At 73.6% G+C, this 86519-nt stretch carries 86 protein-coding genes and 1 pseudogene (1 of these 87 running past the window's edge); 36 read left to right on the forward strand and 51 right to left on the reverse strand.

Annotation, left to right across the window (positions count from 1 at the left end; genetic code table 11):
• Positions 1-451, forward strand: the 3' portion of a protein-coding gene (locus ABTY40_RS11095; protein ID WP_352059325.1) for a CocE/NonD family hydrolase. Its footprint begins 1061 nt before the window's first position; the window shows 451 of its 1512 coding nt (coding positions 1062-1512); its start codon lies beyond the left edge, outside the window; the stop codon is at positions 449-451.
• A gap of 38 nt (positions 452-489) precedes the next feature.
• On the opposite strand, the gene ABTY40_RS11100 is transcribed toward ABTY40_RS11095, so the two are convergent.
• The 9 genes from ABTY40_RS11100 to ABTY40_RS11140 all read right to left on the reverse strand — a co-directional run bounded on the left by ABTY40_RS11100 (position 490) and on the right by ABTY40_RS11140 (position 7954).
• Positions 490-1347 (reverse strand): amino acid ABC transporter permease, encoded by an 858-nt coding sequence (locus ABTY40_RS11100; protein ID WP_352059244.1) that lies wholly within the window; start codon positions 1345-1347, stop codon positions 490-492.
• A complete protein-coding gene (locus ABTY40_RS11105) occupies positions 1344-1988 on the reverse strand; it encodes an amino acid ABC transporter permease (protein WP_352059245.1) in 645 nt (214 codons plus the stop codon). The genes ABTY40_RS11100 and ABTY40_RS11105 overlap by 4 nt, the downstream gene beginning before the upstream one ends.
• A 31-nt stretch (positions 1989-2019) precedes the next feature.
• Entirely contained in the window at positions 2020-2937 is a 918-nt protein-coding gene (locus tag ABTY40_RS11110) for a glutamate ABC transporter substrate-binding protein (RefSeq protein WP_352059246.1), read from the reverse strand.
• A 14-nt stretch (positions 2938-2951) separates the two neighbouring features.
• Positions 2952-3698 (reverse strand): amino acid ABC transporter ATP-binding protein, encoded by a 747-nt coding sequence (locus ABTY40_RS11115; RefSeq protein ID WP_352059247.1) that lies wholly within the window; start codon positions 3696-3698, stop codon positions 2952-2954.
• 227 nt (positions 3699-3925) lie between these two features.
• Positions 3926-4366, reverse strand: a complete 441-nt coding sequence (locus ABTY40_RS11120; RefSeq protein ID WP_352059248.1) for a DUF6278 family protein — start codon at positions 4364-4366, stop codon at positions 3926-3928.
• 82 nt (positions 4367-4448) lie between these two features.
• Positions 4449-5228: an exodeoxyribonuclease III gene (locus ABTY40_RS11125; RefSeq protein ID WP_352059249.1), complete on the reverse strand. Its 780-nt coding sequence runs from the start codon at positions 5226-5228 to the stop codon at positions 4449-4451.
• A gap of 50 nt (positions 5229-5278) precedes the next feature.
• Positions 5279-5911 (reverse strand): MBL fold metallo-hydrolase, encoded by a 633-nt coding sequence (locus tag ABTY40_RS11130; RefSeq protein WP_309050837.1) that lies wholly within the window; start codon positions 5909-5911, stop codon positions 5279-5281.
• A gap of 9 nt (positions 5912-5920) precedes the next feature.
• A complete protein-coding gene (gene pcaDC, locus ABTY40_RS11135) occupies positions 5921-7183 on the reverse strand; it encodes a bifunctional 3-oxoadipate enol-lactonase/4-carboxymuconolactone decarboxylase PcaDC (protein WP_352059250.1) in 1263 nt (420 codons plus the stop codon).
• 129 nt (positions 7184-7312) lie between these two features.
• Positions 7313-7954 carry a TetR/AcrR family transcriptional regulator gene (locus ABTY40_RS11140; protein ID WP_352059251.1) on the reverse strand — a complete coding sequence of 214 codons (642 nt, stop codon included), beginning with the start codon at positions 7952-7954 and terminating at the stop codon, positions 7313-7315.
• Between the two features lie 819 nt (positions 7955-8773).
• Here ABTY40_RS11140 and ABTY40_RS11145 point away from each other — a divergent pair.
• Positions 8774-9973 (forward strand): hypothetical protein, encoded by a 1200-nt coding sequence (locus tag ABTY40_RS11145; RefSeq protein ID WP_352059252.1) that lies wholly within the window; start codon positions 8774-8776, stop codon positions 9971-9973.
• Positions 9974-10072: 99 nt separating this feature from the next.
• Positions 10073-10570, forward strand: a complete 498-nt coding sequence (locus ABTY40_RS11150; RefSeq protein WP_352059253.1) for a flavin reductase family protein — start codon at positions 10073-10075, stop codon at positions 10568-10570.
• A 49-nt stretch (positions 10571-10619) separates the two neighbouring features.
• Here ABTY40_RS11150 and arsB read toward each other — a convergent pair whose 3' ends face one another.
• On the reverse strand, positions 10620-11702 hold the full coding sequence (arsB, locus tag ABTY40_RS11155; RefSeq protein ID WP_352059254.1) for an ACR3 family arsenite efflux transporter: 1083 nt from the start codon (positions 11700-11702) through the stop codon (positions 10620-10622).
• The gene (locus ABTY40_RS11160; RefSeq protein ID WP_352059255.1) at positions 11699-12007 is read right to left on the reverse strand and encodes an ArsR/SmtB family transcription factor; all 309 of its coding nucleotides are present in this window, start codon (positions 12005-12007) and stop codon (positions 11699-11701) included. The genes arsB and ABTY40_RS11160 overlap by 4 nt, the downstream gene beginning before the upstream one ends.
• A gap of 74 nt (positions 12008-12081) precedes the next feature.
• Here ABTY40_RS11160 and ABTY40_RS11165 point away from each other — a divergent pair, with 74 nt between their 5' ends.
• Positions 12082-12498, forward strand: a complete 417-nt coding sequence (locus ABTY40_RS11165; RefSeq protein ID WP_352059256.1) for an arsenate reductase ArsC — start codon at positions 12082-12084, stop codon at positions 12496-12498.
• Between the two features lie 56 nt (positions 12499-12554).
• On the opposite strand, the gene ABTY40_RS11170 is transcribed toward ABTY40_RS11165, so the two are convergent.
• From ABTY40_RS11170 to ABTY40_RS11195, 6 genes are all read right to left on the reverse strand, one after another.
• On the reverse strand, positions 12555-13160 hold the full coding sequence (locus ABTY40_RS11170) for a hypothetical protein (RefSeq protein WP_502990548.1): 606 nt from the start codon (positions 13158-13160) through the stop codon (positions 12555-12557).
• On the reverse strand, positions 13157-14332 hold the full coding sequence (locus ABTY40_RS11175; RefSeq protein WP_352059257.1) for an ROK family glucokinase: 1176 nt from the start codon (positions 14330-14332) through the stop codon (positions 13157-13159). Before ABTY40_RS11175 ends, ABTY40_RS11170 begins: the two co-directional genes overlap by 4 nt.
• 37 nt (positions 14333-14369) lie before the next feature.
• Positions 14370-15158, reverse strand: coding sequence for an ATP-binding cassette domain-containing protein (locus tag ABTY40_RS11180; RefSeq protein ID WP_352059258.1), 789 nt, complete (start codon positions 15156-15158; stop codon positions 14370-14372).
• Positions 15155-16210 (reverse strand): ABC transporter permease, encoded by a 1056-nt coding sequence (locus tag ABTY40_RS11185; protein WP_352059259.1) that lies wholly within the window; start codon positions 16208-16210, stop codon positions 15155-15157. Before ABTY40_RS11185 ends, ABTY40_RS11180 begins: the two co-directional genes overlap by 4 nt.
• Complete coding sequence (locus ABTY40_RS11190; RefSeq protein WP_345286359.1) at positions 16207-17226, reverse strand: sugar ABC transporter substrate-binding protein; 1020 nt, start codon at positions 17224-17226, stop codon at positions 16207-16209. Before ABTY40_RS11190 ends, ABTY40_RS11185 begins: the two co-directional genes overlap by 4 nt.
• Before the next feature lie 98 nt (positions 17227-17324).
• Positions 17325-18044: a GntR family transcriptional regulator gene (locus ABTY40_RS11195; protein WP_352059327.1), complete on the reverse strand. Its 720-nt coding sequence runs from the start codon at positions 18042-18044 to the stop codon at positions 17325-17327.
• 139 nt (positions 18045-18183) lie between these two features.
• Between ABTY40_RS11195 and ABTY40_RS11200 the strand changes: the two genes are divergently transcribed.
• Complete coding sequence (locus ABTY40_RS11200) at positions 18184-19191, forward strand: Gfo/Idh/MocA family protein (protein ID WP_352059260.1); 1008 nt, start codon at positions 18184-18186, stop codon at positions 19189-19191.
• Between the two features lie 43 nt (positions 19192-19234).
• On the opposite strand, the gene ABTY40_RS11205 is transcribed toward ABTY40_RS11200, so the two are convergent.
• Entirely contained in the window at positions 19235-19924 is a 690-nt protein-coding gene (locus ABTY40_RS11205; protein WP_352059261.1) for a response regulator, read from the reverse strand.
• Entirely contained in the window at positions 19921-21153 is a 1233-nt protein-coding gene (locus tag ABTY40_RS11210) for a sensor histidine kinase (RefSeq protein WP_352059262.1), read from the reverse strand. Before ABTY40_RS11210 ends, ABTY40_RS11205 begins: the two co-directional genes overlap by 4 nt.
• A 145-nt stretch (positions 21154-21298) precedes the next feature.
• On the opposite strand from ABTY40_RS11210, the gene ABTY40_RS11215 reads away from it, so the two are divergent.
• Entirely contained in the window at positions 21299-21520 is a 222-nt protein-coding gene (locus ABTY40_RS11215) for a hypothetical protein (protein ID WP_352059263.1), read from the forward strand.
• A gap of 34 nt (positions 21521-21554) precedes the next feature.
• Here the strand turns inward: ABTY40_RS11215 and ABTY40_RS11220 are convergent, their stop codons facing one another.
• The 3 genes from ABTY40_RS11220 to ABTY40_RS11230 form a co-directional block, all read right to left on the reverse strand.
• Positions 21555-21890, reverse strand: coding sequence for a hypothetical protein (locus ABTY40_RS11220; RefSeq protein ID WP_352059264.1), 336 nt, complete (start codon positions 21888-21890; stop codon positions 21555-21557).
• Between the two features lie 11 nt (positions 21891-21901).
• Positions 21902-22828, reverse strand: a complete 927-nt coding sequence (locus tag ABTY40_RS11225; RefSeq protein WP_352059265.1) for a DMT family transporter — start codon at positions 22826-22828, stop codon at positions 21902-21904.
• A 123-nt stretch (positions 22829-22951) separates the two neighbouring features.
• Positions 22952-23560: a dihydrofolate reductase family protein gene (locus ABTY40_RS11230; protein ID WP_352059266.1), complete on the reverse strand. Its 609-nt coding sequence runs from the start codon at positions 23558-23560 to the stop codon at positions 22952-22954.
• A gap of 167 nt (positions 23561-23727) precedes the next feature.
• Here ABTY40_RS11230 and ABTY40_RS11235 point away from each other — a divergent pair, with 167 nt between their 5' ends.
• Positions 23728-24468: an SDR family NAD(P)-dependent oxidoreductase gene (locus ABTY40_RS11235; RefSeq protein ID WP_352059267.1), complete on the forward strand. Its 741-nt coding sequence runs from the start codon at positions 23728-23730 to the stop codon at positions 24466-24468.
• A 364-nt stretch (positions 24469-24832) separates the two neighbouring features.
• Here ABTY40_RS11235 and alc read toward each other — a convergent pair whose 3' ends face one another.
• Together alc and allB are read right to left on the reverse strand one after the other, a co-directional pair.
• Positions 24833-25948: an allantoicase gene (gene alc, locus ABTY40_RS11240; protein WP_352059268.1), complete on the reverse strand. Its 1116-nt coding sequence runs from the start codon at positions 25946-25948 to the stop codon at positions 24833-24835.
• A gap of 1 nt (position 25949) precedes the next feature.
• Entirely contained in the window at positions 25950-27284 is a 1335-nt protein-coding gene (gene allB / locus ABTY40_RS11245; RefSeq protein WP_352059269.1) for an allantoinase AllB, read from the reverse strand.
• 326 nt (positions 27285-27610) lie between these two features.
• On the opposite strand from allB, the gene ABTY40_RS11250 reads away from it, so the two are divergent.
• Positions 27611-28420, forward strand: coding sequence for an IclR family transcriptional regulator (locus tag ABTY40_RS11250; protein WP_352059270.1), 810 nt, complete (start codon positions 27611-27613; stop codon positions 28418-28420).
• A gap of 61 nt (positions 28421-28481) precedes the next feature.
• Here ABTY40_RS11250 and ABTY40_RS11255 read toward each other — a convergent pair whose 3' ends face one another.
• Together ABTY40_RS11255 and ABTY40_RS11260 are read right to left on the reverse strand one after the other, a co-directional pair.
• Positions 28482-29162 (reverse strand): ABC transporter ATP-binding protein, encoded by a 681-nt coding sequence (locus tag ABTY40_RS11255; RefSeq protein WP_352059271.1) that lies wholly within the window; start codon positions 29160-29162, stop codon positions 28482-28484.
• Positions 29159-30280: an FtsX-like permease family protein gene (locus ABTY40_RS11260; RefSeq protein WP_352059272.1), complete on the reverse strand. Its 1122-nt coding sequence runs from the start codon at positions 30278-30280 to the stop codon at positions 29159-29161. Before ABTY40_RS11260 ends, ABTY40_RS11255 begins: the two co-directional genes overlap by 4 nt.
• A 111-nt stretch (positions 30281-30391) precedes the next feature.
• Here ABTY40_RS11260 and ABTY40_RS11265 point away from each other — a divergent pair, with 111 nt between their 5' ends.
• Together ABTY40_RS11265 and ABTY40_RS11270 are read left to right on the forward strand one after the other, a co-directional pair.
• Entirely contained in the window at positions 30392-31552 is a 1161-nt protein-coding gene (locus tag ABTY40_RS11265) for a sensor histidine kinase (protein ID WP_352059273.1), read from the forward strand.
• On the forward strand, positions 31549-32175 hold the full coding sequence (locus ABTY40_RS11270; protein WP_352059274.1) for a response regulator: 627 nt from the start codon (positions 31549-31551) through the stop codon (positions 32173-32175). The genes ABTY40_RS11265 and ABTY40_RS11270 overlap by 4 nt, the downstream gene beginning before the upstream one ends.
• Before the next feature lie 574 nt (positions 32176-32749).
• Here ABTY40_RS11270 and ABTY40_RS11275 read toward each other — a convergent pair.
• Positions 32750-33082, reverse strand: a complete 333-nt coding sequence (locus tag ABTY40_RS11275; protein WP_352059275.1) for a DUF5955 family protein — start codon at positions 33080-33082, stop codon at positions 32750-32752.
• 176 nt (positions 33083-33258) lie between these two features.
• Between ABTY40_RS11275 and ABTY40_RS11280 the strand changes: the two genes are divergently transcribed.
• The 3 genes from ABTY40_RS11280 to ABTY40_RS11290 all read left to right on the forward strand — a co-directional run bounded on the left by ABTY40_RS11280 (position 33259) and on the right by ABTY40_RS11290 (position 37136).
• On the forward strand, positions 33259-33900 hold the full coding sequence (locus ABTY40_RS11280) for a nucleotidyltransferase family protein (protein WP_352059276.1): 642 nt from the start codon (positions 33259-33261) through the stop codon (positions 33898-33900).
• 246 nt (positions 33901-34146) lie between these two features.
• The gene (gene aceB, locus ABTY40_RS11285; protein WP_352059277.1) at positions 34147-35769 is read left to right on the forward strand and encodes a malate synthase A; all 1623 of its coding nucleotides are present in this window, start codon (positions 34147-34149) and stop codon (positions 35767-35769) included.
• A gap of 209 nt (positions 35770-35978) precedes the next feature.
• Positions 35979-37136, forward strand: a complete 1158-nt coding sequence (locus ABTY40_RS11290; RefSeq protein WP_352059278.1) for a GDSL-type esterase/lipase family protein — start codon at positions 35979-35981, stop codon at positions 37134-37136.
• On the opposite strand, the gene ABTY40_RS11295 is transcribed toward ABTY40_RS11290, so the two are convergent.
• Both ABTY40_RS11295 and ABTY40_RS11300 read right to left on the reverse strand, forming a co-directional pair.
• A complete protein-coding gene (locus tag ABTY40_RS11295) occupies positions 37123-38919 on the reverse strand; it encodes a hypothetical protein (protein ID WP_352059279.1) in 1797 nt (598 codons plus the stop codon). The two genes, ABTY40_RS11290 and ABTY40_RS11295, sit on opposite strands and share 14 nt — an antisense overlap.
• Positions 38920-38963: 44 nt before the next feature.
• Positions 38964-39929, reverse strand: a complete 966-nt coding sequence (locus ABTY40_RS11300; RefSeq protein ID WP_352059280.1) for a fibronectin type III domain-containing protein — start codon at positions 39927-39929, stop codon at positions 38964-38966.
• Positions 39930-40080: 151 nt separating this feature from the next.
• On the opposite strand from ABTY40_RS11300, the gene ABTY40_RS11305 reads away from it, so the two are divergent.
• Complete coding sequence (locus ABTY40_RS11305; protein ID WP_352059281.1) at positions 40081-40665, forward strand: hypothetical protein; 585 nt, start codon at positions 40081-40083, stop codon at positions 40663-40665.
• 27 nt (positions 40666-40692) lie between these two features.
• Here the strand turns inward: ABTY40_RS11305 and ABTY40_RS11310 are convergent, their stop codons facing one another.
• The 9 genes from ABTY40_RS11310 to ABTY40_RS11350 all read right to left on the reverse strand — a co-directional run bounded on the left by ABTY40_RS11310 (position 40693) and on the right by ABTY40_RS11350 (position 48702).
• On the reverse strand, positions 40693-41343 hold the full coding sequence (locus ABTY40_RS11310) for an aspartate/glutamate racemase family protein (RefSeq protein ID WP_352059282.1): 651 nt from the start codon (positions 41341-41343) through the stop codon (positions 40693-40695).
• Positions 41344-41402: 59 nt separating this feature from the next.
• A complete protein-coding gene (locus ABTY40_RS11315) occupies positions 41403-42851 on the reverse strand; it encodes a nucleobase:cation symporter-2 family protein (protein ID WP_386332999.1) in 1449 nt (482 codons plus the stop codon).
• 295 nt (positions 42852-43146) lie between these two features.
• Entirely contained in the window at positions 43147-44538 is a 1392-nt protein-coding gene (locus tag ABTY40_RS11320; protein WP_352059283.1) for an 8-oxoguanine deaminase, read from the reverse strand.
• A gap of 48 nt (positions 44539-44586) precedes the next feature.
• On the reverse strand, positions 44587-45993 hold the full coding sequence (locus ABTY40_RS11325; protein WP_352059284.1) for a nucleobase:cation symporter-2 family protein: 1407 nt from the start codon (positions 45991-45993) through the stop codon (positions 44587-44589).
• A gap of 73 nt (positions 45994-46066) precedes the next feature.
• Complete coding sequence (gene pucL, locus ABTY40_RS11330; RefSeq protein WP_352059285.1) at positions 46067-46990, reverse strand: factor-independent urate hydroxylase; 924 nt, start codon at positions 46988-46990, stop codon at positions 46067-46069.
• A gap of 5 nt (positions 46991-46995) precedes the next feature.
• On the reverse strand, positions 46996-47403 hold the full coding sequence (uraH, locus tag ABTY40_RS11335; protein ID WP_352059286.1) for a hydroxyisourate hydrolase: 408 nt from the start codon (positions 47401-47403) through the stop codon (positions 46996-46998).
• Entirely contained in the window at positions 47400-47912 is a 513-nt protein-coding gene (uraD, locus tag ABTY40_RS11340) for a 2-oxo-4-hydroxy-4-carboxy-5-ureidoimidazoline decarboxylase (protein WP_309049920.1), read from the reverse strand. The genes uraH and uraD overlap by 4 nt, the downstream gene beginning before the upstream one ends.
• Positions 47913-48067: 155 nt before the next feature.
• Entirely contained in the window at positions 48068-48406 is a 339-nt protein-coding gene (locus ABTY40_RS11345) for a helix-turn-helix domain-containing protein (RefSeq protein ID WP_345286407.1), read from the reverse strand.
• 44 nt (positions 48407-48450) lie between these two features.
• Positions 48451-48702, reverse strand: a complete 252-nt coding sequence (locus tag ABTY40_RS11350; RefSeq protein WP_345286405.1) for a YkoF family thiamine-binding protein — start codon at positions 48700-48702, stop codon at positions 48451-48453.
• A gap of 139 nt (positions 48703-48841) precedes the next feature.
• Between ABTY40_RS11350 and ABTY40_RS11355 the strand changes: the two genes are divergently transcribed.
• From ABTY40_RS11355 to ABTY40_RS11370, 4 genes are all read left to right on the forward strand, one after another.
• A complete protein-coding gene (locus ABTY40_RS11355; protein WP_352059287.1) occupies positions 48842-49675 on the forward strand; it encodes a TIM barrel protein in 834 nt (277 codons plus the stop codon).
• Between the two features lie 47 nt (positions 49676-49722).
• Positions 49723-50616 (forward strand): 2-hydroxy-3-oxopropionate reductase, encoded by an 894-nt coding sequence (locus ABTY40_RS11360; RefSeq protein ID WP_345286303.1) that lies wholly within the window; start codon positions 49723-49725, stop codon positions 50614-50616.
• 193 nt (positions 50617-50809) lie between these two features.
• Positions 50810-52267 carry a catalase gene (locus ABTY40_RS11365; RefSeq protein ID WP_352059288.1) on the forward strand — a complete coding sequence of 486 codons (1458 nt, stop codon included), beginning with the start codon at positions 50810-50812 and terminating at the stop codon, positions 52265-52267.
• 467 nt (positions 52268-52734) lie between these two features.
• Positions 52735-53418, forward strand: coding sequence for an HNH endonuclease (locus tag ABTY40_RS11370; RefSeq protein WP_352059289.1), 684 nt, complete (start codon positions 52735-52737; stop codon positions 53416-53418).
• Here the strand turns inward: ABTY40_RS11370 and ABTY40_RS11375 are convergent.
• Positions 53354-54556 (reverse strand): MFS transporter, encoded by a 1203-nt coding sequence (locus ABTY40_RS11375; RefSeq protein ID WP_352059290.1) that lies wholly within the window; start codon positions 54554-54556, stop codon positions 53354-53356. The genes ABTY40_RS11370 and ABTY40_RS11375 overlap by 65 nt on opposite strands.
• A gap of 59 nt (positions 54557-54615) precedes the next feature.
• On the opposite strand from ABTY40_RS11375, the gene ABTY40_RS11380 reads away from it, so the two are divergent.
• A complete protein-coding gene (locus ABTY40_RS11380; RefSeq protein WP_352059291.1) occupies positions 54616-55599 on the forward strand; it encodes an ArsR/SmtB family transcription factor in 984 nt (327 codons plus the stop codon).
• A gap of 102 nt (positions 55600-55701) precedes the next feature.
• On the opposite strand, the gene gcl is transcribed toward ABTY40_RS11380, so the two are convergent.
• Positions 55702-57489: a glyoxylate carboligase gene (gcl, locus tag ABTY40_RS11385; protein ID WP_352059292.1), complete on the reverse strand. Its 1788-nt coding sequence runs from the start codon at positions 57487-57489 to the stop codon at positions 55702-55704.
• 321 nt (positions 57490-57810) lie between these two features.
• Here gcl and ABTY40_RS30875 point away from each other — a divergent pair, with 321 nt between their 5' ends.
• The 3 genes from ABTY40_RS30875 (at position 57811) to ABTY40_RS11405 (ending at position 60520) form a co-directional block, all read left to right on the forward strand.
• Entirely contained in the window at positions 57811-59082 is a 1272-nt protein-coding gene (locus ABTY40_RS30875; RefSeq protein WP_502990549.1) for a hypothetical protein, read from the forward strand.
• Positions 59083-59178: 96 nt separating this feature from the next.
• Entirely contained in the window at positions 59179-59976 is a 798-nt protein-coding gene (locus ABTY40_RS11400; RefSeq protein ID WP_352059293.1) for a TIGR04222 domain-containing membrane protein, read from the forward strand.
• 19 nt (positions 59977-59995) lie between these two features.
• Positions 59996-60520 (forward strand): GNAT family N-acetyltransferase, encoded by a 525-nt coding sequence (locus ABTY40_RS11405; RefSeq protein ID WP_352059294.1) that lies wholly within the window; start codon positions 59996-59998, stop codon positions 60518-60520.
• A gap of 55 nt (positions 60521-60575) precedes the next feature.
• Here ABTY40_RS11405 and ABTY40_RS11410 read toward each other — a convergent pair whose 3' ends face one another.
• Together ABTY40_RS11410 and ABTY40_RS11415 are read right to left on the reverse strand one after the other, a co-directional pair.
• The gene (locus tag ABTY40_RS11410; RefSeq protein ID WP_352059295.1) at positions 60576-62177 is read right to left on the reverse strand and encodes an AMP-binding protein; all 1602 of its coding nucleotides are present in this window, start codon (positions 62175-62177) and stop codon (positions 60576-60578) included.
• Positions 62174-63865 (reverse strand): AMP-binding protein, encoded by a 1692-nt coding sequence (locus ABTY40_RS11415; RefSeq protein ID WP_352059296.1) that lies wholly within the window; start codon positions 63863-63865, stop codon positions 62174-62176. The genes ABTY40_RS11410 and ABTY40_RS11415 overlap by 4 nt, the downstream gene beginning before the upstream one ends.
• 91 nt (positions 63866-63956) lie before the next feature.
• On the opposite strand from ABTY40_RS11415, the gene ABTY40_RS11420 reads away from it, so the two are divergent.
• A complete protein-coding gene (locus ABTY40_RS11420; RefSeq protein WP_352059297.1) occupies positions 63957-64772 on the forward strand; it encodes a helix-turn-helix transcriptional regulator in 816 nt (271 codons plus the stop codon).
• Between the two features lie 24 nt (positions 64773-64796).
• Here the strand turns inward: ABTY40_RS11420 and ABTY40_RS11425 are convergent.
• Both ABTY40_RS11425 and ABTY40_RS11430 read right to left on the reverse strand, forming a co-directional pair.
• A pseudogene (locus ABTY40_RS11425) lies at positions 64797-65081 on the reverse strand (SUKH-3 domain-containing protein); the annotation flags it as partial.
• A gap of 71 nt (positions 65082-65152) precedes the next feature.
• Complete coding sequence (locus ABTY40_RS11430) at positions 65153-66268, reverse strand: winged helix DNA-binding domain-containing protein (RefSeq protein WP_352059298.1); 1116 nt, start codon at positions 66266-66268, stop codon at positions 65153-65155.
• Positions 66269-66483: 215 nt separating this feature from the next.
• Here ABTY40_RS11430 and ABTY40_RS11435 point away from each other — a divergent pair, with 215 nt between their 5' ends.
• A complete protein-coding gene (locus ABTY40_RS11435) occupies positions 66484-67608 on the forward strand; it encodes a magnesium and cobalt transport protein CorA (RefSeq protein WP_352059299.1) in 1125 nt (374 codons plus the stop codon).
• Positions 67609-68209: 601 nt separating this feature from the next.
• Positions 68210-68410, forward strand: a complete 201-nt coding sequence (locus ABTY40_RS11440) for a DUF5988 family protein (protein ID WP_345286403.1) — start codon at positions 68210-68212, stop codon at positions 68408-68410.
• A gap of 33 nt (positions 68411-68443) precedes the next feature.
• On the opposite strand, the gene ABTY40_RS11445 is transcribed toward ABTY40_RS11440, so the two are convergent.
• Both ABTY40_RS11445 and ABTY40_RS11450 read right to left on the reverse strand, forming a co-directional pair.
• A complete protein-coding gene (locus tag ABTY40_RS11445) occupies positions 68444-69511 on the reverse strand; it encodes a lactonase family protein (RefSeq protein ID WP_352059300.1) in 1068 nt (355 codons plus the stop codon).
• Between the two features lie 134 nt (positions 69512-69645).
• The gene (locus ABTY40_RS11450) at positions 69646-70671 is read right to left on the reverse strand and encodes a hypothetical protein (RefSeq protein WP_352059301.1); all 1026 of its coding nucleotides are present in this window, start codon (positions 70669-70671) and stop codon (positions 69646-69648) included.
• Positions 70672-71185: 514 nt separating this feature from the next.
• On the opposite strand from ABTY40_RS11450, the gene ABTY40_RS11455 reads away from it, so the two are divergent.
• The 5 genes from ABTY40_RS11455 (at position 71186) to ABTY40_RS11475 (ending at position 75914) form a co-directional block, all read left to right on the forward strand.
• Positions 71186-71296: a keywimysin-related RiPP gene (locus ABTY40_RS11455; protein ID WP_345286276.1), complete on the forward strand. Its 111-nt coding sequence runs from the start codon at positions 71186-71188 to the stop codon at positions 71294-71296.
• Positions 71297-71321: 25 nt separating this feature from the next.
• Positions 71322-73196 carry a lasso peptide isopeptide bond-forming cyclase gene (locus ABTY40_RS11460; RefSeq protein ID WP_352059302.1) on the forward strand — a complete coding sequence of 625 codons (1875 nt, stop codon included), beginning with the start codon at positions 71322-71324 and terminating at the stop codon, positions 73194-73196.
• A gap of 26 nt (positions 73197-73222) precedes the next feature.
• Complete coding sequence (locus ABTY40_RS11465) at positions 73223-73477, forward strand: lasso peptide biosynthesis PqqD family chaperone (RefSeq protein ID WP_345286272.1); 255 nt, start codon at positions 73223-73225, stop codon at positions 73475-73477.
• Complete coding sequence (locus ABTY40_RS11470) at positions 73474-73908, forward strand: lasso peptide biosynthesis B2 protein (RefSeq protein WP_345286270.1); 435 nt, start codon at positions 73474-73476, stop codon at positions 73906-73908. The genes ABTY40_RS11465 and ABTY40_RS11470 overlap by 4 nt, the downstream gene beginning before the upstream one ends.
• Positions 73909-74048: 140 nt before the next feature.
• On the forward strand, positions 74049-75914 hold the full coding sequence (locus ABTY40_RS11475; protein ID WP_352059328.1) for an ABC transporter ATP-binding protein: 1866 nt from the start codon (positions 74049-74051) through the stop codon (positions 75912-75914).
• Between the two features lie 46 nt (positions 75915-75960).
• Here the strand turns inward: ABTY40_RS11475 and ABTY40_RS11480 are convergent, their stop codons facing one another.
• Both ABTY40_RS11480 and ABTY40_RS11485 read right to left on the reverse strand, forming a co-directional pair.
• Positions 75961-76911 (reverse strand): NAD(P)/FAD-dependent oxidoreductase, encoded by a 951-nt coding sequence (locus tag ABTY40_RS11480; protein ID WP_352059303.1) that lies wholly within the window; start codon positions 76909-76911, stop codon positions 75961-75963.
• A 180-nt stretch (positions 76912-77091) separates the two neighbouring features.
• The gene (locus ABTY40_RS11485) at positions 77092-77706 is read right to left on the reverse strand and encodes a TOPRIM nucleotidyl transferase/hydrolase domain-containing protein (RefSeq protein ID WP_352059304.1); all 615 of its coding nucleotides are present in this window, start codon (positions 77704-77706) and stop codon (positions 77092-77094) included.
• Positions 77707-78017: 311 nt separating this feature from the next.
• Here ABTY40_RS11485 and ABTY40_RS11490 point away from each other — a divergent pair, with 311 nt between their 5' ends.
• Together ABTY40_RS11490 and ABTY40_RS11495 are read left to right on the forward strand one after the other, a co-directional pair.
• The gene (locus tag ABTY40_RS11490; protein ID WP_309054386.1) at positions 78018-78251 is read left to right on the forward strand and encodes a hypothetical protein; all 234 of its coding nucleotides are present in this window, start codon (positions 78018-78020) and stop codon (positions 78249-78251) included.
• Between the two features lie 148 nt (positions 78252-78399).
• Positions 78400-78801, forward strand: a complete 402-nt coding sequence (locus ABTY40_RS11495; RefSeq protein ID WP_352059305.1) for a ChaB family protein — start codon at positions 78400-78402, stop codon at positions 78799-78801.
• 227 nt (positions 78802-79028) lie between these two features.
• Here ABTY40_RS11495 and ABTY40_RS11500 read toward each other — a convergent pair whose 3' ends face one another.
• On the reverse strand, positions 79029-79991 hold the full coding sequence (locus ABTY40_RS11500) for a glycosyltransferase family 2 protein (RefSeq protein ID WP_352059329.1): 963 nt from the start codon (positions 79989-79991) through the stop codon (positions 79029-79031).
• Between the two features lie 372 nt (positions 79992-80363).
• Between ABTY40_RS11500 and ABTY40_RS11505 the strand changes: the two genes are divergently transcribed.
• Both ABTY40_RS11505 and corA read left to right on the forward strand, forming a co-directional pair.
• Entirely contained in the window at positions 80364-81941 is a 1578-nt protein-coding gene (locus tag ABTY40_RS11505; RefSeq protein ID WP_352059306.1) for a right-handed parallel beta-helix repeat-containing protein, read from the forward strand.
• Between the two features lie 128 nt (positions 81942-82069).
• Positions 82070-83152 carry a magnesium/cobalt transporter CorA gene (gene corA, locus ABTY40_RS11510; protein WP_352059330.1) on the forward strand — a complete coding sequence of 361 codons (1083 nt, stop codon included), beginning with the start codon at positions 82070-82072 and terminating at the stop codon, positions 83150-83152.
• Between the two features lie 11 nt (positions 83153-83163).
• Here the strand turns inward: corA and ABTY40_RS11515 are convergent, their stop codons facing one another.
• Both ABTY40_RS11515 and ABTY40_RS11520 read right to left on the reverse strand, forming a co-directional pair.
• Positions 83164-84129, reverse strand: a complete 966-nt coding sequence (locus ABTY40_RS11515) for an NAD-dependent epimerase/dehydratase family protein (RefSeq protein WP_352059307.1) — start codon at positions 84127-84129, stop codon at positions 83164-83166.
• Positions 84130-84146: 17 nt separating this feature from the next.
• A complete protein-coding gene (locus tag ABTY40_RS11520; RefSeq protein ID WP_352059308.1) occupies positions 84147-85100 on the reverse strand; it encodes a ScbA/BarX family gamma-butyrolactone biosynthesis protein in 954 nt (317 codons plus the stop codon).
• 128 nt (positions 85101-85228) lie between these two features.
• On the opposite strand from ABTY40_RS11520, the gene ABTY40_RS11525 reads away from it, so the two are divergent.
• Positions 85229-85909: a ScbR family autoregulator-binding transcription factor gene (locus ABTY40_RS11525; RefSeq protein ID WP_352059309.1), complete on the forward strand. Its 681-nt coding sequence runs from the start codon at positions 85229-85231 to the stop codon at positions 85907-85909.
• Positions 85910-86089: 180 nt separating this feature from the next.
• On the forward strand, positions 86090-86519 hold a 430-nt coding region (locus tag ABTY40_RS11530), incomplete at its 3' end, for an acyl-CoA dehydrogenase family protein (protein WP_352059310.1).

Below are 86519 nucleotides of genomic sequence, written 5' to 3' on the forward strand. Positions count from 1 at the left end.
GCTCTCCAACCTGCTGGACCAGTTCCTGCGGACCCCGCCCGCCGTCTCCGTCCCGCTCCTGCCCCGCTCGTTCGCGGCCGTCTGGCAGTCCGAGCGGTACGACACGGTCCGCAAGGTGCGCGGGACGCCGCTGCTGCACACCACCGTCACCCCGACGAAGGAGAGCGGCACCCTCGTCGCGTACCTGTACGACGTCGGCCCGCTGGGCGTCGGCAAGCTCGTGAGCAACGCCCCGTACACCTTCCACGGCAGGACGCCGGGCCGGCCGTTCACCGTCGACCTGGAGCTGTTCTCCACGGCGTACGACGTCCCGGCGGGGCACCGGCTCGCCCTCGTCGTGGACACGGTCGACCCGCTCTACATCGAGCACAACCCGACCGGCGCGCAGCTGACCTTCTCCTCGCCCGCCGCCGACCCGTCGTACGTGTCGGTACCGCTGCGGGAGGAGTGATCACCGGCTGCTGCCGGGCGGGCGTGACCCGCGCGGGCCTACTCCCGGCCCGGCAGCACCGTTCCCTGCTCCGCCGGGGCGACGTCCACCGCCCTGATCCTGGGGTCGCGGCGCTCCCGCCGCGCCACCCAGGTGGCGAACCAGGAGAGCAGCATGCACATGCCGATGTAGATCGGTGACACGACCAGGACGACGGGGATGAACGGCAGGTCGTAGTCGAGGTTCGAGGCGATCAGCTTGCCGGCGTGGAGGAACTCCTCGTAGGTGATCAGGAAGCCGAGCGAGGTGTCCTTGAGGGCCACGACGAGCTGGCTGATGATCGCCGGCAGCATCGCGCGGACCGCCTGCGGCACCAGGACGTACGTCATGACCTGGGTCTTGCGCATGCCGAGCGCGTAGGCGGCCTCGCCCTGCCCCCGGGCCACCGCGTGCACGCCGGTGCGGAAGACCTCGGCCAGCACCGAGCCGTTGTAGAGGGTGAGCCCGGCGACGAGGGCGGGCAGCGGCTGCACCTTCAGCGCCACGAAGATGAAGAAGATCATCACCAGGACGGGCATCGCGCGGAAGAACTCGACGACCAGGGTCGCGAGCCACCGCAGGACGCGGTGGTCGGAGAGGCGGCCGGTGGCGAGGACCGCGCCGAGCGCCAGCGAGAGAACCGAGGCGTACGCGAAGGCCTTCAGGGTGTTGCCGAGGCCCTTGAGCAGCAGCTCCTGGATGCCCTCGTAGGCGAACGGCGACCATTTGGTGGAGGTGAACTGGCGGGTGTCGAAGAGGAGGTACAGGATCCATCCGGCCAGGGCGAGGATCACCAGCGTCGACAGGAGGCCGTAGAGGCGGTGGCGGCGGCGGGCGCGCGGCCCGGGGACGTCGTAGAGGGCGGTGGCGCTTGTCATCGGGCGACTCCCCAGCGCTTCTCCAGGACGTTGAAGAGGACGCTGATGGTGAGGGTGATGAGCAGGTATCCGACGGCGATCCAGAAGAAGGTCCAGATGATGTTGTAGCCGAGCTCGCTCAGCGTCTTGTAGGTGCCGAGGAGTTCGGTGACGCTGAAGGCGCCGGCGATGGCCGAGTTCTTGGCCAGGGCGATCAGCGTCGAACCGATGGGCGGGATGACGGAGCGGAAGGCCTGCGGGAGGACGACGGTGCCGAGGGTCTGCGCGAAGGTCATGCCGAGGCTGCGGGCCGCCTCTCCCTGCCCGCGCGGGACGGTGTTGATGCCGGAGCGCAGCGCCTCGCAGATGAAGGCCGAGGTGTAGCAGCCGAGGGCGAGGACCGCGAACAGCTCGAAGGGCAGGACCAGGCCGAAGCGGGGCAGGCCCAGCATCACCGCGAAGAACAGCAGGGTGAGCGGGGTGTTGCGCAGGACGGTCACCCAGGCGGTGCCGAAAACCCGGAAGGATCCGACGGGCGCCACCCGGAAGGCGGCCATGACGAAGCCCAGGACGAGGGCGAGCGCCGAGGCGTAGACGGTGAGTTCGACGGTGCCGAGGAAACCCTTGCCGTAGAGCGAGAAGTTGTCGGTCAGGACGTCCATGCCGGTGACTCCATGTCGGGGGCTCCTGCGGTCAGCTCGCCGGGTAGCGGTCGATGGCGGGCGGGGCGGGGGCGGGCACCCCGGAGAGGCCGAGGGTGGCGTCGTACGCCTTCTTCCAGTCGCCGTTCTTCTGGTGGGCGGCGATGGCGTCGTCGAGGGCGAAGCGCAGCGCGTCGTCCTCCCGGGGGACGCCGATGCCGTACGGCTCCTTGGAGAACGGCTCGCCCACGACCTTGAGCTCGTCGGGCACCTTGGCCGCGTATCCCATGAGGATGGTGTCGTCGGTGGTGACCGCGTCGACCTGGAAGGTCAGCAGGTTGTCGACGCAGACGGAGTAGGTGTCGTACGCGACGAGTTCCGCCTCGGGGTGGTCACGTTCGATCCGCTGGTACGGGGTGGAGCCGGCGGCCGAGCAGACCCGCTTGCCTGCCAGGTCCCCAGGGCCGCGGATGCCGTGCTCGTCGGTGCGGACGAGGAGGGACTGGCCGGCCTCGTAGTAGGGGCCGGCGAAGCCGACGAGCTTCTTGCGCTTGTCGTTGATGGTGTAGGTGCCCACGTAGTAGTCGATCTGGCCGTTCTGCAGGGCCGTCTCGCGGTTGGCGGAGGCGATCGTGCGGAACTCGACCGTCGCCGGGTCGAAGCCGAGGGAGGCCGCCATCATCTTGGCGATCTCGATGTCGAATCCGGAGTAGCGGCCGCTGGCGGGGTCCTTCTCCCCCATGTACGGCTGGTCCTCCTTGGCGCCGACGACGAGCCGGCCGCGCTTCTTGGCCCGGTTCCAGGTCGGCGAGCCGGGCAGGGTGAAGGCCGAGGCGACCCGGTAGACGGGGAGTTGGTCGGGCTGCGGGCCCTTGACGGGCGGGCTGCCCTCCTTGCCGCAGCCGCCGAGCAGGCCCGCCGCGGCGAGCAGCACGGTGAGGGCGGCCAGGATCCGGTGCGTACGCTGCATGGTTCCCACCCCGGTCAGTGCTTGAGGATCTTGGAGAGGAAGTCCCTGGCCCGGTCGCTGCGCGGGGCGGTGAAGAAGTCCTCCGGGGCGCGGTCCTCGACGATCCGCCCGTCGGCCATGAACACGACCCGGTTGGCCGCGGAGCGGGCGAAGCCCATCTCGTGCGTGACCACCACCATCGTCATGCCCTCCCGGGCCAGCTGCTGCATGACCTCCAGGACCTCGTTGATCATCTCCGGGTCGAGCGCGGAGGTCGGCTCGTCGAAGAGGAGCGCCTTGGGGTCCATGGCGAGGGCGCGGGCGATGGCCACGCGCTGCTGCTGGCCGCCGGAGAGCTGCGCGGGGTACTTGTCGGCGTGGGCGGCGAGGCCGACCCGGTCGAGGAGTTCGCGCGAGCGCCGGTCCGCGTCCTCCTTCTTCCGCTTGCGGACCTTGATCTGCGCGAGGGAGACGTTGGCGAGGACGGTCTTGTGGGCGAAGAGGTTGAAGGACTGGAAGACCATGCCGACCTCGGCGCGCAGCCGGGCGAGCGCCTTGCCCTCCTCGGGAAGGGGCTGCCCGTCGATGAGGATCTCGCCCGACTCGACGCGCTCCAGGCGGTTCATCGCCCGGCAGAGCGTGGACTTGCCGGACCCGGAGGGACCGATGACGACGACGACCTCGCCGCGGCCGACGGTGAGGTTGATGCCCTGGAGGACGTGCAGCGTGCCGAAGTGCTTGTTCACGTCACGCAGTTCGATCAGCGGATCGACGACGGCCATACGCTGCCCTGCCCCATTTCTCAGCGGTGTCGCGGTCAGCGCAAACTATCCACCAGAAAAAGGGACTTCACGCCCGACACGCACGAAAACGGCGATTACCCGTATTTACTGCGGATGAGTGAGGAGGGTGGAGCGGACGGCGGTACGGGGTCGGGCGCGGGCGGCCGCCGGGGCCGCCGTGGCCGCACCGGAGGGACGGCGGCGGGGGCCTCGGGAGCGGCGCCGGTTCAGGCCTCGGCGGCCTCGGCGTACACCTGGGAGAGCTCCGGCGAGCCGGTCATGGCCCAGTCGAGTCCGGCCTCGACCACCTGGATCTCCCGGCCGGAGGCCAGCCGGACCACGGGGCCGCCGCCCGGCAGGACCTGCCAGTGGGCGCCCGGCACGTTCCGCACGATGACCGTGCCGAGGTAGAGACCCGCGTCGTTGCCCACCCAGGGCAGCTCCTCGGGGTCCTCGCGCCAGCGCGGCGGCAGCTGGTCGAGCTCCTGGAGCGAGCGCGGGCTGTCGTCGAGGACCACCCCGGCGTCCTCGACACGGGCGCGGAGCAGCTCGCACTCGGCGAGCACCTCCGCCACGCCACCGGGGTCGCGGTCGAAGGCGGCGGCCAGGGGCGCCGCCGTGTCACCGGCGGGCCGTTTACGCCACTTGTCCAGAAACGGGATGTTCATCCGAACAGCGTCGCACCGCCACCGGCGGGTCCACCACCCGGCGCGCGGAGATCGTTCCGGCGGAAGGCCCGCGCGCCCGGGGTCACACGTCGAGGTCGACCACCACGGGGGCGTGGTCGGAGGCGCCCTTGCCCTTGCGCTCCTCGCGGTCCACGTAGCTGTCGGTCACGGCCCCGGCGAAGGCCTTGTTGCCGTACACCAGGTCGATGCGCATGCCGCGGTTCTTCGGGAAGCAGAGCTGGCGGTAGTCCCAGTACGTGAAGGGGTGGTCGTACTTGAGGGGGCGCGGGACCACGTCGGTGAGGCCGGTCTCGCGCAGGCCGGCCAGGGCGGCCCGCTCGGGCTCGGTGACGTGGGTGGCGCCCTCGAAGAGGGCGATGTCCCAGACGTCGTCGTCGGTCGGGGCGATGTTGTAGTCGCCGAGGACGGCGAAGGGCCGGTCCCCGGCCGCGTCCCCGGCGACGGCCGCCTTCAGCGCCTCCAGCCAGCGCAGCTTGTAGGCGTAGTGCTCGTGGGCGACCTCCCGGCCGTTCGGCACGTAGACCGACCAGACGCGGACCGGGCCGCAGGTCGCGGAGATCGCCCGCGGCTCCTGCAGGCCCTCGTAGTCCGGGCCGCCGGGCAGGCCGGTGACCACGTCCTCGAGGCCGACCCGGGAGACCAGGGCCACGCCGTTCCACCGGCCGGTGGCGTTGACCACCGACTCGTAGCCCAGCGCGCGCAGCTCCTCGGCGGGGAACTGCTCGGCGGTGCACTTGGTCTCCTGGATGCACAGCACGTCGGTGCCGCTGCTCTCCAGCCAGGCCAGGAGACGGGGCAGCCGGGCGGTGATCGAGTTGACGTTCCAGGTGGCGATGCGCATGGCTGCCAGCCTACTGGGGGGCGGCCGTGACCCGGTTCACCTCCGGGGGCTCAGACCTCGGCGGAGGCCCCGGAGGCCAGGCGGCCGTGGTCGGTGCCGCCGAGCGCGCCGATCTGGCGGTCGTAGATCGGGCGGGCCAGGTCGGTGAGCAGGGCGTCGTGGATGTCGTACGCCCGGCGCGGCCGGACCTCGCGGACGTAGTCGATGACCTCGGAGATCTTGTTCCACGGCGCCATCACGGGCAGCAGCAGGGTGTCCACCGGCCGGCCGGGGACGGTGAGCGCGTCGCCGGGGTGGAAGACGGTGCCGTCGACCAGGTAGCCCACGTTGGTGACGCGCGGGATGTCCGGGTGGATCACCGCGTGCAGCTCGCCGTGGACCTCCACGTCGAATCCGGCCGCCGTGAAGGTGTCGCCGTTCCCGACGGTGTGCACCCGTCCGGGGAAGGCCGCCGAGAGCTGGTCGGCGACGCTGCGCAGCGTCCAGATCTCGGCGGCCGGGTTGGCTTCCAGGGCGGCGCGGAGCCGGCCCTCGTCGAAGTGGTCCGGGTGCTCGTGGGTGACGAGCAGGGCGTCGGCGCCGGTGACGGCGTCCTCCTCGGTGAACCCGCCGGGGTCGAGCACGAGGGTCCGGCCGTCCTTCTCCAGGCGGACGCAGGCGTGGGACTTCTTCGTCAGCTTCACGGCGCCAGCCTACGCGGGCGGTGTGGTCTCCTCCTCGACGACGCGGGTGACGACCCGCAGGGCGGCGTCGGCGGCGGGGAGGCCGCAGTAGACCGCCGCGTGCAGCACGATCTCCCGCAGTTCCAGGGGCGAGAGTCCGTTGCGCAGCGCGGCCCGGGTGTGGTCGGCCAGGGCCTCGCGGTGACCGCCGGCGATGAGCGCCGTGAGGGTCACGACGCTGCGGGTGCGCCGGTCGAGACCGTCCCGGCTCCAGACCTCGCCCCAGGCGTACCGGGTGACGAGCGCCTGGAAGTCCTCGCCGGCCTCGTCGGCGAGGGCCTGGTCGACATGGGCGTCACCGAGGATCTCCCGGCGCAGGCTCAGGCCGCGGTCGTACGGATCGGGGCGGCCGGACTCGGCGGGCACGGCGGCCGGGGCGGGGGCCGCGGGCTCGGCCGGCGGCACCGGCGCGGCGGCCGGGTAGGGCGGCACGATCAGGGTGCCGCTGGTGTCCTGGACGGTGCTCGCGAAGTGGTCCATGAGCAGCTCGGTCACGGCGGCGGGCTGCTCCACGGGCGCCAGGTGCGAGGCGCCGGGGACGACCGCGAGCCGGGCGTCGGAGATGCCGGCGACCAGGGTGCGGGCCTCGGCGGGGCCGGTGACCTGGTCCTCGGAGCCGACCAGGACGAGCGCGGGGACGCCGATGCCGCCGAGTGCCTCCCGGACGTCGAAGACGGCGAGGGCCTCGCAGGCGGAGACGTAACAGGCCGGGTCGGTCGTGCGGACCATCTGCACGGCCCAGTCGACGATGGCGGGCTGCGCCCCGGCGAAGACCGGGGTGAACCACCGCTCGGGAGCGGTGCGGGCCATCGGCTCCAGGCCGTTCGTCCGGACGATCACGCCGCGCTGGCGGAACTCGTCGGCGGTGCCGAACCGGGGCGAGGTGGCGACCAGCGCGAGGGAGGCGACCCGGTGCGGCGCCCGCAGCGCCAGGTCGAGCCCGACGGCCCCGCCGAGGGAGCAGCCGGCGTAGCCGAAGCGCGGGACGCCGAGCGAGTCGAGGGTGGCCAGCAGCCGGTCCCCGAGCTCGGCGACGGAGGTGAAGGGCTCGGCGGGCGCGCCCCCGTGCCCCGGCAGGTCGAAGCGGACGACGCGCCAGTCACGGGTGAGCTCCGGTATCTGCCGGTCCCACATGTGGAAGGTGGTACCGAGGGAGGGCCCCAGGACGAGGACCGGAGCGTCGTCGCGCCCGTCGACGCGGTATTGCAGAGTGTTCGTCGGTGTATCGCTCACCCGCCAGACCCTCTCATCTCTCGCGCAGGCCCCTCCAGCGGGGGTCGGGACAGCTTAGGGGACGTCTCGCCGGTCTTGCCGGGTTCACGACGCCGGGGCCGGGCCTGACCGGGCGGCGTGCCCGCCGCGTCAGCCGCCGCGCCGGGTGCCGTCCGGGGCGTACGTCTCCAGGTAGGCCGTGACCAGGCGGCGGGCCTCGTCGATCGTGGCGTCGTCGCCCCCGGGCGCGCGCCGGAAGGCGATGTCGAACAGCCGGGTGCCCACCTCGAAGGCGAGGGACAGCGCGAGCCGGGGGGTGTCGACGCGCAGGAACTCCCGGTCGACGAGCCGGCGCCAGAACCGCTCCGCCTGCGCCTCGTCGAAGGCCCGCACCAGTTCGTCGAGCCGGGGATGGCGCCCGGCGAACCACAGTTCCGCGCAGCTCGGGTGCCGGCGGATGTAGCCGAGGATCACGTCGATCACGGCGTCGACGGCCTCCCGCAGCGTCCCGGCGCGGGGGGCGGCCACCTCGGCCGCCGTGAGGGCGTCGATCGCGCCCAGGTGCCGCTGGAGCAGCTCGGCGTCGACCTCGTACCGGTCGGGGAAGTAGTGGTAGATCGAGGCGATGGGGATGCCCGCGCGCTCGCCGATCGCCTTCAGCGTGGCGGCCTCGTAGCCCTGTTCGGCGAGCAGGGCCTCGGCGGCGTCGAGGATGGCCTTCCTGCGCTCCAGCCCGCGGCGCTGCACCACCGGCCGGGTCGGTGCCGGGGTTGTGGCCTTTTGTTCGAACATGATTCGAGATCGTATCAGTCGGTGACGCGCCGTCAGCGTGTCCCGGGGGAACGTGGGGCGTGGTGGGCGGGTTCCAGGGCGTCCGGGGAGCCGCGGGCGTGGTCGGCGGCGTCCCGCGGGGCGACCGGCCGAGGTCCGTGTCATCCGCCGGCTCGGGGAGTCGGCCGCGCACGCGCTGCCTCAGAAGGCCGGCCGGGTGCGCGCGGTGCCGGTTGGTGCGCCGGGCGGGCGAGGAAGGCGGAGACGTCCCGCTCCTGCCCCACGAGGAAAACGTATCCGAGGACGGGGTGACCCGCCCCTTCGGGGCTTCGCGGGGCGGGGCGTCACCGGGTACGGGCGCCGGGCCCCCGGTCACCGGGTCCGTACGGTCGCGGCGGCGAGGGGCACGAGCGGCTTTCGGTGATACCACGGGCGGCGTCGGCGGACGGGCGCCGCCGCGCGGCGGCGGGCGGGTTCCGGGAGGGTTTTCGCTCCGTCGGAGCAGTTCCGCACGTCCCGGATGGCGCAGCGTGATGATCTGCGTACTAGTGGTCTTCAGGTACGCGTTCATCGGCGCGTCGCGAGCCAGCCACAGTGGACGCCCCGCGGGATGGCCACGAATGGAGCCCCACCATGACCCCCGACCCCTTGGACAGCACCACCACTCCAGGGCCCGAGCCCTGGTCCCCTTCGACCCGCACACCGGCTCGGAGTACGCCGTCCTCCCCCGCCCCGGAGACCGGGGCGTCGGTGGGCGGCACCGGTCACGGCGGACCGCCGGAGCCGGCCGTACCCCCCGCGCCCCCTCCGCCGCCTCCGCCCCCGCCGTTCCCCCCGGCGATGGCGGCCCCCACGGAACCCGCGGCCGCCCCGCCCCTGCCCGGGACGGGCGCGCCCGGGCCGGCCGAGGCCACGCCCGCGGAGTCCGCGCCCGCGCCCGCCGGGGCCAAGGCCCCGGAGACCGGGCCCGCCGTGGCCGAGGTCCCCGGGACCGGGTCCGCCGCGCCCCAACCGGCCGCACCGCATCCGGCGCCGGCCGTGGCCGAGCCCCGGGCCGTGGCGGACGGGCCGGCCGGACCGGAAACCGGCGCCGGTGCCGAGAAGGCCGCCGGCGGGAGTACCGCCGAGGACGACGAGAACGGCGAGAACGCGATCCACACCCTGCTGTGGACCGCGGCCACCGAACGGCCCGTGCCCGAAGTCGCCGCGCTGGTCGCGCGGCTCACCGCGTCGGGTGAGGTGTCGAGCCCCGCCGACGTGGCGCTCCGGGCCGCCGCCGTCTCCCGGCCCCTCGACGAGGTGCGGCAGCTGATCGCGCTGCTCAACGAGTCGGGGTACGACCTCCACCAGGCCGAGACCACGCTGCGCGCCGCGGCCGTGGGGCGTCCGATCGAGGACATCGTCGAGCTCGTCAACATCATCGGCGCCGACAGCAGCGGCTGGCGGACGACGGGCGGCCCCGAGGGCGAGGCGGCGCGCGGGACCGATTCCGGCCAGGGCGCCGCCCCCGAACGGACCCCCGCGCCCACGCTCACGCCGCCCGGCGCGGACAAGGCCGGGGCGAAACGGCTGCGCGGGGCCCTGAAGGCGAGGTCTCCGCTGGACCAGGCGCTCGCGGACGGGCCGGGCAGCCACGCCCCCACGGCCGCGCTGCGGTCGGGACTGCGCTGGCCGGCGGCGGCCGCCCTGTTCGCCTGCGGACTGCTGCACCTGCCGACGGACGTGGCGGGGCTGCGCTCCGGCGGCACCGCCGCGATGGTGTCCGTCGTGATCACCCTGTTCTGTCTGCTGGTCGGCGTCCTGCTGGCGGTACGGGACAGCCTGAGCGCCTGGGCCGCCGCGGCGGCGGTCGCCGTCGGCCTCATCGGGCTGCACCTCCTCGCCGGAATGCGCACGGTGGACCTGCTGACCAGCAGCCTGGGCTCCCGGTTCGCCTGGGCACAGGCTCTGGCGGTGCTCAGCGCCGCCGCGGTGATCGCCCTGGCGGCGACGGCGCTGCTCCGGCACACGAAGGCGACCGGAGCGGCGGACAGCACCTGACATCCGGCCGGAATGACCGGAGCGGTGGTGGGCACCGGGTCCCTCAGGGGCCCGGTGCCCCGCGTTCGGTCCCGTTCGCGCGAAGGAGAGGAGCGGCCAGTGGCGCATCTGGACGCCGTGACGGATCTGCTCGACCCCCCGGTGTTCGTGGTGACGGCGAGGGCCGGGGACGGCACGCGGGCCGGCTGTCTCGTGGGGTTCGCCTCCCAGTGCTCGATCGACCCGGAGGGGTTCATGGTGTGGCTGTCCCGGCGCAACCACACCTGCGAGGTCGCCTGCCGGTCCGCCCACCTGGCCGTGCACGTGCTGAGCCGGGCGCGCCTGGAGACCGCCCGGCTGTTCGGCGAGGAGACCGGGCACCGCGTCGACAAGTTCGCCCGGACGCGGTGGACGGACGGGCCCCACGGCACTCCCCTGCTCGCGGACGCCGACGCGTGGTTCGTGGGCCGGGTGGAGGAGCGCACGGACGGCGGGGACCATGTCGGCTTCCGCCTGACCCCGGTCGCCGGCGGACCGGAGGGGCCGGCGGCACAGGACCGCCCGCGCGCGCTGCGGCTCGGTGACGTCCTCCACTTCTCGCCCGGTCACCCCGCCTGAGCGCCGCCCGCGGGGGACGGAGCCGGCGAGGGGCGGGCCGGTCGCGCGGTCACCTCCGGGCCGGGGCGAACTTCTCGCGCCAGGCCAGCGACACGTACACCAGGGCGATGAGGACGGGGACCTCGATGAGGGGGCCGACCACGCCGGAGAGGGCCTGGCCGCTGGTGACGCCGAAGGTGGCGACGGCGACCGCGATGGCCAGCTCGAAGTTGTTGCCGGCGGCGGTGAACGCGAGCGTGGCGGTGCGGGCGTAGGACAGGCCGACTGCCTTGCCGAGGGCGAAGGAGCCGAACCACATCACCGCGAAGTAGACCAGCAGCGGGAGCGCGATCCGGACCACGTCCAGCGGCTGCGAGGTGATGGTCCTCCCCTGCAGGGCGAAGAGGACGACGATCGTGAACAGCAGGCCGTACAGCGCCCACGGGCCGATCTTCGGCAGGAACGCCGTCTCGTACGTCTCCCGGCCCAGCCTCCTCTCACCGATCCTGCGGGTGAGGAAGCCGGCCAGCAGCGGCACGCCGAGGAAGACGACGACGTTGAGCGCGATCTCCACCGGGGAGATGTCGAGCGCCTCGCCCTGTCCCAGGCCGAGCCAGGCGGGCAGCAGGTCGAGGTAGAGCCAGCCGAGCAGGCCGAAGGCGATCACCTGGAAGACCGAGTTCAGCGCCACCAGGACGGCCGCCGCCTCACGGTCGCCGCAGGCCAGGTCGTTCCAGATGACGACCATGGCGATGCAGCGGGCCAGGCCGACGACGACCAGGCCGGTGCGGTACTCCGGCTGGTCCGGCAGGAAGATCCACGCCAGGGCGAACATCACCGCCGGGCCGAGGACCCAGTTGATCACCAGCGAGGAGACCATCAGGCGGCGGTCACCGGTGACGGCGTCGAGCCGGTCGTAGCGCACCTTTGCCAGGACCGGGTACATCATGATCAGCAGGCCGGCGGCGATCGGCAGCGAGATCCCGCCGATCTCGACCGCCGCGAGCAGGTCGTTCAGGCCCGGGACGAGCCGTCCGAGCCCGAGGCCCAGGCCCATGGCCAGGAGGATCCAGACGGCGAGGAAGCGGTCGGGCGTCGACAGCTTCGCGACGACCGGGGTCTGCCGGGCCGTCGCGGGAGCGGTGGGGGTCACGGGCAGGCCCTCTTGGTGTCGGCGGCGGTACGGGCGGTGGCGGCGAGCGCGGCGAACCGGCCGGCCAGCCCTTCGATGACCTCCGGCTTGAGCCGGTAGTAGGTGAACCGGCCGCAGGGCTCCGTCTCCACGACCCCGGCCTCCCGCAGGACCCTCAGGTGGTTGGAGAGGTTGGTCTGCCGGGCGCCGGTCTCCTCCACCAGGTGGGTGGTGCAGAGCGTCTCGCGGGCGAGCAGGGTCACGATCCGGAGCCTGAGCGGGTCGGCCAGCACCCGGATCAGGTCAGTGTCGACTGACGTCATCATGGACTGATACTTTCACGGCGTCCCGCGCCGGTGTCCGGCCGGCCCGTGCCGTCCCCCACCCCGAGGAAGAACCGATGACCGCCCCGCTCGCCTCCGTCCTCTTCGTCTGCGTCCACAACGCGGGCCGCTCCCAGATGGCCGCGGGCTTCCTGCGGCACCTCGCGGGCGACCGCGTGGAGGTCCGTTCCGCCGGCTCGGCCCCCGGCGAACGGGTCAATCCCTCCGCCGTCGCCGCCATGGCCGAGCTGGGCATCGACATCGCGGACCAACGGCCGAAGGTGCTGACCGCCGAGACCGTCCGGGCGTCGGACTACGTGATCACCATGGGCTGCGGCGACGCCTGCCCGGTCATCCCCGGCAAGCGGTACCTCGACTGGGCGCTGGAGGACCCGGCGGGCAAGGGCGTCGAGGCCGTGCGGCCCATCCGTGACGCGATCCGGGCCCGCGTCGAAGCCCTCGTGGCCGAGATCGACGCAGGGCGCACCGCCTGACCGCGCGGACGTACGGCCGGACCTCCCGTCCCCTGCCCGGTCGGGGGCGTGCCGCCTCAGGGGCTGGTCGTGGAGACCACGTACACCTGTGGGAAGGCCGGGTCGGTCAGGTCCACGGTGACGTCGGTGGCGGGCCGGGGCCGCTCGCGGGTGACGGTCGTGCCCGACCAGGTCGCGTCGGGGCCGAAGGTCCAGCCGACGATGTCCGCGTCCCGCTCCCCCACCGTGACCCGTCCGGGCGTGAGCTCCGCGCGGCTCGCGCCCGACTCGGCGAGGAAGGTGTCCAGACCGGTGGCGGTGGTGGTGAAGCGGACGTAGAGGCGGCTGGTCTTCCAGTTGCTGGTCTCGTAGTACGCGACGTCCCAGGCGCCGCGCGGGATCGGGACCTCGAAGACACGGCGCTTCATCTGCGACGGCCAGTTGTCCTGGAGGCCGACGACCGAGGACTCGCGTTCCTTGTCGCGACCGCTGTCCCGGCTCTGACCGGCGGAGATCACCAGATACCCGGCGGGGATGCCGACGAGCAGCACGATGATGACCGCCGTGAGCCAGCGGCGGCGGATCATGTGGCCGTGCCCCTCGGGGAGCTTTCCCTCCCCGGGGCGGTAGGGCTCCGGGTCCGGGGACCGGGGCGGCTGGGGGGTCTGCTGCGGGACGGTCATGGCCGCGGGTCCTCGGGGGTGCGGTCGCCCAGGGCCTGGGTGCCGTTCCGGAAGGCCTGGGCGTAGCGTTCGTACCGCTCGTGCCGCTCCACCCGGCGCCGGTTGGCGCGGCGGAAGCGGCGGGCGACGAGCCGGGCGAGGTCGGCGGCGCCCACCATGCCCGCCTCCGGGCCGAGCTGGGCGCGGGTGATGCGGGCCTCGGGGCGGTAGCCGCGGCCGGTGAGGTGGCGGCGGAAGGCGTCCCGGGCGGGGCCGATGAGCAGGTCGTCGGCGGCGGACACGCCCCCGCCGATGACGAAGCAGGAGGGGTCGAGGGCGGCGGCGAGGTTGGCGATGCCGACGCCGAGCCACTGGCCGATGTCCTGGAGGAGCTCGACGCACATGGCGTCGCCGTCGCGGGCCAGCTCGGTGATGAGGGGGCCGGTGATGTCCGGGATGTGGCCCTTGACCCGCTCGATGATGTTGTACGCGACCGGGGAGTCGGCGGCGGCCAGCTCGCGGGCCTCGCGGACCAGGGCGTTGCCGGAGCTGTACTGCTCCCAGCAGCCGCGGTTGCCGCAGGGGCAGCGGTGACCGCCGGGGACCACCTGCATGTGGCCGAACTCGCCGGCGACGCCGAACTTGCCGCGCTTGACCTGGCCGTCCTCCAGGATGGCCCCGCCGATGCCGGTGCCGAGCGTGATCATGACGAGGTGGTCCTCGCCGCGGCCGGCACCGAAGCGCCACTCGGCCCAGGCGGCCGTGTTGGCGTCGTTGTCGACCATGACGGGGACCGCGAGGCGGGCCTGGAGGGCGTCCCTGAGGGGTTCGTTGCGCCAGGCGAGGTGCGGGGCGAAGAGGACGCGGGCCCGGTGGGCGTCGACCCAGCCGGCGGCGCCGATGCCGACCGCGTGCACGTCGTGCCGGTCGGAGAGGTCCAGGACCAGTTCGACGATGGTGTCCTCGACGACCTTGGGGCTCTTGGACTTGTCCGGGGTCTCGGTGCGGAGCTTCTCCAGGATGTTGCCGTCCGCGTCGACGACCCCGGCCATCACCTTCGTACCGCCGATGTCGATGCCGACGGTCGGCACCCGCGGCGCCGTCAGGTGGGAGCGGCGCTCCCGGCTCCCGACGGTCCGCAGCACGGTGCCGCGGGCGGAGCCGCGGTGCGCGAGGTCACGGTAGGTACTCATCGGCTCCGATTCTGCCAGGAGGGGGGTCGGGGGCCCGTTACGCGCCGGTGGGGCGTTCCAGGGCGTGGCGCAGGTCCTCCAGCTCGCTGCCGCCGGCCATCTGCCGGGTCAACTCGTCGAGCGTGACGGAGTCCTTGGTGTGGCTCGCCGCCATGACGCCCCGCTTGAGCAGGACGAACCGGTCGCCGACGAGGTGGGCGTGGTGCGGGTTGTGTGTGATGAGGATGACGCCGAGGCCCTGGTCACGGGCGGCGGCGACGTACTTCAGGACGACCCCGGACTGCTTGACGCCGAGGGCTGCGGTCGGCTCGTCGAGGACGAGGACCTTGGCGCCGAAGTGGACGGCGCGGGCGATGGCGACGCACTGGCGCTCGCCGCCGGAGAGGGTGCCGATGGGCTGGTCGACGTCGCGCAGGTCGATGCCCATGCGGAGCAGGGCCTCGCGGGTGGTGGTCCGCATCAGCTCGACGTCGAGCCGGCGGAAGGGGCCCTTGCCGCGGGTGGGCTCGGAGCCGAGGAAGAAGTTGCGCCACACCGGCATGAGGGGGACGACGGCGAGGTCCTGGTAGACGGTGGCGATGCCCCGGTCGAGGGCGTCGCGCGGGTTGGCGAGGGTGACCTCCTCGCCCTCGATGCGGAAGGTTCCGGCGTCGTGCCGGTGCAGACCGGCGACGATCTTGATGAGGGTGGACTTGCCGGCGCCGTTGTCGCCGAGGACGCAGGTGATCTCCCCGGCGCGGACCTCCAGAGAGACGCCTTCGAGGGCGCGGATGTTGCCGTAGTACTTGCTGACGCCGGCCAGCTCGACAAGAGGAGCGGTCGTCACTTGGTGGCCTCCACGCGCTTGCGGATCCAGGCGTTCAGGAGGGTCGCGAGGAGCAGCATCGCGCCCAGGAAGAACTTGAACCAGTCGGGGTTCCACTCGGCGTAGACGATGCCCTTGCTGGTCATGCCGAAGATGAGGGCGCCGACGGCGGAGCCGACGGCCGACCCGTATCCGCCGGTGATCAGACAGCCGCCGATGACGGCCGCGATGATGTAGATCAGCTCGTTGCCGACGCCTTCGCCGGACTGGACGACGTCGAAGGAGAACAGCAGGTGCTGGCCGGAGACCCAGGCGCAGAAGGCGACCGCGGCGTAGAGGCCGATCTTCGTGCGGTGGACGGGGACGCCGATCGCGCGGGCGGCGTCGGCGCCGCCCCCGACGGCGAAGATCCAGTTGCCGAAGCGGGTGCGCAGCAGGATCCAGGTGGCGAGGGCGACGAGGCCGAGCCACCACAGGATGGTGACCTTGAGTTCGACGCCGCCGACGGTCAGCTGGGAGGCGAAGAGGGCGCGGGCGGAGGGGAAGCCCTCCATGTCGGCGATGGTCTTGGTGGAGACGGTGCCGGCGATGAGCTTGGTGAGGCCGAGGTTGAGGCCGGTGAGCATGAGGAAGGTGCCGAGCGTGATGATGAAGCTGGGCAGTCCGGTACGGGTCAGCATGAAGCCGTTGAAGACGCCGACGGCCAGGGTGACGAGCAGCGAGACGCCGACGCCGACCCAGACGTTGGCGGTCATCTGGTAGCTGAACATCGAGGAGACGAGCGCGGAGCTGGTCACCAGCACACCGGCGGAGAGGTCGAACTCGCCGCCGATCATCAGCAGGGCGACGGGCACGGCCATGATGCCGAGGGTGGAGGCGGCGTAGAGGACCGTGCCGAGGCTGGACAGGCGCAGGAAACTGTCGGCGGTCACCGCGAAGAAGACGAAGACGGCGAGGGCGCCGACGACCGAGCCGAGCTCGGGCCGGGCCAGCAGTTTCTTCAGCGGGGTGGTGCGGAGCAGGCGCTCGTCGACGTGGTCGATGCCGTCCGGGGCCGGGGCGGTGGTGCTCATCGGGTACCCCGCTCCGTGTACCGGGCGAGCGTGCCGGCCTGCTCCTTGGTGATGATCTGGGGGCCGGTGAGGACGGGGCGGCCGCCGCCGAGGACGTCGGCGTTGTAGCGGTGGAGCCAGAGCAGGTCGACGGCCTCGTAACCCTGGAGGTAGGGCTGCTGGTCGACGGCGAAGCCGAGGGTGCCGGCCTGGAGGGCGGCGGCCACCTTGGCGTTGAGGTCGAAGGTGTCGACCTCGGCCTTGCTGCCGGCGCTGCGGGCCGCCTGGACGGCGGTGTCGGCGAAGGGTGCGCCGAGGGTGACGACGGCGTCGAGGTCCTTGTCGGACTGGAGCTTGGCCTCGATGGACGCCTTGACGTCGGGCATGTTGGTGCCGTCGACGTAGAGGTTGACGAGCTCGCCGCCGAAGGTCTTCCGCGCGCCGGCGCAGCGCTGCTCGTGGCCGACGTTGCCCTGCTCGTGCAGGACGCAGAGGGCCTTCTTCCGGCCGCGCTTGTCGAGCTCCTCGCCGACGGCCTCGCCGGCGACGGTCTCGTCCTGGCCGATGTGCGTGAGGGCGCCGAAGGCCTTGGACTGCTCGGCGCCCGAGTTGACGGTGATCACCGGGATGCCGGCCTTGACGGCCTTCTCCACGGCGGCCTTCATCGCGTCGGGCTTGGCGAGGGTGACGATCAGTCCGTCGACGCCCTTGGAGATGTACGAGTCGACCAGCTGGGCCTGCTCCTTGCCCTCGTCGCTGTGGGCGTAGAGGAAGGTGATGTTGTCCTTGACGGCGGCCTGCTTGGCGCCCTTCTGGACGATGTCCCAGAAGGTGTCGCCGTCGCCGGAGTGGGTCACCATCGCGAAGGTCCAGCGGGGGGTGTCCACGGCCGACCGGCCCTGGGCCTCGGCCGCCCTGCGGGCGTCCTCCGCCCGCTTGCCGCCCGTGCTGCTGCACCCCGCCAGCGCTGCCGTCAGTGTGAGCGCGAGCACGGCGCCGACGGCGGCGCGTACCCCTCCTGTCCGAAGCCTGGTCACGAGGCCGTGCCCTCCTTTGTGTCCTTCTGCGTGCATTGCAGTATCGGTCATGCGGGTCGCGGCGCTCGTCAGTGGGGCCCGTTCCCGGCCGCGGCGGGCTACGGACGGACCATCAGGCGGAACTCGAAGGAGTAGCGGCCGGCGCGGTAGAGGTGGGAGCCGTGCTCGACCGCGCGGCCGGTGTCGTCGAAGGTGGTGCGTTCCATGGTGAGGAGCGGCGCGCCCGGCGGTTCGTCGAGCAGGGCGGCCTCGGACGCGGTGGCGGAGCGGGCGCCGACGGTCTGGCGGGCGCTGTGGAGGGTGAGGGCGGCGGCGCGGAGCGTCCGGTAGAGGCCGGTGGTCTCCAGGGGCGCGGTGCCGGGGTCGATGAGCCCGGCGGGCAGGTGGTTGCGCAGGTACGCCAGGGGCTCGCCGTGGGCGGTGCGCAGCCGCTCCAGGTAGTGGACGGTGGTGCCTTCCGGTATGCCGAGGGCGGCGGCGACCGGGGCGGGGGCGGGTTCGAGGCGGTTGACGAGGACACGGGTGGCGGGCCGGTGGCCGGTGCTCTCCAGGTCGTCGTAGAGGCTGCTGAGCTCCAGGGGGCGGCGGACCCCGCTCCGTACGACCTGGGTGCCGACACCCCGGCGGCGGACCAGGAGCCCCTTGTCGACGAGGGTCTGGATGGCCTGCCGGACGGTGGGCCGGGAGAGGCCGAGGCGGGTGGCGAGGTCGATCTCGTTGCCGAGGAGCGTGCCCGGGGCGAGGGTCCCGTCCTCCACGGCGCTCTCCAGCTGGCGGGCGAGCTGGAAGTAGAGCGGGACCGGGCTGGTGCGGTCCACGGAGAGCGGGGGCAGCGGGGAGCCGGGCGGCGGGGGCACGCAGGGGAGCGTAACGGCGGGCGCGGATGACGGGAAGTCGTGACGTCCGGTTGTCCTGACAAAGCTTGACAGGGGGTACGGGCGCCTCCACGGTGGGGCCATGCGCATCGGACTGATCGGTACGGGACGGATCGGCGGCTTCCACGCGGGCGTCCTCGCCCGGCATCCGGAGGTCGGGGCGCTCGTCCTCGCGGACGCCGACCGGGGGCGCGCGGAGGCGGTGGCGGGGGCGCTCGGGGCGCGGGTCGCGCCGGACGTGGACGCGCTGCTCGCGGAGGAGCTGGACGCGGTGGTGATCGCCTCGGCGACGGCGGCGCACGCGGAGCTGATCGCCCGGGCGGCGGGCGCGGGCCTGCCCGCCTTCTGCGAGAAGCCGATCGCCCTGGACGTGCCGGGGACCTCGGCCGCGCTCGGCGCGGTGGCGCGGGCGGGCACAGCGCTGCAGATCGGTTTCATGCGCCGCTTCGACGCGGGGTACCGGGCGGCGCGGGACGCGGTCCGCTCGGGGCGGCTGGGCCGGCTGCACACGGTACGGGCGGCCACCTCCGACCCGGAGCCGCCGCCCGCCGCGTATCTGCCGCTGTCCGGGGGGCTGTTCCGGGACTGCATGGTCCACGACTTCGACATCGTGCGCTGGGTGACGGGCCGGGAGGTGGTGGAGGTGTACGCGACGGGCGCGGACGCGGGCCCGGAGATGTTCCGCGCCGCGGGCGACGTGGACACGGCCGCCGCGCTGCTCACCCTGGACGACGGGACGCTGGTCACGGCGACGGCGACCCGGTGCAACGGGGCCGGGTACGACGTGCGGATGGAACTGGCGGGCGACCGGGACCAGATCGCGGTGGGCCTCGACGACCGGACGCCGCTGCGCTCGGTGGAGCTCCCGGGCCCGCCGGCGCCCGCGAGGCCGTGGCCCGGGTTCCTGGAACGGTTCGCCCCGGCGTACGAGGCCGAACTGGACGCGTTCGTACGGCTGGTGCGGGGCGACGCCGGCAACCCGTGCGACGGCCGGGAGGCGCTGACGGCCCTGCGGATCGCGGAGGCGTGCGAGCGCTCCCGGCGCGAACGCCGTCCGGTCCGCGTGGACGGGGCGGCGGGCGAGGGGTAGGCGCCGGTCTCCCGGCGGGCCCGCCGGTGGCGTGTCCGGGCGCTCAGGTCTCCTCGTCCGCGAGGCCCGCGTCGTTGACGAACAGGGCGATCTGCACGCGGTTGTTGAGCCCGAGGCCGGCCAGGAGGCGGGAGACGTACGTCTTGACGGTGGGCACGCTCATGTACAGCTCGGCGGCGATCTCCGCGTTCGACAGGCCCCGGCCGACGGCCAGGGCGACCTCCCGCTCACGGTCGGGGAGCGCGTCGAGGGCGGCGCGGCGGCCGGGGTCGGCGGCGCGGCGTGACGGGGCAGCGCCGGGGGCCGCGGGGGCGTCGGCGACGTGGCGCATCAGCTGACGGGTGACGGCCGGGGAGAGCACGGGCTCCCCGGCGGCGACCCGGCGGACGGCGGCGACGATCTCGGCGGGCGGGGTGTCCTTGAGGAGGAACCCGGCGGCGCCGGCGCGCAGGGCGCTCAGCACCTGTTCGCCGGCGTGGAAGGTGGTGAGGACGAGGACTTCGGGTGCGCCGGGGCGGCCGCGCAGGTCCGCGGTGGCGGTGAGGCCGTCGACACCGGGCATGCGGATGTCCATGAGGACGACGTCCGGGGCGAGCCGCTCGACGAGGGCGGGGACCTCGCCTCCGTCGGCGGCCTCGCCGACGATCGCGATGTCCTCGGCACCGCCGAGCATGAGGGAGAGGCCCGCGCGGACGAGGGGGTCGTCGTCGACGACGATCAGCCGGATGGTCATGCGGGCCACGGTAGCCAGGCGTGCAGGGCGAAGCCGCCGTCGGGGGCGGGGCCGTGTTCGAGCCGGCCACCGGTGAGGGCGGCGCGTTCGGTGAGCCCGATGAGGCCCTGGCCGGAACCGGGGACGTGCGGGACGGGCCCGGCGCGAGCGGGGTTGTGGACGTCGACGGTGAGGCCGTCGCCGGGTCGGCCCCGGACGGTGACGGTGACCTCCGTGCCGGGGGCGTGTTTCCGGGCGTTGGTGAGGCCCTCCTGGGCGATGCGGTAGACGGTGCGGCCGGTGGCGGCGGGCACGGCGGCCGGGTCGTCCACGGTGGAGTCGAGCACGATCTTCATGCCCGCCTCCCGGGACTCGGCGACGAGCGTGTCGAGGGTGGCGAGGGTGGGCTGCGGACGGTTGCCGCCGGCCGGGTCGCCGGAGTCGCCGGGCGCCCTGAGCACTCCGATGATCTCGCGGAGGTCCTGGAGGGCCTCGTGGGCGCTGTCGCGGATGACGCCGGCGGCGCGGGCGATCTGCTCGGGAGGCGCGTCGGGCCGGAATTCGAGGGCGCCGGCGTGGACGCTGAGCAGGGTCAGGCGGTGGGCGAGGACATCGTGCATCTCGCGGGCGATCGCCTCGCGGGCGAGACGCTGCGCCTGGGCGACCCGCAGTTCGGCTTCGGCCTCGGCCCGCCGGGCCCGTTCGCGCAGGGCTTCGACGAGCTGGCGGCGGGAGCGGACGAGCATGCCCCAGGCGGTGACGAGGAGGATGAGGACGAAGCCGAGGAGGATCGCGATCCCGGCGTTGATCGTGGGGTCGGGCCGGACGAACACCTGGAGGGTGGAGGCGGCGACGGCGAGCGCGCCGATGGCGGCGACCTCGCGGAAGGGGCGGCGGACGGCGACGCCGAAGAGGGCGGCGAGGAGGGCTCCGCCCGCGACCGGGGCGACGGCACTCAGCAGGGAGAGGCCGGTCGCGAGTCCGGCGGGCCACCGGCGGCGCAGCCAGAGCGCGCAGCAGGCGGCGGCGCCGGTGAGCTGGTCGAGAAGGATGACCGTGGGGCCGCTGTACTCGGCGCTGCTGTCGGCGGCGACGAGCCCGACGAGGGCGGCGAGCAGGAAGAGAGCGGTGTCGACGGCCCAGTCGCGGACGGTCCGCCGGGGCCTGGTCGTCCCGTCCGGTGCGACCAGGTGGGAGGGGAGCAGCCAGTGCCACCGGTCCTGCCGGTCCTGCCGGTCCTTACCTGTCATATCCGCAATGTACGCAGACGGGGGCCGCGTGCCGCTCGTGGCGGCCCGGGCGGGTACCGAGGTCGCCGGGGTCGAGACTTTCGTCGCGGGCGGCGTGGACGAACGGCGGACGCGGCGGGCGGGCCGTTCCGGTCATGATCGCTCCATGAAGAGGTTTCTGGAGGTCACCGGTTTTCTGCTCACCGTCTTCGGCGTCTGCGGGGTGATCCGCGAGCTGACGGACGGTTGGTTCAGCTTCATGGGCCTGACCCGTTTCCTGACGGAGAACATAGCCGTCCTGGAGGGCAGGGAGCTGTACGCGAACCTGGTCGTCGCCGTCCTGGGGCTGGTCGTGATGATCGCTTCGGACCGGGTGGCGAAGGACTGAGCGTTCCGGCCCGGGGGCCGGTATCGGGACGGGGTCAGTCGTCCTTCCCGCCGAGGTGTTCGGCGACCCGCTGGGTGACGGCACCGGCGGCGTAGAGGGCGGCGCCGGCGGCGGCGAAGGGGACGGACCCGCCGAGCAGGGCGAGGAGGCCGGGCCAGTCCCGGGCCTCGACGCAGTCGTCGTGGTGGACGTACTCGCTCGTCAGGAGGGGCGGGCAGGCGCTGCCGCCGTCCTGCTGCTCGTACGGGGTGAGGAGCAGCACGACGAACCAGACCCAGAGCAGCGCGGCAACGGTCAGCAGGCCGAGGCCCCAGCCCTGCGTGCGCCGGGCGCGGGTCAGGAGGGGGGATTCGGGGGCAGCGGATGTCATGGACACAGAACCTATCGGGCGTCCTGGTCGGCGGCGCGGCGGCCCCAGGCGGTGCCGGCGAGGACGAGGGCGGCGCCCGCGAGGCCGGGGAGGCCGAGCCGGTCTCCGGCGAGGGCGAGGCCCGCGGCGGCGGCCCAGAGCGGTTCGGTCCCGAGGAGGAGGCTGACCCGGGACGGGGAGCTGCGGCGGACGGCCCACATCTGCACGAAGAAGGCGAAGAGGGTGCAGAGGACGGAGAGGAAGAGGAGTCCGGCCCATTCGCGGGGGCCGAAGCCGAGGGCCACGGTCCAGGGTGAGGCGCCGGTGCCGGGGAGGGTGGCGATGACGGCGAAGACGGCGACGGAGGCGCCGAGCTGGACGGTGGTGAGGGAGAGCGAGTCGGCGGACTGTACGGCCTTGATGCGGGACATGGCGAGGACGTGGACGGTGCGGGCGACGGCGGCGAGCAGCATCAGCAGGTCGCCGAGGGAGGGGGTGGTGAAGCCTCCGCCCTGGGTGAGCAGGACGACGCCGGTGACGGAGAGGGCGGCGGCGCCGAGGAAGGCCCGGGGCGGGCGGGTGCGGGTGACGACGGCCTCGGCGAGCGGGGTCAGGATCATGGTGAGGCTGATGATCAGACCCGCGTTGGTGGCGGAGGTGTGGACGACGCCGTAGGTCTCCAGGAGGAAGATCCCGCCGAGGATCAGCCCGAGGAGAGCGGCGCCGCGCCACTGGGCGGCGCCGAGCGCACGCAGCTTGTGCCGTCCGGCGACCACGAGGACGGGGAGGACGAGCGCGAAGCGCAGGACGAGGACGGCGACGACGGTGTGGGTGGTGGTGATGCCCTTGGCGGCGAGGTAGCTGCCGCCCCAGACGACGGCCACGAGGAGGAGGGGGAGGTCGGTGAGCCAGGCTCGGCGGGGGGTGCCGAGGGGGACGGGGGCGGCGATCGACGACATGGCGGCCGGGGCTCCAACGGTGGTGACGAGGTGGAGACTTCGGCGGCTCGCACGTGGAGCGCTCACCGTACCGGGCACGGCCCGTGGTGGCTACATCTTTCCCCGGCTCCCCTCCCCCGAGGTTCAGTAGCTGCCGTAGGTGGGGCGGCCGGCCCGCTCGTAGGTGTGGATGGTGACGCCCGTGCTCGTGGTGCGGCCCCCGGTGTGCCGGAAGGCGGTGGGCCGGGTGCCTTCGGAGAAGAGGCGGCGGCCGGTGCCGAGGACGACGGGGAAGACGAGGAGGTGGAGGGTGTCGATCAGGTCGTGGTCCAGGAGGGTGCGGGCGAGGCCGCCGCTGCCGTGCGTCTGGATCTCTCCCTCGGTGCGCTCCTTGAGGGCGGCCACCTCCTGGGGGACGTCGCCGCGCAGGAGGGTGGTGCCGGCCCAGTCGGCGGTGGTGAGGGTGGTGGTGGCGACGTACTTGGGGAGGGCGTTGAGCTTGGTGGCCACCGGGTCGGCCGGGTCGGTCCGGTGGGGCCAGTAGCTCGCGAAGATCTCGTAGGTGCGGCGGCCGAGAAGGAAGGCGGTGGGGCGGGCGAAGACCTCGTCGATGAACTGCCCGAAGTCGTCGTCGGCGTACGGGACGGTCCAGCCGCCGTGCTCGAAGCCGCCGGTGCGGTCCTCTTCGGGGCCGCCGGGGGCCTGGTGGACGCCGTCGAGGCTGAGGAACTGGGTGAGGGTGAGGGTGGCCATGGCGCGTGCCTTTCTCTTCCGGACCGTCGTGTCCCGGAAGTTCCGACCGCGCCGCCCGGTGGAACTCATCGGCGGCGGTCGTGGTGTCCGTTTCCCGCCAGCGCCCGTGCCTGCCGCCGACTTTCCTTGAACTCGCAACCACTTGGTTCGAAAGAGAGGGTTCCGGAATGTCCATGCGGAGCGGTACGGCGGTTCTGGTGACGGGCGGCAGCCGGGGGATCGGCGCGGCCACGGCGGTGCGTCTGGCGCGGGAGGGGGCGGATGTGGCGTTCACCTATGTGCGGGACGAGCGGCGGGCGAAGGAGGTGGCGGCCCGGATCGAGGAGGCGGGGCGCAGGGCACTGCCGCTGCGGGCGGACGCGGCCGACGCCGGGGACGCGGCGGGCGCGGTGGAGTGGGCGGCGGACGCGCTGGGCCGGCTGGATGTGCTGGTGAACAACGCGGGTGCGGGGGTGCTCGGCCCGCTGGGGTCGTTGTCCCTGGCGGAGGTGGACCGGGTCCTCGCGGTGAATGTGCGGGCGGTGTTCCTGGCGTCGCAGGCGGCGGCCGGCCGCTTGGGCCGGGGCGGGCGGATCGTCACGATCGGTTCGTGCATGGTCGGCCGTGTGCCGGGGCCGGGTGGCACGCTGTACGCGACGAGCAAGGCGGCGCTGGTCGGTTTGACGAAGGCGCTCGCCCGTGAGCTGGGCGAGCGCGGGATCACGGCGAACCTGGTCCACCCGGGCCCGATCGACACGGACATGAATCCGGCGGACGGCCCGTACGCCGGACCGCAGGCCTCGATGACTGCCCTCGGCCGCTTCGGCACCCCGGAGGAGGTCGCCGCGATGGTCTCGTTCCTCACGGGCCCGGAGGCGTCGTACGTGACGGGGGCGGAGTTCACGGTGGACGGCGGCCACACGGCATAGCCGGGGGTGAGTGAGCCGAAGGGCGCGCCGGGGGAACGGTCGCGAGCGCGCGCAGGCCCGCGAGGCACGAGCGGGCCGAGCACGGTCGGGGCCGTGAGTCCGGCTTGAGCGCCCGGAGGCGAACCGAACCTGAAAAAAGGGGGGTGAGTGAGCCGAAGGGCGCGCCGGGGGAACGGTCGTGAGCGCGCGCGGGCCCGCGAGGGACGAGCGGGTCGAGCACGGTCGGGGCCGTGAGTCCGGCTCGGGCGCCCGGAGGCGACCGAGCCCGGGAGAGATGCAGAGGACGCACCGGTGCTGTCGGGTCGGTGCGTCCTCTGGCCGGGCGGGGTGTCGTGCCCGCCCGGGGTCGGTGGCTGGGGTGGGTTCAGCCGCCGAGTTCCTGGTGGCGGGCGGTGAGCCGGGCCGCGCCCGCTTCGGTGAGGGAGCCGTACAGGCGGAGGCGGGAGATGCCGCCGTCGGGGTAGATGTCGATGCGGACGCGGCTGCCGACGGCGGGGGTGTCGAGGACGAAGCGGTGGTTGGTGTCGGGCTGGAGGCGGGTCCTGGGGAGGATCTCGGTCCAGTCGTCGGTGCCTTCGGCGGCGACGGAGAGGGCGGCCCAGCCGGCGCTGTTGCCCTTGAGGTAGGCGGTGTCGATCTCGACGGCGCGGATCTCGGCTTCGGCGGCGAGGCTGTAGCGGATCCAGTCGTTGCCCTTGTCGCGGCGGCGGCGGGTTTCCCAGCCGTCGTCCATCTTGCGGGAGCGGCCGGGCTGGATGGTGTTGGTGGCCGGGGAGTAGAAGCGGTCGGAGGCGTCTTCGACCTGGCCGCCGTTCTCGAGGGCGGCGAGGTCGAAGGTGCCGAGGGCGGCGAGCCAGCGCGGGTCGGGGGCGACTTCGCCGTACACGCGGAGGCGGGCGATGCCGCCGTCGGGGTGCTGGTTGACGCGGAGGTGGGTGAAGCGCTGTTCGACGTCGACGGCGAAGCCGTTGGCGGCGTGGCCGCCGATGGCGGTGCGCGGGACGAGGGTGGTCCACTTGACGTCGTCGGCGAGGAGGTCCTCGGGCGAGGGGGAGCCGGCGACGGAGGTGGCCTCGACGGAGACGGCCTGGGGGTAGTTGCCGCGGAAGTGGGCGGTGTCGACGACGATGCCGCGGATGACGCCGGGGGCGCCGAGGCGTACGAGGGCCCAGTCGTGGTCGTCCTCGGTGGGGTGGGGCTGGTCGGCGGAGACGCCGCGGCGGCGGCGGGTCTCCCAGCCGTCCATGATCTTGCCCTTGTGGCCGAAGTGTTCGGGGTCGAACTCGGCGGCCTCGGGCTTCAGCAGGTTCTCGCGCTCGGCGAAGAACTCGTCGTTGGCGGCGATGACGCCGGCGCCGAGGCGGCGGTCGGCGAGGTCGGCGTACTGCGTGAAGGGGAAGTCGGCGGTGCGGTAGTCGGCGTAGGGGTCGCCGCCTCCGTAGGGGCTGGCGTCACCGGTGTAGCGGGGTATGGCGGGCACGTCAGTTGTTCCTTTCGAGGAGGCGGCCGGCGGGTTCGGCGAGGGTCCCGTGGTCGTTGATGCGCCGGCCGCGGAGCCAGGTGGAGGTGACGACGCCGTGGAGGGTCTTGCCGGCGTAGGCGGTGATGCGGTTGCGGTGCTGGAGTTCGGCGGGGTCGACGGTGAAGGTGGCGTCGGGGTCGAGCACGGCGAAGTCGGCGTCGCGGCCCGCTTCGATGGCGCCCTTCGTGTCGAGTCCGGCGAGGCGGGCGGGGCTTTCGGACATCCAGCGCGCGACGTCTTCGAGGGTGTGGCCGCGGCGGCGGGCCTCGGTCCAGATGGCGGGCAGTCCGAGCTGGAGGGAGGAGATGCCGCCCCAGGCGGAGGAGAAGTCGGGGGTCTTGAGGTCGGCCGTGGAGGGCGAGTGGTCGGAGACGATGCAGTCGATCACTCCGTCGGCGAGACCTTGCCAGAGGGCGTCCTGGTTGGAGGCTTCGCGGATGGGCGGGCAGCACTTGAACTCGGTGGCGCCGTCGGGGATCTCTTCGGCGGTGAGGGTGAGGAAGTGCGGGCAGGATTCGACGGTGACCTTGAGTCCTTCGGCCTTGGCGGCGGCGATGAGCGGCAGGGCGTCGGAGGAGGAGAGGTGGAGGACGTGGACGCGGGCGTCGAGCCGCCGGGCCTGGTTGATCAGGTTCTCGATGGCGGTGTTCTCGGCGTCGCGGGGGCGTGAGGCGAGGAAGTCGGCGTAGGCCGGGGAGGACTTCTGGGGTGCGGCGGCGAGGTGGTGGGGGTCTTCGGCGTGGACGATCATCAGTCCGCCGAAGCCGGCGATCTCGGCGAGGGAGGTGGCCAGCTGTTCCTGGTCGAGTTCGGGGAACTCCTCGACGCCGGAGGGCGAGAGGAAGCACTTGAAGCCGTAGACGCCGGCGTCGTGGAGGGGGCGCAGGTCCTTGACGTTGTCGGGGAGGGCGCCGCCCCAGAAGCCGACGTCGATGTGGGCCTTGCTGCGGGCGACGTCCTGCTTGACGCGGAGGTTGTCGACGGTGGTGGTGGGGGGCAGCGAGTTGAGCGGCATGTCGAGGAGGGTGGTGATGCCGCCGGCGGCCGCGGCGCGGGTGGCGGTCCAGAAGCCTTCCCACTCGGTGCGGCCGGGGTCGTTCACGTGGACGTGGGTGTCGACCAGGCCGGGCAGGATCACGTCGTCCCCGACGTCTTCCAGCCGGGCGCCGGCCGGTACCTCGGCGTCGTACGGCAGGACGGCGGTGATCGTCCCGCCGGAGACGGCGATCGACGCCGCGCGGGCGCCTTCGGGGGTGATGACACGCGTCGAGCGCAGGACCAGGTTGACGTCCACCCGTACCCCTTTTCCTCTTCCATGAAGCAGAAATTCAACGAACTGTTGAAGGAGTCTTCACCCGCGACGACATGCCGTCAAGGGCCCGTCCGCTCCCGGCCACCTCCGAGGGGCCCACTTGGACGTTTCCATGAAGTGGAATCGATATTTCGTACAGTAGAACGTAGCTCCGTACATGCGGGGTGGATCAGGACCCCTCGACGCGGCCGCCGACATCGGACAAACACCCCGCTGACCGGCCCGGACGCCCCGACCTGGGCCGTGTGCCAGGGCCGGTGGCCCGGTAGGCTGCTGCCTTGCCCGCCTGCCCCGAAAGGACCGTTGACGTGCCGACGTCCAGCGCCAGCACCACCGACGCCGCCAAGCCCGCCGCCGCGAGCGGAGGCGTCCAGTCCCTTGAGCGTGCCTTCGACCTCCTGGAGCGGATGGCCGATGCCGGGGGCGAGGTCGGGCTCAGCGAGCTCTCCGCGAGCAGCGGGCTCCCCCTGCCGACCATCCACCGGCTGATGCGGACGCTGGTGGCGTGCGGTTACGTCCGCCAGCAGCCCAACCGCCGGTACGCGCTCGGGCCCCGCCTCATCCGGCTCGGCGAGTCCGCCGCCCGCCTGCTCGGCACCTGGGCCCGCCCGTACCTGGCGCGGCTCGTGGAGGAGACCGGCGAGACGGCCAACATGGCGCTGCTCGACGGCGACGAGATCGTCTACGTGGCGCAGGTACCGTCCAAGCACTCCATGCGCATGTTCACCGAGGTCGGCCGGCGGGTCCTGCCGCACTCCACGGGCGTCGGCAAGGCCCTCCTCGCGCACACGCCGGCCGAGGAGGTGCGCGCGCTGCTCGCGCGTACGGGCATGCCGGCCGCGACGGAGAAGACGATCACCACGCCCGAGGGCTTCCTGGCGGCTCTGGAGACGGTCCGGGCGACCGGCTACGCGGTCGACGACAACGAGCAGGAGATAGGGGTCCGCTGCCTCGCGGTGCCGGTGCCCGACTCCCCCACGGCCGCGGCGATCTCCATCTCGGGACCCGCGGGCCGGGTGACGGAGGCGGCGACGGACAAGATCGTCCCGATCCTCCAGCAGGTGGCGCGCGAGCTGTCCACGGCCCTCGCCAACACCGCCGCCAACGGCGCCTCGTAACCCACCGGCGTACGGGCGCGGGCCCGCCGTCCCGGTCCGGAGGGCGGGCCCGCGCCCGTGCTCAGACGGGCACGGGCGCCGTGAGGCGGCCGTCGTGGACCGTGACCGTGCGCGCGGCGCGGGCCAGGTGGGTCCGGTCGTGCGTGACCAGGACCGTCGCGGTGCCCCGCTCGGTCGTCAGGCCGGCGATCAGGTCCATCACCGCCGCTCCCCGCTCGTGGTCGAGCGCACTGGTCGGCTCGTCCACCAGCAGCACCGAGGGCTCGTTCATCAGGGCCCGCGCGATGTTGACGCGCTGCCGCTGGCCCCCGGAGAGCTGGTGCGGGCGGGCCGCGGCCCGGTCCGCCAGGCCGACCGCGCCGAGCAGGTCCCGCGCCCGCTCCCGTACCTCCTTCGGCCTGCGCCCCGCCAGGTGGGCCATCACCTGGAGCTGTTCGAGAGCCGTCAGGGCGGGCAGCAGATGGGGCTGCTGGAAGACGATGCCGATGTGTTCCGCGCGCAGCTGCGCCCGGGCGGCCGGGGAGAGGGTGCCGGTGTCGGTGCCGGCCACGAGGACCCGGCCCCGGTCGGGGGTGACCAGGGTGGCCGCCACCGCGAGCAGGCTCGACTTGCCGGAGCCGGAGGGGCCGACGACGGCGGTGAGGCAGCCGGCCGGAACCTCCAGGGACACGGAGTCGAGGGCGGTCAGGCGGCCGTCGCCGTCGGGGTAGGTGAGGGTGATGTCGTCGAGGACGAGGGTCATCGGGCGCTCCCGAGGGCGGCGAGGGGGTCGACGGCGGTGATCCGCCGGACGGAAAGGGCGGCGCCGAGGATTCCGAGGACGGTGATCACGGCGGCCGGACCGAGGACGGTGAGCGGTTCCAGCACGAAGGGCACGTCCCCGCCGGCGATCAGCGCGCCCGCGCCGGCGGCGAGGGCCGTGCCCGTGAGGGTTCCGGCGGTGAGCATCAGGACGGCCTGTCCGAGGGCGTCCTTGAGGAGGTACGGGGTGGAGGCGCCGAGGGCCTTGAGGACGGCCACGTCTCCGCCGCGCTGGATCGTCCAGACGGTGAAGAAGGCCCCGATGACGAGCGCGGAGATGGCGAAGAGGAACCCGCGCATCATCTGGAGCGATCCGTTCTCCGCCTGGTAGGAGCCGATGGCGGTCAGCGCCTCGTCCACCGTCCTCGCCCGCGTCCCGAGAGCGGCGTCACCGGCCGCCCAGTCGGCGCCGGCACCGGCGAGGACGACGACGGTGGCCCGCTCCGCGGAACCCCTGCCGGCCGGTCCGGTCCCGCCCGCACCGGTTCCGCCCGGACCCGTGCCGTCCGCGCCGAGGCGCTGCCAGTCGGCGAGGGAGGTCCACACGACGGGGGTGTGGCTGTACGAGGCGTCGCCCGCGACCGCGGCGACGGTGAGCTCCAGGGGGCCGACGCGGACCGCGTCCCCGGCGGTGACGTCCAGTTCCACGGCGGCGGAGGTGGAGAGGACGGCCCGCCCGGCGGCGACGGGACCGGGGGCGAGGCCCGCGCCCGGCTCCGTACCGAAGGCGCTGACGGCGGCGGCGCGGTCACCCGCACGGGCGTCGGCGGTGCGGATGCCGAGCGGGGCGGCCCGGGTGACGCCGGGCCGTTCGGCCCACCGCCGCCACTGCTCCCCCGTCACCGCCGACCGGGCGAAGGAGACCTCCTGGCCGGGCGCGGGCGCCGTGAAGGCGAGCCGGTCGGCGGGCAGCCCGGTGATCGCGGAGACGTTCTCCCGCGCGAGTCCGGCGGTCAGCCCGGACAGCAGCCCGACGAGCAGGGTGATCAGGACGATGACGGCCCCCATGAGGGCGAACCGTCCCCGGGCGAATCTCAGGTCTCTCCATGCCACGAACATGCCGACCAGCCTGGTCCGCCGGCGCCCGGCGGGCATCGCGCCCCGGATGGCTCCACGATCAAACTTTCGGTTGAGCCCGGGCGGCCGTGCGCCGCCTACGCTGGGTGAATCATGGATCCCCGTGCCCTCACCCCCGCGCTGCGCGTGCTGCGCCTCTGCCTGCATCTGCTGATGGCGGGGCTGCTGGTGCTGGCGGGGGTGCGGTCGGGCACGCCGGCCGGGGCGGTGCTCGCGGCGGTCACCGGGGCGGTGTACGCGGCCGGTTCGTTCCTGCCGTCCGTGCGTGCGTCGCGGCGGGCGGCCGGGGTGTGGCTGGGGGTGCTCGGGGCGTCCTGGCTGGCGCTGCTCTGGGTCACGCCGGAGGCGCTGTGGGTGGCGTTCCCGCTGTACTTCCTCCAGCTGCATCTGCTGCCGGCCCGCTGGTCGCTGCCGTCGGTCGCGCTGACGGCGGTCGCCGCCATCGTCTCGTACGCGGGGCACGGCGCCGCGCTCAACCCGGGGGTGTTCATCGGGCCGCTGCTCGGGGCGGCGGTGGCGGTGGCGACGGTGCTCGGGTACCAGGCGCTGTACCGGGAGAGCGAGCGGCGGCGGCGGCTGATCGAGGAGCTGATCGAGACCCGGGAGGAGCTGGCGGCGGCCGAGCGGCACGCGGGGACGCTCGCCGAGCGGGAGCGGCTGGCGCGGGAGATCCACGACACCCTGGCGCAGGGACTGTCCTCGATCCAGCTGCTGCTGCGGGCCGCCGAGCGGGCGCTGCCGCCGGACGCGCCGGCCGCCGGGCACATCGAGCGGGCGCGGCGGGCGGCGCAGGACAACCTGGCGGAGGCGCGGCGATTCGTGCGGGCGCTGACGCCGCCGGACCTGGAGGCCGGTTCGCTGGCCGCGGCCCTGGAGCGGCTGTGCGCGCCGGGGGCCGGCCCGCGGGTGCGGTTCACGGTGAGCGGGACGCCGGTCGGGCTGCCGACCCCGTACGAGGTGGCGCTGCTGCGGATCGCGCAGTCGGCGCTGGCGAACACGGTGCGGCACGCCGACGCCTCGCGGGCCGAGATCACCCTGTCGTTCATGGACGGTTCGGTGACGCTGGACGTGGTGGACGACGGGCGGGGCTTCGATCCGGCCGCGGTGCGGCCCTCCTCCGAGGGCGGTTTCGGCCTGCCGGCGATGCGGTCGCGGGCGCAGTCGCTGGGCGGCACGTTCACCGTCGAGTCGGCGCCCGGGCAGGGGACGGCGGTGGCCGTCTCGCTGCCCCTTCCCGAGGAGGTGGGCACATGACCGTACGGCTCCTGCTGGCCGACGACCATCCGGTGGTACGGGCCGGGCTGCGCGCCGTCCTCGCCACCGAACCCGGCTTCGCCGTGGTCGCGGAGGCGGCGACGGCCGAGCGGGCGGTGGAGCGGGCGGCGGCGGGCGGCGTCGACGTGGTCCTGATGGACCTCCAGTTCGGGACGGGGATGCACGGCGTGGAGGCGACGGCGGCGATCACGGCGCTGCCCGGGGGCCCGAAGGTGCTGGTCCTGACGACGTACGACACGGACGCGGACATCCTGGCGGCGGTGGAGGCGGGCGCGTCGGGCTATCTGCTGAAGGACGCGCCGCCCGAGGAGCTGGCGGCGGCCGTACGCACGGCTGCGGCCGGACAGTCCGCCCTCGCCCCGGCGGTGGCGCACCGGCTCATGGACCGCATGCGGACGCCCGCGCAGGCCCTCACCAAGCGCGAACTGGAGGTGCTCCAGCTGGTGGGCGAGGGCCTGTCGAACCAGCAGATCAGCAAGGCCCTGTTCCTGAGCCAGGCGACGGTCAAGTCCCACCTGGTGCACGTCTTCGCGAAGCTCGGCGTGGATTCCCGTACGGCGGCGGTGGCGGCGGCGCGGGCCCGGCGCCTGATCCGGCGCTGACGGCACGCCCTCGGGGCCGGGGGCGGGGTGTGGCCGGCGCCCGTCGCGGTGACCGCGCCGCCGGGGGGGTACGGGCCCGCAGCCGCCCGGCCCGGGGCCCGGCAGCCGTCGCGGGCGTGCGGGAGCGCCCGTGGCCCCGGCCTCCGCACCGGCCGGCGGCCGCTCCGGTGGCCCCGGCCCTCGCCCGCTGCACCGTCGGCTGTGGCACGGCCGGCCGAGCCTGGAGCGGATGGCGGGCTCCACCCCATGTCGGAACCGGCCGGAACCTGGTGCGGCGCCCGGCTCACCCACGACTGGCCCCGGACCCGCGGAAGCTGCTGCCCGTCCCGCTCCTCGCGCGTGATGCGCGTCCGCGGTGATGGTGAGGGCGCCGGTCGCGACGCCGAGGACGGGGGCCACCCCCTGCCCGGCCTGCCCGAGGGCCCCTCCGCCCGCGCATCCGGCGGTGGGCGCCGCGCCCTCTCTACCGCACAGGGCCCGGGCCCGGTTCCGGCCGTCCCGCCACGGCCGGCGGCGCCGGCCCGGGCGGCTCGGCGAGGCCCGGAGCCGACCGGCCACGCGCCCGCGTCCCCGGTCAGCGCGGCCGGTCGCCCTCCGGGGGCGGGGGGCCGAAGAGTTCGACGGCGTGGCGGACCGCGGCGAGGCCGCCGGCGAGGGCGCTGACCGAGCCCAGCGAGCCGGCGACGATCAGCAGGGAGCGGCGGAGCCGGCGCACCTCGGGCGTGCCGCTGATCGCCATGGCGTCCAGGGCGGCGAGCTCGTCCTCGGCTATGCCCCGGTCGGCGAAGTCGGCCCGGTGGACGGCCAGTTCGCGCCGGAGCCGGGAGACGGCGGACCGCAGCTCGGCCACTCTGGGGTCCACGCCCTCGCCGGTCACTCGCCTCTGCCCCACGCCACTTCGCAACATGGTTCTCCCCCCTCGCACGACGGTGTGCGCAGTACCCCACGCGCCGGGCCGGCCCGTCGAACGGCGGCCGGACGCCGGGAGTCGGGCCAGTAAACTCCTTCGCCACCCCGCGCGCCACCCTTCCGGACGGGAATTCAGGCGACCGTGTCATTCCGCCGATGGGGTATGCAGGTCCCATGACAACCGCGCACGGCCGACAGCCCGCACGTCCCGCCGAAGGCACCCCGCTCGTCGCGGGTCTGCTGCTCGCCGCCGGGGGCGGCCGGCGGCTCGGCGGACGCCCCAAGGCACTCCTCCCCCATCGCGGCCGGCCGTTGGTCGAGCACGCGCTGTCCGTGCTGCGCGCGGGCGGCTGCACGGTGGTGCACGTCGTCCTGGGCGCGGCGGCCGGGGCCGTACGGGAGCGGGCGGAGCTGCCCGGGTGCGTGCTGGTGGAGAACCCGGACTGGGAGGAGGGGATGGGGTCCTCGCTGCGGGTGGGGCTCGCCTCGCTGGCGGCCGATCCGCGCGGGGTGGACGCGGCGCTCGTGTCGCTGGTGGACCAGCCGGGGATCGGGGCGGCCGCGGTGGCCCGGGTCCGGGCCGCGTACGGCGGGCGGGACGCGCTGGTGGCGGCTTCGTACGAGGGAAGGCGGGGGCATCCGGTGTTGTTCGGGGCGGACCGTTGGGCGGGGATCGCCGGCACGGCGAGGGGCGACCGGGGGGCGCGGGACTACCTGGCGGCGCACCGGGCGGCGGTCACGCTGGTGGAGTGCGCGGACGTGGCGGAGCCGTACGACATCGACACGGAGGCGGATCTGGCGCGGCTTGAGAGCTGACCTTCGGCACCGGGGCCGCCACGGTGTGGCACGGAGCGCCACGTTCTGTCGATCCGGAGAATCTCGACATCAACAAACCATTGAACTTCCACTATGAGGAAACTAGTATCCACTGTTCAGAAGCGCCTGATACCTCTGACGGCGCTTGCGGCCGTATCTCGGCGCCCGCGGCACTCCGTGCCTTCGCGTGACGCCCGGCGGCCGCCTGGCACCGCCCGCGAAGTCCGCTGAAGGAAGTGACAGTTCATGTCCGCACCAGCGCCGTCCCCCCTGGCCGTCGTCAACGCCGAGCCCCTGCCCCGTCAGGAGGAGGTGCTCACCGAGGCGGCGCTGGCCTTCGTCGCCGAGCTGCACCGGCGGTTCACGCCGCGCCGGGACGAGCTGCTCGCCCGCCGGGCGGAGCGCCGCGCCGAGATCGCCCGTACGTCCACCCTGGACTTCCTGCCCGAGACCGCGGCGATCCGCGCCGACGACTCCTGGAAGGTCGCGCCGGCCCCGGCGGCCCTGAACGACCGCCGCGTCGAGATCACCGGCCCCACCGACCGCAAGATGACGATCAACGCGCTGAACTCCGGCGCGAAGGTGTGGCTGGCCGACTTCGAGGACGCCTCGGCGCCCACCTGGGAGAACGTGGTCCTTGGGCAGCTCAACCTCATCGACGCGTACACCCGGAAGATCGACTTCACGGACCCGCGCTCGGGCAAGTCGTACGCCCTCAAGCCCGCCGAGGAGCTCGCCACGGTCGTCATGCGGCCGCGCGGCTGGCACCTGGAGGAGCGCCACCTGACCTTCGACGGACGCCCGGTGCCCGGCGCGCTCGTCGACTTCGGGCTCTACTTCTTCCACAACGCCCAGCGGCTGATCGACCTCGGCAAGGGCCCGTACTTCTACCTCCCGAAGACGGAGTCGCACCTGGAGGCCCGCCTCTGGAACGAGATCTTCGTCTTCGCCCAGGACTACGTCGGCATCCCGCAGGGCACCGTCCGCGCCACGGTCCTCATCGAGACCATCACGGCCGCGTACGAGATGGAGGAGATCCTCTACGAGCTCCGCGACCACGCCGCCGGTCTCAACGCGGGCCGCTGGGACTACCTCTTCTCCATCGTCAAGAACTTCCGTGACGGCGGCGCCAAGTTCGTCCTGCCGGACCGCAACGCCGTGACGATGACGGCCCCGTTCATGCGCGCGTACACCGAACTCCTCGTGCGCACCTGCCACAAGCGCGGCGCGCACGCGATCGGCGGCATGGCGGCCTTCATCCCGTCCCGCAAGGACGCCGAGGTGAACAAGGTCGCCTTCGAGAAGGTCAAGGCCGACAAGGACCGCGAGGCGAACGACGGTTTCGACGGCTCCTGGGTCGCCCACCCGGACCTGGTCCCGATCGCCATGGCCTCCTTCGACGCGGTCCTCGGCGACCGGCCGAACCAGAAGGACCGGCTCCGCGAGGACGTCTCGGTGGCCCCCGGGGACCTCATCGCCATCGACTCGCTCGACGCGAGGCCGACCTACGAGGGCCTGCGCAACGCGGTGCAGGTCGGCATCCGCTACATCGAGGCCTGGCTGCGCGGCCTCGGTGCCGTCGCGATCTTCAACCTGATGGAGGACGCGGCCACCGCCGAGATCTCGCGCTCGCAGATCTGGCAGTGGATCAACGCCGGCGTGGTCTTCGAGAACGGCGAGGCGGCCACCCCCGAGCTCGCCCGGAAGGTCGCCGCCGAGGAGCTCGCCGCGATCCGCGAGGAGATCGGCGAGGAGGCCTTCGCGGCCGGAAAGTGGCAGCAGGCGCACGACCTGCTCCTGCACGTCTCCCTCGACGCGGACTACGCGGACTTCCTGACGCTGCCCGCCTACGAGCAGCTGGTCGGCTGACCCGCACAGCGGCCGAACAGCATCCGACCAGGGCCCCGTCGCCCGGTGGCGCACACCACCGGACGGCGGGGCCCTGGCGCGTCACAGGTGCCGTGACGCAACCGAGATATGCAGCTACCTAGCGGTAACAAGCCACGCCGTGCGAGATTCCGCCATGCCACCGGCCGGCGGTCGTCCCCCACGTCACTGCGCACCGCAGGAGCACCGTCATGCCTTCGTCCCCCCGCCGCGCCCTGCGCGGACTCCTGGCCCTGTGCACCACCCTCTGCACCGCCGCCGGGCTCGCCGCCACCGCGGCCCCGGCCGCCCACGCCTCCCCCGGCAGCGGCCCGACCGCCGTCGTCGCGATGGGCGACAGCTACATCTCCGGCGAGGCCGGCCGCTGGCAGGGCAACAGCCTGAACAACGCCGGCAGCCGCGACGGGACCGACCGGGCCTGGACGGGCAGCGGCTACGACCCGTCGCGGGTGTACGGCGCGACCGCGGGCGGCTGCCACCGCTCGGACTCCTCCGAGGTGAACAGCGCGGGGCCGATCGCCTCCGCCCTCGTCAACCTGGCCTGTTCCGGCGCCACCACGGCCAACGTCTTCCGCGCCTCGCGGGGCGGACAGCCGTACAAGGGCGAGGCGCCGCAGGCCGACCAGCTCGCCGCCGTCGCCGCCTCCCACGACGTGAAGCTGATCGCGCTCTCCATCGGCGGCAACGATCTGGGCTTCGCCGACATCATCAGCACCTGCGCGACGGACTACATCGTCTGGTACTCCTACTGCCACGACGACCAGCAGGCCGAGGTCGACGCGAAGATCGACGGAGTGATGGCGGACGTCGGACGGTCCGTCGACGAGATCCGGGCGGTCATGACCGGTGCCGGCTACGCCCCCTCCGACTACCGGATCGTGCTCCAGTCGTACCCCTCCCCGATCCCCCGCGCCGCCGAGAACCGGTACGCCGAGAGCGGCTGGGCGCGCACCAACACCGGCGGGTGCCCCTTCTGGAACGCCGACTCGGACTGGGCCCGCGACTCCCTCGTGCCGCAGATCGCCGGCCGCCTGAAGCAGGTCGCGGTCGCCAAGGGCGTGCAGTTCATGGACCTGCGGGACGCCCTGCAGGGCCGGGAGGTGTGCGCGAAGGCGAGCCGTCAGGTCACCTCCACGGTGCCGCCCTCGGCCGCCACGAGCGAGTGGGCGCGGTGGATCGACAGCCGGAGCACCCAGGGCCTCGTGCAGGAGTCGATGCACCCCAGCTTCTACGGCCAGCAGGCCCTCGGCCGCTGTCTGGCGCTGATCCACGCCACGCCCACCGGGAACCGCAGCTGCCGCAACACGGCGGGCGCCGGCACCTCGGGCATGTACCTCACGGCAGGCTGATCCCGAGGGGGCCGAGGACCCGTTCGGCGGTGGGACGGTCCGCCTCGGCCATCGCCCGGACCAGGGCGGCCGAGCCGCCCGGCCAGGCGGCCGCCGCCTCGTCGAAGGCGGCGCGCCGCGACTCCAGGGGGCCCTTCTTGCCGGGCAGGTGGTCGAGGACGCGCAGCGCCCGGGCCGAGGTGGGCACCCGCAGGTGGTCGGCCGGTTCGCCGCGGCCGCGCAGCGCCTCGTACGCGCGGGCGCCGACGACCGGGTCGCCGAGGGCTCCGCGCAGGGCGTCGGCCGGGGCGGAGCCCGTGTCGAGGAGCCCGAACAGCGCGCGTACGGCGGCGGCGTCCGGGGTGCCGGCGTGGACGGTGCCGAGCGCGGAGAGCAGCTCGGACCAGGCGTGCGCGGTGTCCACGCGCGTGTGGAGCCAGTCGGCGAGTACCCGCGCGGCGGCCGGTGCGGGCCAGCCGGCGGCCGCGGCGACCAGGGCCGGCGCGCTCCAGGCGGCGGTCTCGGCGGCGTCGGGCGCGGCGACCCCGCGGACCGCCAGGAGGTAGCGGACGGCTCCCGCGCCGCGCGGGGTGAGCCCGAAGGCGTCACCGGTGCGGAAGACCAGTCCGGTGGCGGCGAGCCGGTCGGTGACGGCGGCCAGGTCACAGGCCGGGCCGTCGAGCCGGGCCCGGTCGGCCTCGCTCAGCGCGGGGAGCCCGAGGAGCCGTACGAGTTCGGGCAGGGGCGGGGTGCGGTACGCGGCGGGGGCCTCGTCCGGCACGGTGACGGGCAGGTCCTCCAGCGCCGGGTCGACGGACCAGTCCTCGTACTCGGCGGCCCTGCGGGCGACGGACTCCGGGGTGCCGCCGCGCTGGTAGCTCACGTACAGAAGGTGCGGGGCCTCGCTCCCGAGGACTCCGGGGCCGCTGCGGGCGAGGTCCTCCACGGCGGCGGTGAGGGCGTCGGCGTCCTCCTCGACGGGGCCGGGTTCGATCGCGGGCGGCGGGGGGACGGGGACCGAGGGATCGCCGTAGTAGTCGAGGTGCTCGCCGAGGAGGGCGTCGGCCAGGGCCAGATGGGGGAAGGCCTCGGGGCCGGGCGCGAACCGGGCGTAGGGTCCGGCGAGCTGTTCGGCGAGCCCGGCCGCCGTCCACCGGTCGAGGAGAGCTGCGGCCACGGTGCCGATTCCGGCCGCGACGGTGTGGTCGTCGAGGAGCGGGCCGGCGGGCGGGGGCGCCTCGGCGTCCCGGACGTACGCCCGGGTGAGGGCTTCCGGGAGGAGGACGTCGGCGAGGGCGGTGCGGGCCATGAGGTCGGCGCGGCGCACCCCGTCGGGCAGGGGCGCGCCGTCGAGCGATCCGAGCCGGCCCCGCACGTCCTCCGGGTCGGTGAGGTCGGCGCCGCAGGACCGCAGGAGGGAGGCGTACCAGCGGTGCCAGGTGAGGTTGCCGGGGTCGCGCATGGCGCGTTCAAAGTCGGGGGCGCACTCGTCGACGGCGGCGGCGATCCGTTCGCGCAGCTCCTCGTCGAACCGTCCGGCCAGTTCGCCGAGGACGGCCCGGTAGGCGGCGAGCTCGCCGGGGGCCGCGTACACGAAGGTGGGCAGGTCCTCCACAAGCAGCTGCCGCACGAGGGCGGGTGTCGGTTCGGGCAGTCCGCTCGTGCGGTCGGCGCCGCGCAGGGCCAGCAGGCCCAGGACCGCCTCGGCGGCACGGGCGAAGGCGGGCTCGCGGTGCTCGGGCTTCCCGTCGAGGAGGGCGAGGAACCTGTCGAGTCCGGTGTTGGTGAGAACGGTCTCGGCCACGCTCCCAGGGTAGATCCGGGGTGCGCCCGCGCGCCTGCGCAGGGTCATCGCACCACCACGGTCCGGGGTGCGGAGAAGTCGCCCCAGGTGCCGTCGGGGAGCCGGGCGCGCAAGGTCAGGGTGTGGCGGGTGCCCGGGGGGCCGGGGACGGTGAAGGTGTAGGTGGCGCGGCCGGCGGGTGGGTCGGTGCCCCAGACGATGGTGGTGGCGAAGCGGCCGTCGAGGTGGAGCTCGTGGTGGGTGACGGGGCGGCCGGTGCGGGGCGGGGTCCAGGTGAGGGTGATCGCGCCGCGGGCGGAGGTGGCGGTGAGGCCGGTGGGGGCGGTGTTCGGGGGTGCGCCGGGGGCGGGGGCGGTGGTGAGGTCGGCGTGCGGGCTGTCGGGGGAGGTGTTCTCGGCGGCGTCGCGGGCGCGGACGGTGAAGGAGTAGGCGGTGCCGGGGCGCAGACCGGTGACCCGTGCGGTGGTGGCGGTGCCGGGGGCGGTGTGGATCCGGACGTCGGCCTGGTGGACGTCGTAGGCGGTGACGCGGGTGTCGTCGCGGGCCGGTGACCAGGTGAGGACGGCGGCGCCGGAGCCGTCGGCGGTGGCGCGCAGGGAGGCGGGGGCGGTGGGGGGTGTGCGGTCCTCGGCGGCGGCGCGGAGGGTGGTGACGGAGACGGTGGCGCTGGGCGGGGAGACGTTTCCGGCGGCGTCGCGGGCGTGGACGGTGAAGGTGTGGCGGGTGGCGGGGGTGAGGCCGACGACGTCGGTCATGAGGGCGGTGCCCGGGAGTTCCCTGACCGGGCGTCCGTCGCGGTGGACCACGTACCCGGTGACGGCGCGGTCGTCGGTGGCGGCGCTCCACATGACGTGGACGGTGGTGGCGCTGCCCGAGGTCGCGGTGAGGCCGGTGGGGGCGGTGGGGGCGCGGGTGTCCGGCGGCGGGGCGGGGCCGGAGCAGGCGGCGAGCACGAGGGCGAGGGGCGGTACGAGAGCCGTCAGCAGGGTGGGGGCGAGCGGGCGTCGCACGGGCCGGCCTCCGTCCGTCGAAAAGGTCTGGACCCCGAGGAAAGGTCTGGACCTATATCCCACGCGGGGGCGTCGCGGGGCAAGAGGGCCGTTGTCAGTGGCGTGCGCTTCACTGAAATCGTCACTCTGAGTAATCAATCGAGGGGGAGCGGTGACGGATCGTACGACCTACCTCAGCCATGCCGGAGTACGGCGGCGGGGCTGGACCGACGCGATGGTGCGGGAGCTGCTGGGCGCGCCCGATGTGCAGGGGCGCGATCCGCGCCGTTTCTCGCTCACCCCGGTGCGGCTGTACCTGCTGGCCCGGGTGGAGGCGGTGGAGCGGACACCGGAGTTCGCGGGCGCGGCGGCCGTCGCCGGGGCGGGGTCGGCGGCCTCGGTGGCGCTCGCCGACCGGCGCCGGGCCGCCGTGCTCGCCGCCATCGGCGCGGCACCGATCGAGGTTCCCCGGCTGCCGGGCCCGGAGCTGGAGCGGCGGGCGGTGCGCCACCGCCGCCTGCTGGCCGTCCGCGCCCCGGCCGGCGCCGCCCCGGGCCCCGGGGCACTGGTCCGCTGGCAGGTGAGCTATCTGCGGCACGCCCTGTCCCGGTACGAGTCGCTGCTCGACGGCCTGTACGGGGACGGGGCGCGCGGGGAGGCCCGGCGGCTGCTGCACCGGCGCCTGTACGAGGCCATCGCCGCGGCGTACCCGGCGCTGGCGCGGGAGTGCCGCCGCCGCATCGCGCTGGAAGGGTGAGTGGGCACCCGTGGCGTCGGGAGGGGTTCAGGGGCGGGGCGGCATCCCCGAGATCGCACGGCAGGCGGCGGGGATCGGGGCCACCAGGCGGACGGGGGTGTGGGGGCGCAGGCGCTCGGCCGCCTCGCCGAGCGGGCCCCCGCCGATGACGACGGCGCGGGCGCCGTCCCGTTCGGCGCAGGCGCGCACCGCGCGTTCCAGGCGGTCGAGCAGCAGGGCGGGGTCGGCGGAGAGCCGCTCCGGGCTGCCCGTGGTGAGGCGCAGCCCGGTGTACCGGCCGGCGAGGCCGAGGGCGGTGACGCGCTCCGTGATCGCGTCGGCGAGGAGCGGGGTGGTGGTGGCGATGCCGAACGGGGTGCCGTGGGCGGCGGCCTCCAGCAGGGCCGCCTCACCGATGCCCACGACGGGCACGCGGGCCGCCGCCCGCAGCAGGTCGAGGCCCGGGTCACCGAAGGCGGCGACGAGGAGCCCGGCGCAGTCGCCGCCGGCCGTGGCCCGGAGGCCGGCCGCGAGGACCTCCGGCGCGGCGGCGCGCAGGGCCGCGGGGTCGGTCAGCATGGCGGGTCCGCGCCGGACGGTGACACCGCGGACGGGGCGGGCGGGCCCCAGGGCCCGCCGGGCGAGGGAGGTCATCATCGCGGTCGTGGCGGTGGAGGTATTGGGGTTGATCAGCACCACGGCCCCGGCCTCCGCGGGGTGCGCGGGGACCGGGGCGGCCGGGGGCGGGGTGGCGTGGCTCAGTGGACGTGCGCCGCCTTCGCCTCGCGGGTCCCGGAGATCTCCTCGCCCGGCTCCATGGGAGCGGTGACCTGGTCGTCGTCCTTGCGCCGGCCCAGGTGGTTGAAGACCACGTTGAGCAGGACGGCGGCGACGCAGCCGGTGGAGATGCCCGAGTCCAGGATGATCTTCGCCGTCTCCGGGAAGGAGTGGTAGAACTCCGGCTTCGTGATCGGGATGATGCCGACGGCCAGCGACACGGCCACGATCAGGACGTTGTTGTCCTTCTCCAGGCCGGCCTTGACCAGGGTCTGGATGCCGCTGGCGGCGACCGAACCGAAGAGGACGACGCCCGCGCCGCCGAGCACCGGCCGCGGCACGACCGAGATCAGCGAGGCGGCGACGGGCGAGAGGCCCATCAGGACCAGGAAGCCGCCGCCGCAGGCGACGACGAAGCGGCTGCGGATCCGGGTCATGGCGACCAGGCCGATGTTCTGCGCGAAGGCGCTGCACATGAAGCCGTTGAAGAACGGGCTGATGGCGGAGCCGAGGGTGTCGGCCCGCAGTCCGGCCGCGATGGTCTTCTCGTCGGCGGGCCGGTCCACGATCTCGCCCAGCGCCAGCATGTCGGCGGTCGACTCCGTCATGGAGACCAGCATGACCACGCACATGGAGATGATCGCGGCGACGGCGAACTGCGGGGCGCCGAAGTGGAAGGGGGACGGGAAACCGACGATGTCGGCCTCGGCGACCGGCGAGAAGTCGGTGACGCCGAACGGTATGGCGATCAGCGTACCGATGACCAGGCCGACGAGCACGGCGATCTGCTTGAGGAAGCCGCGCGTGAACCGGCGCAGCAGCAGCACCACCACGAGCGTGATGCCGGCGAGCGACAGGAAGGTCATCGAGCCGTAGTCGGACGCCTTGGGATCGGGCCCCTGGGCCCAGCCGAAGGCGACCGGGAGGAGGGAGACGCCGATGAGGGTGATGACGCTGCCGGTCACGACCGGCGGGAAGAAGCGCACGAGGCGGGAGAACCAGGGCGCGGCGACGAAGCCGATGAGTCCGGCGACGATGATCGCGCCGAAGATCACCGGAAGGGCGTCGGCCTTGTCCTCGGTGGTGTCGATGATCGCGAGCATGGGGGCGACACCGGCGAAGGTGACGCCGTTGACGAACGGCAGGCGGGCGCCGATCTTCCAGACGCCGAGCGTCTGGAGGAAGGTGGCGAGGCCGGCGGTGAAGAGGCTGGCCCCGGTGAGGAACGTCAGTTCGGTGCCGGAGAGGCCGACGGCCGCTCCGACGATCAGGGGCGGGGCCACCACGCCCGCGTACATCGCGGCCACGTGCTGGAGACCGCTGGTGAGCATCTTGACGGGGGGCAGGGTCTCGTCGACCGGGTGCTTGGCCCGGTCTTCTCTGTCGGAGCCTGCGTCTGGTGCATTGCGAACCTGGGGCTTGGCGGCCACGGCGGGTCCTCCGGTCGGGTACACGTCGGCGGTGACGCGGGTGTCAGGGAGGTGGTGCGATGCGGTGCGTGGTGCAGGAGGTGCGGCTCGTTGCGGGGTGGTGCGGTTCGCGCCGGTGGAGGGGTCCGGCGCGCTGACGGGGTGTCCGGTGGGGGTGCGGACACGGGGTTCACCGTCCCGGGGGGTGTCGTACGACATTGCGTGCGCCACCCCCCGGACCGGCTGCCGCGGACCCCGCTCGGGTCCGCGGCGACCGACCGGGGGCCGTCCCCCCCGGTCGGACTCCTGGGGGAGCTCAGCCCTGGGCCGCGATGCGGGCCAGGCGCTGGGACTCCGTACGCGCCTCGCGCGCGATGGTGTCCTCGTCGACCGTGAGCAGGCGGTCGTTCTCGACGATCTGCTTGCCGTTGACGAAGGACGCGGTGACCGGGGCCGCCGCGCCGAAGACGATGGCGGTGACCGGGTCGGCGATCGTGGAGTGGCCGAGGCCGTCGATCTTCCAGAGGACGAAGTCGGCGAGCTTGCCGGCCTCCAGCGAACCGATGCTGTCGGCGCGGCCGAGGACCTGCGCACCGCCGTAGGTGCCGAGGCGCAGCGCCTGGCGGGCGTTGAGCGCCGCCTCACGGTGCGCGCCGAGGCGGTTGATGAGGAGCGCGTTGCGCAGCTCGGTGTGCAGCTCACCGGACTCGTTGGAGGCGGTGCCGTCGACGCCGAGGCCGACGGGAACGCCCGCCTTCAGCATGTCGGGGACGCGGGCGATGCCGGCGGCGAGTCGCGCGTTGGAGGAGGGGCAGTGCGCCACACCGGTCTTCGTCCGGGCGAAGGCGGCGATGTCGGAGTCGTTCATGTGGACGCAGTGCGCCATCCACACGTCCTCGCCGAGGAAGCCGGTGGACTCGAAGTAGTCCGTGGGGCCCATGCCGAACAGCTCGTGGCAGAACTTCTCCTCCTCCACGGTCTCCGAACCGTGGGTGTGCATCCGCACCCCGAGGCGCCGGCCGAGGGCCGCGCCCTCACGGAGCAGTTCGGTGGAGATGGAGAAGGGCGAGCAGGGGGCGACGGCGACCTGGGTCATCGAGTCGAAGGAGGCGTCGTGGTACTTCTTCACCGTCTCCTCGGTGGCGGTGAGCGCGCCCTCGGTGGTCTCGACGGCGAAGTCCGGCGGCAGGCCGCCGTCCTTCTCGCTGCGGTCCATGGAGCCGCGGGCGAGGGTGAAGCGGACACCCATCTCGGAGGCGGCGCCGATGATGGCGCCGGACAGGTCCCCGGACCCCACCGGGTACACGTAGTGGTGGTCCATGGCGGTGGTCACGCCGCCGCGGGCCATCATCGCGAGCGAGCCCCGGGCCGCGGCGCGCACCATCGGCTCGTCGATCCGCGCCCACGTCGGGTAGAGCGCGACCAGCCAGTTGAAGAGGTTGTGGTCGGTCGCCAGGCCCCGGGTGATCCACTGGTAGAAGTGGTGGTGGGTGTTGATCAGGCCGGGCGTCACCAGGTGACCGGTGGCGTCGATCCGCCGGACCACGTTCTCCAGGCCCTCGGGGGCCCGTCCGGCGCCGATGGACTCGATCTTGTTGCCGGCGACGACGAGGTGGCCGGAGGCGTACTCGGTGTCGTGCGCGTCGACGGTCGCGATCGCCGCGTTCTCGATGACGATCCGCTGGGGGGCTGCCGAAGGTGCTGCCATGGCGGTGCTTCCTTCATTCCTCTGGGGTGGGGTGGGCACGGCAGGACCCTAGGAGGATTTGAGTGCCGGGGCCGCCTGACGGCTCCGGGTGCCGAGATGATGGAAGAACAGGTTCAGCAGGACGGCGACGAGCGCGCCCGCGCTGATGCCCGAACCGAGCACGGTCTGCGCCCAGGCCGGGAAGCCGGCGTAGAAGGTGGGCGCGGCGAGCGGGATGATGCCCGCTCCGAGCGCGACGGCCACCAGGATGATGTTGGAGCTGTCGTCGAGTCCGGCCTCGGAGAGGGTCCGGATGCCGCTGACCGCGATCGAGCCGAACAGGACGATGCCGGCGCCGCCGAGGACGGGCATCGGGACCATGGAGACGACCGCGCCGAGCACGGGGAAGGCGCCGAGGAAGAGCAGGGCGCCGCCGGCGACGGCGACCACGTACCGGGAGCGGACCCGGGTGAGCGAGACGACGCCGACGTTCTGCGCGAAGGCGGAGGTCGGGAAGCCGCCGAAGACGGGGCCGAGGAGCGTGGCGACGCCGTCGGTGCGCAGGCCGCGGGTGATGGTCCGGCCGTCGCTGGGCCGGTCGCAGATCTCCCCGAGGGCGAGCATGCCGGCGCTGGACTCCGTCATCAGGACCAGCATGACGATGCAGAGGGAGAGGATGGCGGCGGGCTGGAACTCGGGGGCGCCGAAGGCGAAGGGGGCGGGCAACGCGGCGATCGGGGCCTCGCGCAGGGCGGTGAAGTCCGCCATGCCGAAGGGGACGGCGGCCAGGGTGCCGATGAAGAGGCCGAGCAGGAGGGCGATCTGCTTGACGAAACCCTTGCCGAAGCGCTGGAAGAGCAGGACGACGACGAGCGTGAAGCCGGCGAGTGCCAGGTACTTCATGGCGCCGAAGTCGCCCGCGGTGCGGTCGCCGCCCTGGGCCCAGCTGACGGGCACGGGCATCAGGGTGACCCCGATGAGGGTGATGACCACGCCGGTGACGAGCGGCGGGAAGAAGCGCAGGAGTCTGCCGAAGAAGGGTCCGACGGCGAGGCAGAAGACTCCGGCGACCATCACCGCGCCGTAGATCGCGGGGAGTTGGTGCCCGGGGGCGCTGGTCTCGGCGATGGCGAGCATCGGCGCGATACCGGCGGAGGAGGCGGCGTTGACGAACGGGAGCCGGTTGCCGGCGAACCGTCCGAGACCGAGGGTCTGCAGGATGGTCGCGCAGCCGGCGATGAGCAGGCCGGCGGCGATGAGCCGGGTCATCCCGGCCGCGTCCAGGCCGACGGCCTGGCCGATGATGAGCGGAGGGGTGACGACGCCCGCGTACATGGCGGCGATGTGCTGGAGTGCCGCGGGGACGAGCCGCGAGGCGGGGAGTTTCTCGTCCACGGGGTGGCAGGGGGCCGGGGTGGACGGCGGGGTGGAACACGGGCCTTCGGCGGTTGCCGGCCCCTTTGCAGGCTGAGCCATGGGAGGTTCCCTCCGGTCTGGTGCACCGGCCCCGCCCGACTGCGGGCGGACGGGGCCGGTGACTCAGTGCCGCTTAGAGGTTGGTCATGTCGACCGGGATCTGCGCCGTGGCGCCGTCCCGGAGGACGGTGGCCTCGATGAGGCCGTACATGCGGTCGGCGGCGTAGTAGACCTCGTTGTCGTTCTTCAGACCGAAGGGCTCGAGGTCGACCAGGAAGTGGTGCTTGTTCGGGAGCGAGAAGCGGACCTCGTCGATCTCCGAGCGGTGGTTGATGATGCGCGTGGCCATCTGGTACAGCGTCTGCTGGAGCGAGTACGAGTACGTCTCCGCGAAGGCCTCGAGCATGTGGCGCCTGGTCTGCTCGTAGGACCGCTCCCAGTTGGGCATGCGCTGGTCGTCGTCGGTCCAGTTGAACCGCCAGCGGCCGGAGACCTGCGTCGCCAGGATGCGGTCGTACGCCTCCTGGAGGGTGGTGTACTTGTCCTTGATGTAGCCCCAGAACTCCGAGTTGGTGGAGTTCATGACGACCAGGTCCTTGAGGCCGGAGATGACCTCCCACGTCTGGCCGTCGTAGGTGATCTGGGTGACCCGGGTCTCCTGGCCCTTGCGGACGAAGGAGTGGTTCACCTCGTCCGCGCCGATGAACTTGGAGTTGGCCTCGGAGGTGGCGATGCGCTCCCAGGCGTACTCCTCGATGCGGATCCGGGCGCGCTTGATCGGCTCCTGGCTCGTCACGAAGTGGCGGGCGAGGTGGATGCCGAACTGCTCGGCGGACTCGATGCCGTACTCCTTGGCGAACGCGAAGACGGTGTTCTTCGTCGTGTCGGTGGGGAGGCAGTTGGCGTTGGAGCCGGTGAGGTGGACGTCGTCGAGGTCGCCGGAGAGGGCGACGGAGACGTTCAGGTCCTTGATGTGGTGGGTGGCGCCGTCCCGCGTGATCTTGACGACGCGGTTCTCTGCTTTGCCGTACTGGTTCTGGCCGAGAATCGTGGGCATGTCTGCTAGCTCCCTCGGTAAACGGAGTAGCCGAACGGGTTGAGCAGCAGTGGTACGTGGTAGTGCTCCCCCGGCACGACGGCGAACGTGATCGCCACCTCCGGGAAGAACGCGACCGCAGCACCACTGTCCCGATTCGCGGGGGCGTCCTGCTGCGCCTCGGCTTGCTTGTTCTGCTTGCTCAGGAAGTACGCCTCGGTCTCGAAGTCGAGGCGTACGTGGGTGGTGCCCTCCGGCAGGGCCGGAAGGTCCTTGCACCGTCCGTCCGCGTCGGTGGCGGAGCCGCCGAGCACGGTCCACGCCGCGTCGGAGCCGGCGCGGGCCGCGAGCGTGATGGCCACGCCCTCGGCGGGGCGGCCGATGCTGGTGTCCAGGATGTGCGTGGACACGGAGGCCGTGGTGTCGGTGCTCATGCGGTGTCTTCCTCCACGAGGCGGGTCAGGCGGATGCGGTTGATCTTGCCCAGTTCGGTGCGGACGATCTCGCGCTCCTCCTCGGGCGTGTTCCCGATCCGTTCCCGGATGGCGTCGCGCATCTGCTCGCCGGTCCTGCCGGTGGCGCAGATGAGGAAGACGTGCCCGAACTTCTCCTGGTAGGCCAGGTTGAGTTCGAGCATCTCGGCCTTGAGTTCCGCGGAGGCGCCGGCCATCCCGCTCTGTTCGCGGGAGGAGGTCGGGTCCCCGGCCTTCGGACGACCGATCGGCGGGTGCCCCGCCATCGCCTCGGCCAGATCCTCGGCGGTCAGCTCGGCCATGGCGGCGTCACTGGCGAGGAAGAGGGCTTCGGCGGTGGGGAAGGGGCGCTGGGCGAGGATCTTGCTCCCCCACGCCGAGCTGGAACACACCTCGTGGAGCGCGGCGACGGCGTCGCCGTCCGCCGAGGTGTTGAACCGGGCGAGGCCCGGTGTCGTACCTGAAGTCACGGGAAGCCTCCGTGGCTGTTTTTCGCTGTGCGTCGGACGGGCTGCGGATAGCTAACGCCCTCCGCAACAGCACGTCAACACTTTGTTGAAAACTCGGTCACACAAAAGCCGTCGTCCCGACATCCGGACGACGGCTTGTGGACGTACGTGATCAACTAACCGTCCTTGGCGGCCTTTTCCCTGCTCAGGGCGGTCTCCCGGTTCAGGTAGTTGTAGACGGTGAACCGGCTGACCCCGAGGGCGCCGGCCACCGTCTCCACTCCGTGCCGCACCGAGAAGGCACCCCGTGCCTCCAGGACGCGGACCACCTCCTGCTTGGCCTTGCGGTCCAACTCGGCCAGCGGCATCCCGTGCCGCCGTTCCATCGCCGCCAGGATGTGGTCGAGGGACTCCGACAGCTGCGGCAGCCGTACGGCGACCACCTCCTCACCCTCCCAGGAGAGGACGACGTCGTCCGCCTCCGCCCGCTCGGGGCCGAGCAGCTCGGCCCCCATGGCGTCGGCCAGCGGCTTCACCGCGACGACCAAGGGGTGTTCGGTCACTTCTCGCCCTCCCCGATCACATTCACCTGGAGCGAGACCCGGGTCGCCCCGGCCGCGAGGGACTCGCGCAGCAGTCTGTCCACCGCGGTGAGCACCGCGTCGTCCCGGCCCTCCGCCGTGTTGCCGAAGGGTCCGACGTCCACGGCGTCCAGGTCGGCCGACTGGATGACCTCACGGGCCACGACCGCGTGCGCCGGCGCCTCGTCGAGGTCGAACGGCTCGGTCGTGAACTCCACTCTCAAACGCACCATGCCCCCACGCTACGGGCCCGGCGCGGCCCGCGGCAGCCCCGGACCTGCGGGGACCTCTTGACAAGTACGCCGCTCGCCTTGCAGCATTCCGTCAGACAGAAACTTACTTCCGCAATACGGAAGGAGCGCACCCCTCATGGGATTCACGGACCAGCGCTTCGATGTGAACCTGTCGATCCTCTTCACGGAACTCCCGCTCCTGGAGCGCCCGGCGGCCGCCGCCGCGGCCGGCTTCACGGCGGTCGAGCTGTGGTGGCCCTGGATCGACACCGCCACCCCCGAGCAGAGCGAGCTCGACGCCCTCAAGAAGGCTCTTGAGGACGCCGGCACCCAGCTGGTGGGGCTGAACTTCTACGCCGGACAGCTCCCCGGACCGGACCGCGGCGCGGTCTCGGTGCCGGGCGAGGAGTCGGAACGCTTCCGCGCCAACATCGACGTGGCCGCGGACTTCGCCGCCTCGGTCGGCTGCAAGGCGCTCAACGCGCTCTACGGCAACCGCGTCGAGGGCGTGGACCCCGCCACCCAGGACACCCTGGCCCTGGAGAACCTGGTCACGGCCGCCCGCGCCGCCGACCGGGTGGGCGCCATCCTCCTGATCGAGACCCTCAACAAGCCGGAGTCGCCGCTCTACCCGCTGGTGAGCGCCCCCTCCGCGATCGAGATCGTCGACAAGGTGAACGCGGCGACCGGACTCGGCAACGCCAAGTTCCTGCTCGACATCTACCACCTGGCCATGAACGGCGAGGACGTCTCCGAGGTCATCGCGCGGTACGCCGACAAGACCGGTCACGTCCAGATCGCCGACATGCCGGGCCGCGGCGCCCCGGGCACCGGCGAACTCCCGCTGGAGCAGCTCCTCGACGAGCTGCGGAAGGCCGGCTACGACGGCTTCGTGGGCCTGGAGTACAAGGCCGCCGACGCCGCCGCCTCCTTCGACTGGCTGCCCGCCGAGGCCCGCGCGGCTCGCTGACGCAGGCCCCCTCCCCGTACGACCTTGTTTTGAGAGGCACCCTCACCATGAGCAGCAACCTTCCCAAGATCGCCTGGATCGGTCTCGGCATCATGGGCTCGCCCATGTCCGAGAACCTGATCAAGGCCGGCTACTCGGTCACCGGCTACACCCTGGAGCAGGACAAGCTGGACCGTCTCGCCGCGGCGGGCGGCACGGCCGCCGGCTCGATCGCCGAGGCCGTCAAGGACGCCGACGTGGTCATCACGATGGTGCCGGCCTCCCCGCAGGTCGAGGCGATCGCCTACGGCCCCGAGGGCATCCTGGAGAACGCCAAGCAGGGCGCGCTGGTCATCGACATGTCGTCGATCACCCCGCAGACCTCGGTCGACCTGGCGAAGAACGCCAAGGAGAAGGGGATCCGCGTCATCGACGCCCCCGTCTCCGGCGGCGAGGCCGGCGCCATCGAGGCCGTCCTGTCCATCATGGTCGGCGGCGAGCAGGCCGACTTCGACGAGGCCCTCCCGATCCTCCAGGCGCTCGGCAAGACGATCGTCCTGTGCGGCCCGCACGGCTCCGGCCAGACGGTGAAGGCGGCCAACCAGCTCATCGTGGCCGTCAACATCCAGGCGTGCGCCGAGGCCGTGGTCTTCCTGGAGAAGTCCGGTGTGGACCTGGCCGCCGCCCTCGACGTCCTCAACGGCGGTCTGGCCGGCTCGACCGTGCTGACCCGCAAGAAGGACAACTTCCTGAACCGGGACTTCAAGCCCGGCTTCCGGATCGACCTGCACCACAAGGACATGGGCATCGTCACCGACGCCGCCCGCAACGTCGGCGCGGCCCTCCCGGTCGGTGCCGTCGTCGCCCAGCTCGTCGCCTCCCTGCGTGCGCAGGGCGACGGCGGCCTGGACCACTCGGCCCTGCTGCGCGCCGTCGAGCGTCTCTCCGGCCAGCAGGTCTGACCCCGCCCCCCGCCTCGCGGGGCCCCGATTTCCGGGCGGCGGCGGCGCTGACACCTGTCCTGTCGCGCCCAGGCGCCGCCGCCGTCCGGAACACCAGACTTCATTTTCAACAAACTGTTGACGTTGTTCGCCGGGCGTACTTACGCTCCAGAGCACTTCACCCAGCAGTGCAGCTCCCGTACGGAAGGTCACGATGTCGAAGCGCGTGCTTACGACCGAGTCCGGCGCCCCCGTCGCCGACAACCAGAACTCCGCCACCGCCGGCGTCGGTGGCCCCCTCCTGCTGCAGGACCAGCACCTGCTGGAGAAGCTGGCGCGCTTCAACCGTGAGCGCATCCCGGAGCGCGTGGTGCACGCCCGTGGTTCCGGCGCGTACGGCCACTTCGAGGTGACCGACGACGTCACCGCCTGGACGAAGGCGGCCTTCCTCTCCGAGGTCGGCAAGAAGACCGAGCTCTTCCTGCGCTTCTCCACCGTGGCCGACTCGCTCGGCGGCGCGGACGCGGTCCGCGACCCGCGCGGCTTCGCGGTGAAGTTCTACACCGAGGAGGGCAACTACGACCTCGTCGGCAACAACACCCCGGTGTTCTTCATCAAGGACCCGATCAAGTTCCCCGACTTCATCCACTCCCAGAAGCGCGACCCCTTCACGGGCAAGCAGGAGCCGGACAACGTCTGGGACTTCTGGGCGCACGCCCCCGAGGCCACCCACCAGATCACCTGGCTCATGGGCGACCGCGGCATCCCGGCCTCGTACCGTCACATGAACGGCTACGGCTCGCACACCTACCAGTGGACCAACGAGGCGGGCGAGGCCTTCTTCGTCAAGTACCACTTCAAGACGAACCAGGGCATCCGCTCCCTCTCCGCCGAGCAGGCCGCCGAGCTCGTCGGCAAGGACGCCAACTCGCACCAGACGGACCTGCTCCAGGCCATCGAGCGCGGCGTGAACCCGTCCTGGACCCTCTACGTCCAGGTGATGCCGGCCGCCGAGGCCGCGGACTACCGCTTCAACCCCTTCGACCTCACCAAGGTCTGGCCGCACGCGGACTACCCGCTGCAGCGCGTGGGCCGCCTGGTCCTCGACCGCAACCCGGACAACATCTTCGCCGAGGTCGAGCAGGCCGCGTTCTCCCCGAACAACTTCGTCCCGGGCATCGGCCCCTCGCCGGACAAGATGCTCCAGGGCCGCCTCTTCGCCTACGCGGACGCCCACCGCTACCGCCTCGGCGTCAACCACACCCAGCTGCCGGTCAACGCCCCGAAGGCGGCCGTCGTGGACAACTACGGCCGGGACGGCCTCATGGCCACCCGCTACGGCTCGCGCCACGACAAGAACTACGAGCCCAACTCGTACCAGGGCCCGGCGCAGACCGACACCCCGCTCTCGGCGCCGCTCGCCGTCCAGGGCTGGACGGGTACCCACGAGGCCCCGCTGCACACCAAGGACGACGACTTCTTCCAGGCCGGTGAGCTCTACCGCCTGATGTCCGAGGACGAGAAGAAGCGTCTGATCGCCAACATCGCCGGCGGCCTGTCCCAGGTCTCCCGCGAGGACGTCATCGAGAAGAACATCGCGCACTTCGCCGCGGCCGACCCCGAGTACGGGCGCCGCGTGGCCGAGGCGGTCAACGCCCTGCGCGAGGACTGACGTCCAGGCGACACACGACTGCGTACGGCACCTGACGGGAGGTCAGTGCCGTACGCGGTCCGGACCGCCGGCCCGGATGAGGGGTGGCCGGCGGACCGGACAGCGTGAGGACCGCGGCGGCGCCGAGCCAGTGCGGTGGTCAGGACCCCGGGCCCCCTTCTTGACCTGAAGGAAGGGGAACCGCCCGGACGTCCGTCGGCACCGCCGCGGTCCCAACGCCCTCCCCCGCCCCGCGAGGGGCCCCATGACTCCGCCCGGCGGCGCGAACGTCCTGTCGCGCCAGCCTCGTGCCGTCGGGCGGTCACGAACGAGAGCGCGGAACCAGGTTTACGGTCCCTGGTTCCGCGCTCTTTCACGTCCCGGGAGGCGTAGAGCGCATCGTTTCTGCGGTGACGTGCCGCGCCCGGGCGGAGGAACGCACCGCGAAACGGCCCCCTCGGGCCCCCGGCGCGCGCTATGCACTCCCCATGATCAGGAACTCGTACGCGGTCAGGAATCTGGCGCGCGGGCTCGCCCCGCTCGCGCTGGTCCTCTCCCCGCTCGCCGCCCCCTCCCCCGCCTCCTCCTCCGAGGTGCTCTTCCTCCCGGACGCCCTGGGCCGGCTCACCGAGGCCGCCGAGGCCCCGGGCGGCTTCAAGGAGTCCCACTTCCCGCACTGGAACAAGGGCGAGGACGCGGCCGACGGCTGCGACACCCGGGCCGAGGTGCTCCTCGACGAGGCCGCCGACGCCCCCGCCGTCGGCGCCGGCTGCGCGCTCACGGGCGGCCGCTGGGTCTCGTACTACGACGGCCAGAGCGTGCGCGACCCGGCCGCGCTCCGCGTCGACCACCTCGTGCCGCTCGCGGAGGCCTGGGCGTCCGGGGCCTCCGCCTGGCCGGCGGCCCGCCGCGAGCGGTTCGCGAACGACCAGGGGGCGCCGGGCACGCTCGTCGCGGTCACCGCCCGCAGCCAGAAGGACAAGGCCGGCCGGGACCCCGCCGAGTGGGTGCCCGCGGAGCAGGCCGCCTACTGCCGCTACGTCGGCGAGTGGGTCGGCACCAAGCTGCGGTGGGACCTCAGCGTCGACGCGGCCGAGCTGGAGGCCCTCAAGCTGTTCGCCGACGGGCCGTGCGAAGAGACCGTCGTGGTCCGCTCGACGGCTCCCCGGTGAGCACCAGCGCGAGGGTGACGGCGAGCGAGGCCGCCGCGAGGACGGTGATCGCCGTGGCCGGTGAGGTGAGCTGGGCGACGGCTCCGGCGAGTGCCGCGCCGAGCCCCTGGAGGGCGAGCATGCCGGAGGAGTGCAGCCCGAGGGCGTGGCCGGCCAGCTCCGGCGGGACCAGGGCCGTCAGCCGCTCCTGGTGGAGCAGGCTCGCGCTGTAACCGACGGCCGACACGGTCACGGCCGTGACGGCGAGCGGCAGCCCCGGACCGAGCGCGAAGAGCAGGTACGGGGCCGCCAGCAGCGCCTGGAGCGGCGCCGCGAGCGAGCGGCGCCGCCCGGCCGGCAGGAACCGGCCGACGACGGTGTCCCCGGCCAGCATGCCGAACGCGGCGCAGGCGAACAGGAGCCCCGCGTGCCCGGGGTCGTACGGGACGAAGAGGGACTCGCAGCCGACGACCAGGCCGCCCGGCACCCACAGCGCCAGATACACCCGGCGGCGCGGACGCGAGGACCAGAGCCGGGCGTTGGTCCGCCAGGTCTCGCCCGGCGAGACGCGGCCCGTGGCCCGTGGCGGCCGGTCGCCGAGACCGAACCGGGTGCAGAGGGCGGCCAGCAGATAGCAGCCCGCGCCGGTGAGGACGGCGCCGCGCGGGGAGAGCAGGGCGATGAGCAGGCCACCGGTGGCGAACCCCAGGATCTGGGAGAACCCGGCGGCCATGTTCAGGACCGACCGGCCGAGCAGGTGGTCCTCGCGCGGCAGGATCTCGGCCAGGAGCCCGTACCGGACGCCTCCGCCGAGCGAGGCGACCACCCCCAGGACGAGGAGGAGCGCGAAGACGGCGCCCACCGGCAGTCCGGGCAGCGCCTGGAGCGCGGTGCCGCCCGCGAAGACCAGGGCGATGACGGTCAGGGCGGTACGCGGCGGCAGCCGGTCCGCCGCGGAGAGCAGGGTCGTGGCGCCGAGGAGCTGGGCGAGTGCGGGGCCGAACATGGCGAGGGCCGAGAGCAACGGCGATCCGGTCGCCCGGAGGACGAGGGTGGCGAGGCCGAGGCCGGTCACGGTCTGGGCGGCGGTGTGGGCGGCGCCGCCGAGGAAGAGCGGGGTGAACTCCGGCGTGCGGAAGAGATCGCGGTAGCGGGGCATGGCGCGGAGTCTCACGGGACCGCCGACGCCACCGGTAATGTTTCGCGCGGAGGCGAAACATGGGCTGGTGGCGGATCGGTACGGACACGCTGGCGGCGTGCAGGTTCGTCGTCTCGCCGCTCGCCGAGGCGACCGCGGCCCTGAAGACCCTGCACGCGGCCGCCGCCGCCCACCCGGGCGAGCGGGACTGGCTGGCCGCCCATCTGCCCGCGTACCGGGCGCGCCTCGCCGCGCGGCCGCTGGACGGGCTCCTCGTACGGGCGGCCATCGGCCCCACCTGGAACGCCGACTTCCTGACGCCGACCCCGACGGGCGACCGCGAGCGGTCCTTCGAGGAGGAGGTCGCGGCGGTCAGGGACGCCGGGCCCGGCGGGGCGGTGGAGCAGCTGGAGGTCGCGGTGGGCGGACCCGTGCCGGAGCCGCTGCGCTCGGCGGAGGATCTGCCGCGCCGGATGGCGGACGTCCTGGAGTGGGTGTGGCGGGAGACGGTGCTGCCCGACTGGCCGCGTCGCCGCCGGATCCTCGAGGCCGATGTGGTGGCGCGGACCGCGCGGCTGGCGCGGGACGGCTGGGCGGCGGCGCTCGACGAGCTGTGCCCCGGGAGGACGCGCTGGCTGGGTGACGGCCGGTTGCAGGTCAACCCCCGCGCCTACCCGCCGCGTTCGGTCGACGGCGGCCGGCTGCTCTTCGTGCCCGTGACCCCGGCCCGGGGATGGGTCTCCTGGGAGGGCTCCGAACGGTACGCGGTCGTCTACCCCTGCTCGGGCGCCCTGGCGGACGCGACGGGGACGGTGGTGCCGCGCGCGCTGGGCGCGCTCCTCGGCGGGGCCCGCGCCGGGGTGCTCGTACGGCTCGAATCACCGAAGTCCACCAGCCAGTTGGTGGCGCTCACCGGCCAGGGCCTCGGGTCGGTGGGGCGGCACCTGAAGGTGCTCCTCGACGCCGGGCTCGTCCGCAGGGGGCGGGCGGGCCGGTCGGTCCTGTACGAGTGGACGGAGGCGGGCGCGGTACTGGTACGGGCGCAGCGGGCCGGGGGAAGCTGAAAGACGCGCGCCGCTGACCGGGGCGGCGCCGGGAACGCGCGGAGGCCCCCGCCCCGGTGCTCCTCGGGGCGGGGGCCGGACGGCCCGCTGCTGTCCGTACCGTCAGACCTTGAGGGCCTTGATCGCGGTCGGCGCGTGGCCCGGCTCGGTCGCGAGCTCCTCGAACTCGGTGACGTCGCTCATGTCGACGGTCTTGCTCATCGCGATGTTGGTGATGCGCTCCAGGATCGCCTCGACGACGACCGGGACCCGGAACTCGACGGCCATCTTCTTGGCCTGCTCCAGGGCCTCGCCCAGCTTCTCCGGGTCCTCGACGCGGATCGCCTTGACGCCCAGGCCCTCGGCGACCTTGACGTGGTCGACGCCGTAGACGCCGATCTCGGGGGTGTTGATGTTCTCGAACTCGAGGTTGACCTCGAAGTTGATGCCGAGGCCGCCCTGCGCCTGGCGGATCAGACCGAGGTAGGCGTTGTTCACGAGGACGTGGACGTAGGGGACCTTGTGCTGGGCGGCGACCGCCAGCTCCTCGATCATGAACTGGAAGTCGTAGTCGCCGGAGAGCGCGACGACCGGGGTCTCCGGGTCGGCGGTGGCGGCACCGATGGCGGCCGGGATGGTCCAGCCGAGCGGGCCGGCCTGGCCGCAGTTGATCCAGTGGCGCGGCTTGTAGACGTGCAGGAACTGCGCGGCGGCGATCTGGGAGAGGCCGATGGTGGTGACGTAGCGCGTCTCCGGGCCGAAGGCCTTGTTCATCTCCTCGTACACGCGCTGCGGCTTCATCGGGATGTTCTCGAAGTGCGTGCGGCGCTGGAGGGTGGCCTTGCGCTCCTGCGCGGAGGCGGCCCAGGCGGAGAAGTCCGGCAGCTTGCCGGCGGCCTTCCACTCCTTGGCGATCTCGACGAAGAGCTCCAGGGCGGCCTTGGCGTCGGAGGCGATGCCGTAGTCCGGGGCGAAGATCTTGCCGAGCTGGGTCGGCTCGATGTCGACGTGGACGAACTTCCGGCCCTTGGTGTAGGCCTCCATGTTGTAACCGGTGTGGCGGTTGGCCCAGCGGTTGCCGATGCCGAGGACGAAGTCCGACTCCAGGAAGGTCGCGTTGCCGTAGCGGTGCGCGGTCTGGACGCCGACCATGCCGGCGGCGAGCTCGTGGTCGTCCGGGATGGTGCCCCAGCCCATGAGGGTGGAGATGACCGGGATGTTGGTGAGCTCGGCGAACTCGACCAGGAGGTCGGAGGCGTCGGCGTTGATGATGCCGCCGCCGGCGACGATCAGCGGACGCTCGGACTCCAGGAGGAAGTTCAGCGCCTTCTCGGCCTGGGCGCGGGTGGCCTGCGGCTTGTAGACCGGCAGCGGCTCGTACGTCTCCGGGTCGAACTCGATCTCGGTCAGCTGGACGTCGATCGGGAGGTCGATGAGGACCGGGCCGGGGCGGCCGGAGCGCATCAGGTGGAAGGCCTGCTGGAAGACGCCGGGGACCTGGGCGGCCTCCAGGACGGTCGTCGCGGCCTTGGTGACCGGCTTGGCGATGGTGGCGATGTCGACGGCCTGGAAGTCCTCCTTGTGGAGCTTCGAGACCGGGGCCTGGCCGGTGATGCACAGGATCGGGATCGAGTCCGCGATGGCGGAGTAGAGGCCGGTGATCATGTCGGTGCCGGCCGGGCCGGAGGTGCCGATGCAGACACCGATGTTGCCCGCCTTGGCCCGGGTGTAGCCCTCGGCCATGTGGGACGCGCCCTCGACGTGGCGGGCGAGGGTGTGGCTGACGCCGCCCACGTTCTTGAGCTCGCGGTAGAAGGGGTTGATCGCCGCGCCGGGCACGCCGAACGCGTTGGTGACGCCTTCGCGCTTGAGGATCTCAACGGCCGCTGCGGCGGCGGTCATACGAGGCATGGGAGTGCTCCTGCTTCGGCCGGGCGGAGGCAAGCGGGACTCTCGACTCGGGAGGCTCCATCGCTTGTTTCCGTAATGCGGAAATGCTGTTCTGCTATACGGAAGCAATGTAGGTGGGGGCGCGGGGGCCGTCAAGAGAAGTCCGTACGCCGGGACGACCGATGTGGCCGAACACCCTCCCTCCGGTCCCGCGATGGGTGGACGATGGAGCCGAGCGCGAGGGGGTAGGGAGTGGCCGAGTCGGTGGCGGTGCGTTGTCCGGAGTGCAGGCGGACCCAGGGGTACACGGCACCCGTCTTCCCCTGCGCGTGCGGCAGCCCGGTGGCCCCGCCGGTGATCGCGGGCGCGACGGCCCTGCCGATCACCCACCGGAACTGGACGGACGAGTGGGTCACGGTCCGCTGCCGCGCCTGCGGGCGGGAGGACGACTGGCCGCACCCCGAGCTGGGCTGCGCCTGCGGCGCGGTGCTCCGGGTCCCGGTCCGCGCGGTGGACGGGACGGAACCGGAGGGCGGCTGCCCGGATCACGGGCCCGGGGCGTCCGGCCCTCCGGAGGCACGGGGGGCTTCCGCGGCGTTCGGGTGCGGGGAGGCGGCCGGCGCGGCCGAGGCGCCCGGGCCCCGCGCTCCCGACCCGCGTGACGGCGGGTCCGGCCCCGTGGAGGGGACCGCGCCCGCGCCGGGCGGCACCGGCCCCGTGGCCGGAAACGGCGACGGCGCGCCCGTACCGCCCGTGGCGGGATCCGCTCCCGTCGACGGCGCGCCCCTCGGGCGGGACCCCGGGGCACCACGGCCCAAGGCTCCGCTCACCGGCGGCCCGGGCCCGGTCACCTGCCGGCCCGGCACGGCCGCGGGCGCCGGCACCCCGTCCCGTGCGACCGGACTGCCCGCTCCCTCCGGTACGGGCGCCGGCGACCCGGCCGGTCCTCCGCCCCGCACCGCCGCGCGGACTTCCGGCTCGGACTGGTTCGGCCCGAGCCCCACCGGCCGGACGACCACGGATCCCGGGACGGGAGGGCCGCACCCCGGCGAGGCCGGGGCCGACGGGCCGCCGGGCCCGCGCGGCGGGGAGCCGCTGCCCGAGGGTCCCGCGACGGCGCCCGGCGCGGACCCGGACCGAGCCGCGCCCCGCTCCCCCGCGCCCCGGCCCTTCAGCGAGCGCCATCCCGCCGACCTCCCGCCCCCGCTCGCCGCACCCCGCCCGGGGCCCCTGCGGGCCGCCTTCCGTCCCGTGACGATCAGGACCGCGCGGGACGCGGTGGCGGCGGCCGCCGGATACCTGCGCTGGCTCGGCTTCCGGGACGTGGTCCAGCCCGAGGAGCGCCCGGCCTCGGGAGTGGACCTGCGCGGGCCGGGTCTGGTCGCCCAGGTCAACCCGAGCACCCGGCCGGCCGGGCTGCGGGCCGTCGAGTGCCTCTGGCTGACCGGACTGAGCAGTTCCGCCGTCGGCGTCTTCTTCTCGCTGGCCGGCTACACCCCGGAGGCCCGCGCCCGTGCCGCCGAGATCGGGCTGCCGCTGTTCGTCCTGGACCTCACCGGTACCCCGCAGCCCGTGAACCGCGCGGCCGACGAACTGGCCGAGGGCGGCGCCTGAGCCCCGTACAGCGGGCGCGCCATGTACACGAATTCGGCCAATCGCGCGTGATGATCACGCTTTCCCGGGCAGAACATCCACGGGGGGTGGGGCGTCATGCCGACGGGGACATGGTGGTTCATCGGAGCGGCGTGCGGCGAACTGCTGTGCGCCGCCCTTCTGTTGCATGTCCGGCGAATCCGCAGCGGGGGCGGCCGGTGGGGGGCCGGGGGCCCCGAGCCCTCGCCGCAGGCGCTCGCCATGCTCCGCGGCGGCCCCCGGGCCGCCGTCACGGTCGCGCTCGTGGCCCTTCATCAGCGCGGGGCCGTCGCGGCGGGCCGTAAACGTACGATTCGGGCCAACGGCGGGCCGGGCCGCACCCCCGATCCCCTCCAGCTCGGTGTGCACCGGGCCCTGCGCCGGGCCCTCCCGCTGCGCGAGCTGGTCCCGCGCCCCGAGGTGCGGCGGGCCCTGGACGCGCTCCGGGCCGACCTGGGGCGGGCGGGGCTGCTGCGTCCGCCGAACCGGCGGCGCGCCGCCCGCGGGGTGCTCTGGTGCCTGCTCCCGACGGTGGCCGCCGGGCTGCTCGCCCCGGGCGCGGGGGCCGCGGCCCTCGCGGCCGGCACGGCGGCCGTCCTCGCCGCGGCGGCCCTGCTGCTCGTCCCCCCGGCCACACCGGCGGCCCGGGACCTGCTCGCCGGCCTGCGCGAACGGTATCCGCTGCCCTCGCACCGCAGCGCGGTGACGGACGGACAGCTGGTGCAGCTGTACGTGGCCTTGTACGGCGATCCCGCGCTGGCGCTGTTCCTGCCCCGGTTCTCGCGGGACGGCGGGCTGCTCGACCGTCCCTTCGAGCCCGACGGGAACCGGCCGTCCCGGCGCCCCGGCCACGACGCGGGCGGTGTCCTCCCGTGAGTCCGCGCCATACTGTGGTATGCGCATCAGAACGGCCTCTCCGGCTGAACTTCCGCTGCTCCAGGACATCGAACGGGCGGCCGGTGAGCCCTTCCGTTCCCTCGGTATGACCGCCGTCGCCGACGACGACCCGCTGCCCCTGGACGTCCTGGACACCTACCGCCGCGCGGGTCACGCCTGGGTCGCGGCGGACCCCGACGACCGGCCCGTCGCCTATCTGCTGGCCGAACCCGTGGACGGCGCCGCCCACATCGAGCAGGTGTCCGTCCATCCTGCCGTGGCCCGCCGGGGCATCGGCCGCTCGCTCATCGAGCACCTGGCGTCCGCCGCCCGGGCCCAGGGCCTGGCAGCCCTGACCCTGACCACGTTCGCCGAGGTCCCGTGGAACGCCCCGTACTACGCGCGGCTCGGCTTCCGCCCGCTCGACGACACGGATCCCGCCCTCACCGACGGTCTGCGGGCGATCCGCCGGGCCGAGGCGGCACACGGCCTGGCCGCCTGGCCCCGCGTCTGCATGCGGCGGGAGCTGACCGGCTCCGCCTGAGGCGCGGGCGGGGCGGGTCCCCACCGGCCCGGGCCGCCCCGCCCGTAGGGGAACCTCAGCCGCCGTCCCCGTACCGCTCGCGCAGTTCGACCTTGCGGACCTTCCCGCTCACCGTCATCGGGAACGCGGTCAGGATCTCCAGCCGGCGCGGGATCTTGTAGTGGGCGAGCCGGTCCCGGCAGAAGGCGGTGAGTTCCTCCAGGGTGGGCGGGTCGGCCGGGTCGCGCGGGATCACGCAGGCCAGGATCTCCTCGCCGTACCGCTCGTCCGGCACACCGACGACCTGCACGTCCGTGACCTCCGGGTGCCCGTGGAGGAACTCCTCGATCTCGCGCGGGTACACGTTCTCCCCGCCCCGGATGATCATGTCCTTGATGCGGCCGACGATCCGGACGTATCCGTCCTCCCGCATGACGGCCAGGTCGCCGGTGTGCATCCAGCGTCCGGCGTCGATCACCTCCGCCGTCCGCTCCGGCTCGTCCCAGTAGCCGAGCATCACGCCGTAGCCGCGGGTGCACAGCTCACCGGCGGTGCCGCGCTCCACCGTGAGGCCGGTCGCCGGGTCGACGATCTTCACCTCCACGTGGGGCATGACCCGGCCGACCGTGGCGGTACGGCGTTCCAGGTCGTCGTCGCGGCGGGTCTGGGTGGAGACGGGCGAGGTCTCCGTCATGCCGTAACAGATGGACACCTCCGCCATGTTCATCTCGGCGACCACCCGCTTCATCACCTCCACCGGGCAGGGCGAGCCCGCCATGATCCCGGTGCGGAGGCTGGACAGGTCGTAGGAGGCGAAGTCGGGCAGGTTCAGCTCCGCGATGAACATCGTCGGCACGCCGTACAGGGAGGTGCAGCGCTCGTCCTGGACCGCGCGGAGCGTGGCCGCCGCGTCGAAGGACGGCGCCGGGATCACGATGCAGGCGCCGTGCGAAGTGGCCGCGAGATTCCCCATGACCATGCCGAAACAGTGGTAGAACGGCACGGGGACGCAGATCCGGTCCCGTTCCGTGTAGGCGATCATCTCCCCCACGAAGTAGCCGTTGTTGAGGATGTTGTGGTGGGAGAGCGTGGCCCCCTTGGGGAAGCCCGTGGTCCCCGAGGTGTACTGGATGTTGACGGGCTCGTCGCAGGAGAGCGGTTCCGGCCGCGACTCCCCGGCCGTACGGGCGAGCAGCGCGTCCCAGCTCGGGTCGCCGAAGTACACCGTCTCCCGCAGCGCGGGGCACTCGCCGCGCACCCGCTCGACCATGGCCCGGTAGTCGCTGGTCCGGTGCGCGAGCGAGGCGAAGAGGAACGAGACGCCGGCCTGCCGCAGGACGTAGGAGAGTTCGTGGGCCCGGTAGGCCGGGTTGATGTTCACCATGATCGCCCCGATGCGGGCGGTGGCGTACTGGACGAGGACCCATTCGGCGCAGTTCACGGCCCAGATGCCGACCCGGTCACCTTTGCGCACCCCGCTGCCGAGGAGCGCCCCGGCCAGCCGGTCCACGTCGGCGCCGAAGCGGGCGTAGGTCCAGCGGCGGCCGGTCGGCAGATCGACCAGCGCCTCGCGCTCGGGCCACCGGGCGACGGCCCGGTCGAGGCTCGCGCCGATGGTGTCGCCGAGAAGCGGGGTGGCGTCGGCCCCGTGCGCGTACGAGAGGTTCGGTGCCGTCACGACAGGTCGCCCTCCGCGAACTCCGGGCCCGTGGAGGCGCCTTCGGCGGTCAGCCGGCGCAGTTCGACCCGGCGGATCTTGCCGGAGACGGTCTTGGGGAGGTCGGCGAACTCGATGCGCCGGACGCGCTTGTACGGGGCGAGGACGGACCGGGCGTGCGCGAAGATCAGCTTCGCCGTGTCGGCGTCGGGCTCCCAGCCCTCCGCGAGGACGACGTACGCCTTGGGGACGGCGAGCCGCACCGGGTCGGGCGCGGGGACGACGGCGGCCTCGGCCACGGCCTCGTGCTCCAGGAGCGCGCTCTCCAGCTCGAAGGGACTGATCTTGTAGTCCGAGGCCTTGAAGACGTCGTCCGCCCGGCCCACGTAGTGGATGTACCCGTCCTCGTCCAGGGTCCCGATGTCACCGGTGCGGTAGTAGCCGCCGGCCATCGCCTCCGCCGTCCGCTCCGGGTCGCCGTGGTAGCCGGTCATGAGGCCCACCGGGTCGGCGGACAGGTCGAGGCAGATCTCGCCCTCGGTGGCACCGGGCCGGCCGGTCACCGGGTCGAGGAGCGTCACCCGGAAGCCCGGGCTCGGGCGGCCCATCGACCCTTCCTTGAGGCGCTGGCCGGGACTGTTGGACACCTGTACGGCTGTCTCCGTCTGGCCGAAGCCGTCCCGGATGGTGACGCCCCAGGCGCGCCGCACCGATTCGATGACCTCGGGGTTGAGCGGTTCTCCGGCGGCGACGACCTCGCGCGGCGGGGTCCTGAGGAGGCCCAGGTCGGCCTGGATCAGCATCCGCCACACGGTGGGCGGGGCGCAGAAGCTGGTCACCCCGTGGCGGTCCATCTCGCGCATGAGGCGCGCCGGGTCGAAGCGGGTGTAGTTGTGGATGAAGACGGTCGCCTCCGCGTTCCACGGCGCGAAGAGGTTCGACCAGGCGTGCTTGGCCCAGCCGGGCGAGGAGATGTTCAGGTGCACGTCGCCGGGCCGCAGGCCGATCCAGTACATGGTCGCCAGATGTCCCACCGGGTAGGAGGTGTGGGTGTGCTCGACGAGCTTGGGGCGCGCGGTGGTGCCGGAGGTGAAGTAGAGCATCAGGGTGTCGTCGGCGAGCGTCACGCCGTCGGGCTCGAACTCCGCCGGTTCCCGGGCGGCGTGCTCGTACCCGAGCCAGCTCACCCCGTTCCCGCCGACCGCGATCCGGGTGTAGTCGCCGGGCACCTCGTCGAACTTGGCGGTGTCCTCGGCGCGCACGATCACATGCCGCGCGCGGCCGCGCTCCACCCGGTCGCGCAGATCGGCGGGGCCGAGGAGCGGGGTGGCGGGGATGACGACCGCGCGCAGCTTCATCGCGGCGAGCATCGTCTCCCACAGCTCGGCCTGGTTGCCGAGCATCACGACGATCCGGTCACCGGCGCGGACGCCCTGGGCGCGCAGCCAGTTGGCGACCCGGTTGGAGCGGGCGGACATCTCGGCGAAGCTGATCCGCGTCTCGACGCCGTCCTCCTCCACGATGTGCAGGGCGGTGCGGTCGTTGCCCTCGGCGATGACGTCGAACCATTCGAGCGCCCAGTTGAAGCGCTCCGGGCGGGGCCAGGCGAAGCCCTCGTACGCCGTCTCGTAGTCCTCGCGGTGCAGGAGCAGGAAGTCCCGGGCGGTCCGGAACCTCTCCGTGGCGTCCGTCGCCCTCGTTGCCGTCATGTCTCCTCCTCGTTGCGGGACCGGTCCCACCCATCGTGTAATCGGTGACCCAGGTCTCACTACCCCCGTTCGGGGGTGAAGGAGTGGTTCCGTGGCCGAGCGGATCGAAACGGTGGAGCTGCGCGGGGCGCTGCTGCGGCTGCGCCGTGCCAGCGGGCTGCCCGTCGTCTTCGGCGGGCTGCTCCAGGAGGGCCGCACGATGCGGATCGCGGAGCTCAGCGGGGCGGTGACCCCGGCGCTGCGCGGGCTCGCCGTCTCGACCGGTTCCGGGCTCGGTGGGAAGTGCCTGGCCCTGTCCCGGCCGTGCGCGGTCACGGACTACCGTTCGGCGCGGCACATCACCCACGAGTACGACGGGCCGGTGGCGGCGGAGGGCCTGCGCGCGGTGATCGCGGTGCCGGTGATCGTCCGCCGTACGGTGCGCGGGGTGCTGTACGGGGCCCTGCGCGACGCGCTGCCGATCGGTGAGCGGGTCTTCGACGCGGCGGTCGCGGCGGCCCGGGACGTCGAACAGGCCCTGGCCGTACGGGAGGAGGTCCGCGACCTGCTCGCCCCACCGCCCCCGGTCCCTTCCCGGGAGCAGGTCCGCCAGGCCCACGGCGAACTGCGGGGCCTGCTGCCCCGGGTGACCGACCCGGACCTCCGCGCGCGGCTGCTCGCCGTCTGCGGCCGTCTGGAGTCGGCCGCCGGCGCGCCCCCCGGGCCGCCCTCGGTGACGCTGACCCCCCGCGAGACGGACGTCCTCGCGGCGGTCGCCTCGGGCGCCACGAACGCGGCGGCGGCCCGGCGTCTCGGCCTCAGTCCGGAGACGGTGAAGGGCTACCTGCGCTCGGCGATGCGCAAACTCGGCGCCCACACGCGACTGGAGGCGGTGGTGGCGGCTCGGCGGGCGGGGATCCTGCCGTAGGCCGCGACCGCCCGGGGCTCGCCGTCACCGGTCGGGGCGGTCCTGCCCGTGGCCGTCCCGCGCGCGGGCGGCCGGGTCGCCGTTCCCGCAGCGGTGCCGGACGACGTGGTCCGCCGCGTCCTGCTGGGGGCCGCGCAGCAGACAGCTGACGGCCTGGTAGGGGTCCGCTCCGAGGAAGGAGGGGCCGGTGTGGTGCGGGAGGAAGAACCGTCCGGTGTCGTCGATGAGGACCATCGCGCCGTCGAATTCCTCGTAGCCGACGGGAAAGAGCCTCCTGCCCAGATCCCGGGCGAGTTCGGCGACGTCATTCTCGGCATGGCGGGTGCTCCCTCCCGGTCGGGGACGCGGTGCGCCGGCCCCATGGTGGCCACCGTCCGGGCCTACCCCTCCTGCGAGAAGACGATGTCGTACGGCACGCCCTCCGACACGGTGATCCGGAGGGTCCGTTCGGCCTCGGCGGTGAGGGCGGTGCGCTGGGCGGACGTCACGGGGGCGAAGGGCTCGACGGTGAGGGTGGTCCTGTCCTTCTCCTCGGCGAGGTGCCAGATCCCGGCGAGGAACCCGTCGAGCAGGAACACGCGGTGGGCCTGGTTGCCGGTCCAGGTGCGGGTGCGGTGGGCGGGCGGCACGACGCGGGTGCGGTCGGCGTGGGAGAGCAGCAGGTTGTCGAACTCGGGCAGGAAGCGGGGCGGGGCGGGGGTGTCCTCGTCGGGGCGGGGCGCGTCGGGGAGGTCGAAGAGCTCGGTGCCGTGCTCGTCCCGGAAGGCGAGGAGCCGGGGCCGCAGCCGCTCGAAGGCGGGGCGGAGCCGGGTGAGACCGCACCAGGTCTGCATGTCCTTGACGGAGGCGGGACCGAAGGCGGCGAGGTACCGCAGGACGGTTGCCTCGGGGTCGGCCGGCCCGAAGGCGGGTACGTCGAACCAGTCGTCGGCGGTGGTGAGGGCGACCCGTCCGGAGCGGCCCCAGAGACCGCGCGGGGTGACCTGGACGAGCGGGAGGAGACAGCGGGCCGCGACCGAGAGGGACTGCGGGTCGGCGTCGGGCCAGTCGCGCAGGAGTTCCTCGCGCAGTTCCTTCGGGGTGCGCGGCCGCTCCTCGACGAGCGCGCGGGAGCGGGCGGCGAGCCGGTCCAGGTCCACCCCGGCGAGGCCCTTGCGGAACAGGGACAGCTCGCGGTCGATGGCCCCGGCCTGCACGAACCCGCGCAGGGCGACCGCGTCCCGGGCCGTGTGGGTGTGGACGGTCGAGCGCAGGGTCACGATGCGGGCGACGGTACGGGACTCCATGAGCCCCGACAGATCGGCGGGCCGGAAGCCGTCGAGGCGGGCGGCGAGCGCGTAGTACGGGGGTTTGGTGTTCTGCGCCTGGAGCCCGACCAGGTGGTCGACGGCCTGCTCGGCGGTGAGCGGCGCGCGGCGCAGCAGCAGCTGACGGTCGAGGGTGGCCCGGTTCAGGGCGCGGGGACCGAGGACCGGGTACGTCGTCGTGGAGGCCATGCCCGGGACGGTACTCGCGCTCCCGGGGAGGGAGGAGCCACGGGGGCGGGGGGCACGCGGCGCGGTGCGGGTCCCGGGCCGCGGCGGGCGAGAGGGCGGGTGCGGCCGGTGAGCGGTGCCGGGTGGTGGCCGGGTCCGTGCGGGGCGCCGGGCCGGGCTTGCCCGGCCCCGATATCCTGCGGGAACGTGCCCGGAGATCCAGGAGGTGAGGGTCCGTGCCCGACCGCCGCCCCCGCGCCACCCGGCGCCGCCCGTCCGAACCGGCCACCGCGCCGTCCCCCGCTCCGGCGGCGCCGTCCGCGCCCGCACGCGGCGACGGTCCGAGCGTCGTCCAGGCGAGCCTCTACCGGGACGGCCGGCGGGTCGCCTCCCCCGCCACGCTCGCGGAAACCTTCCGGCAGCTGCGGGAGCACCCCGACGGCATGGCCTGGATCGGTCTCCAGCGGCCGACGGCGCAGGAACTGCACTCCCTGGCGGCCGAGTTCGACCTGCACGAGCTCGCCGTCGAGGACGCGATGGAGGCCCACCAGCGCCCGAAACTGGAACGGTACGGCGACACCCTCTTCGTCGTCCTGCGCGCCGCTCGCTACCTCGACGCGCAGGAGGAGGTCGAGTTCGGGGAACTGCACGTCTTCGTCGGCCCGGACTTCGTCATCACGGTCCGCCACAGCGCGGCCCCCGACCTCTCCGCCGTCCGCCGCCGCATGGAGGCGGACCCGGACCTGCTGGCCCTCGGCCCGGAAGCGGTCCTCTACGCGATCCTCGACGCGGTGGTGGACGGCTACGCCCCCGTCGTCGCGGGCGTCCAGAACGACATCGACGAGATCGAGACGGAGGTCTTCGGCGGCGACCCGGCGGTCTCCCGCCGCATCTACGAACTCTCCCGGGAGATGGTGGAGTTCCAGCGCGCCACCCGTCCCCTGGTCGGCATGCTCCACGGCCTGATGGCGGGCTTCGCCAAGTACGGCACGGACGAGGAACTCCAGCGCTACCTCCGTGACGTCGCCGATCACGTCACCCACACCAGCGAACGCGTCGACGGCTTCCGCCAGGCCCTCACGGAGATCCTGACGGTCAACGGCACCCTGGTCACCCAGCAGCAGAACGCCGAGATGCGGGCTCTGGCCGAAGCCGGATTCGAACAGAACGAGGAGATCAAAAAGATTTCCGCCTGGGCGGCGATCCTCTTCGCCCCCACCCTGGTGGGAACCATCTACGGCATGAATTTCGACCACATGCCGGAGCTGCACTGGGTGGGCGGCTACCCCTTCGCGATCCTCCTCATGGCCGTGGTGTGCACGAGCCTGTACGTCATCTTCAAGCGGCGGGACTGGCTGTAGGCCGACGCCCTGAGCCCCGGGGGGCCGGCTCGCCGGGGGGCACGTCGTCTCCTCCGGAGTCGAGGACTGCGTCGGGCCTTCGGCGGGTCCGCGTGCTCACCCGCCGTCCGTACGAGCGGGTGCCGGCGGGCGGGTGAGGGAGGGGTTTCCTGGGGAGTCTGCGGCGGGACGGTCCGTCATCGCCGATCGTCCGATGTGACCTCCGCCCCGGAAGGAGCCCCCGTTGGCCACACCTCCCCCGTGGGACACCATCGGCCGCCTCGCCGGCCTCTTCACGGCCCTGGACACAGCACGGGGCATCCCTCCCGAACAGCAGTGGACCCTGCAGGTCCTGAAGCTGGCCGAGGAGGTCGGCGAATCGGCGCAGGCCGTGATCGGGGCCATGGGCACCAACCCCCGGAAGGGGCGGAGCCACACGTGGCGGCACGTGCAGGAGGAGGTCGCGGACACCGCCATCACCGGCCTCGTGGCGCTGTACCGGATGCTCGGCGACGAGGCGCCGGCCTTCCTCGACCGGATGCTCGCCGAGAAGGCCGGCGCGTTCCTCCCGTACGCGGGCGCCCCGGGTGCGGCCGGCGGCGCCCGTGGTGAGACTGGTGCCATGGCGCACAAGGTGTTTCTGGAAGGCGGGCCGGACGAGCTGCCCGAGCGGGTCGTCCCGGCCGCGAACCCCGGTGAGGACGTGAAGATCCCCCACCGGGGCGGTTACGAACACTTCAGGGAGACGCCGCGCCGTCAGGACACGGCGGAGGGCACCCTGCGGGTGTACGAGTGGTGGGAACGGACCGAGGTCGCCGAGTGAGCACCGGCGGGCTCCCGGCCGGGGCCCGCCCGCTCAGGCGAGGACGAGACAGGCTGCGGCCGGCACCGCCACCGCTCCGGCGCGGACGAGACGGCCGGTCTCCGGGTCCGCGTGGAACCAGGTGATGTCGCCGGACCATTCGTTGACGACGTAGACACGGCGCCCCGACGCGTCGGTCACCAGGTCGCGCGGCCAGCTGCCGCCGCACCCGACGGCGTCGACGAGCTGCGGTTTCTCGGCGTCGCCGGTGAGGTCGAAGGTGAGGACGCGGTCGCTGCCCCGCACGGCGGCCCGGACGAAGCGCCCGTCGGGTGAGACGGACACGACGGAGGGGTAGGCCCGTTCGCCGGCGGCGAGCCCCGTCGTGTCGACGGCGACCTCCGCGAGCGGTTCCAGCCGCCCGGCCTCCGCCTCCCAGCGGCACACCGTCATCTGCGGCTCCAGCTCGTGCAGGACGTACACCACCGCGCCGTCCGGGTGGAACGCCAGGTGGCGGGGCCCGGAGCCGGCGCGCAGGGCCGTCTCGGCGTGCACCCGCAGCGCCCCCGTCTCCCGGTCGAGCGCGCAGACCCGTACGGAATCGGTTCCCAGGTCCACGCTCAGCACCCACCGCCCGCCGGGGTCGGGCAGCACCTGGTGCGCGTGGGGGCCCCGCTGCCGCTCGGGGTCCGGCCCGGATCCCCGGTGCGCCAGCACCACCGGCGGTCCGGTGAGGCTCCCGTCCTCCCGCACCGACAGGGTGCCGACACCGCCGGAACCGTAGTGCGCGGTCAGGACCCGGCCTCCCACGACGTCGACGTACGCGGGCCCCTCCCCGCCCACTTCCACGGCCGGGCCCAACGGGGTCAGCCTCTCCCCCTCGGCCCGCAGGGCCGCCACCGCGCCCCGCTCCGTGTCGCTCGCCGCGTACAGGACCCCGGTGCCGGGGTCGAGCGCCAGCCAGGAGGGGTTCTCGACCGTCGCCACCGTCGCCCGGGGCACCAGCGCCCCGTCCTCGTCCCTCACCTCGGCGACGGTGATCCCGTCGCCGCCCCCGGCCGTGAACGACCCGATGTACGCCCACCGGCCCCCGCCCCGGCCGCCGTGTTCCGCGCTGACCACCACAGGTCCACCTCTCGTCGCTTCGTCGCACTCGGCGACGCCCAACGACGGCTCGGACGCCCGGTCACCGCCCCTTGCTCCATTCACCACGCGGCGTCACTCGGTGGGGGCCGGCCGGTACGGGGGCCTGCCGGTCAGGCCCAGTACGCGGCCCGTATCTCCCCCTCCACGACGTCGCGGCGCGGCAGCCGCAGACCGAGGGAGGTCTCCAGGGCGTGGAAGTACAGCGCGTACGTGTCGGTCAGCTCGGGGTGGTCCAGCTCGGCCCGGCGTATCGCCCGGTTGAGGTGGTCCAGTTCGCCGCCCCGGGGGTAGGGGGCGCGGCCGCGCTCGTACCAGATCAGCTCCAGCATGCCCAGGCCGTCGTCGACGCGGCGGCCGTCCCGGTCGTGGTCGAAGGTGTAGATGGCCTTCGCCGTGGTGGCGCTGAGCCGGACGCTCTCGGTGATGCCGAGCGACCGGTAGGCCTCCTTGTCGGCGAAGGCGCCCGGCGGCGTGTCGTGGTGCAGCAGGTACGTCCAGCCGCCCGCCTGCCCGAAACAGCAGCTCTCCCACTGCCGGTCCGCGTGGGTCCGGCCGCCGTCCACCGCCGTCAGGTCCTTCAGGCGCGTGCCTGCCGCGACCTGGGCGGGATCGGCCCCGTAGAGCAGGGCCAGCCGCTCGGCGTCGACGGGCTCGCCGGGCGCCGCGCGGAAGAAGGCGAGGGTCGTGTACGGCGCCTGTTCGCGCCAGGACCGGGCGATCCAGGCGAACCCCTCCAGCGGGTCGCGCCCGCACGCGCCGACCGTCCCCGGGTCGTCCAGGCCGCCGCCACGGAACCGGCGGCCCCACACGGGATCGATCCGATCCAGCGCACCGGCCGCCTCGCCGGGGCCGCCGGCGCTCCGGAGCACCGCGTCCTCGGCGATCAGGTACAGCACCTGCCCGAGGTCACGGGTTGCGAAGACCTGCTGGTACGGCCCGTGATGGCCGCGCACGGTGCCGTCCTCGTCGACGACCAGGCACAGGCCGCCGTCCGCCACCTCCTCGGCGTGCTCGGCCAGCTCCTCCAGCGCGTCGTCCGACCGCGCCACGGGCGGCAGCGCGGCACCGTGGAGCAGGTCGTGTCCGGCGGCCGTCCGCTGCCAGGCCTCCGCGAGTGTCCGCTCGGTGATCTTCATGGGCCTCAGCATAGGAACACCCACCGACAACGGGCCGGGCAGCGGGGACCAAGGGCTCCCGGAGGGCCGGAGTCGGCGGCGTCTGCCGTCGGGATCCGGCCATTCGTCCGGGGTCGGCTCCGGAGAGAACCCACCGGAACGGGTCCGGGCGGCGCCGGGGGGCCGGGGAACCTGTGCCACCGGCGTGCGCCCCTTCGGGTTCTCCCGTGAGGCTCGGCGGGGGCCGGTCAGCGCGAGCGCACCGTGCGGCGCGCGGGAGGGCGGGAGGCGTCAAGGGGCGCGTGCGGGCCGCCGTTTCGCGCCCGGTGACAGATTCGGCCATCGCACTAAATCGACCGATAGTCCTACTTTCTCGGGCGCTCTTGTTGTGGCTCGGCTCCGTGCGCATAGCTGGATACACGCACCGCTTCCTCGTCCGGGGCTCCCGATGAGCCCCGGCCGGCTCGCCGCGGACCGGCTACCGGTTCGCGGACGGCCAGGGAGGCGGACGTACAGCCGCACCTGAGGAGAGGTCATGAAGAAGGCATACGAGGCGCCGACGCTCGCCAAGCTCGGGTCGTTCCGGAAGAAGACGGGGCTCCTCCAGAGCTCCGGCAACGACCGGCTCATCCTGAGCAAGAACTGACGACCGACGGCTCCGACCCGACGTCATGACTGAACTGCACGAGAGTGCGGGGACGGGCCCCGGCGACGCGCACTTCGCGGTCTTCACCGACCGTGCGGACGCGGCCGCCGTGGCCCGCTCCTTCTCGCGCCCCGGGACACGTGTCCTGGCACACCCCTCGGGACGGCCCTGGCTGGTGGGGCGGTGGCACGACCAGGAGCTCGTGACCGCGCACGCCGGCCGCGCGGCCCTCGCCGTCATCGGCTGCTGTCCTGTGGACGCCGCCGAGCTGGAGCGCCGTGCCGCGCGGCTGTCCGACCTCGCCCAGCTCGACGCCCTGGCACGGACGCTGCCCGGGAGCTTCCACCTCGTCGGCGCGCTCGACGGACGGCTCCGCGTGCAGGGCACCGCGTCCGGGCTCCGGCTGGTGTTCCACGCCGCCGTGGGTGGGATACGGGTGGCCGCCAGCCGCGCCGACGTGCTCGCCGCGGCGCTCGGTGCCGAACCGGACCCGGAGCAGGTGGCGGTGCGGCTGTTGTGGCCGGTCCCCCACCCGCTCGCCGAGACCCCGATGTGGCGGGGCGTGACCGCCGTGTCCCCCCAGGACGCGCTGATCGTCGCCCCGGACGGCAGGACCGTACGCCACTCGGCCTGGTGGACACCCCCCGAGCCGGTGCGGACGCTCGCCGCCGGCGCACCCGCCGTCAGGGAGGCCCTGACCGCGGCGGTGGACGCCCGTACGGCCCCGGGCGGGGTGGTCAGCTGCGACCTGTCCGGCGGCCTGGACTCCACCTCCGTCTGCTTCCTCGCCGATCGCTCCCCCGCCCGCGTGGTGGCCAGCACCTGGCCGGGGCGCGACCCCGCCGACACCGATCTGTACTGGGCAGAGCAGGCCGCCCGCGCCATGCCCGGGATCGAGCATGTCGTGTGGGACGCCGACGCCTCACCGCTCGTGTACGAGGACCTGCTGGCGATCGACGACCTGCTGGACGAACCCACCATCGGCGTCATGGACCGCTCACGCGTCCTGCACCACCTGCCGGCCATGGCCGAGCGCGGCAGCCGGCTGCACCTGACGGGCATCGGGGGCGACCACGTCGCCTGGTGCTCCGAGGCGTACTACCACCGGCTGGCGCGCACCCGGCCCCTGTTCGCCCTGCGCCAGCTGCGGGGTTTCCGCGCCCTGTGGCAGTGGCCGCTGGGCGAGACGGTCCGCGCGCTGGCCGACGCCCGGCCGTACGGCACGTGGCTCGGCGACGCCGCCGGGCAGCTGCGCGCGCCACTGCCCGCGACGGTGCGCACCGGTCTCGGCTGGGGCATGCCGCCCCGGATCTTCGACTGGGTCACCCCCGACGCCGAGCGGATGATCGGCCGGGTCCTGCGCGAGGCCGCCGGGAGCGCCGCTCCACTCCACCCGGACCGCGGGCTGCACGCCGATCTCGACCAGATCCGTGCCTGCACGCGGATCATCCGCCAGTGGGACCGGATGGCGGCACGCGCCGGGGTGCCGATGGCCTCGCCGTTCCTGGACGACCGCGTCATCGAGACCTGTCTCGCGGTCCGGCCGGACGAACGGGTCACGCCCTGGCGGTACAAGCCGCTCCTGACGGCGGCGATGAGCGGGATCGTCCCCGAGCCGTGCCTGCGCCGCACGACGAAGGCCGCCGCGTCCATGGACGCCTCCAACGGCCTGCGTGAACACCGCGCCGACCTGATGGCGCTGTGGGAGGACTCGCGTCTCGAACAACTCGGCCTGGTCGACGGCGAGACCCTGCGCCGACTCGCCCGGCGCCCGTCCACACCCGAACTGCGCGACGCGATCCTCTACTCGACCATCGCGGCCGAAGTGTGGCTGCGCGGCCTGTCCCGGCCCACGGACCCGGCGGTCACCACCGGGACCGGTACCGGGAACCGGCCCTGAACTCCTCACAGGAAGGTACGCACACCATGGCCTTGCGGTTCGGCGCCGGCGTCTCCACGGCGGACACCGACTACGGCACGGTGCTCCTGGACGAACGCTCCGGCGAGTACTGGGAGTTGAACCCCACCGGCTCCCTGGTGGTCAGGACGCTCATGGCGGGCGGCGACGAGGCCGACGCGGTCGCCGCCCTCACCGGCGAGTTCGAGATCGAGCCCGCGCAGGCGCGCCACGACGTCGAGGCGCTCGTGCGGCAGCTGCGCACCTCCGGGCTGGCCGCGTGACGACCCCCAGCGCCCTGGAGCGCCCGACCGGCGTCCCGGTGGTGTGGCGCCTGGCCGCCCGGCTGGTCCTGCTGCCGGCGATCGGGCTGTCCTTCCTGCCGCCCCGCCGGATCCGTTCCGTGCTCGGCCTCGCGCGCCGCGGCGCCGCGCCCGCCACCACCGCGCGGGCCGCGCGCGCCCGCAGCGCCATGTGCGCGGTGAGCCTGCGCTGCGCCGGTCCCAAGGGCTGCCTGCCGCGTTCGCTGGGAGCGGCGCTGCTCTGCCGTCTGACGGGGACCTGGCCGACCTGGTGCACGGGGGTGCGGGTGGTGCCGCCGTTCACCGCGCACGCCTGGATCGAGGCGGACGGCCGGCCCGTCGACGAGGGCGTGCCCGACGACTACTTCACCCGGCTCATCACGGTCGCCCCCGTGCGCCGGCCGGCCCCGTGACCGACACCACCCCGCGCGGCGCGGACGCGACCACGACGGCGGACGCCCCGGTCCCGGAGGGGACCACGACGGCGGACGCCCCGGCCCCGGACGGGGGCGCCGAGAAGGGCGACCGGTCCACGCGGGCGGCGGTCGCGACCATGTACCGGCTGACCTCCGGCCACCGGGCGTCCGTCGTCGTCGCGACCGCCCTCACACTGGTCGGCTCCGCGCTCGGTCTCGCCCAGCCGCTCGTCGCCAAACACGCCGTCGACGCCAGCGGGCGGGGCCAGATGATGTGGCCGCTTCTCGTGGTCCTCGCCGCCCTGTTCGTCACGGAGGCGGTGACGGGCGCGGCGGGGCGCTTCGTCCTGGAGCGCACGGGAGAGGGTGTCGTCCGGCAGTTGCGCCACGGTCTGGTGGGGCGGCTGCTGCGCCTGGAGATGCGGGAGTACGACCGGCAGCGCAGTGGCGATCTGATCTCCCGGGTCACCACCGACACCACCCTGCTGCGGGAGGTGGTGTCCCAGGCCCTGGTCGACCTCGTGACGGGTGCCCTGGTCTCGGCGGGGGCGATCGCGCTGATGCTCTGGATCGACCCGCTCCTGCTGCTTCTGGTGGCCCTGACCGTGGCTCTCGCCGCCGTGGTGGTCGCCTCCCTGCTCCAGGGCATCCGCGCCGCCTCCGAACGCATGCAGGAATCGGTCGGGGCGATCGCCGCGGACCTGGACCGCGCGCTCGGCGCCCTGCCGATGGTCCGCGTCCACCGGGCGGAGGACCGGGAGGCGGCGCGCGTGGGCGAGCGCGTCGAGGCGGCGTACGGCGCGGGCGTACGGACAGCGAAGCTCGCCTCCCTGATGAGCCCCGCCGTCGAACTCGCCGTCCAGGGCTCCTTCCTCATCGTCCTCGTCATCGGCGGACTGCGGGTGGCGGGGCGGGACAACTCGCTCGGCGACCTGGTCGCCTTCCTGCTCTACGCCTCCTATCTGGTCCTCCCGCTCTCCTCGGTCTTCCGCGCGGTCGGGCTGATCCAGCGGGGCATGGGCGCCTATCAGCGCATCGACCAGGCCCTCCGTCTGCCGGTCGAACCGGCGGAACCGGACACGGAGCCGGGCGCAGGGCCGGGCGAAGGTCCGGGCGGAGGGCCGGGCGGAGGGCCCGGTACCGGGCCGCGCACCCGGGCCACGATCACCGTCGTGCGGGAGCGGGAACGGGGGCGCGTGGCCGCCGGGGCGGAGGGGGCTCCCGTACTCGCCCTGCACGACGTGCACTTCGGCTACACGGCCGGCCGCCCCGTGCTGCGGGGCGTCTCCTTCTCCGTCCCGCGGCACGGCCAGACGGCCCTCGTCGGCCGGTCGGGCGCCGGCAAGAGCACCGTCTTCGCCCTCGCCGCCCGCTTCTACGAACCGGACGCAGGCCGTCTGCTGTTCGACGGGCGGCCCGCCGCGGAACTGAGCCGCGCCGCCTGCCGGGAGCGGATCGCGGTCGTGGACCAGGGCCTCCACGTCGTGCACGGCACGCTGAGGGACAACCTCACCTACGCCTCCCCCGGCGCCACCGACGCCGAGGTGCGGCGCGTCGTGGAACTCGCCCAGCTGGAAGGCGTGGTCCGCAGGCTGCCCGGTGGTCTGGGCGGCGTGCTCGGGCCCCGCGGCGGCACCCTGTCGGCGGGCGAGCGCCAGCGGGTCGCCCTGGCCCGCGCCCTGCTGGCCCGCCCGGCGCTCCTCCTGCTCGACGAACCCACCTCCCACCTCGACAGCGTCAACGAGACGGCGCTCACCACCGTCATGCGGGACGCGGCACGGGAGGCGGCCGTCCTGGTGATCGCCCACCGTCTCTCCACCGTCCAGCACGCCGACCGGATCATCGTCCTTGAGGAGGGCCGTGCCGTCGCCGCCGGACGGCACGAGGAGCTGCTCGCCGGCAGCCCCGCCTACCGCGGGCTCGCGGCGGGGCAGATGCTCCGGCCCGCGGCGGCCGTCGGCGGCACCAGGAGCCCCGGGCCGCCGGCGCGCGGCGGAGGGTGAGGCCCCCTCCCCGGCCGGACCGGGACTCCGGGGAGGGCCGGGCCCGTCACCCCGGGCCCTGGGACGTGGCGTAGTAGGCGCGCAGCGCGGCCTCTCCTCCGGAGCCGAACGCGGTCATGATCCGCTGGTAGCGAGCGGACCGGAGGTCGCCGGCGACGAGGACGCGCGGGTGCTGCGCCGCCGGCGGGCAGTAGCCGTCGCCGTCGCGCACGAGGTCGCCGGGCGGGGCGTCGGGCGCGCTGCCGAGGCTGAGGTACACGGCGTCGGCCGTGACCGTGTGCCGTACGCCGTCCCTCCCCACGGCCTCGGCCGCCACGGGGGCGCCGGTCCCGCCGCTCAGCGTCAGGTGCTCGACGGGCAGCAGGGTGACGCGCGGGTCCTCCCGGATCTCCTCGGTCTTGTACGCGTCGGCCGCCGGGTACGCCACGAGGAGGCGCGTACGGGTCGCCGGGTGGGCGCGCAGGAACGTGCCGACGGGGCGGTCGCCGCCGAGGACGAGGAGCGTACGGCCTTCGGCGCGGGCCGCGTCGGCCTGCCAGAGCGGTGGTGGGACCGGGCCGGCGGGGGCGGTGATCCAGGCGGTGTCGCGGGGCAGGCGGGGGCCGACGCCGGTGGCGACCACGGCGTACCGGGCGGAGAGCCGGACGCCGGTGCCGAGGGTCGCGGTGACATGGTCGTCGGCGGCGCGGAGCGCGCTGACGCGGTGACCGAGCAGGAGGCGGCAGAGGTCCGTGCCGGTCACCTCGGCGGTGACGGCCTCGGCGAGTGCGGGGCCGGTGGTGTGGCCGCCGAGGACGTTGTTCAGCGCGGGGATGCGGTGCAGGGTGTGGCACAGCGCCTCCGGTTCGACCAGGACCGAGCGCATCCCGACGGCCGCCGCCATGCGGACCGCCGCGCAGCCGGCCGGACCGCCGCCGATGACGAGCAGGTCGGTGTCGGGGATGCCGGCCGGGCCGGGGGAGACGGGCGTACCGGCGCGGGGCGGAGTGTCGGCCATGAGGACCATTCCAGCACCCCCGCCGCCCCGCCCCCAGGGGGGTGCCCCGGGGCGCGTGGCCGGCCGTACACCCACGCGAGTCCCCTGGACCGGGGCCGCTGTGCGACCCGTACGCCGCAGCGAGGCGTACGCCGGCGGCGCGAGCGCTCCGACCGTGCGCGGGATCCGGACCGGAGGGGGTCAGAGGGTGGCCAGGAGGTCTTCGAGCGGGGCGGGTACGGCGTCCGGGGCGAGGGCCTCGACGAGGACCCGGCCGTAATGGATCTTGCGGCCCTTCTTGGTGCCGAGGAACCGGCGCAGCTGCTGTTCGGAGGTACGGCCCCGCTGGGCGGGCTGGCTCAGGAAGGTGCGCAGGGCGCGCAGGTCGCCCTCCGTCTCGACGAGTTCGCACACCCGGGGGGCGCCGAGCGCGCGGATCAGCTCCTCCTCCAGGTCGGCCGCGCAGACGAAGAAGTCGTGGCGCGCGCCGGCCGCGTCGAAGCCACGGGCGTAGTAGCCGCGCTCGCGCGCGTCGCACAGGCCCGTGAGACGCAGGCCGAGGCCGGCCGGGCCGAGGAGGCGCGCGAAGCGTCCGACGTTCATGGCCCCGCCCATCGACAGCACGCACACGCCTTCGGCGGCCAGGTCCCGGCCCCGGCGTCCGGTCAGTGCCTCGACCGCCGCGACGTCGCTCGGGCCTTCGAGCAGGACGACCGTGCGGACGGACAGCAGCGCGGCCGCATCGGGGACGGCGTCGCCGGGGCCCCCGGCCGCCCACGCCGTGACCGCTTCCCGGAACGCCTCCATGTCCGCCATGGGAGGAGTCTCGCCCCTGCTCCCGGGCGGCGCGACGGATTTTCGCCCCGGCGGCCCCGCCCCCTCCGTCCCCCGTCACCTCTCCCCCGTGCCTCCGCCGACGGGAGAGGAGCCGCATACCGGATCGGTGAGCGGGTACGGGCGGACCGTGGCGCAAGGCGACAGAAGCCGCGCAGCGGAAATCCGGAATCTTCCGGACAGCGGGCCCGGGCCGGTCCGGCCCTCCGGAGAACATGCGCCGCTCTCGCCGGGCGCGACGACCACCTCCGAGGAACGCTTCACCGAGTCACCGAGGAAGGAAGGGAATCACCATGACGCACGACACCGAGACCGGCGGCATCACCGGCACGAAGGACAAGGACTACAACCTCGTCTGGTACGTGGAGAGCTGCCTCGACAACGCGCTGCGTCTGGAGACGTACATCCAGGACGCCGAGCGGGAGAACGACAGCGAGGTCGCGGAACTCTTCCGCAAGGCCCAGTCCGACAGCCGCAAGGGCGCCGAACTCGGCAAGCAGCTGCTCCGCGCCCGCCTCGGCGGCTGACCACCGGACCGTCCGGCGACCGGGCGCGACCCGGGTGCCGGACGGCCCCGGCACCCGGAACATCGGCCCGCGAGCGGCGAGGGAACGCGCCCTGCGTCGCAAGGGGCCTCGCCCTGGCCGTGGCCCCGGACCCCAGCGGAGGTGAAGCATGCCGGGACGAGACGAGCTCCCGTCGACCCTCGAACGTTCCCCGGAGGAGGCGCAGCGCACCTGGATCAAGGCGCACGACGCGGCCGTGGACCAGTACGGGGAGGGTGAGCGGGCGCACCGGGTGGCGTTCAGTGCCCTGAAGCACATGTACGAGAAGGTCGGGGATCACTGGGAGCGCAAGGAGCACGGCCGCAAGGGGCCGTCGGACGCCCGGGCGGCGACGCCGCGCGAGCGGCCGGCGCCGAGCGGCGAGGGCGTGGACGAGCAGGCCACCAAGCACCATCTGTACGAGCTCGCCCAGCGCCTGGAGATCAGCGGCCGGTCCCGCATGAGCCGGGAGGAACTGCTGGAGGCGATCCGCAAGGAGAACCGGTCACGGACGCGCAAGGCCCGCTCCTGACCGTCGCGACACGGCCGCTCCAGGCCCGCTCCCGATCCGCCACGGCATGCTCGGGCACCGGCTCCCGCAGAGCCCGAGCCCGGCCCTGACCGCCGCGAACCCGCCCGGGGGCACCGGCCCCGCGGAACCCGGCCCTGACAGGGCTGTTCCGACGCCGGGCCCGCGCCCCTGTCCGCCGTACGCCCGCCCGCTCACCGGCGGCGGGAGCACCACGCCCGGAGGGACCTTCAGCCGCCCTCGCGCGCGGAGGCCCGGTCCGCCGTGCCAGCGCCGCCGCGCCCCTCACCGTGCCGGTCGACGCGGCGCGCCGCGGCCTCCACGGCCGGCGGCAGCGTCCTGCGCTCGCGCAGGGCCGCCGGGAGCCTGGCGAGCACGCCGCGCAGCGCTTCCCGGGCGTCCGGGTCGCGGCGCGCGTCGCGGGCCAGTGCCCGGGCCTGCCGCAGGACCACGGGGAGCGGCCGGCGCAGCAGAGCGGTGACGACGGCGTTGCGGCGCTGCACGGCGGGCCGGCCGGGGCGGACGCCTCCGACGGGGCTGTGGAGGGCCACCACCTCGGGGCAGTAGCGGACGTCCCAGCCGCACGCCAGGAGGTCGTACGCGAAGAGGGTCTCCTCACCGCCGAGGAAGAGGAGCGGGTGGTAGCCGCCCGCCTCCAGGTAGGCGGCGCGGCGGGCGACGGCGGCGCAGGCCAGGAAGCCGAGCACGCGCGGTCCGGGCGGACCGCCGGGGGAACCGAGGGGTGAGCCGGCGAGCACGTCGTTGAGCGGGTCGTCGTCGCCGCCGGCGCCGACCCGTACCCGGGCCGCCACCAGGCCGAGCCGGGCGTGCCGGTCGAGCAGGTCGGCGGCGCGGGCCAGGGAACCCGGTTCCCAGCCGGAGTCGTCGTCGCAGAACGCCACATAAGGGGTACGGGCGTACCGCACGCCGAGGGTGCGGCCGGGGGCGCCCAGGTTGCGACCGGGGGTCAGGACGGCCACCTCGGGGTGGCCGGCGGCGACGGCGGCGGGTGTGCCGTCGGTGGAGGCGTTGTCGACCACGACGATCTCCGGCCGCTCGGGAAGGGCCGCGAGGCGGTCCAGGGTGGCGAGCAGCTGGTCCCGGCGGTTGTGGGTGATCACGACGACGGTGAGACGGCGGTCGGGGGTCGGCGGCGCGGGGTCCCGTCCGGACCCGGGATCGGGCTCAGGCATCGGCACGGGCGTGCCCCCTTCGCGTGTCGTCCCCGCCAGTCGGCCACCGGTGCGCCCGTGTGGAGCGGCCCGGCCGCCCCGGCCGCCTCCGGCCGGGCATCACCGGCCGCTTCCGTCCGCCCACGGTAGGCCGGTGGACGGCACCCCGCACCCGGACGGGAGACGGTCCGGAAGTACCCGCGCCCCGCGCTCACACCCTGCCCTCGCGTTCACAGCGCTGAATCTCTCTCACTCTCCTACGTATTGACGTGTTCACAATCCTCGCCCTAGCGTCGATGAAAGCGCTTTCTACACCCTTTCCCCCCACTTTCCGGCAACTGCTGTTCACCCATCTGAATTCTGGCGACACACCCCCACCCCAGGAGCCCATCGATGCGCACCCGATCCGTCACCGCGAGCGTGAGCCTGCTGGCCGGCACGCTCGTGGCGCTCTCCGGCACCACGGCGCAGGCCGCGACCACCCGCTACGAGGCGGAGTCCTCCCCCGCGGTCTGCACCGGCACCATCGACTCCGACTGGGCCGGCTTCACCGGCAGCGGATTCTGCAACGGCACCAACGCGGTCGGCGCCGCCGTCCAGTTCACCGTGACCGCGCCCACCGCCGGCACGGCGACCCTCCACGTCCGCTTCGCCAACGGCACCACCACGGCGCGGACCGCGAACGTCCTCGTCAACGGCGCGACGGCCGCCTCGGCCACCTTCGAGAGCACCGGGACCTGGGACGCCTGGACGACCAAGACCCTGACCGTTCCGCTCTCCGCGGGCTCCCACACCGTACGCCTCAGCCCCACCACGGCGGCCGGCCTGCCCAACGTGGACCGCCTGGACGCCGAGGTGGCCGGCACCACCACGCCGCCGCCGTCCGCCTCGGCGCTGTACGTCGCCCCGAACGGCACCGCCGGCGCGGCCGGGACCCTCGCGGACCCGACGACACTGGCCTCCGCGATCTCCCGCGTCACCCCCGGGGGCACGATCCACCTGCGCGGCGGCACGTACCGCCACGCGCAGACGATCACCATCCCGCCGGGCAACAACGGCACCGCCGCCGCCCGGACGAAGCTCGCCGCCTACCCGGGCGAGACGCCCGTCCTGAACTTCTCGGCGATGAGCGAGGGCTCCTCGAACCGCGGCCTCGCCGTCAACGGCTCCTACTGGCACATCCACGGCATCGTCGTCGAACGGGCCGGTGACAACGGCATCTTCGTCGGCGGCAGCAACAACGTCATCGAGCGGACGGTCACCCGCTTCAACCGCGACTCCGGCCTCCAGCTCTCCCGGATCGCCTCCACCACCCCCCGCGACCAGTGGCCGTCGAACAACCTGATCCTGAGCGCCGAGTCCCACGACAACGCCGACGCCGCGGGCGAGAACGCGGACGGCTTCGCCGCCAAGCTCACCGTCGGCCCCGGCAACGTCTTCCGCCACACCGTGGCCCACCACAACATCGACGACGGCTGGGACCTCTACACCAAGACCGACACCGGCCCCATCGGCACCGTGACGATCGAGGACTCCCTCGCCCACGACAACGGCACGCTGTCCGACGGCACCCAGAACGCCAACGGCGACCGCAACGGCTACAAGCTCGGCGGCGAGGGCATCGCGGTGGACCACGTCGTACGCCGCAGCATCGCCTTCCACAACGGCAAGCACGGCTTCACCTACAACAGCAACCCGGGCTCGATGGCCGTCTCCCGGAACCTCGCGGTCGACAACGCTCAGCGCAACTACCAGTTCGACGCCGGCACGTCGGTCTTCCGCGGCAACACCTCCTGCCGGAGCGGCAGCGGCACCAACGACCGGATCGTCGGGGACGCCGACGCCTCGAACCAGTTCTGGAACGGTACGAACGGCTCCCGCTGCTCCTCCTTCACCGGGGCCCTGGCCTGGTCCTACACGTCCGACGGCCGGCTGGCGGTGACCCTGGGCGGCAAGCCGGTCGTCCTGTGACCTGACGGCCCGGCGGGATCACCCGCTCCCCCGTTCCGCGCCCCCGGCGTACGGCTCACGCCCCGTACACCGGGGGCGCGGACGGTGGCAGACTGACCGTCGTTCTGCCGAAGGAGTGTCCCGTGTCCATGATCCAGCGCCTGCGCAGCGCCGTCCGCCGGTCCTACCGGCGGACGGTCGACCTCAGCCACCCCGCGCGCTCTCCGCTCGGCAGCTCGGTCGTCAACTGCGTGGTCTATCTGGACGGTGTACGGCGCTCCGGGCGCGGCTCCGTCGAGGACGCCCTGCGGCAGGTCCGCAGGACGGGCGAGGGCTTCGTGTGGATCGGCCTGCACGAGCCGGAGGAGAAGGAACTGGCCGGTCTGGCCGAGCTGTTCGGGCTGCACCCGCTGGCGGTGGAGGACGCGGTCCACGCCCATCAGCGGCCCAAGGTGGAGGAGTACGACGGCGTCCTGTTCGCCGTCTTCAAGACGGTCCGGTACGTCGACCACGAGGAGCTCACCGCCACCAGCGAGGTGGTGGACACCGGCGAGCTGATGGCCTTCGTGGGCCCCGACTTCGTGATCACCATCCGGCACGGCGGCCACGGCTCGCTCGGCCCGCTCCGGGAGGCCCTGGAGGCGCTCCCCGAGCAGCTGGCCAAGGGGCCGTCCGCCGTCCTGCACGCGGTGGCGGACCACGTGGTGGACGACTACCTCGCCGTGGCCGACGCCGTACGGGACGACCTCGACGCCATCGAGAACGCGGTCTTCGGCGAACACGCGGACCGGCGGGACGCCGGTCGCATCTACCAGTTCAAGCGCGAGCTGCTCGAACTGCGGCGGGCGGTGGCCCCGCTGGACCGGCCGCTCCAGCAGCTCGCGACGCGGCCGATACCGCTGGTGGACCCGGACATCCGCGCGTACTTCCGGGACGTGGCCGACCACCTCTCCCGGGTCACCGAGCAGATCGCCTCCTACGACACCCTGCTCGACTCGATCCTCCAGGCCCACCTCGCGCAGGTGACCGTCGCGCAGAACGAGGACATGCGCAAGATCACCGCGTGGGCGGCGATCGTCGCCGTGCCCACCATGGTCTGCGGCGTGTACGGCATGAACTTCGACCACATGCCCGAGCTGCGCTGGACCTACGGCTATCCGCTGGTCCTCGCCGTCATCGCCCTCGCCTGCTTCGTGATCCACCGGGGGTTCCGCCGCAACGGCTGGCTGTGACCGCCCCTTCCTCAGCCGCCGCCGAGGGACCCGCGGTACCAGGCCTCGTGCCGTGCGAACCCGGCGGCGAAGCCGGGGCCCGGGTCGCAGCCGAGCTGCGTCCAGGGACGGTCGTCGGCGAACCAGTGGTCGGTCGCGAGCATGGCGAGGTGATGCGCGGCGAAGGGCACGTCCGCGAGCAGCGCCCGGGCCGTGGCGAGGTCCACGGCGGCGCCCCGGGGCGGGCCCCCGCGCGGGGCGAGCAGCCGCTCGGCCGCGGCGAGCAGCTCGCCCACCGGCACGGGCCGGGGATGGCCGACGTGGTACGGGCCGGGTTCGGTGCCGGGCGCGAGCGCCGCGCCGAGGAGGACGCGGCCCAGTGTGTCCACGTCGATCAGGGAGTGCAGCGAGTCACCGGCGGCGAGCGGCCCGGGCAGGGCGCCCAGGAGCCGGACGAGGCCCGGCATCACCTGGCGGTCGCCCGCGCCGTACACGAGATGCGGCCGCAGCACGGTGCCGCCCGCGTCGAGCACATGGCGTTCGCCCGCCGCGCGGGTCCTGCTGGTCGCGGAGCCCGGCGCGAGGGGCAGGGTGCCGGGGGCGGCGGCGCGGAAGGGGCCCCGGCCGTGGACGGACGCGGTGCTCAGGGCGACGATCCGGGTGACCCCGGCCCGTACGGCCGCGTCCACCAGGGCACGGGTCCCCTCGTCGTTGACCGTACGGAGCAGCTCCTCGTCGCCGCCGATGGCAGCGGCGCAGTGGACGAGGACGTCGACGCCCTCGCAGGCCCGGCGCAGGGCGCCGGGGTCACGGAGGTCACCGGGGACGGTCTCGTACACCGGCCCGGTACCGGTGCCGTCCGCCGTGGGGGCCGGCGGGTCGGCGGGGCGGCGGGTGAGCAGGCGTACGCGCGCGAGGTCGTGGTGGCCGGCGGTGGCGGCCAGGACCCGGCCGCCGATGAAGCCGGTCGCGCCGGTGAGGAGGAGGCGGGGTGCCACGGTCGCGTCCGCCCCGTTCAGCCGGCGAGCCGGCGGTCGAGGCCCAGGCCGGCCACGGCCAGGCCGCGCGACGGGGAGGTGAGGTCGCAGTGGAAGACCGGCCGGCCGTCCTGGTGGCCGGTGACCTTGACGGTGGTCACCGAGGGATCCGGGGTGGGGACGGTCTCGGCCTCGATCCAGCAGGGGGCGTCGAGTTCGGCGTAGCGGGCGAAGGAGACGTTCATGACGGTGGGCAGGTAGGCGCTGCCTCCGCCGACGGTGAGGGCGGCCGCCTGGCGGGCGGCTTCGAGGAGCACCATGCCCGGCACGTGGTCGTTGGGGCGCCGGAAGAGGGTGGTGTGGGCGGTGTTGACGCGCAGCTGCCACTGGTGGGGGGCGGGGCCGGGGGCGAGGGCCACGTCCCGGGAGTGCGCGCGGCCGACCAGGTGCGGTTCGACGCCGGGGATGAGCGGGACGGGGCGCCCGAGCGCCGCCATGCGCTGCCCCCGGATCCTGCGGTACGCGAGGGCGGAGGTGCAGCGGGCGAGCGCGCTGCCGGTGGCGAGCAGCCGGCCGTCGCGGGTGAGGACGAGGGTGCTGCGCAGGTTGCGGAGGCTGTTGCCGCGGCTGGTGAGGTCGGAGCAGACGAGGTCGACGGTGATCTCCGAGGAGAGCCCGTCGACGGCGAGGACCTCGGGATCGGCGGTGTAGGAGAGGCCCCACATGACGAACTGATCGTCCACGGGTACCCCGAGTTCGGCGTGAGCGACGAGCATGGTGGCCTGTCGTATCGTCTCGGCCACCAGGACGGGGTCGTGCCGGTCTCCCGCGACCGGAGAGAAGAAGGGATGGGACGCGGGCCAGTGCGCGGACACGGTGAAACGGTTCTCCCGGAGCCGGGTCCAGCTCGTCGGGAGGATGTCCGCGGGGTCGGTTCGGTGGACGAACTCCCCGGGGACGGTCGATGTCGTTCCTCGGTGGTTCTGATCCATGGATTCCCCTCGCGTCCCCGCGCCCCCGGGCGGTGACACCGCCCGACGTAGATTACGTAGAGCACGGATTCCTTTTCAATGCTTCACGTCACACGTTGAGCACAGACAGCGAGACAGCAGGAGGCGCCTTGGCGCAGCAAGCGCGTGCAATCCGAACGCGGCGGTTGCTCCTCGAGTCGGCCGCGTCCGTCTTCGCCGAGCGCGGTTACGAGCGGACGACCATCGGGGAGATCCTGACCCGTGCCGGGGTGACCAAGGGCGCCCTGTACTTCCACTTCGCCTCCAAGGAGGAGCTGGCCCTCGGCGTCCTGGAGGCCCAGATGCTCGACGTGCCGCTCACCCCGCAGGACGTCAAGATCCAGGAGCTGGTGGACCAGGCGTATCTGCTGACCCACCGGCTGCAGCGGGACGCGCTGGTGCGGGCGAGCGTCGCCCTGGCCCTGGACAGCGGAGCCTCCGAGGTCAATCGGGCCGCGCCGTTCCGTGCCTGGATCGACCAGGTGTCGGAGATCCTGACGGTGGCCAAGGCGCGCGGGGAACTGCTGCTGCACGTGGACGTGACGGACACGGCCGAGTTCTTCTCGGGCGCCTTCTCGGGGATCCAGGCGATGTCGCAGATCCTGTGCGAGCGCGACGACCTCGCGCACCGGGTGGCGGTGCTGCTCCAGTACGTCCTGCCGAGCATCTGCACCCCGGTCCTGCTGAACCGCGTGGACATGAGCGAGGACCGGGCCCGCCGGCTCGGGCGGGAGTACGACGCCAACCGGCTGCGCCGGGAGGGCGGCGGCCTCGCCGAGGTGTACTCCTGAACGGACCCCGAACCAAACCGACCGTGCGGTCCCGACCTCACGAGAGCGCCCCGACGTGAATCACGGTCGGGGCGCTCTGGCGTGATGGCACTGAGTGTGTTTTGCTGAGGGTACTCAGTGCCATCAGCGGCGCCACAAGCGAATCTGCGGTGCCACGCGTCTTTAGGGGAGCTCCAGACCATGGGCAAGGACTTCGACCTGTATCGACCTTCGGAGGAGCACGACATGCTCCGGGAGTCGGTGCGTGCGCTGGCGGAGGCGAAGATCGCGCCGTTCGCCGCTGCGGTGGACGAGGAGGGGCGGTTCCCCAAGGAGGCCCTGGACGCGCTGGTCGCCAACGATCTGCACGCGGTGCACGTGCCGGAGAGCTACGGCGGTGCGGGCGCGGACGCGCTGGCCACGGTGATCGTGATCGAGGAGGTCGCCCGGGTCTGCGGTTCGTCCTCGCTGATCCCCGCGGTCAACAAGCTCGGCTCGCTGCCGGTGATCCTGTCGGGTTCGGAGGAGCTGAAGCGGAAGTACCTCGCGCCGCTGGCCCGCGGTGAGGCGATGTTCTCCTACTGCCTGTCGGAGCCGGACGCCGGTTCGGACGCGGCCGGGATGAAGACCC

The sequence above is a fragment of the Streptomyces sp. NPDC126503 genome (assembly GCF_040302405.1).
Classification (GTDB): domain Bacteria; phylum Actinomycetota; class Actinomycetes; order Streptomycetales; family Streptomycetaceae; genus Streptomyces; species Streptomyces gulbargensis.

What these genes read in the sequence shown, in the direction of transcription:
- ABTY40_RS11480 (WP_352059303.1), bottom strand. Translation starts at nt 76,911, where the DNA reads ATGGCCGACACTCCGCCCCGCGCCGGTACGCCCGTCTCCCCCGGCCCG.
- uraH (WP_352059286.1), bottom strand. Translation starts at nt 47,403, where the DNA reads ATGAGCACCGACACCACGGCCTCCGTGTCCACGCACATCCTGGACACC.
- ABTY40_RS11110 (WP_352059246.1), bottom strand. Translation starts at nt 2,937, where the DNA reads ATGCAGCGTACGCACCGGATCCTGGCCGCCCTCACCGTGCTGCTCGCC.
- ABTY40_RS11145 (WP_352059252.1), top strand. Translation starts at nt 8,774, where the DNA reads ATGGCGGCCCCCACGGAACCCGCGGCCGCCCCGCCCCTGCCCGGGACG.
- pucL (WP_352059285.1), bottom strand. Translation starts at nt 46,990, where the DNA reads ATGCCCACGATTCTCGGCCAGAACCAGTACGGCAAAGCAGAGAACCGC.
- ABTY40_RS11475 (WP_352059328.1), top strand. Translation starts at nt 74,049, where the DNA reads ATGTACCGGCTGACCTCCGGCCACCGGGCGTCCGTCGTCGTCGCGACC.
- ABTY40_RS11440 (WP_345286403.1), top strand. Translation starts at nt 68,210, where the DNA reads ATGGCGCACAAGGTGTTTCTGGAAGGCGGGCCGGACGAGCTGCCCGAG.
- ABTY40_RS11105 (WP_352059245.1), bottom strand. Translation starts at nt 1,988, where the DNA reads ATGGACGTCCTGACCGACAACTTCTCGCTCTACGGCAAGGGTTTCCTC.
- ABTY40_RS11175 (WP_352059257.1), bottom strand. Translation starts at nt 14,332, where the DNA reads ATGAGTACCTACCGTGACCTCGCGCACCGCGGCTCCGCCCGCGGCACC.
- ABTY40_RS11230 (WP_352059266.1), bottom strand. Translation starts at nt 23,560, where the DNA reads ATGGCCACCCTCACCCTCACCCAGTTCCTCAGCCTCGACGGCGTCCAC.
- ABTY40_RS11355 (WP_352059287.1), top strand. Translation starts at nt 48,842, where the DNA reads ATGGGATTCACGGACCAGCGCTTCGATGTGAACCTGTCGATCCTCTTC.
- aceB (WP_352059277.1), top strand. Translation starts at nt 34,147, where the DNA reads ATGTCCGCACCAGCGCCGTCCCCCCTGGCCGTCGTCAACGCCGAGCCC.
- ABTY40_RS11205 (WP_352059261.1), bottom strand. Translation starts at nt 19,924, where the DNA reads ATGACCATCCGGCTGATCGTCGTCGACGACGACCCCCTCGTCCGCGCG.
- ABTY40_RS11200 (WP_352059260.1), top strand. Translation starts at nt 18,184, where the DNA reads ATGCGCATCGGACTGATCGGTACGGGACGGATCGGCGGCTTCCACGCG.
- ABTY40_RS11415 (WP_352059296.1), bottom strand. Translation starts at nt 63,865, where the DNA reads ATGACGGCAACGAGGGCGACGGACGCCACGGAGAGGTTCCGGACCGCC.
- ABTY40_RS11170 (WP_502990548.1), bottom strand. Translation starts at nt 13,160, where the DNA reads ATGACCGTCCCGCAGCAGACCCCCCAGCCGCCCCGGTCCCCGGACCCG.
- ABTY40_RS11405 (WP_352059294.1), top strand. Translation starts at nt 59,996, where the DNA reads ATGCGCATCAGAACGGCCTCTCCGGCTGAACTTCCGCTGCTCCAGGAC.
- corA (WP_352059330.1), top strand. Translation starts at nt 82,070, where the DNA reads ATGATCCAGCGCCTGCGCAGCGCCGTCCGCCGGTCCTACCGGCGGACG.
- ABTY40_RS11100 (WP_352059244.1), bottom strand. Translation starts at nt 1,347, where the DNA reads ATGACAAGCGCCACCGCCCTCTACGACGTCCCCGGGCCGCGCGCCCGC.
- ABTY40_RS11460 (WP_352059302.1), top strand. Translation starts at nt 71,322, where the DNA reads ATGACTGAACTGCACGAGAGTGCGGGGACGGGCCCCGGCGACGCGCAC.
- ABTY40_RS11290 (WP_352059278.1), top strand. Translation starts at nt 35,979, where the DNA reads ATGCCTTCGTCCCCCCGCCGCGCCCTGCGCGGACTCCTGGCCCTGTGC.
- ABTY40_RS11220 (WP_352059264.1), bottom strand. Translation starts at nt 21,890, where the DNA reads ATGACATCCGCTGCCCCCGAATCCCCCCTCCTGACCCGCGCCCGGCGC.
- ABTY40_RS11365 (WP_352059288.1), top strand. Translation starts at nt 50,810, where the DNA reads ATGTCGAAGCGCGTGCTTACGACCGAGTCCGGCGCCCCCGTCGCCGAC.
- ABTY40_RS11280 (WP_352059276.1), top strand. Translation starts at nt 33,259, where the DNA reads ATGACAACCGCGCACGGCCGACAGCCCGCACGTCCCGCCGAAGGCACC.
- ABTY40_RS11210 (WP_352059262.1), bottom strand. Translation starts at nt 21,153, where the DNA reads ATGACAGGTAAGGACCGGCAGGACCGGCAGGACCGGTGGCACTGGCTG.
- ABTY40_RS11265 (WP_352059273.1), top strand. Translation starts at nt 30,392, where the DNA reads ATGGATCCCCGTGCCCTCACCCCCGCGCTGCGCGTGCTGCGCCTCTGC.
- ABTY40_RS11505 (WP_352059306.1), top strand. Translation starts at nt 80,364, where the DNA reads ATGCGCACCCGATCCGTCACCGCGAGCGTGAGCCTGCTGGCCGGCACG.
- ABTY40_RS11165 (WP_352059256.1), top strand. Translation starts at nt 12,082, where the DNA reads ATGACCGCCCCGCTCGCCTCCGTCCTCTTCGTCTGCGTCCACAACGCG.
- ABTY40_RS11270 (WP_352059274.1), top strand. Translation starts at nt 31,549, where the DNA reads ATGACCGTACGGCTCCTGCTGGCCGACGACCATCCGGTGGTACGGGCC.
- ABTY40_RS11125 (WP_352059249.1), bottom strand. Translation starts at nt 5,228, where the DNA reads ATGCGCATCGCCACCTGGAACGTCAACTCGATCACCGCCCGGCTGCCC.
- ABTY40_RS11225 (WP_352059265.1), bottom strand. Translation starts at nt 22,828, where the DNA reads ATGTCGTCGATCGCCGCCCCCGTCCCCCTCGGCACCCCCCGCCGAGCC.
- ABTY40_RS11380 (WP_352059291.1), top strand. Translation starts at nt 54,616, where the DNA reads ATGGGCTGGTGGCGGATCGGTACGGACACGCTGGCGGCGTGCAGGTTC.
- ABTY40_RS11455 (WP_345286276.1), top strand. Translation starts at nt 71,186, where the DNA reads ATGAAGAAGGCATACGAGGCGCCGACGCTCGCCAAGCTCGGGTCGTTC.
- ABTY40_RS11500 (WP_352059329.1), bottom strand. Translation starts at nt 79,991, where the DNA reads ATGCCTGAGCCCGATCCCGGGTCCGGACGGGACCCCGCGCCGCCGACC.
- ABTY40_RS11320 (WP_352059283.1), bottom strand. Translation starts at nt 44,538, where the DNA reads ATGGCAGCACCTTCGGCAGCCCCCCAGCGGATCGTCATCGAGAACGCG.
- ABTY40_RS11345 (WP_345286407.1), bottom strand. Translation starts at nt 48,406, where the DNA reads ATGGGGGCCGAGCTGCTCGGCCCCGAGCGGGCGGAGGCGGACGACGTC.
- ABTY40_RS11430 (WP_352059298.1), bottom strand. Translation starts at nt 66,268, where the DNA reads ATGGCCTCCACGACGACGTACCCGGTCCTCGGTCCCCGCGCCCTGAAC.
- ABTY40_RS11120 (WP_352059248.1), bottom strand. Translation starts at nt 4,366, where the DNA reads ATGAACATCCCGTTTCTGGACAAGTGGCGTAAACGGCCCGCCGGTGAC.
- ABTY40_RS11400 (WP_352059293.1), top strand. Translation starts at nt 59,179, where the DNA reads ATGCCGACGGGGACATGGTGGTTCATCGGAGCGGCGTGCGGCGAACTG.
- ABTY40_RS11185 (WP_352059259.1), bottom strand. Translation starts at nt 16,210, where the DNA reads ATGAGCACCACCGCCCCGGCCCCGGACGGCATCGACCACGTCGACGAG.
- ABTY40_RS11495 (WP_352059305.1), top strand. Translation starts at nt 78,400, where the DNA reads ATGCCGGGACGAGACGAGCTCCCGTCGACCCTCGAACGTTCCCCGGAG.
- ABTY40_RS11520 (WP_352059308.1), bottom strand. Translation starts at nt 85,100, where the DNA reads ATGGATCAGAACCACCGAGGAACGACATCGACCGTCCCCGGGGAGTTC.
- ABTY40_RS11115 (WP_352059247.1), bottom strand. Translation starts at nt 3,698, where the DNA reads ATGGCCGTCGTCGATCCGCTGATCGAACTGCGTGACGTGAACAAGCAC.
- ABTY40_RS11450 (WP_352059301.1), bottom strand. Translation starts at nt 70,671, where the DNA reads ATGAAGATCACCGAGCGGACACTCGCGGAGGCCTGGCAGCGGACGGCC.
- ABTY40_RS11490 (WP_309054386.1), top strand. Translation starts at nt 78,018, where the DNA reads ATGACGCACGACACCGAGACCGGCGGCATCACCGGCACGAAGGACAAG.
- ABTY40_RS11215 (WP_352059263.1), top strand. Translation starts at nt 21,299, where the DNA reads ATGAAGAGGTTTCTGGAGGTCACCGGTTTTCTGCTCACCGTCTTCGGC.
- ABTY40_RS11375 (WP_352059290.1), bottom strand. Translation starts at nt 54,556, where the DNA reads ATGCCCCGCTACCGCGATCTCTTCCGCACGCCGGAGTTCACCCCGCTC.
- ABTY40_RS11140 (WP_352059251.1), bottom strand. Translation starts at nt 7,954, where the DNA reads ATGTTCGAACAAAAGGCCACAACCCCGGCACCGACCCGGCCGGTGGTG.
- ABTY40_RS11255 (WP_352059271.1), bottom strand. Translation starts at nt 29,162, where the DNA reads ATGACCCTCGTCCTCGACGACATCACCCTCACCTACCCCGACGGCGAC.
- ABTY40_RS11325 (WP_352059284.1), bottom strand. Translation starts at nt 45,993, where the DNA reads ATGGCTCAGCCTGCAAAGGGGCCGGCAACCGCCGAAGGCCCGTGTTCC.
- ABTY40_RS11260 (WP_352059272.1), bottom strand. Translation starts at nt 30,280, where the DNA reads ATGTTCGTGGCATGGAGAGACCTGAGATTCGCCCGGGGACGGTTCGCC.
- ABTY40_RS11485 (WP_352059304.1), bottom strand. Translation starts at nt 77,706, where the DNA reads ATGGCGGACATGGAGGCGTTCCGGGAAGCGGTCACGGCGTGGGCGGCC.
- ABTY40_RS11465 (WP_345286272.1), top strand. Translation starts at nt 73,223, where the DNA reads ATGGCCTTGCGGTTCGGCGCCGGCGTCTCCACGGCGGACACCGACTAC.
- ABTY40_RS11360 (WP_345286303.1), top strand. Translation starts at nt 49,723, where the DNA reads ATGAGCAGCAACCTTCCCAAGATCGCCTGGATCGGTCTCGGCATCATG.
- ABTY40_RS11235 (WP_352059267.1), top strand. Translation starts at nt 23,728, where the DNA reads ATGTCCATGCGGAGCGGTACGGCGGTTCTGGTGACGGGCGGCAGCCGG.
- ABTY40_RS11275 (WP_352059275.1), bottom strand. Translation starts at nt 33,082, where the DNA reads ATGTTGCGAAGTGGCGTGGGGCAGAGGCGAGTGACCGGCGAGGGCGTG.
- ABTY40_RS11370 (WP_352059289.1), top strand. Translation starts at nt 52,735, where the DNA reads ATGATCAGGAACTCGTACGCGGTCAGGAATCTGGCGCGCGGGCTCGCC.
- ABTY40_RS11160 (WP_352059255.1), bottom strand. Translation starts at nt 12,007, where the DNA reads ATGATGACGTCAGTCGACACTGACCTGATCCGGGTGCTGGCCGACCCG.
- gcl (WP_352059292.1), bottom strand. Translation starts at nt 57,489, where the DNA reads ATGCCTCGTATGACCGCCGCCGCAGCGGCCGTTGAGATCCTCAAGCGC.